Raw genomic sequence first — 115,343 nt, 5'->3', positions numbered from 1 at the left:
GGCATGTATTGTACTTGTGGTTTGCGTTTATCGTTACAAGAACTTAAGCTTGTTGCTACTACAGCTAAAGCGATAATTATTTTTAAACTCTTCATATCTCTTTATTAGTGCGTTTCTACTACGTTAATTTCTACAGCTCCTGTTGTTTCTAACAATGACACTAATTCTTCTTCACTTCCTTCAACAGGAATTTCCATTAAAAAGTGATCATCTGTAGTTCTTGGGTCAGGGTTTTCAGCTTCTTTGAATGGCCAAATCTTACTTCTCATGTAAAAAGTAATTACCATTAAGTGTGCTGCAAAAAACACTGTTAATTCGAATAAAATTGGTACGAAAGCCGGCATGTTTGCTGCCCAAGAAAAGTTTGGTTTACCACCAATGTCTTGTGGCCAATCAGCAATCATGGTATACCATGTTAACCATACTGCTACTGATAAACCTGTAATACCATATAAAAAAGCAGTAATTGCTAAACGTGTTGGTGCTAAGCCCATTGCTTTGTCTAACCCGTGAACTGGAAATGGACAAAATACTTCTTCGATATGATGATTTTCTGCTTTTACTTTCTTAACGGCATCCATTAAGATATCATCATCATTATATAATGCGTGAATTACTTTATTAGTGCTCATTGTTCTCTTCTCTTGATTTTTTAAAATTCTCACCTGATGATTTCAAAATAGTCTTAATCTCTGCTGTAGGGATTACTGGGAAAGTTCTTGCATATAATAAGAATAATACAAAGAAGAATCCGATAGTTCCTATAAAGATACCTACGTCTACAAACGTTGGTTCAAAACGCCACCATGTAGATGGTAACTGTCCTTTACTTAATACAATTGCAATGATATCAAAACGCTCAAACCACATACCGATGTTAATTACTATCGAGATAATAAAAGACCAGATAAAACTTCTTCTAATCTTTTTAATCCATAATAACTGTGGTGTGAAAATGTTACAAATTAATAACGACCAGAATGCCCATCCGTAAGCTCCTGCTTCAGCTCCAAATGATAAATATGTGTAGTTTTCGTAAGGAGAACCTGTATACCATGCAATGAAAAATTCTGTTGCATAAGCTACTGCTACGATACCTCCTGTTAAGATGATAACGATGTTCATATACTCTACGTGTAAACGTGTAATATATGCTTCCATGTTCGTAACCTTACGCATGATACCTAATAACGTTTGTACCATTGCGAACCCTGAGAAAATTGCCCCTGCTACGAAATAAGGAGGGAAAATTGTTGAGTGCCATCCTGGGTTGATAGAAGTTGCGAAGTCCATCGATACAATTGTGTGTACAGAAAGTACTAATGGAGTTGCTAAACCTGCTAATACTAACGACACTTCTTCAAAACGTTGCCAGTCTTTAGCTCTACCAGACCATCCGAAAGATAATAATGCATATATTTTCTTTTGGAAAGGTTTTACAGCTCTATCACGAATCGTTGCAAAATCAGGTAATAAACCAGTCCACCAGAAAACCAATGATACCGATAAATATGTAGAAATTGCGAATACATCCCATAATAATGGCGAGTTAAAGTTAACCCATAATGATCCGAATTGGTTTGGAATTGGTAATACCCAGTATCCGTTCCATGGACGTCCCATGTGAATAATTGGGAATAATCCTGCTTGGAATACCGCAAAGATTGTCATCGCTTCTGCAGAACGGTTAATTGCCATTCTCCATTTTTGACGGAATAATAATAATACGGCAGAAATAAGTGTACCGGCATGACCAATACCTACCCACCATACGAAGTTGGTAATATCCCATGCCCAACCGATGTTTTTACTTAATCCCCAAACACCAATACCTGTTCCTACGGTGTAGAAGATACATCCAAATCCCCATAACATTGCTGCTAAAGAGATATAGAATGCTATATACCAATTTTTGTTTGCTTTCCCTTCAATAGGTCTAGCAATATCTTCAGTAATATCGTGGTAACTCTTGTCACCAAGTATTAAAGGTTCTCTATAAGATGATTCGTAATGAGACGACATAAATCTATATACTTATTAATTTTACTATTAAGCTTCGTTTGTATTTCTTACTTTCACTTGATACACTACGTTTGGTTTTGTACCAATATAATCTAACACGTGGAAAGCTCTTTTATCTTCTTTTAACGCTGTAACTGTATCTTCTGAGTTGTTTATATCTCCAAATACCATAGCTCCAGTAGAACAAGCAGATGAACATGCTGTTTCAAACTCATCTTTGTTAACAGCTCTACCTTCTTTCTTAGCTTTTAAGATAGTAGCCTGCGTCATTTGGATACACATAGAACATTTCTCCATAACTCCACGAGAACGAACTACTACGTCTGGGTTTAACACCATTTTTCCGTACTCGTTGTTCATGTTAAAGTCAAACTCGTTGTTTTCAGCGTAGTTAAACCAGTTGAAACGACGAACTCTATATGGACAGTTGTTAGCACAGTAACGAGTACCTACACAACGGTTATATGCCATTTGGTTTTGACCTTGACGACCGTGTGACGTTGCTGCTACTGGACATACTGTTTCACATGGTGCGTGGTTACAGTGCTGACACATCATAGGTTGGAAAGCAACCTGTGGGTTTTCAGCTGGATTTTCTAAAGCATCAAATAAATCTCCTTTGCTTAACTCTAATACTTTTTCAGTATAACGTCTTTCAATTTCTTGGTTAGCTATGTTTGGATTTTGAGCTTTGAACTCTTCCAATGTCATTTTAGCTTCGTGTTGCTTGTCTTCTACAGTAGAAGAGTAGTAACGGTCAATACGCAACCAAGCCATATCTCTACCAACTCTCATTTCATCTTTACCAACAACTGGAACGTTGTTTTCTGCGTGACATGCAATAACACATGCTCCACAACCTGTACAAGATGTTAAATCGATAGATAAGTTAAAGTGGTGTCCTAAACTTCTGTCATGCTCATCCCATAAGTCGATTTTACTTCCTTCAACTTCTTGATGATCATAAGAAACCATGAATGGTTTATTCCATGTATGCTTAGGATCTAATTTTTTATCGTTTACTTCTTTTAATGAAGCTTCTCTTAAAATATCGTGACGACCTGCTAAGGTGCTTTGTACTTGCATACAAGCAAACTTGTGCCATCCTGAAGCTTTTTCAATAGAAACATTGTATTGAACATTGCTTCCATTTTGGTAGAAAGGATATGCATTAATACCTACTTGCATTTCTGACTTTAATCCTTGAGTTCTACCATACCCTAATGCTAAACCAATCGATCCTTTTGCTTGACCTGGTTGTATAATTACTGGAATCTTGTTAATTGTAACTCCATTAACTGTTACATTAGCATAGTTACCATCAATAGCACCGTTATCTTTTACTGGATTTTCAAAACCTAATTCTTTAGCATCAGCCATAGAAACAGTTAAGTAATTATCCCAAGAAGCACGTGTAATTGGATCTGGTAATTCTTGTAACCATGGGTTATTTGCTTGTTTACCATCTCCTAAAGCTGTTGATGAATATAAGTTTAATTCGAATCCTGAGGCGTTGTTAGCGTTTCTTACTAATTGTACTGCTGCTGCATTTACATCTGCTGTAGATTCAAAAGCTGTTTCTTCTTCTACAGTAACACTTTCAGCTTTAAAGAATCCATCATGTAATGCTTGATTCCATGAAGCTCCTCCTAATACATTTGTACTCCAAAATTCTTTTAAAGTGTCATAATAATTCACTGTACTTCCAGACCACTTTAATAATACATCTTGTACTTGACGTGTATTAAATAATGGTTGAATAGTTGGTTGCATTAAACTATAAACACCTTGCTTCGCCATAACATCTCCCCAACTTTCTAAGTTATGAGGTGATGGCAATGTATATTGTGTAGCATTAGCTGTAGCATCATCTTGAGTAGATAAGGCAACAGATAATTTTAAGTTTTTAATTCCTTCTACTAAATCAGCTGCATTTGCTAAAGTATATAAAGGGTTTACATTGTAAGTAATTAAACCTTTTACTTTTCCTCCTTTAACATCTGCTACTAATTGAGCAACTTGAGTATCGTTACCTTGGCGTTTTAAATTCACCGCCTTTGTATCGATCACCTCACTATTTAACGCTTTGTTGATTGCTAATGCAATTAATTGTGCGTTTTTGTCATTTAAACCTGTAACAACAACTCCTTTTGAACCTGCTCTTTTAAGATCTTTAGCTAATTGCTTTACCTCTGCATCAAAAGCTGTTGCTTTTGAAGGAAGGCTACTTCCTGTTACTTGGTTGTATAAGTTTATTAAAGCGAAAACTTGTTCAGATGGCTTTGCAACAATTCTTTTATCAGCATTTGCTCCTGCTAAAGACATGTTACTTTCTATTTGAACATGGTAAGACATTTTACCAGTTTCAACTCTACGACCTTCAGCATAAGATTTTTCGTACCCTCCTTGCCAATCTCCTAAGAAATCTGCTCCGATAGATGCAATAACTTCCGCCTTGCTAAAATCGTAATCTGGTAATGCTCTTTTACCATACATAGCTTCAAAAGCATCTGCAGTAGCACTTTCAGAAATAGCATCATATACTACATGCTTAACATTTGGGTAAGCTGTAATAAAATCTGCAATTACTTTTTCAGTAGAAGGACTCGCTAAAGTCCCTGTTAATAACACTACTGGTTCATTAGCATCTTTTAATTCGTTTAATTTTGCGATAATTTCTTTATCTGCATCCGCCCAAGAAATTTGAGTTTCTCCTTTTCTAGGTTCTTTTAAACGTAATTTTTCATCGTATAATGATAAAACTGATGCTTGAGTACGTGCGCTAGTTACCCCTCCTGCCTCTTTATTTGGCATGATTTGAATTGGACGCCCTTCGCGTGTTTTTACTAATACGTTTGCGAAATCAAAACCATCTGCAATTGTAGTTGCGTACCAATCAGCAACACCTACTACGATATCATTAGGTTGCACTACATAAGGAATTGATTTTCTTACTGGACCTTCACAAGCTGCTAAAGAAGCTGCTGCTGTGGTAAATCCAACATATTTCAAGAAATCTCTACGTGAAGTTGATGATGTTTCTAAGGTTTCTTTGTCGCCTAAAAATTCATCTGTAGGAATATCTTGTACAAACTCATTATTACGTAGCGTTTCAACAATAGAACTACCTTTTAGTTCTTCAACACTTTGCCAGTATTTTTTGTTTGAAGCCATTTATATATGTGTTTTTCTACTTTCTAAATTGATTAATAGTGGCACTTACCACACTCTTTTCCTCCTAATTGCGCAATAGTTACTTGCTCAACACCGTACTTTTTAGCTAAATCTTCATGAATTTTAGCATAGTACTCATTACCTTTTAAGTCAACCTTAGTTTCCTTATGACAGTCGATACACCACCCCATTGTTAATGGCGAGTATTGATACACTTCTTCCATTTCCTCTACAGGTCCGTGACATTTTTGACAAGCTACACCTCCAACTGTTACGTGTTGTGAGTGGTTAAAATATGCAAAATCTGGTAAGTTATGAACCCTAACCCATTTAACTGGCTTAGTATTTCCTGTATACTCTAATTTATCTGCATCCCAACCTGCTGCTTCATAAATCTTAGCGATTTCTTTATCTAAATCTGCTTTCACTAATGTATGATCATCCATTACCACTTTAGTATCATCAGCAACTTCTGAGATATTCTTATGACAGTTCATACAAACATTTACTGAAGGAATTCCAGATGTTTTACTGTGCTTAGCTGATGAGTGACAGTATTGACAGTCAATCTTATTATCTCCTGCGTGAATTTTATGTGAAAATGCAATTGGTTGAATTGGTTGATAATTTGTATCAACACCTACTTTAAACAACGTACCAAATAAGAAGTAAGCCGCTACTAAAGCACCAAAAATTACCGTTAACACTTTTAAGAATGTATTCTGCTTAATTCCTTGCCACAACTCCGCAGTTTGCCCCATTAAACCAGGAGTTTTAGGGGCTCCTTTTAATTCACTAATCGTTTTTAATAAACCACCAATAATTAAAAACGCCACAACAATTGCCGCAGCCAATATGTAAATCAACCACTTAGGCGCTTGATCTCCCTGAGGCTGACCAGCAACTTCACCTCCTGCAGCAGGGGTTTTCTTCACCTCACCAACAGTTGTATAATAAAGAATATCATCAATGTTTTGATCTGTTAACTGCGGAAAAGCAGTCATATTAGAACCATTATACTCTTCAAAAATGGCAATCGCATCTTTGTCTCCAGATGCTCTAAGTTCAGCATTATTCTTAATCCATGCCTTTAACCATTCGTTAGTTCTTTTTTCTTCTATTCCAGCTAACGCAGGACCCACAAGTTTTTTATCTAACTTGTGACAAGAAGCACAAAGAGATTTAAATAATTTCTTTCCTTCTTTTTGACGCGCTTCGTCAATATCTTGTGAAAACGCGGAAGAACTTACTAAGAAAACTAAAAAGAAAGCTAAACTCCTTACTAGAGTTTTGGTTAATCTACTGTGATGATTCACACTTTTCATACTATAAAATATAAGTTTTGTATCTATTTTGGTACAATTTTTTCTGTTACATCTTTTAAAAATCAGTACACAGAAAGTTGCACAAAAGTACTACTTCTGTCTAAATTGTGAAATGTTAAGAGATTCCTAATTTGTAATTTATAATAATTCTAAATAAACAGCGTTAACAATGTATTAACTGACAAGTCGTTACTTTTGTAAAAAGATTCAACAAAATGAAAAAATACAGCATATTAATCACCTTTTTATTCATTATTGCAGGTAGTGTTTTTAATGTAAAAGCTCAAGATAAACTTACTGAAAACAAAGACATTATTTCATTAATAGAAAAAAAGCGAGCTTACAATAAACATAATGGGAGTGGATATAGAATCCAATTATACAACGGGCTTGAAAGACGCGCAAGAAGCTTGCGTAATAGATTTAAAATTGAATATCCTGATGTTTACACTAAACTAACTTACAAAGCTCCAGAATGGAAAATACAAGTAGGGAATTATAAAACGCGTTTACATGCGGACAGAGCCCTAAATGAGATTCGCGAAAAGTTCTCTGGCGCAATTGTAGTTCCTATGTAATTAAACATATTTTACAGCATAAAAAAAGAGTAATCGTTTGTTCGATTACTCTTTTTTATTTACTGAACTAATTAATTATTAATAAGCTCTTTTATCATTTCCTTCATAAAAATTGATGAATGCTTGGTTTACTACTCTATGACCTCCATCAGTAGGATAATCACCAGTAAAATACCAATCTCCTAAATTGTCTGGACACGCTTTATGCAAGCCACTTACTGGTTGGAATATAACCTCTACTTTTGCCTTAATTTCAGCTGTTTTTAGCATTTGCGCAATCTTTGCAGAAACTTCTTCATCTGTAAAAGGTGCATAAATTTCCTTAACGTAGTTTACCACGTCTTTATCTTCACTGTTTTCTTGTTGCTTACACTTTTGATACACTTCATCAACAATATGATACTGATTTGTTTCTTTCAACAATTCTAAAGCTGCTTTAAACGCAATAAAATCATTAATCTTAGCCATATCAATACCATAACAATCAGGATAACGGATTTGAGGCGCGGAAGAAACTACTACTATTTTCTTAGGATTTAATCTATCCAAAATCTTAATAATACTCTTCTTCAAAGTAGTACCTCTTACAATACTATCATCAATAATAACCAAATTATCTGTTGGCTTTACCACACCATAAGTTACATCATATACGTGTGCTACTAAATCATCACGACTACTATCATCTGTAATAAAGGTACGTAGTTTCGCATCTTTAATCGCTATTTTTTCAAAACGTGGTCTTTTAGAAAGAATTTCAATTACTCTTTCTTTTGAAAGCTTTCCTTCACCCGCCAAAATTGCATCAGTCTTTTGTTGATTTAATACATCTTCAGCCGCTTCCATCATTCCGAAGAATGATGTTTCCGCAGTATTAGGGATGTAAGAAAATACTGAATTTTCTATATCACTATCAATAGATTTTAAAACTTCAGGAAACACATACTTCCCTAAGTTTTTACGTTCTTCATAAATTGACGCATCACTTCCTCTTGAGAAATAAATACGCTCGAAAGAACATGCTTTTTTTGGTCTCTCTTCTAAAACAGGAGCCATTGTTGTTTGACCATTCTTTTTAATAATCAACGCATGACCTCTATCTATTTCTTTAATTGTATCAATCGGCACGTTAAATACCGTTTGAATCACTGGTCGTTCTGAAGCTACCACTACTACTTCGTCATCTTCATAAAAGAATGCTGGACGAATAGCAGATGGATCACGTAATACAAAAGCATCTCCGTGACCTAACAGTCCTGCCATTGCATAACCACCATCCCAGTTCTTAGCAGAACGCTGTAAAATACGTTGGATATCTAAGTTTTCTTCTATGTAAGGTGAAGCATCTTTTTTATTAAATCCTTCTTCTTTGGCCTTTAAGTACAAATCAGACACTTCTGACTCTAAAAAATGACCAATTTTTTCCATCACAGTCACTGTATCAGTAAACTCTTTTGGATGTTGTCCTAAATCAATTAAATCATTTAATAATTGTTTAGAGTTTGTCATATTAAAGTTTCCTGCAACAATCAAACTCTGATGTTTCCAGTTACTCTGACGCAAGAAAGGATGTACACTCTCTATAGAGTTTTTACCAAATGTACCATAACGAACATGTCCTAAAAATAGATTTCCAATGTAAGGTACATTTTCTTCTTGCCATTTTACATCATCAACCTTATCTGGGTTCTCTTCAAAAACTCCATTGATTCTATGGTTTATTTTACCAAAGATATCTTGAATTGGCTGTGATTGGTTGGAACGAACTCTACTTATATATCTAGTTCCAGGCTCTACATTAAATTTAATACTTGCTAATCCAGCACCGTCTTGTCCTCGGTTGTGCTGTTTTTCCATTAGCAGGTACATTTTATTTACACCATAAAACGCGGTACCATATTTGTCTTTATAGTACTGTAATGGTTTTTTTAAACGAACCATTGCAATTCCGCATTCGTGTTTAATAGCGTCACTCATTTAATTTCAAGTATTTAGTTGTGTTGTAGTTTTGTGTGTTGTATAAAAAAATCCGCAGCAAAAAGCGCGGATTTATAGTTTATGATAGTGCTATATCAAATTGTGTTAATTCTTTAAACGCTTTTAAGCGTACTTGTACCTCCTCGCTAGTTAACTCCTCCATACGCTGTGTTCCGAACTTTTCAACACAGAACGATGCTAAGTTAGATCCGTAGATAATTGCACTCTTCATGTTTTCGAATGAAATATCTTCTGTTTTAGCTAAATATCCGCAGAAACCTCCTGCAAATGTATCTCCAGCTCCAGTTGGGTCGAACACCTCTGCTAATGGCAATGCTGGTGCAAAGAACATGTTTCCTTCATTAAATAACAAAGCTCCGTGTTCTCCTTTTTTAATTACTACGTATTTTGGTCCCATTTCGTGAATCTTCTTTGCTGCATTTACCAACGAGTACTCTCCACTTAACTGACGTGCTTCTTCGTCGTTAATTGTAATAACATCTACACGTTTTAAAACCTCATGTAAATCGTTTAATGCTATATCCATCCAAAAGTTCATAGTATCTAACACTACTAACTTAGGTCTTTCATTCATTTGATCTAATACCGATGCTTGTGTTAATGGGTGTAAATTACCTAACATTACAATAGGTGCATCTTTAAACGATTCTGGAACTACTGGTTGAAAATGCTCTAATACATTTAGTTCTGTCACTAAAGTATCGCGAGAATTCATATCGTTATGGTACTTTCCACTCCAAAAGAATGTTTTTCCTTCTTTTACTATTTCCACTCCATCAGTATTAATTCCTTTATCGTTCATCATATCTAAGTATGATTGTGGAAAATCTCCTCCAACTACAGAAACAACTCCTGTTTGCACTCCAAACTGTGAAGCTGCTAATCCTACAAACGTTCCTGATCCTCCTAAGATTTTATCAGTTTTTCCAAATGGTGTTTCTATAGCGTCAAATGCTACTGTTCCTACTGCTAATAATTTACTCATAACTCTACTTAATATTTCTTCAACTGAAGAAATGTATTTGTTTCATTAAGTCTTTATAAATTACTAAGACTTAAATTTTTACTAATTATACTCATTAAGGCTTAAACTCTCATGTCAACTGCCTTTTTTGTCGTAATTTTGCGTCTTTAATTAAAAACGGTCTTTTTGACTTTGCAAAAATAGTTTTAAAAAATGACTATCAAAGAAATACAAGAAGAAATTATTGACGAGTTTTCTATGTTTGAAGACTGGATGGAGCGTTATGAGTACATTATAGAGCTGGGAAAATCGCTACCTTTAATAAACGAAGCATACAAATTAGATGAAAACCTAATTAAGGGATGCCAATCGAAAGTATGGTTACATTCTGAATTAAAAGGTGACACTATTGAGTTTACTGCCGATAGTGATGCTATTTTAACAAAAGGAATTGTGGCGCTATTATTGAGGGTGTTTTCTGACCAAACACCTAAGGCTATTTTGGATGCCGATACTGACTTTATTGATGAGATTGGTTTAAAAGAACATTTAAGCCCTACTCGTGCTAATGGGTTAGTATCAATGGTAAAACAAATAAAGATGTATGCGATTGCTCAACAAAGCAAATTAGCAAATTAAAAGAAGTTTAGAATTATGACTGAAGATAAATTAGAAGAATTAGGAGATAAAATTGTTCGTGTATTGAAAACAATTTTCGACCCTGAAATACCAGTTGACATCTACGAACTGGGGTTGATTTACGATGTTTTTATATCAGAAGAGAATGATGCTAAAATATTAATGACATTAACTTCTCCCAACTGTCCTGTTGCTGAAACATTGCCTGTTGAAGTAGAAGAAAAAGTAAAAACTTTAAAGGAGATCAACAACTGTGAGGTCGAAATCACTTTCGATCCTACTTGGACTCAAGATATGATGAGTGAAGAAGCAAAATTAGAATTAGGAATGCTTTAATTTTTTAGCTCGTATTAAACTTATGGCAGAAGAAATTATAAATAGAGTTGCTAATAGCAAGCTTACCACAATAGACCTTGAAGATTTTTATCCTGAAGGTAAACGTGTAGTGTTTGATATTAAGGATTGGTTATTTGAAGAATTAATTCTTCGTGAAAAAGACTTTAGAGAATCTGTAAAAAATCACGATTGGACTCAATACCAAGACAGTTATGTTTCTTTAACTTGTTCTACTGATGCTATTATTCCTTCATGGGCTTATCTTTTACTAACCACTGAGCTTACTCCTTTTGCTAAAAAGGTTGTTGTTGGTGATTTAATAGTCCTAGAAACTGTAATATATCAAGAGATAATTCAACAGTTAGACACTTCTGAATATAAAGACAAACCTGTAATAATTAAAGGGTGTGCAAATAAACCCATACCACCATCAGCATACACCTTATTAATTGAAAAAATCAAACCTGTAGCTAAAACCATTATGTTTGGTGAAGCTTGTTCAACTGTTCCACTTTATAAGAGAAAAAAATAATTAGACTCATATAATTCCTCAACTTAATTACCAATGAAAAAGCTGTTCCTAATCTTATTTTCTTGTTACTCTTTTTCTATAGTTTCTCAAGAAACTAAAAAAGATAGTATCTCAACTGTAGATTTACAAAACTCACCTTTAGATACTAGTTTTGCTTTCTACATATTTAATAAACGAGTATTTGCAAAGCCGTTAGTTAAGAAAAACCCACCAAAAAAATGGACTGTTGTCGGAAAGTATACCTTTCTTTTCAACCAATCATCTTTTTCTAATTGGACAGCAGGAGGAAATAATACCGTTGCTGGAAATATGACACTTGGTTACGATTTCAACTACAAGAGAAAAAAGTGGAACTGGGATAATAAAGTTATTTCTGCTTATGGTTTAAGTTATGTTGATGGTCAAGGAATGAGAAAAACAGAAGATCAGTTTGAATACAACTCTTTGTTGGGATTAAGGACTTCCAAGCTTTGGTTTTTTTCTTTTTTTAGTAACTTTAAAACACAGTATACCAAAGGTTATGATTACAAACAAGAGCCTAAAGTAGCAGTGTCAGATTTCTTTTCTCCAGCATATTGGAGTTTTGGACCTGGTATGCTATGGAAGCGAAATGATGATGCCCGAATAAACATTGCACCTGCAACAGCTCGTTATACATTTGTATCCGATCAGTTTTCTGGCAAGTACGGTGTAGATAAAGGCAAGAATACAAATTTCAGTTTAGGTTTCAACCTTTCAGCTTACTTCAAAAGTAAAATAATGAAAGATGTAACTATGGAAAGCATTGTAGCGGTATATTCTGATTATTTAAACAAACCACAAAATATAGATATCGATTACCAATTAAACATCTTTGTTAAAATTAATAAAAACCTATCTACTAACCTTGGATTACATGCCATTATTGATGACGATGCTTCAAGTAAAGTTCAATTTAAAGAAGTGTTTGGTCTTGGTTTGAATTATATTTTTCATAAGACGTGACTTTTGGCGTAATGCTATTGTCTAAACCCTAGGTTAAGTGTACATTCGCGCCCTCAAAATTTAATTTAAAACTAAAAAAATGAAAAAATTATTAGCTATTGCTGTTTTGTTTGGAACATTAACAGCTAACGCTCAAGAAGAAAAAAAGGAAGAACCTAAAGAAGGATGGAAAAGAAGTGGTAATATATCTTTTCTATTCAATCAATCTGCTTTTAACAATTGGTTAGCTGGTGGTACAAATAATATTTCTGGTACTATTGGGTTAAACTATGATTTTAATTACACTAAAGGTGATTGGACTTGGGATAATAAACTAATTGCTTCTTACGGTTTAACAAAGTTAAAAGGAGAAGAAATGCAAAAAACTGATGATCGTTTAGAGTTAAATTCTTTATTAGGTAAAAAAGCTAGCGGATATTGGTATTACTCTGCTTTTTTAAACTTTAAGACTCAAATGTCTTCTACCTATGTTTCTGGTGAGCAAACATCTCACTTCTTTTCTCCCGCCTACTTCCAACTTGGACCTGGTATGCTTTGGAAAAAACATGATAATTTAAAAGTAAACATCGCTCCTGCAACTTCTAAGTTAATATATGTGCACAAACACTTGACTGACTTAGGACCTGCTTTTGGAGTAGAACAAAACGAAACTACCCGTTATGAATTAGGTGCTGCAATTAATGCTTATTACAAATTAGATGTAATGAAAAATGTGTCTGTAGAAAATATCTTAAACCTATACAGCAACTATTTAGAAGATTTTCAAAATGTAGATATTGATTACACTGTTAACGTGGTAATGAAAGTTAACAAATACTTATCTGCGAATCTTTCTATGCAAGCTATTTATGACGACAACGCCTTCAGAGGATTTCAAACTAGAGAAGTGTTTGGTCTAGGAGTAAATTACGGTTTCTAGAAAAACAAAACATAATAGTAAAGCCTCAAGAATATATTCTTGAGGTTTTCTTTTTTACGTATTTTAGCTTAAAAATTTTAACGAATGACATTATTAATTGTTTACGCCACCTTATCCATATTTTTTTCTTTTTTATGCTCTATATTAGAGGCTGTTCTACTAAGTGTTACTCCTACTTTTGTAAATGTTAAAAAGAAAGAAGAGAAAGCTTATGCAAACGATCTTGAAGCATTAAAAAAAGATGTAGACAAACCTCTTATTGCCATCTTAACAGTTAACACTATTGCTCATACTGTAGGAGCTATCCTTGTTGGTGCTCAGGCAAAGAAAATATTTAGTGATGAAGGAAACGGCGTTTTTATCGTTTCTGCTATAATGACTATTTTAATTTTAGTAGCTTCTGAAATTATTCCTAAAACCATTGGAGCTACTTACTGGAAGTCTTTAGCTGGATTTACAACCAAAGCTTTAAATGTGCTAATTTTCTTTTGTAAATACACAGGTATTATATGGATACTTCAATTATTTACTAAACTATTTGGTAAAGGAGCTCATGGGGAAAGTGTTCTAAGTAGAGAAGACTTTTCTGCTATGACCGATATTGCTGAGCAGGAAGGCGTTTTTCATGAAAGTGAAGGTAAAGTAATTAGAAACATGCTAAACTTTAAAGAAGTTCAAGCTAAGCATATTATGACACCTCGTACAGTACTTACTACTGCTAATGAAAATCAAAGTATTGAATCTTTTTTTAATAAAAATAGGCCTCTACGCTTTTCTAGAATACCAGTATATGCTGAAAACCCAGATAACATAACTGGCTATGTTTTAAAGGATCAATTATTACTTTCTTTAGTTGATAACAAAGGAAATGAACCTTTAAAAACAATTAAAAGAGAAATTATTATTGCTAGCAGAGAGCTTTCTATTCCTAATTTATTTGAAAAATTAATTGAGCAAAGAGAGCATTTAGCTTTAGTTGTAGATGAGTATGGAGCTGTTAGTGGTTTAGTAACTCAAGAAGACGTTATAGAAACGCTTTTAGGCTATGAAATAATGGATGAGAGTGACAATGTAGCCAACTTACAAAGTTTAGCTAGAAAAAGCTGGGAGCAGCGTGCTAAACGATTAGGGATAATTAATGACTCTGAAAACGAATAGCAAACTACTTTAAAAGTTTATAAAACGAAAGAGGCGTGAATTAATTCACGCCTCTTTTTTATTTTATAGTTTAAACTATTTCTAGTCATTGATTGTCCAAGAAACATAGTACATAGAACCAATTAACCCTGATCCTGGTGCAACCATATACTCATTACCAGTTAAGTTAGTTCCTCCTAATTTAAATCTTGATTTAATAGCAGGTACTCTATAGTTTATTTGTGCATCTAATACAGTTCTTGCATCTACTGTATCATCTAAGAAGCTTGACTGCCAATAGAACTCATCTTGCCATCTTAAATTTACATTAAATCCAAAATTTTTAAACAAGTTTGGATTTCCAAACATTACTTTTACTTGGTGCTCTGGAGTATTAAATCCTGCTTTAAAAGTAGGATCATCACTTTGATCAAAAACTAATTTTGAATATGTATAGTTAGCTCCTATGTTAAATGTCTTAAATACTTTTGTATTTAACCCAACACCTACACCATACGAATCTACATTCGCTGATGTATTTGTATTAAGAACAAACGAAGTATAATCTCCATTATCTATTGCTGCATCAGCTTGCGCATCTGGTGTTCCATCTGCTTCTAAACCTCCATAATTAGCTACAATAACATCTTTGAATGCTACAAAGTCGTTATACTGGTTATAATAACCATTAATGTCTATCTCTAATATATTTCTACTATTTAAGTCGATGATACTTCTATATCCTACTTCATATGAAGTAACCTTTTCTGGTTTAATTGGATTCACATCAAGCTTAACTCTATTGTCAGTTCCAACTAAAGCATTTCCAAAAGCTTGTCTACCAGTAATTACACTAGTAGAGCCATCTTGATTAGCTACTATAGTAGAAAAACGATCTAAGTTTTCTTGAGAAGTACCTAAAATATACTTGCTTGGTCCTGAACGTAATCCAAAGTATTGCTCTAAGGTACTTGGATTTCTAAACCCTGTTTGATAAGAAGCTCTTAAAATATGGTTTTTTGATTCACCTAAAGAATAGTTTAACGCTACCCTTGGTGAGAAGTTTCCTTCAAAGTTTTTAGATTTATCATAACGAACAGACCCTGTAAATTTTAATCTATCATCTAAAAATTTCTTTTGAATTTGAGAGTAAACCCCTACCATATCAAACTCAATACTACTGTTTTCATCTGTAAATAAAGTTCCGTTTGAGTTAATATCGAATTTACGGTAAGAACCTCCTACTTGAATCTCTCCCCAACGAATTATATCTTTAAAGTTATAATTAGCATCAAAATGATAAAAAGAAGTTTCATCTTTAATTCCTGCTCCTCCTTTGTTTATTGGAGTATTAATTACCTCTTCTAAAGCTGTTTTAAACTCAGGTGAACCTGGTACATATCTATTTCTATTAGCAAACCTTCTTGCATCTGCATCGTTAAAAGGTGTAAACCCAGGAACTGTTAATGCTCCGCTATATATTCCAGCATATTCTTGATACCAATTTTGTGTTGGATTATATTTTTCATTTAAAGCAATCGCTGCAAATCGTAAATCGTGACTTTTCCCTGAATCATTACCAGTATAGTAACCTCTTACAAAGAAATTTCTTCCTTTCAATTCTAATTTGTACTGTTCAATAAAATATCCTTTTTGAGAGAATCTATTCGTTCCTTGATATGTGTTATCTCCACGAGAAAAACGAGAATTTAATATAATCTCTAATGCGTCATTTGCCCATGGTCTGATATGTATAGATCCATCAAATTTTAGGTTATACCCATTATAATTTGTTAAGTCTGATTCATTGTATCCTGTTCTACTTACATTCAAAGAAGGTAATGCTGAATTTAAATCATTTAAGTTAAAATTAAAATCATCACCATATACATTTACACCATCATAATCAGTATTAGTATTTCTATCTCCATCAGTTGCAGTTCCTCCAATACCTGTCGTGTTTCTGGTATCATCTGCATGCCATTCTTCAGCTGAGAAATAAGTAAAATTAGCTTTAGCTGCTACATAATCATTAAACTTAAATGCCATACGAACTCCTGCATCATAAAAAGGATTGTTACCTGCCGCTTTTTGCGACATACTACCTGTTTTTATATAAGTACTAATACCTGCATCATCAAAAGGGTTTCTACTTCTCATTAACAAAATACCATTAAAAGCATTTGCGCCATATAAGGCAGAAGAAGCTCCTGGTAAAATTTCAACATTTTTCACATCTAAATCAGACAGTCCCATAATGTTTCCTGCTGAGAAGTTCAATGCTGGTATTGATGTTTCTACCCCATCAACTAATTGTACAAATCGGGTGTTGTCGAAAGTAGAAAAGCCACGAGAGTTTACAGATTTAAACCCGTAATTTGCTTCACGTGATTCAATTCCTTTTAAGTTTACTAATCCATCATAAAATGACACAGAAGTATTTCTTTTTACATCAACAATCCCCATTCTTTCAATAGTTACAGGAGATTCGATAACTCGTTCAGGCGATCTAGATGCTGAAATTACAACTTCATCTAATGCTACACTTTCTTTTAAAATTACATTTACTTCTTGATCTTGTGAAGTAACATCTATTATTTCTGTCTTATATCCAAAAGCAGAAACTTGTATAGTTATAGGGTAAGTTGACTTAACTTGTAACGTAAAATTTCCTTCAAAGTCAGAAACAGCTCTAGCTTCTCCTGAAAGAATTACTGCATTTGGAAAAGGCTCCAAGTATTCGTCGTAAATTTTTCCATTTACTGTAGTTTGTGCATAAATAGACATACTACACACTACCAAAACTAAGGATAGTAGTTTTTTAAACATAATGTTTATTTTAATTGATTTGTATTAAGTTATTTGTGGTTTATTTACTCGTCAAGAGCAAACATAATAGGGAATCCGTATTTTACAGAGGTTTCATCTCCTGACTTTTTAGCAGGAATGAACTGTGGTAATTGAGATACCACACGAATAGCTTCGTTATTTAATAACTCTCCATTTTTTGGCCCTAAAGTTTTAATATTTTTTACCTGACCATTTTTATCAATAATAAAACGCACCCATACTTCTCCTTGAATAGATTCTTTTACTGCTTGATTAGGATATCTGAAGTGTTTTTGAATATGCTTTACCATTTCAACATTAAAACAGTCTAACCTTTCATTTTTCTTAGCTTTTTCACATGCAGAAAACAAAGGTATTCTATCAACAGTAGTAAATTTTTCAGCCTTACGAACCTCTTCTGCTGATAGTTTACTTGTTATATTTTCAAGATTATTTTTAAAAGTTAAAGACTGATTTAACTCTGTTTGTGGAGTGGTACTTTCTATTGCCGCTGTTCCTGCACCTGATAACTCAGTTGCACTTGAAACAGCTTTCTTTTTTGAAATTTCTCTCTTTTTTAAATATCTTCTATTAGCCGATACTTTTACAGAGATTTGTCGTGTACCTTTATTTTTCTTGTCTTTTGGAGCAATAGTACATTTTGTTATACTATTTAAGTCTACTAAAGACTCTTCAGGGGTTTCACATACTTCACGTTGCGACACAACATTAGTAGCATAAAAACAAACTAATGTTATAACTAAAATAATTTTTCTCATACCTAAGGGGTTTAACATTTTTTCAATCAACTAATTATAGTTCATCATTTGTGAAAAACATGGCGTGCAAAGGTATTCTTTTTTTTATAGAAAATAAATTATTTTAACACTCTAATATTCAGAGTTATTTAAGCTAAAGTTCATAGGAAAGCTGTATGCTACACTTGTATTTTTTCCTTGTTGTTTTCCTGGTGTGAAGTTAGGGAGTAATAGTATAATTCTTTTTGCCTCATTTTTCAAAATCTCATGTACATTTACCCCTTCTGTTTTAATACCCGTTACTTTACCTGTTTCATCAATTACAAAACTAACTAACACCTCTCCCTCTATACCTTTATCCAAAGCTTCTTCGGGATAAACCAGTGTATTGATTATATGGTTTTGCATTTGATAATTAAAACAATCTACCTTATCCTTTAAAGGATCGCTGCATGATAAAAACGTAGGGATTTCATCTACTACATCAAAAGAAATAGCTTTCTTAGTTATTTTTCTTGTGATTGGAAATATATTATATAAGCGACATGTTGCTAAATCATTTGTTGTTTTTATAAACTTGATTTTGTTGGCTTCTATGCTATTGGCCAAACTAATAACTTTTTCAAAGTAAATACGCTTTCTTAAATATCTTCTACTAGAAATTGTAGTTACAACAACAGGTGTCTCCTCTTTCTTTTTTTCTACTAAACACTTGTCAACTACGTTTACATCTACTGAATGAAAATTTTCAGATGTACACTTCTCTTGTGCTATAGCCAATTGTAAGCCACAACACAGTAACAAGAGGGATATTATATTTTTCATCATGATCTATTCAGATTAACACATGGTAACTCAAAAGAGCGGACATTTCATCTAGCTTTAAATTTTATACTTAAAACTTTATGAATACTTGGCAAGTTAGCTGGTTAAATAAGGTTAAACTACTGACGTTGGATTTAAGCTTTCTTATTAACTGATTGATCTAATAAAAATCGTCTAGATTTTGTTTGTGAAGTTTTACTATTTTTCATTTTCAGGGGGATAAAATGGTTAAAAATATTAATTTACAATGCTTTATAAAATGTAGTAAAAACTACTTTAGCGATTATAAATATAACAAAAAAGAACTTAAAGTAGCAATTCTTTAAGTTCTTTTTAAGTTATGGTTGTGTTTTTTTACTGTAAAAAACTAATATTCTTGATATAAAAAATCATTATATGGAAAGCGCTGAATGTGTATTTTTTTTACTTCTTCATACACTTTATCTTTAAAGTTTTCTAAGTTATCTTTATTCAATGCTGAAATAAAAATACTTTCTGTTTCCAAATCATTCATCCATGTTCTTTTCCAATCTTCTAACGTGTAATGTTCTTTTGTTTTTTCTGTTATTAAATCATCTTCATCAATAGTTTCGTGAGTATAAGCGTCTATTTTATTAAATACCATAACTGTTGGCTTATCTTTACTATCTATTTCATCTAAAATTTTATTTACAGAAGCTATATGATCTTCAAAGTTTGGATGTGAAATATCTACGACATGTAATAATAAATCTGCTTCACGAACTTCATCTAAAGTAGACTTGAACGACTCTACTAATTGTGTTGGTAATTTTCTAATGAACCCAACGGTGTCTGTCATTAAAAAAGGAATATTTTTTATTACTACCTTTCTAACTGTAGTGTCTAATGTTGCAAACAGTTTATTCTCTGCAAAAACCTCACTTTTACTAACAACATTCATCAAGGTAGATTTACCAACATTGGTATATCCTACCAAAGCAACACGTACCATTTTCCCACGATTTTTTCGTTGTATGGACATTTGCTTGTCAATAGTTACTAATTTCTTTTTTAGCAACGAAATTTTATCTCGAATAATACGACGGTCAGTTTCTATTTCTGTTTCTCCAGGACCACGCATACCAATACCCCCTTTTTGTTTATCAAGGTGTGTCCACATTCTGGTTAATCGAGGTAATAAATATTGGTATTGTGCTAATTCTACTTGAGCTTTTGCTGAGCTTGTTTGTGCTCTACTTGCAAAAATATCAAGTATTAAGTTGGTTCTATCTAAAATTTTACAATCTAAAAAACGTTCAACATTTCTAAGTTGCGCAGGCGATAACTCATCATCAAAAATAGCTGTTCCAATATCATTGGAATCTATATAAGCTTTTACATCTTCTAATTTACCTGTTCCAATAAAAGTTTTTGGATGGGGTTTATCTAATTTTTGAACAAATCTCTTAACAGCAAATCCTCCAGCTGTAAGTGTTAAAAACTCTAGCTCATCAAGATATTCTTCTGATTTCTTTTCGTCTTGATGCTGGGTTATAATACCTATTAAAACCGCTTTTTCTGATATGGCTTCTCTTGTTTCTATCATACATTGCAAAAGTACAAATTTATCAATGCATGTATTTAACTTTCTTTTAGTATTAAAATCACTATATCAGCTTTTTCACCGTGTTTTTTAACATAGGTAAAACTTCTTTTTCAAACCATGGGTTTTTGGTCAACCAAAATCGATTTCTTGGTGATGGATGGGGTAATACAAAATACTGAGGCAAGTACTCTTCAAAAGCATTTACTGTTTCGGTGAGTGTTCGTTTTGCTTTCTTTTTCAAATAATAGTTTTGAGCATACATTCCTATTAAAATAATCAGCTTAACTTCTGATATTTCTTTTAATAAAGGTTGATGCCACTGTGGAGCGCATTCTTTTCTTGGTGGTAAATCTCCTGTTTTTCCTTTTCCTGGATAACAAAAACCCATAGGTATTATTCCAAAGTTATTGGTATCATAAAACTCCTCATCAGTAACATCCAACCATTTCCTAAGCTGTTTTCCACTAGCATCATCCCAAGGAATCCCAGATTGATGTACTTTGGCTCCAGGGGCTTGACCTACAATAATGATTTTGGATTTTTTACTAGCAAGAACTACAGGATTAGGCTCTATATGTTTCTCACAAATCTTACAGTTTTTTATTTCATTTAACAGATTCTCCACACTGTAAATTTACTATTTATGTATAAAAAAACACTCGTTTACATCATAAAACGAGTGTTTTTTAAATTCTAACTATTTAAACCTTAATTATTAATTGCATAACTAGCACCATTACCTAAATCTGATAAAAATGCCATAATAGTTTTCATTAATTTTTTTCCTTTTTTGGTTAGTAGTTGTCTTTTCATTTTTTTAGATATTTTATTAATTTCCCTGAGGTAAAATTAACATACAACTACCTAGTATTCAATAGTGTTTATACCCTTTCCAATCTACAAAACCACTATTTTTCCTTCAGTTAAAAAAGGAGATTAGCACCAAAAATTAGTAAAAAGGTTTTATAAGATTTTTACAAAATCATCAAAAGCAACATAATAGGGCTTGTCTTTAAACACAGGTAAATCTACACTTTCTGCATTTGCTATACCTATGCCAGCATACCAAACCTTTGCATTTTGTTTTTCTGCGTGTTTTTTAAAAGTTTCCATCCACAATACATCATATTCTTGTGGAGACTGTATGTTGTTCGTAGTTTTTACTAATACAAAAATGGTAGACTCTCCTTTTTTAAACAACACAAATTGTGGATGCTTTTTCAACTCGCTATTTACTGCAACAAATTCATACCCCATTTCTTGCAGTTTTTTACCCACAATATTCATTCCTAAATTGTGAAGTTCTTGCTTAGTAAGTTCTTGCATTATTTACGTTTCTTATTGCGTTTGTTATAATTTTTATCTCCTCTTGTTTTTGGCTTTTTGTACTTCTTGGCAAGCTCTCTTCTATAAGAACCTCCTTGGTTTGTTTTTTTATTCTTTTCCTTTTTCTCGTGAAAAGCGGGACCTGGAATGTATTCTTGAGAAGTTCTGTTTTTATTTACTTCTCTTTCTTCTTTCGGACGCTCTTCTTCCGTTAATTGCTTGGTTATTTCAACTTGTTCTGGAATTTCTTCCTTTGGAATTGTGTAATCCATCAATTCCTCAATTCTTTGTTTTGCTTCCTGCTCTTTTTCCGTAGCGAATAAAATTGCTTTTCCCTCTCTTTCTGCACGACCAGTACGTCCTATTCTGTGCATGTAGTTTTCAGGAAAATGTGGTACATTAAAGTTTATTACATGCGTAACTTCCTCTAAATCTAATCCACGTGCAATTACATCGGTAGCTATTAAGATTCGTTTTTCTCCTTTGTTGAATTGTTCTATAGAGCGCAAACGGTAGTTTTGTGTTTTATTTGAATGAATTACACAGGCTTGTGATGGATATTCTTCGGCTACACAATCAAATAGTCTGTCTGCATTTCTTTTATTAGGTGCAAACACCAACACTTTACTAAACTCTGATTTATCAAATAATAAATAGTTTAATAAGTTGACTTTTGTATAAAAATTAGGAACATCATAGCTTATTTGCTGAATGTTATCTAACGGTGTTCCACTTACTGCAATTGCTATTTTATGTGGAGCAATAAAAAAATCATCAATTAATGCTTCAACATCCTCCGTCATCGTTGCTGAAAACATGATGTTTTGACGTCTTTGAGGTAATAAATCAAAGATGTTTAACAACTGAAAACGAAAACCCAAATCAAGCATTACATCTACTTCATCAATGACTAATTTTTGAATGGACTTTAATTTTAATACGTTACTTAACGCTAAATCGTACAAACGTCCTGGTGTGGCAACAATAATGTCAGCTCCTTGCATTACTGCTTCTTTATGGCGATTTAAATTAACTCCACCATATACACCTACAGTTCGTAAAGTGATGTATTTAGCTAGCTTTTCTATCTCTTCTACCACCTGAACCACTAATTCTCGTGTAGGTACTATTATCATCACCCTTGGGTGTTGTTGTTTTGAAAACTTTAAATCACGTAATATAGGCAGTAAGTACCCAAAAGTTTTACCTGTACCTGTTTGTGCAATCCCCACCACATCTTTTCCTGAACGAATTACAGGAAATGCTTGTTCTTGAATAGGTGTTGGATTTACGAAACCTAATTCTTCAATTGAATTTCTTAGTGGATTTGATAAGTCTAAATCTTGAAAAGTCGTCATTAACAATAATTTGATGCAAAGGTACAACCAATATTTTGTATATTTAAGGGAGTAAATCCTTTTTGATTATGGAAATACCTAAACGATTAGAACAAGCACTTATAAAGCTTTATAATGCTTTTCACAACGATGAATTGAATCCTGAATGTTGCTCAGCATGTGCGGTTGGAAATATATTAGACAATCGAGATAGTTGGAAACATCTCACGAATGGTCATGGCTCATTGCAACTAAGCTATGTGGGTAGGGTTCATCAAAATTTAGGTAGAAAATTTAATGGTTACACTCCGCTTGAATTACTACTGATTGAAAGGGTGTTTTTAGAAGCATGCGGTTTTACTGTTCCTTTATGTCATTATAATCCAAAACCTCAAAATCCGACCGATAAAGAAAGATTATTTAATGGTTTATACGCTGTAGTTTCACAACTATGTGAACTCGAAGGAATAGCTAACGTTATGGATTATGCTAGAGTTTTTGAATATGAGAGCGACAACCCAGTTTATAAGTTCGATGTAATTTATGAATAGCATTATTTTGCTAAAAACGTTGTTTTGCATTCATGACATTTAAATCTTCTCTTATTAAAGAATACTATCTTTTGAAATAAACTTCTTCTTTTTCTTCTTATAAATGTAGATTTACAATTTGGACAATTCATTGATTTGTTTGGTTTTTAATTTATTGTAAGTAGTAGTTCTACAAAATAAGCTTATTAAGTTTAACTGAAAGTTAAAAGTTTATAAACAGTTGAAAATTAATTATGAATGGTATTTTTTTAAGCACAAAAAAACCGATACAAATTATTTGTATCGGTTTTATAATATGATGTATTAAACACTATGTGTCTATCCTCCAAAGTCGTCAAAACGAATGTTTTCGTCATCTAGACCAAAATCTTCACCCATTTTTTGTACTGCTTTGTTCATTAATGGTGGTCCACAGAAATATAATTCTAAATCCTCAGGACTTTCATGCTTAGATAAATATTGGTCTATTACAACTTGATGAATAAACCCAACAAAACCATCTCCGCTTTCATCATTAATATCTTTTTTAACCTTCCAGTTATCTTCTTCTAATGGCTCAGATAATGCCAAGTAGAATTTAAAGTTTGGAAAGTCTTTTTCTAACGCTCTAAAGTAGTGAATGTAGAATAATTCTGCTTTAGAACGACCTCCGTACCAGTATGTTACTTTTCTACCAGTCTTTAAAGTTCTAAATAAATGATAAATATGTGAACGCATTGGTGCCATACCAGCTCCACCACCTACATATAACATCTCTGCATCTGAATCATTGATAAAGAATTCACCATAAGGTCCAGAAATAGTTACTTTATCTCCTGGCTTTTGATTAAAAATATACGAAGATGCCACCCCTGGATTTACATCCATCCATCCGCCTTTAGCACGGTCGAAAGGAGGTGTTGCTACACGAACATTTAACATGATTTCTCTTCCTTCTGCTGGATAAGAAGCCATAGAGTATGCTCTCTCTACAGTTTCCTCATTCTTCATTACTAATGGCCTTAGGTTAAATTTATCCCAATCAGCCTCAAATTTATCTGGTTCACCTGGATGATCTTGTGGATGTGCAGAAATATCCATATCAGCATATTTTACTTCACATGGTGGTATTTCAATTTGAATATACCCACCTGCTTTATAATCCATTTCTTCTGGAATCTCAACTACAAACTCCTTAATAAAGGTTGCTACGTTATAATTTCTTACAACAGTTGCTTCCCATTTCTTAATTCCGAAAATTTCTTCTGGAATAGAGATATCCATATCTTGCTTTACTTTTACCTGACATGCTAAACGGATACCGTGTTGTAATTCTTTACGTGTAAAGTGTGGTGTTTCTGTAGGTAAAGCTTCTCCTCCACCTGAATTTACATGACACTCACATTGTACACAAGAACCACCACCACCACAAGCTGATGGTAAAAAGATTTTTTCATTACCTAAGGTAGATAATAAAGTTCCTCCTGATGCTACTTCTATTGTTTTTTCACCATTGATTGTAATTTTTACAGGTCCAGATGGTGCCAATTTTTGCTTAACAAATAATAATAAAGCTACCAAAACTAAGATTACCGCTAAAAACGCTAATACTGTAATAGCAACTGTTCCTCCTGTGCTTACTTCTAAAAATACCATTATTCTGTAATTTCTTTAGTGTTATTAGCTAATTCTTCTGCCTTCTCTTCAGTCTTTTCAGTTTCCTCTACTACCTTTTCTTCAACTTCTTTCTTATCAACCTTAACTTCAGCAGTTTCTTCTTTTTTACCTGCATCATCACCTCCTGTTAACATTCCACCGAAGCTCATAAACCCGATAGCCATTAAACCTGTAATAATGAATGTAATTCCTAATCCTCTTAATGCTGGTGGCACTGATGAGTATCTGATTTTTTCACGAATAGCAGCAATTGCTAAAATTGCTAAAAACCACCCGATTCCTGAACCAATACCATACGTAAATGATAAACCTAATGTTGGAATTTCACGAGATTGCATAAATAAAGACCCTCCTAAAATTGCACAGTTTACTGCAATTAATGGTAAGAAAATACCTAAAGAGTTATATAATGCTGGCGCAAATTTTTCAACTATAATTTCTACTAATTGTACCATGGTTGCAATTGTTGCAATAAACATGATAAACGACAAGAAACTTAAGTCATAATCTACATATTCTTCTCCTAACCACTTTAAAGCTCCAGGTTGTAATAAGTATTGATCTAACAACCAGTTTACTGGTACTGTTACTGCTAATACAAAGATTACAGCAGCTCCTAAACCTACGGCTGTTGATACTTTTTTAGATACAGCAAGGTATGAACACATTCCTAAGAAGGTAGCAAATACCATGTTATCTATAAATATCGATTTGAAAAATAATTCTATATGTTCCATATTTTTATAGTATTTAGTATTGAGTAGTTAGTATTGAGTTTATTGATAGCATCTCAATTCTCATATCTAACGTCTCATTACTATTTTAATCTTCTACTAATGCTTTATTTCTTGTACGTTGTACCCAAATAATAATACCTACAACGATTAATGCCATTGGTGATAATAACATAAATCCGTTGTTTTCGTATCCTAAAGCATACAATCCTGTTTTCTCGATAGGATCACCTAACACTTTAAATCCTAATAAAGTACCTGAACCGAATAACTCTCTAAAGAATCCTACAATAATTAAGATTACTGCATATCCTAAAGCATTTCCTATTCCATCTAAAAATGATCTCCATGGTCCGTTACCTAAAGCAAATGCCTCAAAACGTCCCATAATAATACAGTTGGTAATAATTAACCCAATAAATACCGATAAGGTTTTACTTAAATCGTACGCAAACGCTTTTAGCACTTGGTCTACAATAATTACTAAGGTTGCTACTACGATTAACTGTACAATAATTCTAATTTTTGATGGAATAATATTTCTCATTAACGAGATTACTACATTCCCTACTCCTAATACAAATAATACCGATATAGACATTACAATAGAAGCTTTTAACTCTGCTGTAATTGCTAGTGCAGAACAAATACCTAATACCTGAATTGTAATTGGGTTATTATCTGCTAATGGATCAGTAATTAATGCTGCGTCTTTTTTTGATAAAAGTCCCATAATTATTTTAATGTTTTAAAGTAAGGTACGTATAATGCTAATTCTGATTTAAGCATTGCAGCTACCCCGTCACCAGTAATAGTTGCTCCTGCAATTGCATCTACCTCGTTATCATTTTTATCTTCATTCTTTGGATCGTTATTAGATTTAGATACTGCAATTCCTTTAAAAGAACCGTTGCTCATTAAATCTTCTCCAATAAAATCGTCCATAAAGTAACGTTGCTTAATGTTAGCCCCTAAACCTGGTGTTTCTCCTTTGTGATCGAAGAAAACTCCTTGAACTACCATGTTTTTATCCATTGCAACATATCCCCAAATAGCATCCCAAAGACCCTTACCTCTAATTGGAGCGATATAGAAAGTTTTTCCTTCCTTTTCACCTACAAATAATGGTAATTTTCTTGTTTTTCCTTCTTTAGCTGCTGTTTGTTGCTTTTTTACATCAATTAAATACGCTTTAGCGTCTTCAGAAACGTTATCTCCTTCAATTACTAATTGTTTTTTAATGTATTTAGCAAACTCGTCTGCTACTTTATCTTTTGAAACAAACTCTACACTTGTTTCATCGTTTTCGTTTACACCCATTGCATACAAAATGTTTTGCTGCTTCTCGATACGCTTGTTAGCGTCGATTGTTGGGCGAAGTGATGACGCTGTAAAAGCTAACAACGCACCCACTACTAGTACCATTCCTATTGCGAATACTACCGTATATACATTACTATCTGTCTTCTTACTCATAATTAGGCAGTTTTAGCTTTTAAACGTTTTAATCTTCTCTTAACATTACCTTGAACTACGTAATGATCAATTGTTGGAGCAAATACGTTCATTAATAAAATCGCTAACATTACTCCTTCTGGATATGCTGGGTTGAATACACGAATCATAATCGAGATAAATCCGATTAAGAAACCATAAATCCACTTTCCTTTGTTAGTTTGTGATGCTGTTACTGGATCAGTTGCCATGTATACTGCACCAAATGCGAAACCTCCAATTAATAAATGTTTCCAAAAATCTAAACTCATTAATCCGTAAAACTTACTTGTTTCACCAACCCATCCCATATCAACTACTTGGTTAAAGATGAATCCCATTACTAAAGCTCCGATTACTGAAGATAACATAATTCTCCAGCTTCCAATCTTTGTAAAGATCAAGAATAAAGCTCCTAATAAAATTAATAATGTTGATGTTTCTCCTACTGAACCTGGAATAAACCCAAAGAACATATCAGAAACTGAATAGTTTAATGGTTGTGACTGTGCTAAACTTCCTAAGATTGTTTCTCCTGAAATAGCATCAGCTGTTCCAGCAGCTTCTACAGCTCCTTGAACCCATACTTTATCTCCAGACATCCATGTTGGATATGCGAAGAATAAGAATGCACGAATTGTTAAGGCTGGGTTTAAGATATTCATCCCAGTTCCTCCAAATACTTCTTTACCAATTACTACTCCAAATGCTACCGCTACTGCTAACATCCACAATGGTAAATCTACAGGTACGATTAACGGAACTAACATTCCTGTTACTAAGTATCCTTCTTCTATCTCATGTCCTTTGATTATACAAAAAATAAATTCTATTGCTAAACCAACAACATACGATACAATTACTAATGGTAATATTTTAACTAAACCGATTAGTAAGTTATCCATATTCCAAAATTCTCCAGAAAAGAAACCAGTTGCGTTTGAAACGGCTTCTATTTGAAGATTATGCTGATATCCTGCATTAAACATACCAAATATTAAACATGGAACTAATGCCATGATTACTGTATTCATTGTACGTTTAAGATCATCTGCCGACTTAATATGAGTTCCTCCATGAGTAGTCTCATTCGGCATATATAAAAATGTATGAAAACCATTAAATAGCGGAGCTATTTTAGTTCCTTCATACTTCTTTTTTAAATTATGTAAGTTTTGTTTTAAGCCCATATCTTATCCTAATTCTTCTCTCATTAAATCTAATCCTTCACGAATTATTTTTTGGTGAGGTTGTTTCGACACACAAATAAATTCTGTTAACGCAAAATCTTCTGGTGCAATTTCGTAAGCTCCTAATCCTTCCATTTCGTCAAGATCTTTATACATACAAGCTTTTAATAATTGCATCGGATAGATATCTAACGGAAAAATTTCTTCATAAGAACCTGTTACTACAAATGCTCTATGCTCTCCGTTAGTATTCGTATCTAAGTCATATTTTTTCTTTGGGTTTAACCAAGAAAAAGTTAATGCTCTAGAAGTAGATATTTTATTAAAAACTGGCTTATTCCACCCAAATAATTCATAGTCATCTCCTTCTGGGATAGCTGTAATTAAGTTATCGTAGTATCCTAAGAAACCATCTTCTTTAACTTCTAAACCACTTAAAACATTTCCACTAATTACACGAGCATTATTAGCGTCTAAATTTCCTTTAACAACATCAGCAATTTGCGCTCCTGCTTTTGCAGTTACGTACTGTGGTTTGTTAAACTTAGATCCTGCTAATGCAATTGTACGAGTAACATTAAACTTTCCAGTTAATAACAACTCTCCTATTACCACTAAGTCTTGAGGTGTAACTACCCACACAACTTCTCCTTTGTTAATAGGATCAATTTGTGCTATTTGAGTACTTACATTCCCTACTGGGTGTGGCCCTGAAACTTTATGTAGCTCAACTCCTTTCACATCTTTAAACGGTGATAGTGTTGAGTTTTTAGCTACAGAAACATGTACTTTACCTGCTGTTAATTTTGTTAACGCTGTTAAAGCTGCTTGTAATTCTGCTTCTTTGCCTTTTAACGCATAATCATAATCGGCTGCTAAAGGTGCACTTGCATAGGCTGATACAAAAATTGCTTTTGGTGCTTGATTAGGGTTTGCAACCACGTCGTACGGACGTTGTTTTACAAACGGCCAACAACCTGAAGCAAACAAGTGGTTTTTCACCTCTTCCCCAGACATTGCGTCTACATCTTTCTTACCAAAATCTTTGTATTCCTGCTGTGCATCAGCAGTGATTTTAATTGCTAAAACTTTTCTTCGTGCTCCACGAACGATTTCTGTAACTTTACCACTAACAGGACTAGGGAATAAAATACGCTCATCACTTTTTGAATAAAAAAGTGCTTCACCTGCTTTTACTTCTGTACCTTCTTTTGCTAAAATTTTAGGAATAACGCCGTGAAAATCATCTGGCTTTACTGCAAACACACTACCTAATTGAAGTTCGGTAGTTACCTGTTCTGCCTCGCCAACTAGCTTGATATCCAAGCCTTTCTTAATACGGATGTCTTTTGACATAGGAACTGATTAATTTGATTTTCTTAAAAAACACGCAAATTTAAAAATTTTGAATCCCTTTGCAGAACAAAAACATTTTTATCTTTACGAAACCTTATTATTTATATTTATTCTAAATAAAAACCTTGTCTTTGGCTTATATTTTGATACTTTTGTTACATCATGATAAAAAAAGAACTATCCTTAATTGCCTTTTTATTAGTTGTTTCGACCTTTGCTCAAAACATAAAGACTATACAATTACGACCTAAAAATAACCCCAATTTTTATGCTCCAATTACTCGTTTAGGTGATGTTTTAAAATTGTCTTTTGACGATTTAGACGCTGACAGTAAACAGTACCAATATAAAATTGAGCACATGACTCATGACTGGAAGCCTAGCTCAATGACAAGCAACCAATATATTGAGGGTTTTGAACAAAACGAGATTATCAATTTCAACAATTCTTTTAACACACTTCAACCTTACACACACTACTCTGTAGAAATCCCAAATCAAAATACAATTATCACCAAAAGTGGTAATTATCTAATTTCTGTTATAGACGAAAACTACGAAGTTGTTTTTACCAGACGCTGTGTGTTTTACGAAGATATTACTACTGTTGGTGTTGCTGCTTTTAGAAGTAGAAACGCAGCAACAACCAACCAACAACAAACCGTTCAATTTTCTGTTAATCACCCGGGGTTACAAATCAATACGCCGTCACAAGAAATTAATGTTGCATTATTTCAAAACCATAATTGGAATACTGCTATTACCAATCTCCAACCTATATTTATTAAACCTCAGCAATTATTATACAATCACACTATAAAAACTAATTTTTGGGGTGGAAACGAGTTTTTAAATTTTGACACAAAATTTATACGAAACTCTAGTTTAAATGTTGCTAGAGTAGAACGCAAAGACTTATACCACAGCTATCTTTACACTGACGAGCCTCGTACTGATAAAACATACACTTACAACCCTGACATCAATGGACAATTTGTTGTAAGAACCACAGAACGCGATGTTCTTGACGATAGAGATAATACCGAAGCTGATTATTCTTTAGTTCATTTTTCTTTAGAAGTTTTTGAACCTTACGATAACAAAGATGTTTATGTGTATGGTGCATTTAACAATTACGAACTGTCTGAAGAAAACAAAATGATTTACGATTCCTCTCAGAGAATTTACAAAGCTACACTTCCTTTTAAGCAAGGCTTTTATAACTACAGTTATGTTACTTTAGACAGCAACAAAAGCATTGACCTACATGAAATTGACGGTTCTTTTTACCAAACCGAAAATGAGTACACTGTAATTGTTTACTATAAGCCTTTTGGTGAAATTTATGACAGAGTAATTGGTGTAGGTTATGTTTTTTTTAATCAAAACAGGTAAGGTATACATAGAAACATTGACTAAAAACTGAAAAAGAACTATCTTTATCATATGTTTCAACAAGTAACAAAAGGCATTAAAATCTCTGTAAAAACATCTTTTAGAGGCTCTGTATACAGAGGACATCGACAGTACTATGCTTTTAGTTATTATATTTCTATAGAAAATAAATCGAAAGACACCGTAAAGCTACTAGAGCGTTTTTGGGTTATTTTTGATGCTCTTAACAACACTGAATATGTAGAAGGCGAAGGTGTTGTTGGAGAAACACCAACTTTAAAACCTAACGATATTTATAATTACAGATCTAATTGTTTTTTACTCTCTACCATAGGCGCTATGGGTGGAAACTATAAAATGATTAACATAGAAACACTTGAAGAATTTTTAGTAATTATTCCTACTTTTCAACTAACCACTACTGCTATTTTAAACTAATGATTAAAAAAAATAAAGTTCCAGTTGTAAGAGATGCTAACTGTTTAAACTGTGGACATCCTTTTACTAATAATGAAAAATTTTGCCCTGAATGTGGGCAAAAAAATAGAGGAAAAAAAATTACTCTAAGCGTTTTTCTTCGTGAGCTTTTTGCTGGTTTCTTTTCCTTAGACACTAAATTTTGGCGAACACTTATCCCTTTATTAATAAACCCTGGTAAAGTTTCAAAAGACTACATCGAAGGCAAAAGAGTAAGATATACCAATCCGTTTCGGTTTTATTTAGCTACTTCTATTATCTTTTTTTTAATTATAAGTTTAACTGATAACTATAAGAAATTTGAAGAATTAAGAATTGGTAAATCTTCGAGTATTAATTCTCAAATTAATTTAAACAATGACAATAGCGATGCTATTGAAGTAGATCTTGACTCTATTCAAGATGTAGTTTTCAAACAACTTGAAGAACAAGACTCTATAGAAGCTAAAAAGACACTTACCAAACTTGATTCCACATCAGCTTCATATAATTCTGAACAAAAACTAATCAAAGCTAACTCTAATGATTCTTTCGGGCTCGTAAAATTTATGAAATTTCAAAAGACGCATCCTAAAGTACCAATTGACGCTGCTTTGGACAGCCTGAAATTGGAGAAAAATTTCAGCAATCGCTTTTGGTATTCACGTGCAAAAGTTTTTAACTCAGTCTTTTTAAACAAAGATGAAACAAAAAAGTTTTTCCGTCAAATACTATCGTATGCTTCTATCGCACTATTTATACTTCTACCTATATTCACTTTATTTTTAAAGTTTATTTACCTTAGAAGGAGGTATACATATGTAGAACATCTTGTTTTTGTATTTCATGTACAAACCGTACTCTTTCTGCTGTTTTCTATTTTTTATATTATAGACTTTTTTAAACACTCTAGCAGCTTCCTGCCTGTTTTCTTACTACTCTTCATGATTTATTTATTTATAGCCATGAAAAGATTTTACAATCAGGGGTATTTTAAGACATTTATAAAGTACACACTAGCTAACACTATGTTTTTTATACTAGCAATGCTAGGATCTATTGCTATCTCGTTTGCTGCCTTTGCTTTATATTAATTTAATAGTTGTAAGAAAAAGTTTTTTGAAGTGTCTTTTAACTCTACAGTTCCTTTTAACTGATTGTTATTAGTTACCAACAGTTGTATTGTATTTACTTTATCCAGGTATTCGCTTTTAAAAGAATAAATACCCCTGTCTTTTTGTTGATAGTCAGCAACATTAAACAGGAGATAAAACTTATTACTTCCATCGGTTTCTTTGGCTAACTTTTTCCTCTTTACGGAAGCAAATTTTAAGCCGTTTTCTTCACAAAAGCTATAAGTAGTAAACAAAGGCATTAATGTTAATAAATCTTCATTCTCAACCCTCTTTATCACTTCCTTTTCTTTTAGATAGTTACATAAATCTTCTCCTTGCAACTCTAAAGTTACCTCAGGGGTAATTGTATTCTGAATTTCCTTTTTTTCTATCTTATTAAAATCATCATCATACTCATAAGTTACAATGGTATCTGATTTCTCTATAAAAGAAGTAAGATTCCCCTCAACTACTCCGTTCCATCTATTAATAACCGAATCTAATGACAATGTTGTAAGTTTTTTGAACTTTTTCTTTAGATTTTTATCTAATTCATTAGCCACTATTTCGGTATTTAGCTTTCCTGACACACTTATTATCGAACTACCTACTGATGTTGCTTTAAAAGGCTTAAACAAGTTCTTTTTCTTATTCAATTCGCCTTGAATTCTTAAACTCCCTCCATCAACAACGAACTCAAAAAAATCTCCTTTTAAAGTGCTTACAGTCAAAGGCGCTTCACTCTTCTTTATTTTATCAAAAATTAAATCGCTTTCAGAAAAATAACTTTTATGATTTAATGCCAATAATAACTCGGATGATACTTGTGCCTCTTTATCTTTTTTTAATAACACTTGCAAAAAGTTATCTTTTACTACACAACTTATTATTCCTTTACTATAAACTGTAGTTTTACTAACATTTTTCGCCGTAAACTTTTCTTCTTTTAAAGCTTCTATAAAATTTTGCTTTACAGATATTGGACTACTAATAAAAAAGTCTTTAAACTCTCGTGTATTGGTATATAAAAACAAACTAGCAGGCACTTCTACCTCATCCAACAACGTTGTTTTCTTTTCTTCTTTTGAAGCTGAAGACTTCTTAAAGTCTAACTGAGAAAATGGGTGCTTTAAAAAACTAAGAAGTATGTTATACTCTATTTCTCGAAGATTGAGATAGACTATAGTTTCAGCTGAAGTTGGTACTTTTTTTGCATAAATTACGGTTGGATTATATCTAAAAAACCCAACCGTAACTATAATACAGCATACTATTATAAGTATATATGCTATTCTTTTTATCATTTAGCTTACTTCGCTACTGCATTGATAAATTCTAACAATAATTTTAAGGTATTTTCTTCTGTTCCTTGTGTAGAGATTTTTAATTCAGAAGAAATGGTATTTCCTTTCATTCTAGACACTCTAAAGACTCCGTCGTTTAAATTATCTGTAGAGAATCGCATTGCTTCCTTTTCAGATTTGCTCATCCATTCATTAGGAATCTTATTTAAAACCGCATTTACATCAACATAAAACACTGTTGAGTTATCTCTAACTAATTTACTGTGCTTTTTAGTATTAAAGTTATTATTTCCTCTAGCAATACTTAACGCATTCGTTTCTGAGGTTGTTAAGTACAATACATCATTTTTAACTACAGAATATAGATTAAATGGTATATCAGACTTTTTTGTTTTAAACTTTACTACGTTATTTTTAATCTCAACTGCTTTATGCTTTTCTCCTAACTTGAAAAATTTATTCAATAAGTCTTCCTCTTTAGAACCAATCATTAACGTAAAATCAGGAACGAATTCTTCCTTAGTTTTCGTTACTTCTTTACGCTTATAATCTTCATCGTACTTGTAAGTAGTATATTCTACTTCTTCTTTAGAAAAATCATTCAACACTAAAAGAGCATCACCTGTAATTAATCTTCCAACAGCTTCTTCATCTATAACTAAAGAAAATAAATCTCCTACAATTTCCATTTCTTCTTGAAACTTAGGCAAAATACCTCCGTACATCTTGTTCAATAATTCAGGATATTGCTTTAATGTTTCTTCAGTATCTATAGAAATACTCCAAAATGCTAATGCTTTATCGTGATCAAAACTATTTACTAAATTACGGCTCATTCTTTTATTATAAATCTTTTTAAAAGACTTCTTCATATCTGGGCTAACCGACATATCTAATAAAATTCTTGCATCGCTTTTATCAAAAAATAAATTAGCAGTTACTTCTTCAACTCCATAAATGTTTTGATTTCCTCCTTCAGCATACAAAGGATACAAAGAGCTACCAAAAGATTTAAATAAATCTGTCATTAACATACCATAATTACGAACCCAAAGCGTTGCTGATGCATTTTTCTTTTTACTCTTTTGATACTTTGCATTAGAAGCAATAGAACTGATAACATTCTTATTAAATAGGTCTAACACATACTTTTTTGTCCAACCTTTACCTATTCTTTTTCTAAATGAATAACCGTACTCTTTTTCCTCCTTTAGTTTATCCAAACGTTCTTTGTGAGTTGAGAAATAACCTCTAGAAACATCTCCATGCACTAACAAAAGATAATCGTCATTCCAAATTCTAATATCGCTACGCCCTTCAATAATGTTGTAGCCTTCCATTCTTCTTATCTTCTTCTTATTTCGCTTACTTAACATTGATTCAAACAACTCTCTATCTTTCAACTCCACATAAAAGTTATGATATGAAATACTATCTGTCTTAGTAAAGAAATAATAAGCATTCGATTTAATATCTATACCTGCATTAGCAACTGAAGACACTTTATCTTCTTCTCTTCTTCTATTAACATCCTTTAAAATCTCTTTTCCAATAGCACTTTCATCTATATCTGATACTTTTATTAACTTAAATAAATTTTCTGCGTTTGCAGAAACTAACACATCTACATTGTTAGGTATTTTAGACTCTAATTTCTGAGCCTGAATCGCTGTAAGTGTGCTTAATAAAAATAGTGTAGCAATAATTTTTTTCATTCTAAATTTAATTCTCTAATTGTATTTTATTTTTGATTGTTTGCTTGTTTGCTATAATGTCTTGTGCTTGTAGATGCAGCATAATAGCTTTTTTGCTTTTTGATATTCTTGCTTGATTATTCTCTGTTGATTTTATCGGTGTTTCAAACCTATAAACGCTAGTATAAGTTGCAGTTTCAAACACTTTACGATCTTGATTTTTTGTTTTTCTAAACTCTTTTCCTAAATCAAAATGATGACTGCGTGTAAATGTTTTACTTTTTTCATTAAAGGTAAAATGTTTATTTTTTTTGATAGCTTCTATGTGTTTCTTTGAGCTAAAATTAGCTATTACCTTATTTAAAGCCTCCACATTATCAAAATCACACGAAACCGTAACAATAAACTCATTAAAATCTAACGTGTTTTTTACGTTATGAACTCCTTTTGTTCCTTTAATTTTAGAAACAATTTCTTGTACTTTTTTTCTTATGGTTACTTTTGATGGTACTTTGTAGCCATTTATACTATCGAGCAACATTATAGAGGCTAACTTTGTTTTACTTTTACTTAGATTAATAGTTAAAACAGCACTTCCAGAACCGTCTTTATTAAAAGTTACCTCTTCAACGAACTCGAAACAACTTGTGAATAAGAAAATAGAAATTACAGAAAATAGTAGCAGTAATCTTTTATTCATAAAAACTTTTTTGCAAAGATATTAAATAGCTTTTATTACAAGCGAATGATTTCTGCCTCTATTTTGTTAATATTTGAATGTAAATCGTAGTAACTCATGCTAAGTTGTTTTTCATTTTTTATTACTGAAGTTACACTAACAGTTTCTACATTATGACGCTTCATTTTTAATGATATTTCTTTACTACCTCTTGTTTCATCCTGATGAAAGTTAACAATATCCGATTGATGAAACTCTTTATTTTCCGATAACCAATCTGCAAACCACTCTTTTCTTAGCTGTTTCATTTCATCAGTATATAGTGTAGATGATGACCAGATTTTAGGAGTTTTATCTAGCTCTTGAAAATGTTTCCCTTTTACATCCCAAACCAACTCATACGCTTTTAATTCCGAAGCCCAATCAACTAATACGATGGTAAAAGGCTCAATTCCTTCAAAATCAAAATGATTAATTATTTCAACAGGGTCTTCAACCTTTAATAGTTGTTTTACAATAACTCCTCTACTCATTCGGTATGACTCTGCTCTTTCATGTTTTGTAAAGCCCCCATTTAACAAGCAAATTAATCTGTTTTTTTCACTTAACCCTATCCATGTACCTCCTGCCAATTCATCTTTCGGATAGGTTAATTTTATCCCGTCTTCAACATATGTTTTTGGTGCAATCGTTTTTCGTTTCGGGTCTTCATCTCTATTTGAAGTTAATATAAAATTTTTATTCCCTAAGGGTAAATAAGTTACCGTACACATATTGTTTTCCTTTTATATAATTCCAGCCTTATGTCCATTTAAATATTCCTAAAATAACCGTAACTTTGTCATTTAAGAAAGTTCATTATTGGGCTTTTTCAATAACAAAGAAAGAAATTTAATTCAACAAACAACATACAAATGGGAAAAGGATTTTTTCACGTACCAACTGCCATTAACGAACCAGTAAAAGGATATGCTCCTGGATCTACAGAGCGCGAAGCTGTTTCAAAACAATACAAAGAATATTTTAACGGATCTGTTGATGTACCAATGTACATTGGTAACGAAGAAGTTAGAACAGGAAATACTCGTAATATGACTCCTCCTCACGATCACCAACACGTGGTAGGGCAATATCATATTGGAGATAGATCTCATGCTGAAAAAGCGATTGCTAATGCTTTAGAAGCTCGTACTGAGTGGGCGCAAATGCCATGGGAACAAAGAGCTGCTATCTTTTTACGTGCTGCTGAGTTAATTGCTGGTCCTTACCGTGCAAAGATTAATGCTGCAACAATGATTGCGCAATCTAAAACAGTTCACCAAGCTGAGATTGATGCTGCTTGTGAGTTAATTGACTTTTTACGTTTTAACGTAGAATATATGTCTGAAATTTACAACGAGCAACCAAACTCTGACGACGGAATTTGGAACCGTGTTGAGTACCGTCCGTTAGAAGGATTTGTATACGCAATTACTCCATTTAACTTTACTGCAATTGCTGCAAACTTACCTGCATCAGCTGCAATGATGGGGAACGTTGTGGTATGGAAACCATCAGATAGCCAAATTTTCTCTGCAAAAGTAATTGTAGATGTATTTAAAGAAGCTGGTGTACCAGACGGTGTTATCAACGTAATTTATGGTGATCCTGTTGAAATTACTGATGTAGTTTTATCTTCTCCTGATTTTGCTGGAATCCACTTTACAGGTTCTACTTATGTATTTAAGGAATTATGGAAAAAGATTGGTGAAAACATTCACACTTACAAAACATACCCAAGAATTGTAGGAGAAACTGGTGGTAAAGATTTTATCATTGCACATCCTTCTGCAAACCCAAAACAAGTAGCTACAGGTATTTCTCGTGGTGCTTTTGAATTCCAAGGTCAAAAATGTTCTGCGGCTTCAAGAGTATACTTACCAAAATCGTTAGCTGAAGAAACCTTAAACTATGTAAAAGAAGATATCGCTTCTTTTAAAATGGGTTCTCCAGAAGACATGAGCAACTTTATTACTGCCGTAATTCACGAAGGTTCATTTGATAAGTTAGCAAAGTATATTGACCAAGCAAAAGCTGATGCTGATGCAGAAATTATTGCTGGTGGTAACTACGATAAATCAAAAGGATACTTTATTGAGCCAACTGTTATCTTAACTACAAACCCTAAATACACTACTATGGAAACTGAATTATTCGGCCCTGTAGTAACTATTTATGTTTACGAAGATGCTGATTGGGCTGATACTTTACAATTAGTTGACGGAACTTCTGAGTACGCATTAACTGGTGCTGTATTCTCAACAGATCGTTATGCAGTTGCTGAAGCTACTAAAGCTTTAGAAAACTGTGCTGGTAACTTCTATGTAAACGATAAGCCAACAGGTGCTGTAGTAGGACAACAACCATTTGGTGGAGCAAGAGCTTCAGGAACGAACGATAAAGCAGGATCTGCTCAAAACTTATTACGTTGGGTATCTCCTCGTTTAATTAAAGAAACTTTTGTTTCTCCTGTAGATTATCGTTACCCATTCTTAGGATAAAATATTCCGATTACGGAAATTTACTATAAGTTAAAAGCAACCTCAATGAGGTTGCTTTTTTATTTGTTTTCAAACAGAATTCAATTAATTTCGTTTAACACATATTAGTGTTTAGAAAAAATGAATTACAAAGAAATACTTGAAACTGTATATCAAAAAATAGCTCCTATTGAAAATGTAGGAGAGTTAGCTACCTATATTCCTGAATTAGCTACGATTAATTCTGAAAAATTTGGAGTGCATATTTCAACTGTTGCAAATACTAACTTTGGTTTGGGAAACTTTCAAGAAAAATTCTCTATTCAAAGTATTGCTAAAGTATTATCACTTTGTTTGGCATATAAACATCTTGGTGAATCTATTTGGGACAGATTGGGCGTAGAACCTTCAGGTAACAGTTTCAATTCACTTGTTCAATTGGAAACAGACAATGGTATTCCTAGAAATCCGTTTATCAATGCTGGTGCTATTGTAATTGCCGATATTTTAATTAGCAGTTTAGTAAATCCGAAGGAAGATTTATTGAATTTCATCAAGAGCCTTTCTAAAAATAAAGACATTGACTACTCTGCAAAAATTGCAGCCTCTGAAAAATCGGTAGGATACAGAAATGTTGCCTTGTGTAATTTTATTAAGTCCTACGGAAACATATACAACGACCCTGAAGTGGTGCTTGATTTCTATTTCGACTTATGTTCGCTGGAATTGACTTGCGAACAGCTTTCTGAATTATTTTTCTTCTTAGCCAATAACGGACAAACCAGACAGGGCGAGCAAATATTAACCAAAAGCCAATCCAAAAGAATCAATGCTTTGATGCAAACCTGTGGTTTTTACGACGAATCTGGTGAGTTTGCTTTCAAAGTTGGACTTGCAGGCAAAAGTGGTGTTGGTGGTGGTATTATTGCCATACACCCTAACCAATATGCGATTGCTGTATGGAGCCCTAAATTGAATAAAAAAGGAAATTCGTATAGAGGTATGCGCTTTTTAGAAGAGTTTACCACCCTTTCTGAACAATCTATTTTTTAGGTTGATTCTTGCTCTAATTTAAACTAACTTCGCTAACGTTGAACTTACACCATTATTCAACCAATACAAACAAAAAATTCATGAATGTTAAATTTCTAAGAACCCAAAAACATCTTACTCAGGAAGAACTTGCTGAGAAGTCTGGGGTTTCCATTAGAACAATTCAACGAATAGAAGCAGGTCAAGAACCAAAAGGATATACTGCAAAAGCACTTTCTAAAGCACTTGGCGTAGATTTAGCTACCATAAGTAATATAGAAAAACCAAAAGAAGCCATAAACTACTCGTTAGTTAAGCTAATCAATCTTTCTTCAGCATTTGTATCCTTTATTCCATTATTAAATATTATAGTACCATTGGTTATTATGTATTTTGGTAAGCAAAAAAATACTCTTACCAAACAAATCATCTCTCTCCAAATTTTATGGACCATCACTTCAACAATAATTTTTTTCCTCGCAGGATCACTTAAACTTTCACTATCTCTTTCTCGTCTTTTCTCTCTTTGGGTTATGATTTTTCTAATTCTAATAAATATCATTTTAATTATTATAAACACCGCCTCTATCGATAAAAACAAGAAACTGTACTTTAAGCTCAACTTTAGCTTCATATAAAGAGATTGTACTGTTTTTGGGCTATTGTCGTGAGGTTGACGCATTATTGTCAGGCTAGTTTTTATGAATACAGTAGCATCATTTATGACTTTTGCACAACAAAAAACATAAAAATGAACAAAACATATTTCTGTAGTATTCTATTACTTATTTTCACAAGTTCTATTTTACAAGCTCAAAAAAAAGCTCAATCAACAACTCTTTATTCAAGAATAGATAACTACCTAACCAAAGGAACACAAAATGGCTTTTCAGGAGCTGTTTCTGTAATTAAAAAAGGGAAAGTCATCATCAATAAAGGTTATGGATTAGCCAACAAAAACACTCAAACACTTAATAATCCAAACACAATTTTTGATATCGGCTCTAACACAAAGCAATTTACCGCAACCGCAATTTTGAAACTTGCTGAATTGGACAAACTAAAATTAACAGATTCATTAAGCCAGTTTTTCCCTAACTTACCTATAGATAAAAGAGGTATTACAATTCACCAATTATTATCACATACCGCTGGTTTTACAGAAACTATTGGTAGGGATTTTGACAAAATCGAACCAAAGCAATTTTTTGAAAAACTTTTTGCGAGTGATTTATTGGCTAAACCTGGTGAGAAATATTCTTACTCAAACGTAGGCTATAGTATCTTGGGGAGAATTATAGAGTTGGTTACTGGTCAAACCTATGAAGCTTTTTTAAACCAGTATCTATTTAAACCTGCTGGAATGAAACAAACAGGATATCTCTTACCAAAATGGGATATCACGCAACTATCTCGTAGTTATAATAGAGGTATTATTGATAGCAAATCACCCATTATTCAATATCAGAAAGACGGAGAAATTTCTTGGCATTTAAAAGCAAATGGAGGAATCAATTCTACTCAAAATGACATGTTACTTTGGCACAATGCGCTCAAAAAAAATAAAATCATATCAAAAAAATCATTTAAAAAACTAACCGCTCCACATGCTGATTACCCTAGCGGAAAGTTAAGTTATGCATATGGATGGACGGTAAAAACTTTAAAAAACAACACCAAAAGAATAGCCCATAATGGTTCTAATGGAGCCTATGCTCATTCTATTATTTGGTTTCCTAAAGAAGACATCTATGTTGTCTATGCAACCAATGCAAACAGCTCAGAAGTAGAATTCGTTGCTTATGCAATTGCAAAAATAATTCTAGATAAAAACTATACTCCAAAACCAATTAAGAACAATGTATATTCGTACGCCATAAACTATATCAGACAACATACAATAGAAGATTCAGAAAACCTCATTGTATTGCTTAAAGAAAATTATGCTGATGATTTTACAAACTCTAGACTTTTAAACTCTATCGGGAACATCTTATTGATGTTGAATAAAAATACTGACTGGGCACTGGAAGTTTTTAAAATAAATACTCAGTTACATCCTAAAGATGGTAATATTTGGGATTCCTTGGGTGATGGTTATAAAGCTAACAACATGAAAGAGGATGCTATTAAAAGCTACCAAAAGGCTATTGAATTGGGTTATAAAAATTCACAGCAGAAATTAGAGAAACTAATAAAAAATTAAAATGTTATTATTTACAGATTACTATACTATTTTCTGAGCAGTCTATTTTTTTAGAAGGTCAAAATAATATCTTTTTCTTCTTTGATTTTAGCTTTAATTTTTAATAGATTCGCTCTAACAAAAATGAATATGAATAATTAAAAATTGAACACTATGAAATTAAAAATTTTATTAGGGCTAATTGCATTATTTACTTTTACACAAGTCTCATTAGCTCAAAAAATTAAACTAAAAAAAGGAAAAGTATTATTAGACGGAAAAGAAATTCTAAAATATGAAAGAGAGGATTTTGGTGTTTATCAAATCCATTTTTATTCTTTAGATTCAGATGATGAAATTCTATTTTTTAAAAGAAATGATAATGAAACATCTAGTTATTTTGATGACGATTACACTCAAATTAAGTTTTTAGGTTTTAAAAAGTCATTGGAGATAAAACAAAAAAAGTCTTGGAAAAAATATTTGTTATGGCTAATAAAAAAGAAAGTTCTAGATAAAAACGGAAAATTAAATGAAGATAAAGCTGATGACTTAATTGAAAATTATGATGAGAACATAACCGGTAGAACCATTAGATATTAACAAGAAATTTTACTCTTTTAAAAAAGTCAACATAAGACTTAAACAAAAAAGCATACAACATTTCTTTAAATATTGTATGCTTTTTATTTTTTCAATTAACACAAATCAATTTTCATATTCAAATACAACCATTTGGTAGGAACATCCAACGATTGTCCGTTTACTAGCTTATCATAATCAATACCCCAATCCAGTAAATTTACTTGACCTTGTAATACCAATTCGCTAGACATGCTTTCGTATGAATTTCTAATTCCAGTTGCAAAAAACTTCACTTCTCTTTCCACTCCTTTAATAGACATCACTCCATTAATTTGATACCAATCTACTCCCATCACAAAAACATTCGTAGTTCTAAACCTTATTTTTTCGTTGTTATCGCTAATAAACACTCCTTTAGTTTTAACTCTTTTGGTTAAATCAGCCACATCACCTCTACATGCTCTAAATGAGTTTGGATCAACTTCAAAAGAAATTCGCATGTTTTCTAACGGATTTCCAGCATCCATTCGCACAGGAATATCTACTTTTAAATCGTCTACAACTCCTCCAAACGGTGTACTACAATGTCCGTGTGTTACAAACATATTAATCGTCTTGTTTTTTACAACTTCGGTTACCTCTTTTATTTCTTTTGGTGTAACTGTTGAAGTACTTTTAGCAAATCCGCTTACCAAAACTATAGTTAGCAATGCCCCAACTAACAAAATTCTATTTTTAATGGTTTTCATACTATTCATTTTTAAAGTTTTCATCAAAACTATCGCAAGCTTCCGTTAAAAGTGTAAATCAATTGTCAAAAAAGTGTAAAAAGTGCTTTTAACTACTGGTTCATGCTCATTTAGCCCTCTGAAATACCACAAAATAAATTTTTCATTCTCTGTTTTGACCTACCTTTGCAAAAAAATATTTGAATGCAGTTTACAGACTTACAACTCAATAAATCTATCTTAAAAGCGCTTACGGAAGAAAGGCATCACAAACCAACTTTAGTACAACAAGAAGTAATTCCATTGGTACTCGATAAAAAAGATGTGATTGTAGCTGCACAAACAGGTACTGGTAAAACTGCTGCTTTTGCATTACCTATTATTCAAGAGCTTTCTAAAGAAGCTGATGTTGAAAAAGGAGCCAAAAAGATCAAAGCTTTAATTATAAGCCCTACCCGAGAACTTGCCATTCAAATTGAAGAAAATTTTAAAACCTATAGTAAGTACACTAACTTAAGAAGTACTGTTATATATGGGGGTATGTCTACACAACCTCAAAAAGATGTACTGGTAAAAGGTGTTGATATTTTAATTGCTACTCCAGGTCGTTTTATCGACTTGCACAAACAAGGTAGTATTGATGTTCGTCAACTAAAAACTTTTGTTTTAGATGAAGCTGATTTAATGTTAGACATGGGCTTTATTGACGATGTAAGAAAGATTGAAGAATTGTGTCCGCGTAAAAAACAAACCTTACTATTTTCTGCAACGATGCCAGAGAAGGTGAACGATTTAGCAAAATCAATGTTGTACAAACCTGAGAAAGTAGACATTTCACCTACGGAAACTACTTCTAAAAACATTGGTCAACTACTGTATTACACACCAAAAAAACATAAGGTTGACTTGTGTTTGCACTTATTACGCAATACTATAAAAGGACGTATTATTATATTTCGTCGTACCAAATTTGGAGTTGACAAATTGGAGAAAACTCTTCAAAAAAACGGCTATAAAGCAACCAGTGTTCATGGTGATAAATCTCAAAACTTACGTAACCAAGCCATAGAAGACTTCAAAAACAACAAAGCCAACATTTTAATTGCTACCGATGTTGCTGCTCGTGGAATTGACGTTAGTAAAGTAGATGCGGTAATTAATGTTGACTTACCTAACATTCCTGAAACGTATGTGCATAGAATTGGAAGAACTGGTAGAGCAGGTAAATCTGGAATCGCCTTTTCGTTATGTAGTGCAGATGAAACTTCCTATATCAAAGCTATTCAAGAATTTATGGATAGAACTATAAAAATTGTAGAAGACCATCCATTTCCGTTAGCCAAACCGAAGAAGAAAAAACAACCCAACACTATTAGTAAACACAAAAAAGGAAGAAAATCAGAAGCTTCTAAAAAAAAGAAAAAACGCTGGTATTAAACTTTTTATAAAAAATAACACTAAAAATAGTTGGTGTTTTATTTATTAATCGTAATATTGCAATATAATAATAAATCAATGGGATTAACCAAATCAGAAATATTTACTGAAGAGCAAAATCAATTAGCTACGATTGCGAAAGTGTTAGGGCACCCAGCTCGTATTGCTATTATAAAACACTTATTTAAATTGAATTCTTGTGTGTGTGGTGATTTAGTAAATGAAATCGGTTTGGCTCAACCTACTATTTCGCAACATTTAAAAGAATTAAAAAAAGTTGGTATTATTAAAGGGACTATTGAAGGAACTAGCGTTTGCTATTGCATCAATCCATCAACATGGAAAGAGATTAAAACCTTACTTTCTTCTTTTTTAAACCTTGATATAAATAACCAAAACTGTTGCTAAAAAAATTTGAATACATTAATCGTAATATTACAATAAATACTATAACCATGAAACTCTCAGAAATCAAACAACATTTAAGCGCATTAAAAACAATTGCTTTTCAATTACCTGACGGTAGCTTAGTTCCGAATCATTTTCACGTAACAGAAGTAGGAAAAGTTACTAAAAACTTTATCGATTGCGGTGGAACAGTTAGAAATGAAGAAGTCGTAAACTTTCAATTATGGAATGCCAATGATTATGATCACAGATTACACCCAGAGAAGTTAATTCACATTATTGAGTTATCAGAAAAAGTATTAAATATTCCTGATTTAGAAATTGAAGTAGAGTATCAAGGGAGTACTATTGGTAAATACGGATTAGATTTTGACGGAACCAACTTCTTATTAACTACAAAACAAACAGATTGTTTAGCGAAAGATAACTGCGGAATTCCAACAGAAAAACCAAGAGTAAAGCTATCTGACTTACAAAAACAAACTACTTGTGAACCTAACTCAGGATGCTGCTAATATGAAAACACAAACCTCAACACTATTTACTGAAATACAACAAACTCTTTCAAGTTTACCAACTGTTTCGGAAGAGCGAAAACAAGTTTTACAACCGCTTGTAAATTACATTCAGGAAAAATTAAATAATAAAGAACTTATAAACCTGAATTTTATTTGTACACATAACTCAAGAAGAAGTCACTTGTCGCAAGTATGGGCGCAAACTATGGCGTATCACTACCAAATACCAAATGTAAATACGTATTCTGGTGGTACAGAAGCTACAGCGATGAATGCAACAGTGGTTACTACTTTAGTTGATAACGGATTTCAAATTCAACAATTATCTGATGGAACAAATCCTATATATGCGGTAAAATATGCTGATAACACATCATCTATTATAGGTTTTTCTAAAAAGTATGACAATGATTTTAATCCAACGTCTGCTTTTGGTGCTATCATGACTTGTTCACAAGCTGATGAAGGTTGTCCGTTCATTGCTGGCGCTGAAAAAAGAGTACCCGTTACTTATGAAGATCCAAAACTATATGATGGTACACCATTAGAAAAAGAGAAATACCTAGAGCGTAGCCTGCAAATTGCTGCTGAAATGCACTATGTATTTTCTACTGTAAAAGCTTAGCCTTTATATTTCATTGGTAAATGCACCACTTTTTTAGTTTCGAAGAAATCTTCTTCAAAAAAGTCAGGTAAATCATAAATGGTGGCTTTAGGGAAGTTCGCAAGTTCTTCCGTAAGGTCACCACCTTTTAAATATAAAATTCCGTTTTTAAGTGCGTGATTTTGTTTTTTATGCACTTTATTTTTCACCCAACGGTGAAATGTTTCCATTTGCGCTACCGCTCTACTTACAATAAAATCGTACGTATCATCAACTTCTTCAACACGTCCGTGAGTCGTTTTTACATTCTGTAAACCTAAACCTTCAGCAACTTCATTTACTACTTTAATCTTCTTACCGATAGAATCTACCAAATGAAATTGAGTTTCAGGAAATAAAATAGCTAACGGAATTCCTGGAAAACCTCCTCCAGTACCTACATCCATTACTTTGGCTCCAGCTTTAAACTCCATCACCTTTGCAATTCCTAGTGAATGTAATACGTGACGTAAATACAATTCATCAATATCTTTACGAGAAACTACATTAATTTTTAAGTTCCAGTCTTCATACAATTCTTGCAACTTAGAAAATTGCTCTAATTGTGTTTCCGATAAATTGTCAAAGTATTTTTTTACAAGTTTCAAACCAATGTATATTTAAATTAAGCACTTACTTTTTTTAGGTAACCTATTAAGACATATTAATCAGTACAAAATACTACCTACTATAAAATTTCTTCTCTTTGGGTATTACAACAGACTCTGTCTATTTAATAATTCCTCTATAGAGGATTCCATGAAGTGATTTTTTTCGTTGCAAAAATAAAAAACTAATTGGTATTGTTAATTTTTCTGCAAAAGATATTAATCTAGTTAAAAAGTTAAGCTTTAGCAATAACCGTGAACCAAAAACGTTTATTTTTGCGGTACAAACAAACAACAAATGAAGACAGTAAACTTCTCAAGAATAGACAAAGCCAAGTTTTTTAGAACTCTGAATAAAAGAGTTAATACTTACTTTAAAGAAAACAATATTAAGCGTACAGGTAACTGGAAACTATATTCAAAAGCTATTATTATGTTAGCTACGTTTATCGTTCCGTTCATATTAATTTTAACTGTTGATATGTCGCAATGGATAAAATTAGCTCTTGCTATTGTAATGGGTATTGGAATGGCTGGAGTAGGAATGAATGTGATGCACGATGCTAACCACGAATCTTTTTCTAGTAAGAAATGGGTAAATAAGCTTTTTGGAAGCAGTATTTATATTTTAGCAGGTAATGTGTATAACTGGAAAGTACAACACAATGTATTACACCATACATACACAAACATTCAAGACCATGATGAAGATATGGATGCTGGTAGAATTATCCGTTTTTCAAAACACACACAATGGTTATGGATTCATAAATTCCAAAAATATTATTCAATCTTTTTATACGGATTGTTAACTATTAACTGGGCTATTACTACTGATTTTAAGCAAATGCACAGTTACTTAAAGCGTAAGTTATCCTATGGAGAATTTCCAAATCCAGCTAAAGAATGGACGAAACTAGTAGTTTCTAAAGTTATTTATTATTCACTTTGGATTGTATTACCAATTGCAGTAATGAATGTTGCTTGGTGGAAAGTATTAATCGGTTTTTTTGTGATGCACTATACTGCGGGAATTATTTTAAGTGTGGTTTTCCAATTAGCACACATTGTTCCTAAAACAGAAACTCCTTTACCAGATGAAGATGGTAATATGAAAAACACTTGGGCTATTCACCAATTATATACTACAGCAAATTTTGCTCCTAAAAATTGGTTTATCAACTTTTACACAGGTGGATTAAATCACCAAGTAGAGCACCACATTTTCCCAAATATTTCTCATATTCACTATAATAAGTTAGCTCAAATTGTAAAAGAAACTGCTAAGGAATTTAACCTTCCTTATAATGAGTATAAAACTACACGTAAAGCAGTTATTGAGCATTTTAGACACTTAGCTGAATTAGGGAAAAAACCGCAATTAGCATAAATCAACATACAACATAACAACACAATGTCAAACGCATTATCAAACAGAATTCAAAGTTTACCAGTATCGCAAACTTTAGCAATGGCTGCTAAAGCAAGAGAATTAAAAGCTGAAGGTAAAGACATCATTAGTTTAAGTTTAGGAGAACCAGATTTTAACACTCCTGATTTTATTAAAGATGCTGCTATTGAAGCTATTAATCAAGACTACAACTCATACACTCCAGTTGACGGATATGTAGAGTTAAAAGAAGCTATTTGCGAGAAGTTTAAACGTGATAATAACTTAACATATGCTCCAAACCAAGTAGTTGTTTCTACAGGAGCAAAACAATCTATTGCTAACGTAGCTCAGGTATTATTAAACCCTGGTGATGAAGTATTATTACCAGCTCCATATTGGGTAAGTTATTCTGCAATTGCAACTTTGTGTGAGGCTAAGTTTACCGAAATTCCTTCTTCTATTGAAAATGATTTCAAAATCACTCCAGAACAATTAGAAGCTGCTATTTCGCCAAAAACAAAAATGATTTTCTTTAACTCGCCAAACAACCCAAGTGGAACAATTTATAGCGAGGAAGAATACAGAGCACTGGCTAAAGTATTAGAAAAGCATCTAGATATTTATATTTTATCTGACGAAATATATGAGCACATTAACTACGGAACAAAACCGTTTAGTTTTGCTGCTATTGAAAGTATGTACGATCGTACCATTACTGTGAACGGTTTAGCGAAAGCTTTTGCAATGACAGGATGGAGAATCGGTTATATCGGAGCTCCTGAATGGATTGCTAAAGCATGTACAAAAATGCAAGGTCAAATTACTTCAGGAACCAACTGTATCGCTCAACGTGCTGCAATTACCGCAGTAAAAGCATCACCAGAAAAAGTACAATACATGGTAGATGAGTTTAAAAACCGTAGAGATTTAGTATTAGAATTATTAGGAGAAATTGAAGGATTTAAATTAAACGTACCTGAAGGTGCTTTTTATGTATTCCCTGACATTTCTGATTTCTTCGGAAAAACAATCCAAGGAAAAGAGATAAAGAATGCTAATGATTTTTCTATGTTATTATTAGAGAAAGCAAATGTGGCTACAGTAACTGGTGAAGCTTTTGGTGCACCAAACTGTGTTCGTTTATCGTATGCCGCTTCTGAATTACAATTACGTGAGGCAATTAAGAGAATTAAAGAAGTTTTAAGTTAACTAACTTAAACTATTAAGTATAAAAAAATCTGTAAGACGTGTCTTACGGATTTTTTATGTTCTAAAATGGAACTTTTAATTTTCTAACTTTTTTCTTTTTAAGCTTCTTTAAATACAATGCTCTCTTGTTATAATCAATAAAGGCTTTTCCTTCCTCTAAAATATCTGCTCCTATAATTCCGTCTACCTCATCAGCATCGTGTTGCTTTAAAGCTGTATTTACATGCGTTAAGTCAAACAATACTAAATCACATGAATCATTTTTCCACTTTCCTATTTTAAGAGAATTGTTTCCTGATTTATGTGTTTCCATATCCGTCGCTCCTGCTCCTGCAGCTTTTACTTCACTTTCTTCAGAAATAAGCTTGAAACGCTCTATTAAATCTAATCCAACACACGAATTAGAAGCCCCTGTATCTAAAATAAACCTTCCTTTAACACCATTTATCTCCGCATCTAACTCTAAATGATTTGTTACCATTTTTTTGAGTTTTATTTTAATGTATTTCTTTTTTCGTAATACTTTTTTCAAACTTGCCATTTCTTGTACTTTTGTCTCGTAAAGATACGGCAATAAATGATTACAGATACACACACCCACTTATATTCAAGTCAGTTTGACGAGGAAAGAGACGAAATGATACAACGTGCTAAAGAAGCTGGAGTTTCTCGTTTCTTTATTCCTGCTATTGATAGTTCTTATACAGAACGTATGTTCGATTTAGAAAAAAATTATCCGAACGGTGTATTTTTAATGATGGGGCTGCACCCAACTTCAGTAAAAGAAAACTATCAGGAAGAGTTAGCTCATGTAAAAGAGTGGTTAGACAAGCGTGATTTTTATGCGATTGGTGAAATTGGTATCGACTTATATTGGGATAAATCATTTTTGCCACAACAACAAGAAGCTTTTCGTACACAAATTCAGTGGGCAAAAGAAAGAAAACTACCAATTGTTATCCATTGTCGTGATGCTTTTGATGAAATTTTTGAAGTTTTAGAAACTGAAAAAGGAGATGATTTATATGGAATTTTTCACTGTTTTACAGGAACTTTAGAGCAAGCGGAAAAAGCGATTTCTTACAACATGAAATTAGGAATTGGAGGTGTAGCTACTTTTAAAAACGGAAAAATTGACAAGTTTCTAAACCAAATAGACATTAAACATATTGTCTTAGAAACCGATTCGCCATACCTAGCACCTACTCCATATCGAGGAAAACGCAATGAGAGTAGTTATATTACTCAGGTTGTGGATAAATTAGTAGATATTTATGGATTGACTTTCAATCAAATTTCGGAAATTACAACACAGAACTCTAAAGACGTTTTTGGTGTCTAACTTACAAACCACATATTATAAAACTCCTATCGGAATTGCCAAGATTGAAGGTGATGAAAATGGAATCCAATCGATTTCAGTATTCGACGAAGATACTTCGGCTGCATTCAGCTCCTCAAAGGAAATTCCATCTTGTTTACAAAATTGTGTTACGCAGCTGGATGAATATTTTGCTGGAAAAAGAACAGATTTTGATCTACAATTGAATCCACAGGGAACAACTTTTCAACAATCGGTTTGGAATGAATTATTAAACATTTCTTTTGGAAGGACTAGAACCTACTTAGAACAAACCAAACAATTAGGTGATGTAAAAGCAATTCGTGCTGTAGCTTCTGCTAACGGTAAAAACCCTATTTGGATCGTTATTCCCTGTCACAGAGTTGTAGGTTCTGATGGATCGTTAACAGGATATGCAGGCGGTATTTGGCGTAAAAAATGGCTATTGGAGCACGAAAGCGGAGCAAAACAACAAACATTATTTTAAGTTGTTTAGTTAAACTTAATTTCAGCTTCCCTTAATGAGATTCCGAAACAAGTTCGGAATGACTATCATCAATTTAAATTGCGTTTTTCAATAAAAAACTTCTTCAACAAAAAGCCGCATTCTTCTTCTAAAACTCCTGATATTACTTTTGTTTTAGGATGTATTTTAGTTTGTAAAACAGAAAAACCAAGTTTGGGTTCACTAGCTCCATACACTATTTTACCTATTTGCGTCCAGTAACTCGCTCCCGCACACATTTGGCAAGGCTCCAATGTAACATACAAGGTGCAGTCTTTTAAATATTTTCCACCTAAAAAATCTGCTGCTGCAGTAAACGCTTGCATTTCGGCATGCGCTGTAACATCGTTTAACAACTCAGTTAAATTATGCGCTCTAGCAATAATTTGGTTATTAAAAACGATTACTGCACCTACCGGAACTTCTCCTTTATCAAAAGCAAGCTCAGCCTCTTGTAAGGCTTTTTTCATAAAGTAAGTATCATCAAACGGATTCATATACATGGATTCATATAAGTTCTTAAACAAATGTAGCCAAAATTTGTTTGTGCTAACTCTGAGTAAAATACTTATTTTTACCAAAATTTACGATTTGATTTCAATCAGCACTTCTGAAAATAAAAAAGTCTATTTTGCTTCCGATCAACATTTAGGAGCTCCAACTTCTGAGGCTAGTTTTCCTCGTGAACAAAAATTTGTTGCATGGTTAAACGAAGTTAAAAAAGATGCCGAAGCAATTTTTATTTTAGGTGATTTATTTGATTTTTGGTTTGAGTATAAAACTGTGGTTCCTAAAGGTTTTGTTCGCGTTTTAGGAAAGCTTGCTGAAATAAAAGACAACGGTATCCCAATTTACTTTTTTGTTGGAAATCACGATTTATGGATGCGTGATTATTTTGAAAAGGAATTAAATATTCCCGTGTATCATTCTCCTCAAGAGTTTACAATCAATAATAAATTATTTTTAATTGGTCATGGTGATGGATTAGGACCTGGAGACAAAGGGTATAAGCGTATGAAAAAAGTATTTACATTTCCTTTATTTCAATGGATGTTTCGCTGGTTACACCCAGATTTAGGTATGCGATTAGGACAATATATGTCGGTTAAAAACAAACTGATTTCTGGTGATGAAGACGCTAAATTTTTAGGTGAAGATAATGAGTGGTTAGTACAGTATTGTAAGCGCAAACTAGAAACTAAACACTACAATTATTTTATTTTTGGGCACAGACATCTTCCTTTAGAAATTCAACTTCAAGAAAACAGCACTTATTTGAACACTGGTGACTGGATTAAGTACTTTACATATGCTGTTTTTGAAAATGATAAACTAGTTTTAAAAGAATTTTAAAATAAAAAAGGAGCCTATTTGGGCTCCTTTATCAAATATCACAATTAAAAACAAGTCATGTTGTTAATTAACATTCTCACTAAAAGGTGTTGGAAAAGCAGTTATAATGTTATCTCCTGCTCTATCTAGCGGGACATATGTAGAATTCAATCTATCCAAACGTCTTAAATCTACCCATCTGTGACCTTCTCCCAGCAACGAATATCTTCTTTGATTCAATACTTCTTCAAGTAAATCATTATCTGTTGTTCCCCCTGAATAATTAAGTAATCCGGCAGCATTTCTTACTATATCTATTGCATTGATTGCTTCCGTATTGTTAGTTCCTATGTTCGCTTCTGCATACATTAAAATTAATTCTTCATTTCTAATTAAATAAACAGGATCTGTATTAGTTTTATACACAGAAATTTGGTGAGTCCCTGTAAGTCCGTCAAAAGAAGCTGGTTCATCTAGTAAAAAAGACTTTCTATTAACTCTTGTATCTCCAGTTTCAGCATTTGCTATCCATGAATTATGAATTACAAACTCTTGACCAGATTGTCCAGGCACATAATACAGGTTATTTAATATATCATTACCTGAAGCTCCAAATACATGAGCAACCCCTATAAACAGTCCTCCATTCAAATCAAAAAATGACTCATTTAAAAAGTTTAAAACAGATACCATATCCCCCTGATATAATGCAACTCTAGCAACTAAAGCCCTATTAAACTCTATAAAATCATTAGGAGATAACGGTAATTTTTCTCCCGGTGTATCTGGATCTGGTTTTCTTAAATCATCAAAACCACTACTTAAAGGAAAATCAAATTCATCAGGGGAATTTGATAAATCAATACTTGCTTCATTTAATAATCCTTTAATAAAAGTTAGAGATTCATCGTAGCCTATAAATCCTCCTAAATTATCTGGATCAGACACATCTACTCTTATTCCATTAGTATACTGCCTACTAGCTAACATTAAAAATGCATAAGCTTTTAATGTTTTAGCGTAACCGTAATATGAATTTTTAACTTCATCATCAAATCCTGCTGCAGAATTTTCAACTGCATTAATTAAAACATTCGCTGCTTTAACAACCCTATACCAGGCAGCAAATGAACGAGTAGTTAAGAACCCATTATTATCTAGAGGGCCTTTTAAAATCTCTCCTGTGTAACGAGGATCAGTTCCCGACAGATCATAATATTCTCTTGCCAAATAACTAACAGTTTCATAGTGAAAATCTAAATCGTTTCTCATTATAGCCTCAAGACCTACAGCTAATGATTGTACGTCTGCTTGAGAAGCTCCTTCAGCAAAACTATCTATAGTTGGAGCATTAGAATTAGGCAGCTCTTCAAGTTCACACCCCACAATTAACGGCACAAAAACAAACACTAAAATTTTTATATAAATATTTTTCATGATTTTTTTAGATTAAAAGTTAACATTTAGATGAAAGTTAATAAACTTTGATGCTGGGTAAGGGGTTACTTCCACATTATTAGCCAGAACATTGTTACCAAAGTTTGAAGCCTCTGGATCATAACTATTATAATCAAAAATATTAATCAAATTTCTTCCTGAAACTCCTATTTTAACTTTTTCTACTCCTTTAATTACATCTTTATTAAATGTATAAAACAAACCTACTTCTCTTAATCGAAGGTAACCAGCATCTTCAATTAACGGTTCTGGATTAACAAATGCTTGACTTGCTCTGTATTCTCCATTAGTAAGTGTACCTGTAGGATCTAAACCTGTATCGTCATAATCCCAAGTTGTACCTGCTAAATCATACAATAAAGTTGTTAGGTTTATACCATCACCTCCTTTTTTCCAGTGCCATAAAAATGATAAATCAAAATTCTTGTATTTAAAATTATTTTGCCAAGACATCTGGAAATCTGGTTCTGCATTACCATATACAAAAAAACCATCTCCTTCTGGATCTCTTCTTGCTATCTCTTCTGCCGTGTAAGCATCTGAATCGTAAGTCCCTACAATTTGTGTAGCACTGAACCCCTCTTGAATATAAAAAGTCCCTAAAGATGAGGCAAATCCTCCTTCAGTAAATGCTGGAACATCTAATCGAGTAATTTTAGATTTATTTTTCCACCATTTTAGGTTAGTGTCCCAAGAAAAATCTTCTTTTTCTATAACATTAGCTTTCAACCCAAGCTCTATTCCTGTGTTTTTAAGCTCTCCTCCATTTTTAATTTCTCTTGTAAAACCTGTAGATGTAGGAACCCTTTCTTGTATTAATAAATCGTCTATTTTTTTAGTATAAAAAGTAGATTCTAAAATTATTCTACTTTCAAATAGCCCTAAATCTAACCCATATTCCAATTCCTTTTGTCTTTCTGGCTCAATGAATGGATCCCCCTTAAATGTACCTGGAGCAAACCCTGAATTACCTCCTATAAATTGGGCTTCAGCAAGTGTAAATTGATCATTAAACTGCGGGAACCTTCCGGCTTCACCATATGCAATTCTAGGTTTAAAAGTTGTTATTTTATCAAACTTCCAAAAATCAAATTCATGTAAATTGATTGCCAAGTTAGCTTTAGGATAATAGTACATCTTATCTGATTCTCCATTATTTGTAGACTTATCTCCTCTAATACCTACAGAACCTATTATTTTGTTTTTATAATTTATCTCTTCTTGAATAAAAAAACCTGAGTCTTTTTGCAAACGAATAGTTTGTTCTGATGATAAATTTTTCGCTAAAGATAGGTTAGTAAGGGAACCATCAAACCCTGTTCCAATTGTAATAACAGTGTTACGGTCAAAATCTTGAAAAAAACTACCTAATTGAGTTGTAAATTGCAGTCCATCTTCTAAATTCAAATTGTGAACTAAGAACGCAGATAAATTGTAATTAGTGTTTATTGTAGAACCAGACACAGCCACCCCGCTGAGTGTTGAAGGATCCCTGAAATAACTCAGTTCTCTGGGAAATATACTAGTTGTTCTTAAGGTATACTGGTCAAATCCAGCTTGTAAAACTAATTTTAATTTATTTTTTTCAGCATCTATAATTTTAATATTTGAAGTTGCACTTCCTATAAAACGGTTAACCTTTTCTCTATTAGTTGTTATTGCAACTGTTTCTAGCACATTTGAACCAGCTCCTCCAGAAGGATATAACCCATCAATAGGAGATAGATTTTCCCAAGGGTATGTAAATGCTAAAGCATACCCAACTGTTCTGTTAGCATTTCCATTATTAAAAAATCCTCTATCAGATTGAGAGCTTATATAGTTAGATGTGACATATAAATCTAACCAATCAGTAAATTTTTGACCAATATTTAAACGAACTGATGCTTTCTCATACCCAGTATTTTCAACCAAACCAGGTTCATCTTTATATGTAACTCCAAAAAAATAATCAGTCTTCTCTGAACCTCCTGAAGACGTAAACCTTGTAGTCGTTGAAATTCTTGTATGATCAAACAACTCTGCCTCATAATCTCTTAATCCACCATTAGCAACTGCTTGATTAAATCTAGCTACTATGGCTTGAGCGTTTGCTCTACTCTCAGCATCTTCCACTGGGTCATCTTTAGGCGAGTAAAAATTATTAAACACTCTTTCTTCATTCCAATCTCTTAACCCTAACAATTGTGTTGGACTCCTAAGCCCTAGAGTTTGCGAAAAAGAAATCCTTGGTTTTCCAAACTTCCCTCTTTTAGTAGTTATAATCACTACCCCACCTGCTGCTCTAGAACCATAAATTGCTGCAGCTGAAGCTCCTTTTAATATTTCTACATTCTCAATATCTTCTGGGTCAATATCCGCAATCCTATTTGAAGCATCATCTTGGTTTGTAGATGGATTCCCTCCTCCAGAAGCTTCACTAATAACATTATTACCCATACCTATGGATGAATTATCAACGTATACACCATCTACAATAAATAATGGTTGCTGATCTCCAAAAACCGAAGTAACTCCCCTAAGCCTCATTGAAATTCCTCCTCCAGGTGCTCCTGAATTTGCTTTAATTTCCGCTCCTGTGAACTTCCCAGACAACGCACTATCAAAACCTGATTGTGATGTAACCTGTGTTAATTCCGCAGCTGAAATTGTCGAAACTGTATTCGCTAAATTAGACCTTTTCGTTGTGGTTGCTAATCCTGAAATTACTACTTCTTCTAAAACATCTGAGTCTTCTCGAAGAGTTACCTGCAAAAAAGTATCCGCACTGACTACATTTCTTTCTATAGTAACAAACCCTAAAGAAGATATTGTAACTACCGTCGGAAGTTTTTTCACATTTAAACTAAATTCACCATTCTCATTAGAAGTGGTTCCATTTGTTGTTCCTTTCTCTATAATATTCGCAAAAGGAATACTTTCTCCATTTACACCCACTATTTTTCCTCTTATCGTTTGCCCGTAAATAAAACTAGAAAACAAGAAAAATAGCGCGTTAATTAGCAGCGTTTTGCTAAAAGACATTTTCTTCATAAAATTTAAGTTTAAAGTTAGTAGAATCTAAATTTCATTTTTTTTATCCACAAAAACAAATTATAAGTAGCTTATTTTCAGTAAAATAAACACGCTCACCAAAAACTTAACTTTAAAAAACAGTACCTTGTCACTTGTAAACACAAGGTTTAACCAACTTTTAACAACTAAAAAAACACTATTATTGTAGCTTTGTTTCATAAAAATTCTAATTTATTTCAATTACTATGGATATAGATGTAAGAGCCATCAATGAAAAAATAGAAAGAGAAAGTGCTTTTGTAGACTTATTAACTACAGAAATGAATAAGGTAATTGTGGGTCAAAAACATATGATTGAGCGATTACTAATTGGACTTTTAGGAAATGGACATATCTTATTAGAAGGTGTACCTGGGCTAGCGAAAACCTTAGCCATTAACACACTTTCAAAAGCTGTAGATGGAAGCTTTAGTCGTATTCAATTTACTCCAGATTTATTGCCTGCTGATGTTGTAGGTACTATGATATACAATGTAAAAGAAAATGATTTCTCTATAAAAAAGGGACCAATTTTCGCCAACTTTGTATTAGCTGATGAGATTAACCGTGCTCCTGCTAAAGTACAATCTGCATTATTAGAGGCAATGCAAGAGCGTCAAATTACCATTGGTGACGAAACTTTCAAGCTAGATGAACCTTTCTTGGTAATGGCAACTCAAAACCCAGTTGAACAAGAAGGGACGTATCCTCTTCCTGAAGCACAGATAGACCGTTTTATGTTAAAAACAGTGATTGACTATCCAAAGTTACAAGACGAGCAACTAATTATGCGTCAAAACTTAAATGGAAGTTTTCAAAAAATAAATCCTGTAATTTCAATCGATCAAATTATTAAAGCTCGCAACGTAGTTAACGAGGTTTATATGGATGAAAAAATTGAAAAGTATATTTTAGATATTGTTTTCGCAACTCGTTATCCTGAAAAATACAATTTAGAAAAATTACAACCACTTATTAGTTTTGGATCATCTCCCCGTGGTAGTATTGCCTTGGCAAAAGCAGCAAAATGTTATGCCTTTATTAAACGAAGAGGTTATGTAATTCCTGAAGATGTTAGAGCAATCGTAAACGATGTATTACGTCATAGAATTGGTATTACGTATGAAGCAGAAGCTGAAAACATTACATCTATAGATATTATTAATTCTATTATTAACGAAGTACAAGTACCTTAATCAATTATCAATGAGCAATTATCAGCCCAAAACACTTTACTGATTATTGATAACTGTTAACTGACAATTGAAAACATGGATACAAAAGAGTTACTAAAAAAAGTTCGAAAAATAGAAATAAAGACACGTAGGTTGTCTAATCATATTTTTGGAGGAGAATACCACTCAACCTTTAAAGGTAGAGGTATGACTTTTTCTGAAGTACGTCAATATCAATACGGAGATGATATTAGAGCAATTGATTGGAACGTTACTGCTCGCTATAATGAACCCTATGTAAAAGTTTTTGAAGAAGAACGTGAGCTTACCATGATGTTGGTAGTCGATATTTCTGGCTCTGAATTTTTTGGTACTTCTGAACAATTTAAAAAAGATACCGTAACAGAAATTGCCGCAACACTAGCCTTTTCTGCTATTCAAAATAACGACAAAGTCGGGTTAATTCTGTTTTCGGATCAAGTTGAACTATACATTCCTCCTAAAAAAGGAAAAAGTCACGTATTACGAATTATTCGTGAGCTTATTGAATTTCAACCAAAAAGCAGACAAACCAATATTAGTGAAGCTTTCAAATTTTTATCCAACATAATGAAAAAGAAAGCTATTGTTTTTATGCTTTCTGATTTTATGGATGATGGTTACGAACGTACACTAAAAATTGTTGGTAATAAACACGATGTTACTGGTATTCGTGTATACGATAAACATGATGAGCAAATTCCTAATTTAGGAATGGTTCCTATGTTAGATGCTGAAACTGGCAAAACTCAATTAGTTAATACTAGCTCTAAATCTGTTAGAACTCACTACAAAGTTAACGCCTTGCGTTTAACTGATTACTTTGAAAGCGCTTTTACTAAGAGTGGTGCAGGAACTATTAACACAAGAGTTGACGAGAGTTATGTACGAAAGCTGTTAGGTTATTTTAAACAAAAAGGATAAGAACAAACAATGAAACACAAACTACTTTACATATGCTTGTTTTTAACTTCTTTTACCTTTGCACAACAACCTCAGGTAAAAGCAGAAATTGACACAACAAACATCAGAATTGGTGAACAGTTTCAATATAAAATATCTGTTGATGAAACTGAAAATGTTATCATTCCTAAGCTAGAAAACCTAAAAGGATTAGAAGTTATAGATACTCTCAAAATCGACACTATTGAAAACAAGCTAATCCAAAAATATATTTTAACAGGTTTTGATAGCGGTGCTTTTTACATTCCCCAACAACAAATATTTATTAGAAATCAAGCTTATTTAACCGATAGCTTATTAGTTAATGTAGCTACGGTTCCTATCGACACTACTAAAGTTAAAAAATTTCCTATTAAAGGAATTAAAGGAGAACCGTATCAATTTGACGATTTCAAGCAGTACATTTGGTGGGTCGTAATATCCATTGTTGTTATAGCGCTTTTACTCTATTTCTTTGTTTTCAAGAAGAAAAAAGAACAAGAAGAAACTATCGTTGTCCCTTTACTCGCTCCTTATGAAGAAGCTATGCAAAAATTAGAGGAACTCGACAAAAAACTGTTATGGCAAAATAATCAGGTTAAAAAATATTATAGTGAATTAACAGACATTATAAGAGGTTATATTGAAAGAGAGTTACATGTACCTGCCTTAGAAAGCACAACAGATGAATTAATTGATGTTTTAAAAGACTTCAATGACACAAAGTCAATAGAAACTTCTAGGGAAATTATTGATAAACTAAAGGGGTTGTTACAAGAGTCTGACTTAGTGAAATTTGCAAAGTCTAAGCCTTTATCGCACGAAATAGAGGAAGACCGAAAAGACGCAAAGCTTATTATAGATAATTTAAAACCTAAAAAACAAGAAGAAGATGATGAAGTGGAATAATTTCGAGTTTCATAGTCCCGAGTTTTTATGGTTGCTAGTATTAATTCCTCTATTAGCTTTTTGGAGTTTTTACACTCGAAAAAAAGATAGTGCTCAGCTAAAAATGCCAAATATCAAAAGTTTTAAAGTACAAGGTTCTATTTTACCCAAACTAAAGCCTTTACTACAACTCTTAAGACTACTGGCCTTAACCTGCTTAATAGTTGCTTTAGCACGCCCTAGAAATGTAGCTGTTAGTAAAAAAACAAAAACAAATCGAGGGATTGATATCGTAATGGCTGTTGATGTCTCGGCTAGTATGCTGGCAAAAGACCTTAAACCAAATCGTCTGGAAGCTTTAAAAAGAGTTGCAACCGATTTTATAAACCGACGCCCAAATGATCGTATTGGTATCGTAGTGTATGCAGGAGAAAGTTTTACACAAACTCCTATTACTAGCGATAAATCTATCGTAAAAAGAACCATTTCAGAAATTAAATGGGGACAGTTAGAAGGTGGAACTGCTATTGGAATGGGCTTAGGTTCTGCGGTTAACAGACTTAAGGATAGTAAAGCCAAAAGCAAGGTTATTATTTTATTGACAGACGGTGTAAATAACGCTGGTTTTGTTGATCCTAAAACAGCTACTGAGCTAGCAAAAGGAAACGGAATTAAGGTTTATACTATTGGAATAGGAACTAACGGGATGGCTCCTTTTCCTTGGGCTAAAGACCCAAGAACTGGTAAAATTTCTTTTAAAAACCAACCTGTTGAAATTGATGAAAACTTACTAAAGCATATTGCCAATGAAACTAGTGGAAAATATTTTAGAGCCACTAATAACACTAAGTTAAAAGAAATTTACGACGAAATTGACAAGCTAGAAAAAACTAAAATAGAAGAATTTAAATATTATAATTACTCGGAAAAATATCGCTTTTTAGTTTTCCTAGCAGGAATCTTTTTGCTCTTGGAGTTCACGTTAAAGAATACATTATTTAAAAGTTTTATATAAAATTGTGAAATTGTTAAACTGTTTAAAAGTTAAAAAATGTATATTTTCTCTTTTGAAAAATTAGAAGTTTGGAAAGAGGCTGTTAAGCTTTCTAAAAAAATATATTCTGTTACAGAAAATTTTCCTGATTCAGAAAAGTTTGGTTTAACAAACCAACTAAGAAGAGCTTCTGTTTCTATTTCTTCTAATTTAGCAGAAGGAACAACACGAATAACAAACAAAGACAAAGCTCATTTTACATCTATAGCATATAGTTCAACAATGGAAATTCTAAGTCAATTAATTGTTTCAAGAGATTTAAACTTTTTAAATGAAGAAGACTATTTAAAATTAAGAAATACCATATACAAAATTTCTAACATGTTGAATTCTTTACGAAAATCACAGTTAAACGATTAAACGCATCAACAATTAAACTATCCGAAGGATGTACAAACTAGAAGAACCAATATATTTTTATCTTTTTGCAATTATTCCTGTAATAATTGTGGTTTTCCTATTAGTTTTATGGTGGAAAAAACGAACTCAAAAAAAGTTTGCTAACCCGTTGCTTTTATCTAAAATAGCACCAAACACATCAACCTTTAAATCGGTACTAAAACTTGTTTTCTTTTTGGTAGGATTATCATTTTTAATTCTATCATTAGTTAACCCAAAAATGGGAACAAAACTAAAAACTGTAAAAAGAGAAGGTGTTGATGTGGTGTTTGCCCTAGACGTTTCTAAAAGTATGTTAGCAGAAGATATTGCTCCTAACAGATTAGAAAAAGCAAAACAAATTATATCTAAAACTATTGATAAGTTAGGAAGTGATAGAGTTGGTATTATTATCTATGCAGGTAATGCTTATCCTTTACTACCTATTACCACTGATCATGCTGCAGCAAAAATGTTTTTGCAAAATGCTAATCCAGACATGGTTTCGAGTCAAGGTACTGCTATCAATGAAGCTTTAAATCTAGCAAACACTTACTATGATAATGATGAACAAACTAATCGTTTTTTAATAATTATTTCAGATGGTGAAGATCATCAAGAAGAAACTAAACAAGTTGCTCAAAACATAGCCAATGAAGGTGTTAAAGTATACACCGTAGGTGTAGGAACCGAAAAAGGAGGTCCAATTCCTATCAAATTAAATGGCGCACTTATTGGTTATAAAAAAGACAGAATGGGAGAAACAGTAATTACCCAAAGAAAACCTGATGTTTTACAAGGAATTGCTGATGCTTCTGACGGACAATATTTTGATGGTAATAAAACTGAAAACCCAGTAGAAGCCATTGAGAAGATTATTGGAAACGCACAAAAAAATGAATTTGAAACAAAACAGTTTTCTGATTATAAAGACCAATTTCAATGGTTTGTAGGTATTGGACTATTGTTTTTGATTTTAGATATGTTTTTATTTGATAAGAAAACCAAATGGTTGAAGAAAGTAGATTTATTTAACGAAGAATCTTAACATGTAGTATGAAAAGTTTACAAAATTTAATATTCATTATAGTCCTTACTGTTTCTGCGGCGGCTAATGCACAGCAAGACACACTTAAACTACAACGTGAAGCACGTGCTTTGTTACGAGAAGGAAACAAGTTATACAATAAGCAAAAGTTTAGTGATGCTGCTATTGCTTACCGAAAAGCTTTAGGTAAGAATAGTAAGTATGAAAAAGCAAGTTATAATTTTGGTAATACTTTATATCAAGAAAAGAAATACAAAGAAGCTGTAGAACAGTTTAAAGTAACTACTGAAACCTCAAAAGACAAAATGGCTCAGGCCGAAGCTTATCATAACATTGGTAACGCAATGATGGAGCAAAAACAGTATGAGCAAGCTGTCGAAGCTTTTAAAAATTCTCTACGTAGAAACCCGAATGATGATGAAACACGTTATAATTTAGCTGTTGCTCAAAAAGAAGCTAAAAAACAACAGCAAGATCAGAAAGACAATAAGGATAAAAATAAAGACCAAAAAAACAAAGATCAACAAAAACAAAACGACAAAGACAAACAAAACGATAAAAATAAAGATCAAAAAGGCGACGATAAGGATAAAAAAGATGATAAGCAAGATCAGAAAAATGATGATCAAAAAAATCAACAAAAACCTAATCAAGACCAAAAAGACAAACAAAACCAAAAACCTAAACCTCAACAGGGTAAGATGACTCCTGAACAAATGAAACAATTGTTAGAGAGTTTAAATAATGAGGAAAACAAAACGCAGAAAAAAATGAATGCGAAAAAATCAAAAGGAAGAAAAGTAAAGCAAGAAAAAGACTGGTAATTTTTCAGTTTTTAAAATCTTAGTTATTTTTAGACATTTTTGAAATTTAACATGAAGTTGAAAGTATACATATCGTTATTAGTTAGTTTTATAACACTTTCCATTAATGCACAAGACGCTGCATTAACGGCCACGGTTAGTAAAAATAAGTTAGGTGTAAACCAACGATTACGTATTGAGTTTTCAATAAACAAACAAGGAGCCGATAATTTTAAAGCGCCAAATTTCACTAATTTTAAAATAGTTGGTGGCCCTAGTCAATCTGTAAGTCAATCTTGGATTAACGGTAAGGTTTCTTTCAATCAATCCTATACTTTTATACTACAACCCAAAAGAAAAGGAGAATTTAATATTCCCTCTGCGAGTATTGAAATTGATGGAGAAACAATAAAGTCAAACCCTATAAAAGTTATTGTTTTAGATGCTGTTGACATTCCAAAAAACCCAAATGACCCCAATTACATTGCAGAACAGAACATTCATTTAGTTGCTGAGATTTCCAAATCTAAACCTTATGTTGGTGAGGGAATTTATGTAGAATATCGCTTATACTTTAGTGATAATGTTGGTATCTATGACAATGCAATAACTGAAGCTCCACAATATAACGGTTTCTGGAATCAAGAAATTAAACGCAATGGAATGCCTGTTAAAACAGGAACATACAATGGAGAGCAATATCGTTATGCTGTTTTACATAAAGCTTTATTAATTCCAACAACCTCTGGTAAACTAACAATAGATCCGATGAAAATGGATATAATTGTTGCAGTTCCTACTGGAAGAGCTGACTTTTTTGGAAACGTAATTACGCGTCAAGTTCGTAAAGAGTTTTCTTCTGCTAAGAAAGTTGTTAATGCTCAAGCCTTACCTCTCAAAAACAAACCAGAAGACTTTACTGGTGCGGTTGGTGAATTTTCATTTGATGTTTCTTTAAGCAAAAACACCTTAAAAGCCAATGAATCATCACAAATTAAGGTTTCAGTAAATGGGAAAGGAAATTTAAAACTTTTTGAACTTCCAAAAGTTGAAACTCCTAAAGAACTAGAAGTTTATCAACCTGAAAGAAAAGAAAACGTTCGTATTACTGGAACTGGATTGTCAGGTTCAGTTACTGACAACTACACTGTTGTTCCTGAATTTAAAGGAAAATATAGGATTCCAAAAACTAGCTTTTCTTACTTTAATCCAAAAGAAAAAGTGTACCAAACCATCACTACAGATGATTTATATGTTGATGTTTTGGAAGGAAAAGAAGTTCCGACGAATTCTGATGCTAATACAGTTACTAAACAAGATATAAAAGTTACAGGCAGCGATTTTAGATACATTCAAACAACTACCAATTTACAACCTATAAAAACTGATGATTTCTTTAAATCTAACTTATTTTATATTCTTTTGTTACTTCCTGTTTTAGCTATTCCTGTTGGAATTGTTATTCAGAAAAAGAAAGAAGAACGTGATAGTGATGTATTAGGAAACAAATTGCGAAAAGCAGACAAACTTGCTAAGAAATACTTGTCGGAAGCACAAAAACAATTAGGTAATAAAGAAGCTTTTTATGAAGCTTTAGAAAGAGCGTTACATAATTACTTAAAAGCAAAACTAGGTGTGGAAACATCTGATATAAGTCGTGAAAAAATTACTGATTTACTAGCTGATAAAAATGTTAGTAAAGAAACTATTAGCAACTTTATTGAAGTATTTAACAATTGTGATTTTGCTAGATATACTCCAATTACCAATGTACAAATGAAAGAGGAGTATGAAAAAGCAAAACAAGTAATAACGCAATTAGACAGACAGTTATAATGAAAAAGTTAGTTATATATGTATTCTTATTTGTGTCTACAATTACGTTAGCACAAAACACCAATGATTTATTTTTAAGTGCTAATTCTTTATACAAGGAAGGAAAGTATGAAGAAGCTATTAAGTTATATGAGCAAATAGAAGATGAAAACCTAGCATCATCTGAAGTTTATTACAACTTGGCTAACTGTTACTATAAGCTTAATAAAATAGCTCCTACTATTTATAATTACGAAAAAGCATTACAGTTAGACCCTTTAAATGAGGATGCAAAAAACAACTTAATTATAGCAAAACGTTTAACTCTTGATAGAATTGAAGCATTGCCCAAATCAGTATTTCAAAAATTCAATGAAAACTATTTACAAAAGTTTACTTATAATACGTGGGCTGTAATTACTATTGTATTTTCTTTTATGGCTTCTATTTTATTTTTATTGTTTTATTTTGCCTATACTCCAAGTAAAAAAAGAATCTACTTTACAACTAGTATTATCTCTTTTCTGCTTTTAATAACCTCTTTAGTTATAACATATACACAATACAACCAAACTAAAAACAATGTTGAGGCTATTATTTACACTGAAGAAGTTTCTGTTACTAACGAACCTACCGAAAACTCTAATGAAATTTTCTCATTACACGAAGGAACCAAAGTTAAAGTACTAGATTCTGTAGATAATTGGAAAAAAATAAAACTTGTTGATGGAAAGGTTGGATGGATAAAAACCAAAACTTTAAAAGAATTATAACATTTTAGCTATAAAAAATTAATTACATTTGCCACTAAATGAATAAAAAAATTATCTTGAAATCTAAAATCGCCATCTTTTTTATCGTTTTGTTTGCGGGCATTATTGTTACGCCTTCGGTGATTACGTTGGTTGATAAAGATCAAGATATTACTATTTTCTTAAATCTAAGTGAAGAAGAAGAAAACACTAAACATGTTAAGGTAGCTGAACTAAAAGCTCATCCTAACGAAGATTATACTTCTTTTTTATACAAGAAAATCCAAAAAAAGAAAAACGTTCGTTTTCAATCTAAAGACTACGTTTCACAATACCCTAAAATTCTTACCCCACCTCCAGAGTTTCTTACTGCATAATAACCTAAGTAAGTTACCTCTTATGAGAACTTAGCTGGAAAATCTGAAAAAATATTTCAATGTATAGCAAGAGTACTATTGCTTCATTGAAACATTTTAAGTTTCTCTTAGTAAAAAATCAATCATTTTAAATTAAAAATACGCTCTAAATTTTATTTTGAGTATTAATAAACGCATATATTATGTTTAAAACTATTAAAAGCGACTTACCCGCAAGTATTGTCGTATTCTTTGTTGCCTTACCTTTATGTTTAGGTATTGCTTTAGCTAGTGGAGCTCCTCTTTTTTCAGGTGTAATTGCAGGAATTGTAGGAGGTATTGTTGTTGGAGCCATTAGTGGTTCTAAAATCGGAGTTAGTGGTCCTGCTGCTGGTTTAGCTGCCATTGTATTAACTGCTATTGGTGCTTTAGGTGGTTATGAAAACTTCTTAGTAGCTGTTGTATTAGGGGGTATTATCCAAATACTTTTTGGAGTTCTTAAAGCTGGAGTTATTGGTTACTACTTTCCTTCATCAGTAATTAAAGGAATGCTTACTGGTATTGGTATTATTATAATTTTAAAACAAATTCCTCATTTCTTCGGATATGATGCAGAGCCAGAAGGAGCTGATAGCTTTATTGAGGCTTCTGGAGAAAATACTTTTTCAGCTATTTTAAGTATTACTGATAATATTACTATGGGGTCAATGGTTATCGGTTTTATTGGGCTAGCTATTTTAATTCTTTGGGATAGAGTTTTAAGTAAAAAAGGAAAAATATTCCAATTAATTCAAGGTCCATTAGTAGCTGTAGTAATGGGAATTATCTTTTTTACCCTAACACAAGGAAATGAAACATTCGCAATACAAGCATCTCATTTAGTAAGTGTACCTATTCCTGAAAGTTTTGATTCTTTCTTAGGACAATTTACATTCCCTAATTTTAGCGCTATTACCAACTATGAAGTATGGGTAACTGCATTTACAATTGCATTAGTAGCTAGTTTAGAAACTTTGCTTTGTGTTGAAGCTACAGATAAATTAGATCCAGATAAAAATGTAACTCCAACAAATAGAGAATTATTAGCACAAGGAACAGGAAATATCTTATCTGGTTTAATTGGAGGTTTACCAATTACTCAAGTAATTGTAAGAAGTTCTGCTAATATTCAATCAGGAGGTAAATCTAAAATGTCAACAATTATTCATGGGTTATTCTTACTATTATCTGTTATTTTAATTCCTACCCTATTGAATAAAATACCATTATCTGTATTAGCTGCAATATTATTAGTTGTTGGTTATAAACTAGCTAAACCTAGCTTATTTAAACAAATGTTTGCCTTAGGATGGAAACAATTTGTACCTTTTATTGTAACTGTATTAGGTATTGTTTTTACCGATTTACTTACAGGAATTTCATTAGGATTAGCAGTAGGAGTATTTGTTATCTTAATAAAGAGTTATCAAAACTCTCACTTTTTGCATATTGAAGATAAAAGTAACGGAATACATAAAATAAAAATGACACTTGCTGAAGAAGTAACATTCTTTAACAAAGGAGCTATTTTAAAAGAATTAGATAGCTTACCTCAAGATACTCATTTAGAATTAGATGTTAGAAAAACTAGATATTTAGACAATGATATTGTTGAAATTTTAGAAGATTTTGCGTTTAAAGCAAAAGAAAGAAACATCAATATTAAACTTATTTCAGAACGCGGTATTGTAGAAAACCCTCAAAGTTTTATTAAGTTCTTTAAACTTAGACCAAAAGCAGCGTAACATTTTTAAATTCGTAATTTAAAAATGACTTACTGAGAATACTTTGTATTAAATAGTATTCTTAGCATAAAGAAAAACGATATAAATAATTTTATAAAAATATATAATGAAAGCACATACTAAAGAAACACAAGCTACAATGACTCCTGAAAAGTCGTTACAATACTTAAAAGAAGGAAACTTAAGATTTCAAAATAATTTAAAAGCTAATCGTAACTTATTAGAGCAAGTTAACGATACTAGAGAGGGGCAATTTCCTTTTGCTACTATTTTAAGCTGTATCGATTCAAGAGTTTCAGCTGAATTAGTTTTTGACCAAGGTTTGGGAGATATTTTTAGCGCAAGAATTGCAGGTAACTTTGTAAACGAAGATATTTTAGGTAGTATGGAGTTTGCTTGTAAATTAGCAGGTACTAAATTAATCGTTGTTTTAGGACATACTAGTTGTGGGGCTGTTAAAGGAGCTTGTGACAATGCTCAGTTAGGTAACTTAACCAACATGTTAGGTAAAATTAAACCTGCTGTTGAAGCTGTAACTGAACCTAAAGATGAAAGTTTAAGAAACTCTTCTAATTTAGAGTTTGTAAATAAAGTTGCAGAAAAAAATGTACAATTAACTATTGATAGAATTTTAAACGAAAGTGAAGTACTAGCTGAAATGCATAAAAATGGTGAAATTATGATTGTTGGAGCTATGTACGACATTAAAGATGGTGCTGTTACTTTTTTTGAATAAAGAACACCAACTTTAAACTATATTATAAAGAGAATCTAAACTTAGTTTTAGGTTCTCTTTTTTATTAACTTCGAAAACTGTTATGCTTAGTATATAAGCAACCGCTAAAGATTCTTCTAACAAACAATTTTACACTAATGAATCTATCTAAAATTTTTGAAAATAATAAAGAGTGGGTAAAAAGTAAACTGTCTACCAATAAAGATTACTTTAAAAAATTAAACGAAGGACAAAGTCCGGAGCTTTTGTATATAGGTTGTTCTGATAGTAGAGTTTCAGCAGAAGATTTGATGGGACTAAGCCCTGGTGACGTTTTTGTACACAGAAACATTGCTAATATGGTTCCTGCAATCGATTTAAATTCTGCTTCCGTTATTGAATATGCTGTTGAACATTTAAAAGTAAATCATATTGTAGTTTGTGGTCACTATTCATGTGGCGGAGTTAAAGCCGCAATGCAGTCTGCTGATTTAGGGTTGCTAAATCCATGGCTACGCTATATTAGAGATGTATACCGTCTACACAAAGAGGAGCTGAATGCAATAGAAGATGAAGATGCCCGCTACGATCGTTTAGTTGATTTAAACGTACAAGAGCAATGTGTTAACCTTATTAAAACTGCTGCTGTTCAAAAAGCATACAGAGATAGGGGGCTAAAAGTGCACGGTTGGGTTTTTGATATCAAAACAGGAAATCTCATCGATTTAAATATCGATTTTGAACAAATCTTAGAAGATATTATGGAAATTTATCATTTAGACTAAAATATAAAATTGGGTAAAAAGATTATCCGCTTTTATATTGTTATTTCTAGCTCTTTACTATTATCATCCTCTTGTTCTTCCTCATCTTTTATAATCGAAGGAAAAATCGTTGGAGCAATCTTTTTTACTGGTTTAAATAAAATAGACTCTTCTAGGCTTTCCTCTTTTACAAACGGAATAGTATCATTCATTTTTCCGAAGAAAATAAAAACTACACTTAAAATTAATCCAATTTTTAAAGCTCCAAAAACACCACCTAAAATTTTGTTCAAAATTCCTAAAGCTGCAAAATCAGCTATTTTGGTTAAAATTTTTCCTAATAGTGCTATGGCTACAATTATTACCACAAAAGTTCCAGCAAAAGCCGCCAAAGAAATATACTTTTCATCCCAAGTAACACTATCTTTTAACCAATCTCCAATAAAGTATGAGAAATGGATAGCCCCATAAACTCCTGCAACCAAAGCAACTAATGAAGCAACCTCTACAAACAACCCTTTCATTAAACCTCTTACAAAGCCAAAAAGTAGTAATGCTGCAATAATAATATCAAAAGTATTCATAAATATAAAAGCCTTCTACTATAAAATCTATGCTCAAATATACATAACTCATTTGTATCTTTGCTTTTTCAAAAAACACAAATGGCAAAAGAAATCAATTTAAAAGAAAAATGGGATTTTGTAATAACTCAGTTATCACAACAATTTGCTGACGGTGATGATCTTAATATCGATGGAGTTATCTACCTAATTGGTGTTCAAGAATTGGGACAAGGACATCGTAAGTTTAAAAAAGATGAAAAAGTAAACCTTATGCATATTGCTATTTGTAAATTGTTAGAACCTTACGGATACTATGAATTCGATTTTTTTGACGATGATGGATGGCCTCACTATAAAACTATAACCGAATTACCTAACTTAAAGCCAGGTGAACAATCGGTTTTAATGAAAGAAGCCATCATTAATTATTTTGAACTGATTAATTTTTTTGATTAAGTAACACTTAATTTCCGAATCATTTTTGATAATAACTTAGGAAAAAAACGTTTCGTATATACTCCTAACTTTTCCTTCACACCTGCTATATAAACTTCTTCTTTTTTATTCTTTATAGCTTTTAACATCATTCTAGCAAATCTATCTGGATCTATACCATTTGCTGTCGCTATGTCCATCGTATTTTGCGGGGTACCATTTCCTGTTAATGCATTTTTCGACACATTGGTAGTTACAAATCCTGGACAAACTAAAGTAACAGCAATATTATCTTTATAATGTTCTGCTCTTAAACTATCAAAAAAACCATGTAAAGCATGTTTGGTAGCAGCATATGTAGAACGTAATGGAGTTCCTATTTTCCCAACAATACTCGTAGTTACAACAAAATGCCCTGATTTATTTTCAATAAAATGAGGTAACAAGGCTTTTGTCAGCGCCACAGTTCCTAAATAATTAATATCCATCAAACGTTTATCTACTTTTATTGAAGTATCTTTCACTAGCGATCGTTGACTTATTCCTCCGTTGTTCACTAAAACATCCACTCTTCCAAAAAATGAAATTGCTTTGGTTACTCTCTCAGGAAGGCTTTCATAATCTTCTAAATCTAAAGGTAAAATCATAACTTTTTCAGGAAATTTACAACTCTTTTTCACTTCTCTTAAAATGCTTTCATTTCTTGAAGATATAATTAACTTTGCTCCGTAATTAGATAACTCAACTACTAGAGATTTACCGATTCCTGAAGACGCACCTGTTACCCAAAATATTTGCTCTTTAAAGTTCATGTTTTCAAATAATTAAAAAAACGTTTCTAAAATACATAAGAAAAAATAAAAGTGGTACACTTCTTGGATAGAAGTTCGTAAATGACTAGTTTTAAAACCTTATTAATAACCCTTTAAAATATTATGATGAAAAAATTACTGGCTCTATTAATATTCACTACATCACTTGTAAATGCACAGTATACCGTTAAAGGTACTATGACCCCTCCAGACAAAGGAGACTGGGTTATTTTATATAAAATTGAGGGAGCAAAGCAAAAATTTCTTGCTAATACCACAATTAAGTTTGATACTGTTGCCATAAGTGGTGAAAAACAAGTTTTAGGAAAATTTAGTTTCGAACTACCTAATACAGCTACTCCTGGAGCCTACAGAGCTACCTACAGAAACTCTGGTGCTGGTTTTGTTGATTTTTTCTTCAATAAAGAAAATGTTGAATTCGTTTTCAACCCAAGATACCCTGATCAATCAGTTCTTTTTACGAGTTCTAGAGAGAACAAACTATACAGTGAATACCTACAAGCGTACAATGCTGTACAAAAAAAGATAGATTCATTACAAGCTTCATACATAGAAACAAAGTCTAAAGATGCTAAAAAAGCATACAAGAAAGAGCTTAAAGAACTAGAAGATGTACAAGAAACTTATGAGAATAAGTCTGAAGGAATGTTGGTGAATAGTTTTATAAAAGCATCTCGCCGATATAACTCATCTAACCCACACGATAACATACAAGATTACTTGTCTGCCACTAATGAAAACTTTTTTGAATATGTTGATTTTAAGAGCGATGAATTATACAATTCTTCTTTCTTAATTGATAGAATTAACGACTATGTTTTCTACTTAAATTACTCTGAAGATAAAGACGTTCAACAAAAACTAATTAAAGAGTCTATTACGAACGTGATGAAGAAGATTTCTTCTGATAAATTAGAAAAGGCAGTAATCGATTATTTAATTAGTGCACTTACTGATAAACGTAACGGACCAGTTGTAGACTGGATGTTTACTGAATATTATGACAAGCTTCCTACTGAAAATCAAGACGCTAATTTTAAAAAGGAAAAATTAGACATCTTACTTGCTACAGTAGGTAGAGTAGCGCCAGATTTCTCTTGGAAAGAAGGAGACAAAGAATTCAAGTTATCTACATTAAATGATGGTAATAAGTATTTATTGGTATTCTGGAGTACTGGTTGTCCACACTGTGTAAAAGAAATTCCTGAACTGTATAAATTTATGCAAACTCATAAAGAAGTGTCGGTAGTTTCTTTTGGTATTGAAAATGAAGAAAATGAATGGGATGAGTTTGTTAAAAACTTACCAGGATGGCACAATGCCATAGGAACACATCCTGAATATAAATTTGATAACGAAACAGTAAAAAAATATAACTTACTTGGTACTCCATCTTATTTCGTGTTAGATAAAGACAAGAACATTATTGCCATGCCTGATCATGAGGAAGATGTAGAAAAGTACTTTAATAGTAATAACGAATAGTTAAACACTAATAAAGCAACATAGAAAAAGCTCAACAAATTTGTTGAGCTTTTTCTTTTTTAAAAATATAAAAATGCATCTTCAATATGTTCTATTACAAACTCATTTCGTTGCTTAATAATAGCAATGATATCAAACCGTATTTCAACATCTAAATCATACTTTATAACGTAATCATCTATAGCAGTAACTAATAGTTTTATTTTCTTAGGATTTACGAAATCTTGTGGATTACCAAAATAAGCTGTCGATCGTGTTTTAACTTCAACAACGGCTAATACATCTCTATTTTGAGCAATAATATCAACTTCAGCTTTTTGAAATCGGTAATTTTTTTCAATAATAGTATACCCATTTTTAACAAGATAATCTATTGCTAGTTGCTCTCCTTTCTTGCCAAGTTCATTGTGTTGTGCCATTTAAAAACTTATATTTGAGTAACCTTAAATCTTTTTATCATGAAAAAAAACATGGGAAACACTGATAAAGCTGTTAGAACTTTAATTGCTCTAATAATAGCTGCGCTATCTTACTTTGAATTTATTACAGGAATTTTTGGTAATATCTTACTTGTATTAGCAATTATACTTTTGGTTACTAGTTTAGTAAATTTTTGCCCATTATACAAGTTGTTAGGAATAAACACATGTAAAACAAAAAACAGTTAATTAAATTCTACCAAACACTGCTTATTCTTACTTATCGATAATTTAACTTCTCTACCCATTATCAATGCTCTATTATCTGGCTCGTGACCTGCAGGAAAATTAAATAATATAGGGATATCTTTCGGAACAACATCCAAAATTAATTGTTCTATTGAACTTCCCCAAGGAGTGGTATTTCTCTTAATCTTAGTCATATCACCAACAATAATCGCTTTAACTTTAGTAAAATACCCTGCACGCTTTAAACTTTGTAACATTCTATCTATCGAATACTTATATTCTCCTATTTCTTCAATAAATAATATTTTTCCGTCCGTAGAAATTTGACTATCCGACCCTAACATCGAAGCCAAAATAGCAATATTACCTCCCACTAATTCTCCTGAGACTTCTCCTACTCTATTCTCTTGTGAAGCAGGAACTCTATACTCCAACTTCTCTCCAAATAATGCTCTTTTAAAGGTAGCAATAGTTTCAACTATCTCCTCTGGTTTCTCTTCCATACTTGTACCCATCATCGCATGTAAAGTTTCAATTCCTAGGTTATGAATATGATTATGAAATGCTGTAATATCAGAATATCCAATTACCCATTTTGGGTGTTTTTTAAACTTCGTAAAATCTAGCTTATCTAAAATTCTTACGGAACCATATCCTCCGCGTGCACTCCAAATTGCCTTAATACTAGGATTGTCTAATGCGTCTTGAAAATCTTGACAACGTTCTTCATCAGTACCTGCAAAATGATCATTCTGATTAAACATATGCTTACCATACACTACCTTTAACCCCCAACTTTCTGCTAATTCTTTTGCTCTATCAATGGTTTGTTTACGATTTTTTAATATTCCTGCAGGAGCAACAATTGCAATAGTATCTCCTTTTTGCAAGTAGGGTGGTGTCATTAGTTTCATCGTTTTATTTTGTGCATAACCTGATATAATTATCAGTATAAAAAATAAGGTGAAAATTCTTTTTTCCATAAACAAGTTACTTTTCTTGATTCTAAAAGTTTAAAATCTATCAAATGTACCTAATTTATAACAGTATAAAAAATTGCTTTTTCGTACTTTTGCGCTTTAATTTTAGTAGAAAAACATGAGTACACCAAAAAGATATACAATTACAGCAGCATTACCTTACACCAATGGACCAATCCATATTGGTCATTTGGCAGGAGTGTATGTTCCTGGAGATATTTATGCGCGTTATCTGCGTCAAAAAGGAAAAGACGTAGCCTATATTTGTGGTTCTGATGAGCACGGAGTCGCGATACCAATGCGTGCTAAAAAAGAAGGTGTTACTCCACAAGATATTATTGATAAGTACAACGGAATAATCAAAAAATCGTTTGAAGATTTCGGAATTTCTTTTGATAATTACTCGCGTACCTCAGCAGAAATCCATCATAAAACAGCTTCAGATTTCTTTACTAAATTATACAACGATGGTGAATTTACTGAAGAAGTTACGCAGCAATTGTATGATGAAGAGGCAAATCAGTTTTTAGCAGATCGTTTTGTAATTGGTACCTGTCCAAAATGTGGAAACGAAGAAAGCTATGGTGATCAATGTGAAAAATGTGGGACAAGCCATAACGCTACCGATTTAATCAACCCTAAATCTGCAATTACTGGTAATGTGCCTACTTTAAAAGAAACCAAACACTGGTTTTTACCATTAGATAAGCACGAAGCTTTCTTACGCAAATGGATTTTAGAAGGACATAAAAATGATTGGAAACCTAACGTATTAGGGCAATGTAAATCATGGATTGATGACGGTTTACGTCCTCGTGCTGTAACTCGTGATTTAGATTGGGGAATTCCTGTTCCTGTTGAAGGTGCAGATGGAAAAGTATTGTATGTATGGTTTGATGCGCCTATCGGATATATTTCATCAACTAAAGAATGGGCTGCTCGTGAAGGTAAAAACTGGGAGGACTATTGGAAAAAAGACGATACTAAGTTAGTACACTTTATCGGTAAAGATAATATTGTATTTCACTGTATTATTTTCCCTGCCATGTTAAAAGCTCATGGTGATTTTATTTTACCAGAAAATGTACCCGCTAACGAGTTTTTAAATTTAGAAGGAAATAAGTTATCTACCTCTAAAAATTGGGCAGTTTGGTTACATGAGTACTTAGAGGAATTTCCTGACCAACAAGATGTGTTACGTTATACTTTAACAGCAAACGCTCCTGAAAATAAAGACAATGATTTTACTTGGAAAGATTTTCAAGCAAAAAATAATAATGAGTTAGTAGCCATATTTGGTAACTTTATTAACCGTGTGGTAGTATTAACAAACAAATACTACAACGGGCAGGTACCACCTGCGGGGGAATTCTCAGAAATTGACAAAGATACTTTAGAGCAATTACAGCAATTCCCAGATATTATTGCAAAATCTATCGAACGTTATCGTTTTAGAGAAGCGTCTCAAGAAATGATGAATTTAGCTCGTTTAGGTAACAAGTATTTAGCTGACGAAGAACCATGGAAAGTAATTAAACTTGACGAAGAGCGTACCAAAACTATTATGAACGTTGCCTTGCAAATCGCAGCAGGTTTAGCGATAGTATCAGAACCTTTTTTACCGTTTACCTCAAGTAAATTAAAGTCAATTTTAAATATTGATACTACGCTTGCTTGGAATGATATAGCTGAAAAAGATGTTTTATTACCTGAAGGCCATCAAGTAAACAAAGCTGAATTATTATTTTCTAAGATTGAAGATAAAACCATACAAGCACAGTTAGATAAATTAGAAGCTACAAAAAAAGCAAACGAAGCGGCTAACAAAGTAGTTGAGCCTCAAAAAGAAACTATTCAATTTGACGATTTTACCAAAATGGACATTCGAATAGGAACTATTGTAGCAGCTGAAAAAGTAGCTAAAACCAAAAAATTATTAAAACTTACGGTAGACGTAGGTATTGATACACGTACGATTGTTTCTGGAATTGCAGAAAGCTTTAAACCAGAAGATATCGTTGGGCAACAAGTATCTGTACTGTGTAATTTAGCTCCAAGAAAATTACGTGGTGTAGAAAGCCAAGGAATGATTTTAATGACAGATACTCCTGATGGTAAACTAGCTTTTGTTCAACCTTCAGAAAAGGTGAATAATGGGGAGTTTATAGCTTAATATAAACATTTATTATATTCGCAACCTCGCAAATTTTGCGAGGTTTTTTATACCTCTTAATAACTAAAAATGAAAAAAAATTGTATCTACATCCTATTTTTAATAGGATTTATGTGTAACTCTTTATTTGCTCAAACAGAAATTGCTAGTTTTAAAAACTTTTTAAAAGAAAACTCAACAGATATTAAAGATGTAATTCCTGTTGTAAACACAAAAAATAATGATTTAGCTATTTTAATTGCTGACGCTAAAAATGTATATGCATATAAATTTAATGATGAATTTAAATTAACTGGTCAACTTTCATCTGAAACTAAAAAAAGAAAATATAAAATACTTTTAGGAAGTAGTATTTATGGCAATGATTATAAAATATTCTTAACTAATAAAAGTAATACACAATTTGCAGCTGTAAGTTTTTCTTTTAATGATAAAAAAAATACAGTGAAAGAATTTTTACTTCCTTCTGGACAAACTTTTATCCAAACAATATCATTAAAAAATAAGTTTTATATCATTTCTGGAAACAAAATTAATGGCAATGTATATCTAAACTATATTAATGAAGATGGTAACTTACAATACATTCCACTAGACATTTCTGAGCTAAGACTTCTTAACGAAAAGAATAAAAAAGTAAGAGTTGTAGACCTGTTATTACCTTTTAACTACTCACCTATCAAAAAGTTTGAAGAAAATACACCTAACTCAATTGAATCAGTTTCTGAGACTGCCAAAATGTATTTAAAAGATGACAATCTTATTATTTCTTTTGATAATAATAAAAATATAACTCAATTATTTACTGTAAACTTAACAAACTATAAAGTTTCAACAACAACTTTCAATAAACCTCTTTCTAACATTAAATCAGGAAGAAAAAAAACCAATTCTTTTATTTTTGACAATAAAATAGCAGTAGTAGCAGCCACAAAGGATGTTTTATCAATGTACATCTTAGACTTAGCATCTGGCAATTTCATAAAAGAATATGCTGCTAGTAAAGACGAGGAAATACTCTTTAAAAACTCTCCAATCATTCAAAAAGGAGGCTTTTATAACGGTTATAGAGAGCTAGAAAAAACTAAGAAATTTTTACGTAAAATAACAGCTGGTAAAATTGGTGTTTCAGTTATCAAAAACAAAAACACTTATTTAGTTACTTTAGGAGGTTATGTTGAACAAAGAACTGCTGCTCCAATGATGATGGGTGGCTTTGGAGGAATTGGTGGAGCAATAGCTAGTGTAGGAAGCGTTAATGTCAATCTTTTTTTTAACCCTACCATGTTTGCATATAACTCTTTTACCAATACTAAATCAACTCAAATTGAATCTTTATTTGACACTAATTTTGATCATATCAAAGACACAGAAGTGCCTAAAAATATTTTTGACAAAATAAAAAGCACTCCTAAAAAAAGTGATATTGGTTACACCATTTTTAAATATAAAGATTTTTATATCAGAAGTGATTATACACCTAGTAACAAAACATATCACTTAAGAAAGTTCACAAGATAAATTAACCTTTTACTATATTTGAAACCTCGCATAGATAGCGAGGTTTTTTATTATAAAATAATTTTCAATGCTACTTATCCCCTATATAACCTCTCGTACACAAATCTCACAAAAATCAATTCAAAATACTATTGAGTTATTAAATGAAGATTGTACCATTCCCTTTATTGCTCGCTACCGAAAAGAAAAAACAGGAAATTTAGATGAAGTTGAAATTGGTCAAATTGTTCAATTCAAAGAACAATTTGAAGCCTTAGAAAAACGAAAAGCAGCAATTTTAAAAGCTCTGGAAGAGCAAGAAGTTTTAACCGATGAGTTAAAAAGCAAGGTTGAAAAAGCAGAAGATTTAACTACACTAGAAGATTTATATCTTCCTTATAAAAAGAAACGTAAAACCAAGGCTGAAACGGCTCGTAAAAACGGATTAGAACCGTTAGCGAAGATGATTATGAGTCAGCGAGTAAACGATTTGGAATTTACTGCTTCAAAATATCTTTCGAACGAAATAGAACAAATAGACAATGCTTTAGAAGGTGCCCGTCATATTATTGCGGAATGGATTAGCGAACGAACGGATATTCGAAATAACATTCGTTATCAATTAGAACGTTTTGCAACTATTGTAACTAAAGTTGTCAAAACTAAAAAAGAAGACGAAGCTGCTCAAAAATTTAAAGATTATTTTGATTGGGAAGAAAATCTAAGCCGAATTCCTTCACATAGATTGTTAGCTATTTTGCGCGCCGAAAAAGAAGGTTTTATTCGTGTAAAAATTAGTATTGATGATGAACGAGCGCTTCAAAAAATGGAAGACAGAATTATTCGTTCTCATAACGAATGTGCTGAACAAATTGAGTTAGCTATTGCCGATGCATACAAGCGTTTACTATTCCCTGCCCTGTTAAACGAAGCTTTAACAATTGCTAAAGAAAAAGCAGACGAAAGTGCCATTAAAGTATTTGCTAAAAATTTACAACAATTACTATTAGGTTCTCCTTTGGGTGAAAAACGCATACTAGCTATCGACCCAGGATTTAGAACAGGTTGTAAAGTAGTTTGTTTAAGTGCTCAAGGAGACTTACTACATAACGAAACTATTTTCCCACATGCACCTCAACATCAGTCCAAAGAAGCAATGAACAAACTTAGCTCATTGGCTGATGCCTATAAAATTGAAGCTATCGCTATTGGTAACGGAACTGCTTCTAGAGAAACAGAGCAATTAGTAAAACGTGTATATTTTAAAAATCCTGTTGAAATATTTGTCGTGAGTGAAGCAGGTGCTTCAATTTATTCTGCTTCCAAAATTGCACGTGATGAATTCCCAAATTATGATGTAACCGTTCGTGGTGCTGTTTCTATTGGTCGTCGATTAGCTGATCCTTTAGCTGAATTGGTAAAGATTGAAGCCAAATCAATTGGAGTTGGACAATATCAACACGATGTAGATCAAACACAGTTAAAAAAGTCGCTAGATACTGTAGTAGAACACTGTGTAAACAAAGTAGGCGTTAATATTAACACTGCTAGTGCTTCCTTGTTGAGTTATGTTTCTGGTATTGGACCTAAATTGGCTGAAAATATTGTGAATTACAGAAACGAAAACGGAGCTTTTGCCAGTAGAACAGCGATAAAGAAAGTCCCTCGTTTAGGAGGAAAAGCCTTTGAACAATCTGCAGGATTTTTACGAATTAAAAACGGTGACAACCCGTTAGATGATTCTGCTGTACATCCAGAGCGTTATACTTTAGTAAAACAAATCGCCAAAGATGCTGGTAAAAAGGTAGATGACTTGATTGGTAATTCTTCTATTTTAAAACAAATTAAGCTCCAACAATATGTAACCGATTCATACGGATTACCAACATTACAAGATATTATAAAAGAATTGGAAAAACCAGGGTTAGATCCTCGTGAAAAAGCCAAAGCTTTTAGTTTTAACGAGCATATTAAAACAATAGATGATGTACAAATAGGTATGGTATTACCTGGAATTGTAAATAACATTACCAATTTTGGTTGTTTTGTAGATATTGGAATTAAAGAAAGTGGTTTAGTTCATGTATCCAATCTATCTGATACGTTTGTTAAAGATGTGAATGAGCATGTAAGCTTGCATCAACACGTTCAGGTAAAAGTATTAGAAGTAGACATTGCAAGAAAACGTATTCAACTAAGTATGAATTTTTAAAACAAAAGCCAGCTTTAAACAGCTGGCTTTTGCAATCAAGAATTAGTAAATAGACACTAAAGGATAATTAATTTATTCTTTTAATCAATACGTTTGATAACCAATCTTCTATCATTTGCTTCTAAAACTACTTGCATTTCAGAAATTGAGGCAACTGTCCACTCTTTATTAAATTCATTTACGGGAGCGTCAGAAAAATTTAAAGCTAATATGCTAGCATCGCTCGATACTTCCCAAGATCCTACCATAACAACTCCGTCTTTTTTCGCCTTAACAACATTATCTGGATAAAAATAAATCTTATAATTGGTAAACGTTTCTGTTTTATCAACTCCGTCATTTTTATAGTTTTCAACTGCCCAAACACTCCCTTCTGCTAACAAAATATCACTTAATTCATTTTTTACAACAGAGCATTGACTTTTAAAGCGAAGATGGTTTCCTTCAAGTAATAAATGTACACTTACGACTCCTGAACCTTCTTTAACCTCATGTAAATACCATGTTCCGTTAAAAGCTGGATAATTTGGTATGTTGATTGAAAAACTCATATCATTCCCTTCTCCTGTTACTTTCCATGTTCCTTCTGATATATCTCCGTTATTATCTATTTTTATTGAACCATTTTCTCTAAACGAAAATGTAAACATTTTAAATTCTTCCGTAAGATATTCTTCATTTAAATATAATTTTTCAACAATCCATTCATTGCAATTTGCAAATATCTCTTTAACTCCTTCTGTAGTACATCCATCACAATCATCATCGTTATAATCATTATCATCATCTTCATCACAACTATTTTTAGCCGCTGCTATAGCTTCTTCTAACTCTTGCATATTGTTAATATAAATATAAGTATCTCCATTTAAAATCACCTTAAAAGGAAAATCTATAGTTACTGCTGCATAATCTTCTAAGTCTCCAATTAATTTATACATCTCTTCGTCATTCTCTATGGTAAGAGTAAGTATTAACTCTTTATTTGAATTGAACACAGAAGCTTTAAGTGGATAGTAAAAATCTAAACATTCAATATCATCATCTTCTTCATTTTCTCCTTTACAGTTTTGTGCTAAAGCTTCTAACTCTTCATCAGAGTTAACTGTTTTTACGGTATAATCACTCAATATTACCTCAATAGGATACGAAATAACTATAGAATCTACATCATCATCAAAAAGATCAAAGAGATCTTCTATTTCTTCATAACCATCTTTATCATTTATCGTTATTTCTTTAGAATTTACAGTAACAGTAACTGGCAGCTTAATACTTAGACAACTAGCCTTATCAATAATATTATCATCTGAACCGTCTTTTGCAACAGTATTTCTCATCAAATTAGCTACTGTAGAGTTTGCTACAAGCTCATTTTCAATTGGAGGATTAACAATTTGAATTTCCTCGGTTCTACATGAAGAAAGTATTAGTAGAACACTAAATAATACTAAGGTTGTTTTTAAAAATTTCATAATCTTGGGGTTATTTATTTGTTTTAGTTTGATTTCTTTTGGGCTTTATTATAAAACAACTAACTTCTTTAATATCCCGAAAAAATATTTTTTTTATACCTTACTCTTTCTTAAAATTCTATTTTAGTTTGTCAAAACCCCTACATAATAATGTTTGTAATGAGAAGAATTTTTCATTGTTGTATGAAAAATACGCTCAAGAGTTAGGTAATTTTTTATACTATAAGTATGGAAATACTTTAAATCCTACTGATAAGGTTCAGGATGCTTTTATCAAATTATGGGAAAATTGTGCAAAAGTAGTACCTGAAAAAGTTAAATCTTTTCTTTATACCGTTGCTAACAATTTAATGTTAAATGCAGTAAAACATCAAAAGATAGTTTTTAAATATCAAGAGGTAAAGCCTAAAGACTATACTAATGAATCTCCTGAATTTGTACTTCGTAAAAAAGAGTTTTTAAAACGGTACGAAAAAGCTTTATCAAATTTAAAAGAAGAAGAACGTGTTGCTTTTATGTTGAGTAAAATAGAGGGTAAAACTCACAAAGAAGTTGGAGAAATATTAGGAATTACAAAAAAGGTTGCTGAACACAGAATTTATTCGGCATTTAAAAAATTAAAAGAGCAACTAGACGATTTTAGATAAAATTTTTCGGGATTTTCACTTAGTAAAGTGTTTTATTAATATAGACAATCACTCATGAAGAAGGATGATTTAATACAAAAATGGTTACGCAACGAATTAACCAACGAAGAACAAGCGGCTTTTAATACTTTAGATGATGCTAATTTTCTTGAAGAGATTATTCAAGAAGGTCAGCGATTTAAAGCTGACAAGCATATTTCTACGCCTTCTTTTGAAAGCTTAAACAATCGTTTATCCTCTAAAAAAACGACCTCAACAAATTGGTTATTGGTCGTTTCTAAAATCGCAGCAGTATTTATTATAGGTTTAGGTATATTTTATTTTTTTAATAATGGTCAAGCAACCGTTTTTAATACACAATATGCAGAAAGTAAAACTATTATACTTCCTGATAATTCTATCGTAGAACTAAATGAATTTTCGCATCTTGAATACAATAGTAGTACCTGGAAAAAGCATCGAAGTTTGCAACTACAAGGTGAAGCTTTTTTTGATGTTGAAAAAGGAATGCGTTTCGATGTAAAAACTAAAAACGGAATTGTAAGCGTTTTAGGTACTGAGTTTAACGTACTAGACAGGGACAGTATTTTCAAAGTTTCATGCTATGAAGGATTGGTACAAGTAAGCTATAAAAATAAAATTACAAAACTACCTGTAGGAAAAGAGTTGAGCATTATTAAAGGAGTCGAGCAAAACACTAGTACAATTTTATCACAACCAAAGTGGTTGAAAAACATGAGTACTTTTGAGAATGTATTGCTTTCTGATGTTGTTGCTGAACTTGAGCAGCAATACAACATTAAGGTACAACTTAATATACAAAATAATGATCTAAAATTTACAGGTGCTTTTACAAATAATAATCTTGAAAGAGCCTTAAAATCTATCACTCTTCCATTTAATTTATCGTATGAAATTAATAATAAGCAACGTGTAATTATTTGGGATGAACAACAATAAGCCCTACTTTTTTTTAATACTCATCTGGTCTTTTTGTTTTGACATACAAGCGCAAACAGACCCCAAAAAAGTACCTCTTAAAACGGTATTGGAGCAAATTGCTAATTCGTACAGCATTCAATTTAACTACAATAGCAGTTTAATTAAGAATGTCTATATATCTTCTCCTATTCCTAATAAACTTAGCTTAGATAATAAACTTAAAAAACTTGAAGCGCAAACAGGCTTTATATTTACTCGTTTAGATCCACAAATAGTTGGAATTTCATCTCCTGTAATAATTTGTGGATATTTAAAAGATTCTACAACAAAAGCTCCTTTAGTTGGGGCAACTATTAAGACAAATAATAACTATACCGTTACTGACAACCATGGCTTTTTCGAACTTAAAACTAGAAGTAGTTCTGAAAAAGTAAACATTCGGTTTATTGGCTACCAAACAATTGATAAGTTAGCAAGTGAGTTATCTTCCAAGAACTGCGAAACCATTTATTTAAACGAACATCAAGAGTTAATTTCTAACATTACTATCAATGGGTATTTGGTAAAAGGTATTGATAAAACTATTGATGGTAATACTGTTATCGATTTTTCAAAATTCACCCTACTCCCAGGGTTAATTGAATCTGATGTATTGCAAACGGTACAAGCTTTACCAGGTATTCAAAGTGTAGATGAAACGGTTTCAAACATTACAATTAGGGGTGGTTCGCACGATCAAAACCTTATTTTATGGGACGGTATAAAAATGTATCAAACTGGACACTTTTTTGGGTTAATTTCTAGCTTTAATCCCAAAATTACACAAACTACACATGTAATTAATAACGGTTCTGATGCTTCCTACTCAAATGGAGTTTCGGGTACTATTCACATGAAAACCAATACTGCTTTACAAACAGATTTTACAGGAAGTTTCAGTCTGAACTTCATTAATGCTAATATTTTTGCTGATATTCCTTTAGGAAAAAAGTCTTCACTTCAAGTAGCTGCTCGTAGATCTATTGACGATTGGATTAAAACTCCTACTTATCACAATTACTTTAAGCGTGTTACTCAAAGTACTGAAATAGAAAACAACGACAAAAACGTTACGAATTCCAATCAAGAGTTTAATTTTTACGACACTTCGTTACGATGGTTATACACTCCTACTAACAAAGATATTATTAGAGTAAACTTCATTTTAATTGATAACTATTTGACTTTTGATGAAACTGCTGTTGTAAATAGCTCGACAGAAACGAAACAAAGTAGTTTATCGCAACAAAGCATTGCTGGAGGTATTCATTACCATCGAAAATGGAACCCCAAGTTTAGCACCACCTTACAGATTTACGAAACAGATTATAATTTACAAGCTATTAACGCAAACATTCTAGATAATCAACGCTTTTTACAAGAGAATATCGTTTCTGAAACTGGTGTAAAACTGGAAGGTAGCTACATTAAAAATAGTTGGAAGTATAATGGTGGTTATGATTTTGTTGAAACACAAATAACCAATCGAAACGATGTTGATAATCCTAGGTTTATAAGATTGTATTCTAATGTTATTAGAGAGCATGCCGTTTTTGGACAAACTCAATATCAAAATTCTAACAGTAAGATTACTATAAAACCAGGGTTACGTGTAAATTATATTGAAAAATTTAATCAAGTACTTATTGAACCTCGATTAAGTATTCATAAAAAAATAAGTAATGCTCTTTCTATAGAAGTTTTAGGAGAATTTAAACATCAAAACGTCTCACAAGTTATCAATTTCCAAAATGATTTTTTAGGAATTGAAAAACGTAGATGGCAGTTGTCTGACAACGATAGCATTCCTGTATTAAAAAGCAAACAAGCCTCTGTAGGATTCACTTATAAAAAGAAACAATGGCTTATAGATGCTACAGGATACTACAAAAATGTTGATGGTATTACCACACAAAGCCAAAGTTTTACCACCAAATATGAATTTCATAAAAACAAAGGAAGTTACGATGCTTTTGGTATTGATTTTTTATTGAGAAAGAACTTCAAAAACTTAAATACTTGGTTAAGTTATTCATTTATTCAAAACACATATTCCTTTGATGATTTAATAGAACATCAATTTCCAAGTAATTTTGATATTACACATGCTATTACGATGGGTAGCACCTATTCGAATAAATTATTCAATATTTCACTTGGACTAAATTATACTTCTGGCAAGCCAACTTCTCAGCCTGTTTCTGGTAATGAAATTGTCGATAATAAAATTAATTATGGAATTGCTAACAATAGTAGACTTGATAATTATTTAAGAGCTGATGCTTCCGCCCTGTACAAAAAACAACTAACAGATGATATGAGTGTAAATATTGGTGTTTCAGTATGGAATTTATTCAATACTAAAAACACTATTAATAATTATTATAGGGTAGAAAACAATAATGCCAATAAGTATTCTCGCTATTCGTTGGGTTCAACCCCTAATTTCTTGTTAAAATTAAATTTTTAACATAAAAACAAGCTAGTTATACAACCAGCTTGTTCTCTATTTCTTTTTCAACTCTTTTCTCAGCAAATTTTCCCACTTATTTGTTTCCTAACATTAATAATTCGTTACAAATTACCTCCGTTATATAACGTTTGTTCCCTTCCTTATCCTCAAAAGAGCGAGAAGTCAACTTACCTTCAATCATTACTTCTTTACCTTTTTCTAAATATTTCTCAATAATTTCAGCTGTTTTATTCCAAGCAACCACATTGTGCCATTGCGTATCAGTAATCTTTTCACCTTGAGAATTTTTATACGTTTCATTAGTTGCTATCGCAAACTTTGCTAGTTTTTTACCACTTTCTAGGGTAATGATTTCTGGAGTGTTTCCTAAATTTCCAATTAACTGTACTCTGTTTTTTAGTGCGTTCATAATAGTATTTTTTAATATTAAACAGTTAAGACATTGTCATTCAAACGAATTGACACTGCAAAGATGAAACAGCAAACAAATTAAAATCGGTTAGTAATCATTTGTTTTCGTTTGTAATTGAATGTAATCGTTTATAATTAATTATCTTTGAAATACAAATACTTATACAATGGAATTTTATTTAGAAACTGAACGCTTAATTTTAAGAGAATTTAGAGAAAGTGAAACAGAGGGGATTTTTGAGTTAGATTCTAATCCTGAAGTACATAAATATTTAGGAAAGAACCCTATTACAACCTACAAGCAAGCTGAGGATATCATAACATTTTTTGAAGAACAGTATAAAGAAAGAGGTATTGGTAGGTTTGCCGCTTTTGAAAAAGCATCGGGAGAATTCATAGGATGGTCTGGATTAAAACTCAACACGGGAGAAAAAGAAGCATTAAATGGTTTTACTAATTTTATTGATGTTGGTTACCGATTAATTCCAAAGTTTTGGGGTAAAGGTTATGCTTCAGAATCTGCTTTTGCTTGTTTAGACTTCGGCTTTAAAGAAATGAATTATGATATTATTTATGGTGCAGCTGATGTAGAAAATATTGGTTCTAACAAAATTCTACAAAAAATAGGGCTACAATTTGTAAATGAATTTGGTTATAAGGGTGTAGATGTTAACTGGTACGAACTTAAAAAATCTGATTATGGAAAATAAAAAGTGTTTAGAGTGTGGTGAAAAAGTAATCGGAAGAATTGATAAAAAATTCTGTTCCGATTACTGCCGAAACGCCTTTAATAATAAAGTTAATAAAGAAAGTAAAAACCTAATACGAAACACCAATAACCGCTTACGAAAGAACTACAAAATTCTTTCCGAATTAAATGGTTCTGGCAAAACCAAAGTAACACGCCGCAAGCTATTTGATAGAGGTTTTGACTTTAAATTTATTACATCCCTTTATACTACAAAAACAGGAAACACCTATTTTTATGTATACGACCAAGGATATTTAGAGTTGGATAATGAAATTTATTTATTGGTAAAACAAGATTAATTACTTCCACGTATTCCCTTTTAATTTCATAGCTGCAATAAGCACATCTTTTTGACTGATTTGTCCTGCTAACTTACCATTTTGAACTATAGGAAAACGTCTTCTACGTGATTTTAAAAATTTATTAGCTGCATCTAAAATATTCATGTTACCATCAATTGTTTCAACTTCTTTCACCATGGCTTTTCCAACCGTGTTATTCTTACCAATTGGCGAGTTGTAATATCTGCTCTCTGATATTTGTTTTATACAATCACCTTCTGAAATAATTCCTACCAATTCATTTTTTTCATTAACAACAGGTCCTCCTGATATTTTATGCTTAATAAGTATATCTATCGCATCTTCAATAGGTTGTTCTTCTCTAAATGTAATTAATTTTTTAGTCATATAATCAGATACCAACATTGGTACATTTTCTTCTTGAGGTGTATCCGTCCTCCTTCCTTGAAAACTTTTAATTGCCATAATCTTAAATTTTACTCTTAAATATACTGATTTTTAACCGATTACAATTACCTCCTCTTAAAAAATAAATTACTTACTTTTATAAGTACTAAAATCCAACTATGAAATCATCAAGAAATTACCTTGCAGTTCTCATCATTATTTTAACTGTTTACTGGAGCTTTAACGATATAATTCCAAGTGTAACCTCTTCAAAAAAAGAAATTAGTGCTACTGAATTTTCAATTGATAATGCACTGTATCATTTAAAAAACATCTCTCAAAAACCACATCATACTGGATCTGAAGAACATAAAAAAGTACAAGAGTATCTGGTTCAAGAGTTACAAAAACTGAATTTAGAACCTGAAATTCAATATCAAACTGCTATTAATAAAAAATGGAGGGCAGCAACTACTACAGAAAATATTATTGCTAAAATTAAAGGAACCGAAAACGGCAAAGCTTTATTGCTGTTAACCCACTACGATTCCAACCCTCACTCATCACTAGGAGCAAGTGACGCTGGCTCTGGCGTAGTAACTATTTTAGAAGGTATAAGAGCTTACCTAGCCGCAAATAAGACTCCTAAAAACGATATTATCATACTTTTTTCAGATGCTGAAGAATTAGGACTTTTGGGAGCACAAGCTTTTGTTGAAAATCATCCTTGGGCAAAAGATGTTGGCTTAGTACTGAACTTTGAAGCTCGCGGTAGTGGTGGTTCTAGTTATATGTTGATGGAGACTAACGGAAAAAACAAAACATTATTAACTGAGTTTTTAAATGCCAACCCAAATTATCCAGCTGCTAACTCTTTAATGTATGGTGTATATAAAAAGCTTCCTAACGATACGGATTTAACTGTTTTTAGGGAAAAAGGTAATATTAACGGATTTAATTTTGCCTTTATTGATGATCATTTTGACTATCACACCGAACAAGATTCCTACGAAAGGTTAAATAGAGAAACACTCTTACATCAAGCAGATTATTTTACCACTTCATTAAACTATTTTGCAAATGCTGATTTAACGAACTTAAACAGTGATGTTGATTACATTTATGTTAACTTTCCTTTTACTAAGTTGCTAACATACCCGTTTTCTTGGGTGCTACCAATGCTTATCATTGCCTTTTTATTGTTTATAGCACTGGTTGCAGTAGGTATATATAAGAAGAAGATGACAGCAATAGGTGTATTAAAAGGTTTTATTCCCTACATACTGTCTTTAGTATTATGTATAGGTATTTCATACGGACTGTGGCAATTGTTGTTAATCATCCATCCACAATATACCGATATGTTGCATGGTTTTACCTATAACGGATATCAATATATTATTGCTTTTGTTCTTTTAAATCTTTGGATTCTTTTTAAAGTATATAATAAGCTAAAAGAAGCCAAAGCCATCGATTTACTAATCGCTCCCATAACTTTTGGATTGGTTATAAATGTTATAATTTACATGAATTTACCAGGAGCTGGTTTCTTTATTATTCCTGTTTTTGCTTCTTTATTCATTTTAGCAATCTTACTTTTCATGAATATTAACAAAGCATCTAGAGCTGCATTATTTGCAATTATATCTATTCCTAGTATATATATGATTGCTCCTATGATTCAGTTATTTCCTGTAGCGTTAGGTTTAAAAACATTATTTATTTCTGCCATACTTTTAGTGTTTCTTTTCGGATTGATGCTTCCTGTTTTTTATCAGGAAAAAACTAAAAACGGATGGCAAACATTAACTGGTTTTCTTGCGTTATTATTCTTTGGTTATGCAACATTTAATAGCGGTTTTTCAATAGAAAAGAAAAAGCCTAATAGCTTAGTTTTTATTCAAAAATCTGACTCTAACGCCTCGTATTGGGCAAGTCATAATAAAACATTAGATGGGTATACGAAACAATATTTTAACGATGAATCTAAACAAGGTGGTGCCGATTTAATGGCTGGAAAAAGTAAATACAACACTTCTTTTAATTATTATCAAAAAGCAGAAAATAAAAACATTCGTATTTCTAACATCAAGATTCATCAAGATACCATTGTTAATAACCTACGAAATGTTTCATTAACAATTACACCTACTCGTAATATTGATAAATATGAGTTGTACACAAATACTCAAATAGAGTTAACTAATTTTACTGTTAACGGAACTTTGTATGATAAAGGAGAGGCTTTTATTGCTGATAAAGGAACGCTATTAATTTATCAAATGGCAAATACTGATAAAGATTTGACTATTTCTTTTACAATTGATAAAAACACCGAGCCTGATATTGTAATTAATGAAATATCTAATGATTTATTATCGCATCCTAAGTTTACCATACGACCTAGAAGTGAAATAATGATGCCAATGCCTTTTGTGGTTAACGATGCGATTATTTGTACTCGAAAGCTTAAACTATAAAATATAAAAAAGCTCAACTTTAAAAGTTGAGCTTTTTTATATTTTATTGCCTTTATTTAATCAATATGAGAAACACGTAACGTGTTTACCATACCTTTTGCTTTCACTGGCATTGAAGAAAGGTTAATTATAAAATCTCCTGTCTTAACATAGCCTTTTTCTTTAGCTATTTCATTAATATCTTCAATTGTATCATCAGTACTTAATTCTCTATCGTAAAAATAAGCTCTAACACCCCATAAAAGATTTAACTTCCCTAAGATTCTTTTCTCAGATGAAAATGCTAATACATGTGATTTTGGTCTCCATGCTGAAATTTGAAAAGCTGTATACCCACTATTAGTTAAGGTTGATATTGCTGCTGCATTGATATCATCTGCCATTAATGCTGCATGATGACATACCGATTTTGTAATAAATCTTTTAGTACGAATATGAGGCGGTTCTTGCGGAACTTCAATTAAGTCAGAAAACTCAACACTACCAATAATTTCAGTCATTTTTTGAATAACTCTAACAGGATGTTTTCCTACTGAAGTTTCACCTGAAAGCATTACAGCATCTGCTCCATCCATAATAGAATTTGCTACATCATTTACCTCTGCTCTTGTTGGCACAGAGTTTTCAATCATAGTTTCCATCATTTGTGTAGCAATAATAACCGGTATTCTAGCTAGTTTCGCTCTGCGAACTAAGCTTTTTTGAATTAAAGGTACATCTTGCATAGGTACCTCTACTCCTAAATCTCCACGAGCAACCATTAATCCATCACAATACGGAATTAAAGCATCAATATTTTCAACAGCTTCAGGCTTTTCTATTTTTGCTATTACTGGAACTCTATAACGAGATTTTTGTTTAATTATATCACGTAAAATACGTAAGTCTTCTGGTGTTCTTACAAACGAAAGAGCAATCCAGTCTACTTCTTGTTCTAAAGCAAAAACTACATCTTTTTTATCCTTTTCTGTTAAAGCTGGTAATGAAATTTTCGTATTTGGAAGGTTCACTCCTTTTTTCGATTTCAGCGCTCCTCCAACAACTACTTTGGTTATAACTTCACTTTCTTTATCAGTTGCAGTTACTTCAAACAACAACTTACCATCATCAACTAAAATTTTCTCCCCTACCTTTACATCTTTTGGGAAACGTTGGTAGGTCATGTATGCTTTTTTTTGTGTTCCTTCACACTTTTCCGTAGTAAAAGTAAAGCTATCTCCTGCTTTTAATTCTACTCCCTCCTGCATTACACCAACTCTAAGTTTAGGCCCTTGTAAGTCGGCTAAAACAGCTACATTATAGCCTCTTTCTTCATTTATTTCACGTATTTGACGTATACGTTCTTTTACTACTTCATAGTCGGCATGTGAAAAATTAATTCTAAAAACATTTACACCAGCCGCAGCCATATCAGCTAAAATTTCTTTTGTATTTGTTGCTGGGCCTAATGTTGCTACAATTTTCGTTTTCTTGTTATGTGGCATATAATTAAAAAATTAAAAAATCTTTCGATTTTAATGAGTTTACCTCTATTTGATAAGAGGTTATTATTTGAGGAATTTGTTTAATAACTTCAACAATTTTCACAATTGAGTCGTAATCAAAATCTCCTTCTAGTTTTAAAAAAAAGTCAACTTTTTTCTTTTCTGGTATCAAACGTGTAATTGAATCACTTTGATTAAAAAGACTTATTGATTCTACTTCAAGAGTTGACTTATATACATTTGCTATTAAAAACCAATCTTGGCATAATTTAACATTAGTATATTCGTATACTGTATAAGATGATTGACTACCTTTTTTAATAAAGTCTAAATCGTACCCCGCTCTATTAAACTTTATATGTAAATGTTGGTTTAATAGATATGCTAATTTATACTCGCTTAAAGTAGTATGAATTCCAATTAATACATAATCATCATTGGAAAATTCATTTATATTCACCTCATAAATTGGCATATAAACAATTATTTGTTTTTGCTAAATTAGTGAATGTATAGAAAATACTATGTAAAATTTACGAAAACGTTTTTCGTTTATACGTTAAGATTTTAGCATTTGATTTTGCATAGCAAAATATACTCTTTTTGCAGCAATTTCTTCTGCCTTTTTCTTTGAAGTTGCTCTACCTTTAGCTATGATGTTACCATCAATACTAACACGTACACTAAAATGTTTCTTACTTTGGTTTCCTGAATCTTCGTAGGACTCGAACTTATACTTTTTCTTCTGCTTTTGACACCACTCTATAACAAAACCTTTATAACTTGATATTTTACCCTCTAATCGTTCAATATCTACATAAGGCATTATTACTTGTTCATAAATAAACTGATGACAATAATTGTAACCTCTATCTAAGTATATAGCCCCTATTAAGGCTTCAAAAATATTTCCGTGGATGTTATTGCTAACATGTTCCTTAGAAATATTACTTTTTACAAACCTTATTAGCTCTAGGTCTTTACCTAAATTATTTAAATGCTCTCTACTTACAATCTTAGATCGCATTTGAGTTAAATACCCTTCGTCACCTTCAGGTACTTTTTTAAATAAGTAAGACGCTATTACTGTACCTAAAATGGCATCTCCTAAAAACTCTAAACGTTCGTAGTTTATGGGATGTCCGTTACTATCTACTAATTTTAAAGATCTGTGCGTAAATGCTTTTTTGTAATACGATAACTTAATTGGCTTAAAATTAAGCAGTTCTTTTAATTCGTAGTAGAAGTTTTCATCCGATTTGTTTTGGGGTTTAACAATTCTACGAAGAAAGTTCATAAAAGGTTAATCTAGTTTTTTAAAGGCAACACAAGCATTATGACCACCAAAACCAAATGTATTGCTCATTGCAACTTTAATCTCTCTTTTTTGAGCTTTATTTAACGTTAAGTTTAACTCAGGGTTGATGTTTTCATCAACGTTACTGTGATTAATTGTTGGGGGAACAACACCGTGCTCCATTGCTAATAACGAAGCTATAGCTTCAATAGCGCCTGCAGCACCTAACAAATGTCCTGTCATAGACTTTGTTGAGTTGATATTAATGTTTTTAGCATGATCTCCAAAAACCTCAGAGATTGCTTTTAATTCTGCAACATCTCCTAAAGGGGTTGAGGTACCGTGAGTGTTGATATGGTCTACGTCTTCTGGTTTTATTCCAGCGTTTTCAAGACAGTTTTTCATTACTGCAATTACACCAATTCCTTCTGGATGTGGTGCTGTCATATGGTGAGCATCTGAAGACAATCCTCCACCTATAACTTCTGCATAAATTTTAGCTCCACGAGCTTTTGCATGTTCATATTCTTCTAAGACTATTGCCCCTGCTCCTTCCCCTAAAACGAAACCATCACGTTCAGCATCAAAAGGCCTCGAAGCTGTTTCTGGGCTTTCATTTCTAGTAGATAAGGCATGCATAGCATTAAAACCACCCATACCTGCAATTGTAACAGCAGCTTCACTACCACCCGTTACAACTACGTCACAATGACCTAATCGAATATAATTTAACGCATCAATCATAGCATTTGCTGATGATGCACAAGCAGATACCGTAGTATAGTTTGGCCCCATAAATCCATTTTTAATAGATATATTTCCTGGAGCAATATCTGCTATCATTTTTGGGATAAAGAATGGGTTGAATTTTGGAGTACCATCACCTTTAGCATAGTTTAAAACTTCATCTTGAAATGTTTCTAAACCTCCAATACCAGCTCCCCAAATAACGCCGACTCTTAACTTGTCAACTTCGTCTAAATTTAACTTAGCGTCAGCAATTGCTTCATCTGAAGCAACCATTGCATACTGCGTAAATCTATCCATTTTACGCGCCTCTTTTCTATTTATATAATCGGTCGCGTTGAAACCTTTAAGCTCACATGCGAAACGAGTTTTGAACTTGGCAGCATCAAAATACGTTATAGGTGCTGCTCCGCTAACTCCGTTAACCAAGCTATTCCAATACTCTTCTTTATTGTTTCCTATTGGCGTTAATGCGCCAAGTCCAGTTACTACAACTCGTTTTAATTGCATATAATCTTATTTTTTTGCGTCTTCAATATAGCTAATCGCTTGACCTACAGTACCAATGTTTTCTGCTTGATCATCTGGAATTTGAATATCAAATTCTTTCTCGAATTCCATGATTAACTCAACTGTATCTAAAGAATCTGCTCCTAAATCGTTTGTGAAGCTTGCTTCGTTAGTTACTTCGTTATCGTCTACTCCTAATTTGTCTACGATAATTGCTTTTACTCTTGATGCAATGTCTGACATAATTTGTTTGTTTTAAAATTTAAAATCGAGGCAAAAATACAAATCTTAGTTATTAATTCTAACTTTTGCTCAAAAATGTGATGTCTAAAATAAAAAAAATACCTGAATATTTTGCTACAAACACCACCATTGTTAATAATTATTCTTTTTTTTGTAGTAACAAAACAACTAAATTTTAACATGAAACGCATCGTTATTTTTGCATCTGGTTCTGGTTCTAATGCCGAAAACATCATAAAATACTTCAACTCCACTAAAACTGCGATTGTTACTCATGTGCTTTCTAACAACCAACATGCCAAAGTTTTTGATCGTTGTGAAAGACTAAACGTTGATGCATCATTATTTGATAAAGAAAGTTTTAGTAAAGAGGATACTGTATTAAATTTTTTACAAACTGAAGCTGATCTAATTGTTTTGGCTGGGTTTTTATGGCGTATTCCTTCTAAAATTGTAGATGCTTTTCCTAATAAAATAATAAATATACACCCTGCTTTATTACCAAAATATGGAGGAAAGGGAATGTATGGAATGAATGTACACAATGCTGTAAAAGAAAATAATGAATCTGAAACAGGCATTACCATTCACTACGTAAACGAAAATTACGATGAAGGTGCTATTATTTTCCAAGCTAAAACCTCAATTTCTGTGGATGATACTCCTGAAACTATCGCTCAAAAAGTTCACGAGTTAGAATATAAACATTTCCCAAAGGTTATAGAAGAGGTTATTTTACAGAATGAGTAAGAAGAAAAAATATTATGTAGTTTGGAAAGGAAAAAAAACAGGTGTTTTTTCATCATGGGATGCTTGTAAAAAGCAAATTGATGGTTTCACTGGTGCACAATACAAATCTTTTGCTGATAAAAATGAAGCTGAATTAGCTTTAACGAAAAACTATAATGACTACAAAGGAAAAGACACTAAGAAAATAAGTCTTTCAGCAGAAGAAAAAGCCAAATATGGTTCTCCTATTCTAGAAAGTATTTCTGTTGATGCTGCTTGTGCTGGAAATCCTGGTTTAATGGAATACAGAGGGGTATTGACTCATAACAGGAAAGAAATATTTAAGATGGGACCATTTAAAAATGGGACAAATAATATTGGTGAGTTCTTAGCTCTCGTCCATGGAATTGCATTATTAAAAAGTAAAAAAATGGACTCTTATCCTATTTATTCTGATTCTAAGATTGCTATGAGTTGGGTTAAAAAGAAGCAGTGCAGAACCAATATTACATTTGATAGTTCTAATAAAGAAGTTTTAGACTTAATTAAACGTGCTGAAAAATGGCTACAACAAAACTCTTTTAAAAATCCTTTATTAAAGTGGGAAACCAAAGCATGGGGAGAAATCCCTGCTGATTTTGGGAGAAAATAAAAAACCGAGTATATAAAATACTCGGTCTAATTCTCTTATTCTGCAAAATATTAACTTATTTCACTGCCATTTTGGTTTCTTCTTTCCAAGTTTGTACACTTGCTATGGCATTATCTTTAAAATCGATTTCTTTCAATCCATCTTCTTTCCACATAAACCATTTACCTACTTTTTTTCCTGCTTCATAATGACCTATTGCCACCTTATTCCCTTTTTTATCAAAAGAAGTCCAGGTACCTGTTAACTTTTTATTTTTGAAAAAACCTTGTTCTTTAATAGTACCATCTTCATAAAAATAAGTGGCTTTTACTAAATCACCTTCAACTTCATATTTTGGCTCTATATCTTGAGCTTGCAAAAACGACACCGACAGCATACATACTGCTATTACTAATTTTTTCATAATCTAAATCTTTTAAAGTTAATACCTGTTAATACAAATATACAAAAAATTTACATATTTGAAACATTTACATAACATTAAATTAACATTGGATTTTTTTAATACTGATTATCAATATAAAAGACTATTAAAAAGACTTATATTTACATGTATTAATCTTTAAAAAAAATTATTATGGCAGTAATGAAAGTTATTGAAATTTTAGCGAATTCAGAAAAAAGTTGGGAAGATGCTACAAGAAAAGCAATTAAAGAAGCTTCAAAATCAGTAAAAGGTATTAAATCTGCCTTTGTACAATCTCAAAGTGTAGTTGTTAATGATGATGAAATAACTGAATTTAGGGTAAACCTAAAAATAACCTTCGAAGTAAAATAACCTTAATATAAACTAACTACTCACAGTATGCGGTTTTGATAGTTATCTAAACCGCATATTTTATCTTAAAATTATTTATGAACGCAATACAATACATCCTTTTAGCCTTGGTAGCTTTTATTCACTTTTATATTCTTTTATTAGAAATGCTACTATGGACAAAACCTAAAGGAATAAAAACCTTTGGTTTAAAATCAAAAGATTTTGCTGAGGAAACAAAAGTATTAGCCGCTAATCAAGGTTTATACAACGGCTTTCTTGCAGCTGGTTTAACTTGGTCTATTTTATCACAAAAAATTGATGTAGGGATATTTTTTATGACCTGTGTTTTTATTGCGGGTCTTTATGGTTCTTATTCTACAAAAAAACCTCGTATTTTTGTCATACAGTCTATACCTGCTTTATTAGGAATAATTAGCCTAATGCTATAAAATCAGCCACTACTAACTAAAATCATTTATTAACAAACTAAAATTTACCATAAGAAATGGAAAAGTATTTAGAAAAATTTCAAGATTTAATAATCACCTACGCTCCAAAAGCGATTATGGCTATTATTATTTACATCGTAGGTTCTTATATTATTAGCCTACTACTTAGAGCTACCAAAAAAATAATGATTAAAAGAGAAGTAGATATTACACTACAAAAATTCTTAGTTAATTTACTGCATTGGACGCTAAAAATCCTTTTAATAATTACAGTAATAGCAAAACTAGGGGTAGAAACTACTTCTTTTGCCGCTATTTTAGCCTCAGCTGGTTTAGCAATTGGTTTAGCTTTACAAGGTTCTTTGGGTAATTTTGCTGGCGGTGTTTTAATTATGCTTTTCAAACCATTTAAAGTAGGAGATTTAATTGAAGCTCAAGGAGAAATTGGTGTTGTAAAAGAAATCGAAATTTTTACTACCAAGCTTACGGGGTTATCTAACAAAGAAATAATTATTCCTAACGGTTCTTTATCAAATGGAAATATTGTTAATTATTCTTCAGAAGGAACTCGCAGGGTGGATTTAACTTTTGGTGTTTCATACGATGCAGACATTAAACAAACTAAAGAAATACTAATGAATGTTATTACATCTCACCCTAAAGTATTAAAAGACCCTGCACCTACAGTAAATGTATCTGAATTAGCAGATAGCTCTGTGAACTTTGCTGTGAGACCTTGGTCTAAAACAGAAGATTATTGGGCTGTATACTTTGATATAACTGAAAACACTAAAATCGCCTTAGATAAAGCTGGAATAGAAATTCCTTATCCTCACTCTGTTGAAATACACAAAGAGAGTTAACGTCTCTTTTCAGGCGTAACCACAAAATCTTTTAAATAAAAAGGTTCAAAATAAGCGACATCTTCGATGTCGTTTTTTTTGTACTTATCAAAACTTAACTGAACCATTTCTTTTGCAGAAGGAAACTCTCCATCTATAAAAACTGCATTTTTATGCCCAATTACTTCTTTACACTTTTCTGATCCATCACCTAAAAAGTATACTTTTCCTTTAGACAAATATTCTTCAAAAGAGTTTTCATCTATAATTTCTGCTTTTATATCTCTTACTTGTTCGTGTTTAGAATTATATACAGCTGCATATACTTCCATACGACGAGCATCTAACATCGGAATAATTACTCCTTCTTCTATAGAAACTTTATGAGCCAAAGATTGTAAGGTTTCTATAGATATTAAAGGCTTGTCAAAAGCAAAACATAATCCTTTAGCTGCAGAAACTCCAATACGTAATCCTGTATAAGAACCAGGACCTTTGCTTACTGCAACAGCATCAATATCATTAAAAGAAAGTTTTACTTCTTCCATTACTTGTTGAATAAATGGATGAAGCTTTTCAGCATGTGAATAATTCCCATCATTTAACTCTTGTATAGCTAAAAGTTCACCTTTATTTGCTACACTTACCGAACAGTTTTTAGTTGCAGTTTCTATATGTAAGATTGTTGCCAAATCTGAAATTTATTTTTGACAAAGATACATTATAAAGAAAAACCTCATTAGTAAAATTCTAACAAGGCTCTTCCAACAATAAATATATCTTTCTAAATTATTCCACGATTGACTCTCCGTAGTAAAACTTCAATACTTTCGTTTTAAATACATAATCGTATTTAGCTCTAATCATTGCTCCTTCTGCATTTACTAATCGGTTACGTACTTGATCAAAATCAAATTGAGTCATTGATCCATAGTCATAACTAACTTGGGCATTTTTAAAAGCTTCTTTTTGAGCCTCTAATGACACTTGTGCTGCTTCATACGTTTTAGCTGCTGCTTTCGCATCTAAAAAAGCCCTTTCAATTTCTTGTTGCAACTGCAATTTTTGACTTTCCAATCTAAATTCACTAATTGAATTATTAACAATAGATCTTTCAACATTAGCATCATTTCTAAACCCGTTAAAAATTGGAATGTTAACGCTAAATCCTAGGCTAAAACCTAAATTACCATCTAACTGATCTAAAAGCCTACCTGCTGGAGCTGAAGGATCTAAAAAATACCTATAATTTGTGTTGGCTCCTAAAGAAGCATTGATAGTAGGATAATATCCTGATTTAGCAATTTCAATACCTAATTTAGTACTTTCAACATCTAATTTAGCTCTTTCTATATCTGGCCAAACAGTTAATGCTTTTTCATATACTACATCTGCGTTATCATATAATAATGCTGCTGAAGGAGACCTGACTTCAATATCAGCTATATCAAAATCTTTAGAAGGTATTTGTAATAATTGACTTAATCTTAGTAAAGCTATACTCAAAGTATTTTCTTGTAGTACTACGCTTTGAATATCATTTGCTGCTGTAGATTCGACGTTTAATAAATCTCCTTTGGGTATTACTCCTCCTTCAAATTGAGCTCTAGCTCTTTCAATTTGCTTTTTACTGATTTCTGCTTGTACCTTAGCTACTGATAAATTTTCTTTAGCAAATAATACATTTAAATACTCATTAACTACATTAAGTGAAATATCATTTTCTACTTTGGCTAAATCTAGTTTACTCCCTTCTACTCCTAATACTGCTTGCTTTTTTTGATTTAAGTTTTTAAAACCATTAAAAACCGTATAACTAGCGTTTACACCTAACGCCCCTCCAAATAGAGTTGTATTCTCTGTTCTATTTTGAGATACAGGATCAAATGAAGACCCAGTAGAAAAATTTCCTGATGTTGAAGCATTTATACTTGGTAAAAAATTAGCTTTATTACTTTTAACATCTGCTTCAGCAATCTCAATATTTAAGCGATTTTGCTTAACTGTTATATTATTCTTTAAGGCGTAATCTACACACTCTTTTAGTGTCCATTGTTTTTGTGAAAAAACAGCTACAGAAGTAAAAATAGCTGCAAATAATGCAATTTTAGTTTTCAAAAGATCAATATTTTTTTATTTAAACTCAGTTAGTTAATATTTCTAAAAGTAGAAATATATCGCTTTTCTATTAATTGGAAAAACTAGCAAACAATTTTATACCTTAACGTATAAATACGGTAAGTTATTTTTTCTTGCGACTATATGACGATTAAAACTGAGAAATGTTACAAAAAATATTCTTGATTTTAGAATACTAATTTTTTGCTTTCTTTTTATGACGGTAAATAAAGTAAAACAAAAGCCCTACTAAGATATATGGAAACACCATTAAGTAAGTTATTCCGTTATTTACTCCTTCAGCAATAGTTTCATTACCTCCTTCAATCACTGCCTTACACATTGCACATTGTGCAGAAGCATTAAGGGAAAATACTAGAAGTATAAAAAATATAATCTTTTTAAACATAATAAGGTGATATCATTAAATAAACAACTACTCCTGTAACCGCTACATATAACCATAAGGGAAATGTAATTTTTGCTATTTTTTTATGTTCTGGAAAATTACCCAAACGAGCCCTCATAAAAGTTATCAATACAAATGGAATAATGATTATTGACAATAATATGTGAGTTATTAAAATGAAAAAATACACATATTTAATTATTCCTTCTCCTCCAAATTTAGTAGAATCTGAAGTCATGTGATATGCCACGTACATTACCAAAAACAACGCAGAGCAAACAATAGCTGTAGTATTTAGCTGTTCATGTAATTTTCTTTTTCCGTTTTTAATTGCAACGACTGAAGCAAGAAGCAACACAGCCGTAAAACCATTTATACTAGCATAAATAGGCGGTAAAAAAGACAATGGTTCTACATTGGGTATTTTAATTCCAAATAAAGCAGCTACTGCTATAGGAATTACAATAGAAACTATAGTAATAAATTTTTTATACTTTTTTTCTTCTGCTGTACTCATGTTACTCTTTCAGTAATAACTTAATATCTTCTTTTAACTCACTAATTTGGTTTCCAAAATTATGTTCATCTAAGGCTCTGTAATACATAATTGGATTTCCATGTTCATCATATCGTGAACGGATGTATCCATCCTTATCTACTAATGCAAACAAACCAGAATGCTCAAAACCACCATGACTAGCTTCCCCTTTTCCTGCATACAACTTGAAACCTTCATTTGACAAATCATACACAACATCCTCTGGCTTTCCAGTAAGTAAATGCCAATTTTTATGGTTTATCCCGTTGTTTTTAGCATACTCTTTCAATTGGTGTGGTGTATCAATTTCAGGTGTAATTGAAAATGATGCTATCCCAAAATTCGGGTTACCCATAAATTCATTTTGAATTTCTACCATTTGTGCATTCATCAAAGGACAAATCGTAGGACAAGTAGCAAAAAAGAATTCAACTACATATACCTTTCCTTCATAATCTTTATTGGTAATTGTTTTTTCATCTTGATTAATAAATTCAAAATCTGGAACTTTATTGAACTTATGCAAATTAGCTGTTTGAAAATGTGCTACTATTTTTGGAATTGCATAAATACCAAAAAGCAATACTATCAATGAAATACCTATGTATGAATAATTTTGTTTTTTCATGTGAGTCTTCCTTAAATCTCTCTATCTGCGTTATTCTTTTTTAATGCCAAACGATATTCAGCCAATACTACCTTAACATCATCTTTCATTTTATTATTAAGTTCAGCTACTGACTTCATATTATAACCAAACAACTTACCTCCTGCACTATCTTCATCATCTGTTCTGCCTCTTAAGCTCCCATTTTTATCAATTATAAAAGCCTTTGAAGAATGTAAATTTCTATCTAATGACTGATTTGTTTTAAAACTATCATACAATACTTCAATTTCCGCAGCACTAGCAAAAACAAAACTCCATTTTACCATATTTGTGTAAGCTCCTATTTCCTTCTGGAGTTTTTCTACCTCTTCTTTGGCTTCATTTGAAGCAATAACAATTAACTGAAAGTCTTTAAATCCATAAAATGGTTTGTAGATCTTTTCATTAAGATTAAACAACTCTCCTTTTGCTTCTTGTACATTGCTTCCTATAAAGGTAACTATTGATATTCTTTTATCAAATTGGTGCTTTTTACTAATTGACGAAACATCAATTACGTTCTCTGTAAGTACAGGTAACTTTGCAAAGTTATTGATTCCTAATGATAAAAATATATAAAACAATAATGGCACTATAAACAGTGCAAACAATACTATATTTCTTTTTGTTTTATTCATTTTATATAATTTTTAATATAAAAAAAGGTGGTTAACACCACCTTTAATTTTTGTTTTATATGATTACCATTTTACTAATGGTGCTAATGTATCGTATAAGTAACCACCTTCTATTAACACTAAGGTTACTAAGTAACATATTAGGAAAACTGCTGTCCAAACGATAGCACGTCTAAACCAAGGCTTTTCTCCTTCTAAGTGCATAAATGCCCATGCGATATAATATGCTTTTACAATTGTTAAGATAATGAATATCCAGTTTAACCAACTAGTTCCCCACCCATGCAAGTGTAAACTTGCTGGCTTTACAATACCTAAAGCTACCTCTACTGTTGTTACTATTGTTAAGATTGCTAAAACAATCCAAATTCTTTTTGTATTTGATTCGTGTGCGTGACCCATTTTTTCTCTTGTTTTTTGATTATACTAAGTAGAAGAAAGTAAATACAAATACCCAAACTAAATCTACAAAGTGCCAATATAAACCTACTTTTTCTACCATTTCGTAGTGTCCTCTACGCTCATACGTACCTAACACGACATTAAAGAAAATGATAATATTGATTACTATTCCTGAGAATACGTGGAATCCGTGGAATCCTGTAATAAAGAAAAAGAAGTCTGCAAAAATTGGATTCCCATACTCATTAACGTGTAAATTAGCTCCTTCAACAACCATATTAGCTTTACCTAAATGAACTAAACTCTCTTCTCTAGATAAAATAATTTTTTGTTTAGTTTCAGGATTAATTTTCTCTATTCTAATTAATAAAGATGGATCTGCTTTAAAAGCTTCCTGCACTTGAGCTACTGAATACTGAGAAATTGTTGCTTCTTTTTCAAACCACAATCCATTTTCTCTTTGATGCTGAACTCTTTCATCTTTTCTGTCATTATGGACAAAATCTGCTAAAGCAATTTGATGACCATCTTTTACAAATTGTAAAATATGATTATCAGTAGTTTTAACAGCACCATAAGAACCATTAATAAAGTTTTTCCATTCCCAAGCCTGAGACCCAACGAAAATCAAACCAAAAACTATCGTAGCAAACATATACCAAGCTACCTTTTTTTGCTGCATTTTGTGACCAGCATCTACCGCTAACACCATAGTTACCGATGATACAATTAATATAAACGTCATTAATGCTACGTAGTACATCGGTGCATGTACACCGTGCAATCCTGGAAAGTGTGTAAATACCTCATCAGCAATAGGCCAAGAATCGATAAATTTAAAACGTGTTAAACCATACGCTGCTAAAAAGCCCGAAAAAGTTAATGCATCTGATACGATGAAAAACCACATCATCATTTTACCATAACTAGCGCCAAATGGTTTTACACCACCTCCGCTCCAGGTCTCTTTGTTGTCAGAATTTACAGCAATATTTGCTCCCATAAATCTCTTTTTGTTAATTTTTGTTAAATCAGTGCGCCAAAATTACGCATTTTTCATCATCTAATAAAATAGAAAAAGAAAAATAGATAAATCCACAGTACATCAACGAAATGCCAGAAGATTGCACCGAGTTCAAACCCAAGCATATCGGCTGAAGAATACTTCTTTTTAAAATGATTATAAATAACAACCAAAAGCACTATTACACCTGCTAATAGGTGTAAAATATGCATAAATGTTATCCCTATAATAAACGATGTAGATACTGTACTTTCAGGGCCTGTAAAATAAAGTCCTACAGCCTTTAGCTCATTAAAACCTACATATTGATACCATACAAAACCTAAACCTAATACTAAAGTTATTAGTAATAAGATAAACGAAGCTTGTATATTATCTTTTTTTAATAGTTTTTGAGAGAAGAACAACGTAATACTACTCAGCACTATTAATACTGTACTAATATAAAATGCCTGAGGCAAATCAAACGTAACCCAGTCTTCACGATTCATACTAACCACATAAGCACTTGTTAACCCTGCAAAAAACATCACCATGCTAATCATGGAAATCCATAACATTGGTTTTGCCGATTTACGTTTTGCTACTTTTAACTCTTCTTGTAACGTTTGTTCACTCATTAGTGTAAAAATTTATCTACCACATATATAATGGGTACAATTGTGATATAAAAAACACTCGCTAACATTAATTTACGAGCATCGGTATTTTTTTGTGTTTTGTATAAAACTATCCCATAGTAAAGCATCAACAACCCTAATAATAAAATAATTGCTGCTGTTATAGGGTATATGTAAAAGTCTCCCGTCACCTTTAACACAGGCGCAATCGACATTAAAATCATAATACAGGTATAAAAAATAATTTGCACTACTGCTCCTTTATCTTTTTTATCCATAGGAAGCATATGTAAACCTGCTTTTTTATACTCTTCAAACTGTAACCAACCGATTGCCCAAAAATGGGGGAATTGCCAAAAAAACTGAATCATAAATAAGAATCCTGCTTCTATACCAAATTTTCCTGTTGCTGCTACCCAACCTAACATAAAAGGAATAGCGCCAGGAATAGCGCCTACAAAAACGGCTAAAGGCGTTACTGCTTTTAAAGGTGTGTAAGCACTGGTATATAAAAAGATAGAAATTGCGCCAAATAGGGCACATTTCGGATTAATAGCATATAAAATGGCAATACCAGCAATTGTAAATAATGTAGCAATCACTAAAGCTGTAGTTGCTGACATTCTTCCAGAAGGTAACGGACGATTTTTTGTGCGTTGCATTACGGCGTCAATATCCTTTTCTATTACTTGATTAAAAGCATTTGATGCCCCAACCATTAAATATCCTCCTAAGGCTAATAAAATTATTGTAGTATAATTAATCGATTCTGCTCCTAATAAATATCCAGTGATAGAAGTAAAAACCACACTAATGGACAATCCAACTTTCGTTAACTGTTTAAAGTCTTTAACTATTGATTTTATGGAAGTTTTAGTATGTACAGATGAAACAGAATCCACTTCTAATTTTAAAAAATTTCTGCAAAGATATTCCATTCTTATTGAACCACCATAAATTTTTATTGGAATTAAAATTGAAAAAAATTAAAAACTGCTTTGTAATTAAAAAAATGGTGTTATATTTGCACCCGCATTCGAAGCAATGCACGTTCATTAAAATAAAAAATGACTACGCGAAAGTAGCTCAGGGGTAGAGCATCACCTTGCCAAGGTGAGGGTCGCGGGTTCAAATCCCGTCTTTCGCTCAATCCTTTTTATAAAAGAGTATGCTGAAGTGGTGGAATTGGTAGACACGTTGGACTTAAAATCCAATGAGCCGTAATGCTCGTGCGGGTTCAAGTCCCGCCTTCAGTACCAAGAAACCTCACTTGTATGAGTGAGGTTTCATTTTAAAAGTAGTCATTAACAAAGCACATACGCTGAAGTGGTGGAATTGGTAGACACGTTGGACTTAAAATCCAATGGGCCGTAATGCCCGTGCGGGTTCAAGTCCCGCCTTCAGTACAAAAGCCTTAACATTTAGTTGTTAAGGCTTTTTTTGTATCTAAACTTTTAAAAACATTCTTTGTAATGTTCCCTCAAAACCTACGTCTAAACTTCAAAATCGAAAATCATGCGAAATATCTTTTTACTGTTAAGTTTAGCTTTTTTCTTACACACTTCTGCTCAAACCAACACTTTTGATGCGTTACTAAAAAAACATGTAAACACAAAAGGAAGCGTTAACTATAAAGGGTTTAAACAAGACGAAACACAGCTTAAAGCATATTTAAATAAATTAGCAGTAACAAAACCTCAAAAATCTTGGTCAGCTGCAAAAGCAAAAGCGTTTTGGGCAAACGCATATAATGCGTACACCATTCAACTGATTTTAGACAATTATCCTCTTAAAAGCATTATGAACATTAAAAAGAAAGGTAAAGACGCATGGAGTATTCCTTTTGCTAAAGTTGGCGGTAAAACCTATACCTTAAATCAAATTGAACATGAAATTTTACGTAAAAAATATAGTGACCCTAAAATTCATGTGGCAGTAAACTGTGCATCGGGTTCTTGCCCTCAATTAGCAAATTATACGTTCACAGAAAAAAATTATGAATCAAAAACCACTCTTTTAATGAAGAAGTTTATTAATGATTCTTCAAGAAATAAAATTTCAGAAAATAAAGTTCAGCTATCTAAAATATTCGAATGGTTTCAAGAAGATTTTACAAAAGAAGGAGACTTAATCAATTTTCTGAATCAATATTCAAATGTAAAAATCAATCAAAAAGCTAAAATTAGTTATTTGAAATATGATTGGTCCTTAAATGGTAGGTAGATAATACTACCTTTTTGTAAAATAGCAGTGAAAACAATTTGGTATTTTTACTTTTTTAATAGAAACAAAATAACATGTCAAAAACATATTACGACCCTGCCGACCTACGCAAGTTTGGTAAAATAACAGAGTGGAGTGAAGAACTTGGAAACAAGTTCTTTGATTATTACGGAAAAGTCTTTGAAGAAGGAGCTTTAACCGCACGTGAAAAAAGCTTAATTGCATTAGCAGTTGCACACACCGAACAATGCCCTTATTGTATTGACGCCTATACCAAAGACGGATTACAACGTGGAATTACCAAAGACGAAATGATGGAAGCCATTCATGTAGGAGCTGCCATTAAAAGTGGAGCAACCTTGGTACACGGAGTTCAAATGATGAACAAAGTCAACAAATTAGAAATGTAAGCAGAGAACCTATTTTGAAAATCAAAATTGTGTGAATCGCTTATCCTGAGCATTGGTTGAAATCAAAATACATTTTGATTGAAAGTACACTAGAAACTAGTCGAAGGATATTAAATACTAAAAATGATGAGAAGCTGAACTTATTTCAGCTTTATAGGAAGAATAATGAAAAAATCTTTAAAATCTAGAAACAACGATTTAGCAAACACACAACGCCAGCTTGAAATCTTATCAAACGGAATTTTTGCTGATGGGGAATTGCCTACGTTTGCCAAAAAACTCAAAGAAACCAATCAGTTTCCATTACGTCCTAAAAAATTAGAAATTCTTCAAATTAATTTAGGATACATGTGTAATCAAGTTTGTGCACATTGCCATGTTGATGCTGGTCCTGACCGAAAGGAAATCATGACCACAGAAACCATGGAGCAATGTTTAGAAGTGATTCAAAAAACTGGAGCACATACCCTGGATTTAACGGGTGGAGCTCCTGAAATGAATTCGAATTTTCGATGGTTTGTAGAAGAAGCTTCCAAAGCAGGAATTAAAGATTTTATTGTGCGCTCTAACTTAACTATTATTAGAGCGAATAAAAAATATTACGATTTACCCGAGTTCTTTAAAAAGCACAATGTACATGTAGTTTCTTCTATGCCTCACTGGACGCGTGGAAAAACCGACAAACAACGCGGTGATGGTGTTTTCGACAAATCTATTGAAGCTTTAAAAATGCTAAATGCTGTGGGATATGGAATTGAAGGAACTGGCTTACAACTAGATTTAGTCTATAATCCGTCAGGAGCTTTCTTACCAGGAGATCAAGCAGCTTTAGAAGCTGATTTTAAAAAGGCTTTAAAAGAAGATTTTGATATTATTTTCAATTCGCTTTTTGCTATTACCAATTTACCTATCAGTCGATTTTTAGATTACTTAATTGCTTCTGAAAATTACGAAGATTATATGTATTCGTTAGTAGAAGCCTACAATCCTATGGCAGTAGAAAATGTAATGTGTACCAATACGCTATCGGTAAGTTGGGACGGATATTTATACGATTGCGATTTCAATCAAATGTTAAATCTAAAAGTAGCAAGCAAATCACAGCACATTTCAGAATACAATGAAGAACTGTTAAAAAACAGGAATATCATTATCAATCAACACTGTTATGGTTGCACTGCTGGTGCAGGAAGTAGTTGTCAAGGTACAGTAGCATAGCCCAATGAATTAATGAAACAATGAAGTTATGTAAAAGTAAAATAATGTCACATCGAGTGGTTTTTCTGACATTTTGGAAGAAAAATTGTATCGAGATGTAATCACTTTAATTCTCTATAGGTTTTATCAAACACCGTTGAATGTTTTTAAATATGAAAAACCTCATCTTTCTCATATTTTTAGTATCCGTAAATTCTTTTTCACAAAAGAACCTAGAACAGTTATTAAAAAAATATAATACTGAAAGTGTTCCGTATATTTCTATTAGTGAACTACAAAAAGAAAAGCCTTTCGACTCCGCTCAAGGTAACGGCATTATTATACTAGATGCTCGTGAATCTAAAGAATTCAAAGTCAGTCATCTTAAAAATGCTATTTGTGTCGGTTATGATCTTTTTAATTTAAAAAACACCTTAGCAAAACTCCCTAAGGGCAAAAACACCAAAATTGTAGTGTATTGCTCGTTAGGAATTCGTTCAGAAGACATTGCTGAAAAGCTACAAAAAGAAGGTTTCACCAACATTTTTAACCTATATGGTGGTATTTTCGAATGGAAAAACCAAGGAAACACAATCGTTAACCTACAAAACAACCCTACAGAAAAAGTCCATGCTTTCAATAAAGAATGGAGCAAATGGTTACACAAAGGAGAAAAAATATATGAATAATCAAAATGAAGTGTCATTTCGAGAGCAGTCGAGAAATCTTCTTTTAATATTTACTCGAAACCCTAAATTAGGTAAAGTAAAAACACGTTTAGCTAAAACAATTGGAGACGAAGCTGCGTTAGATATTTATAAATTCTTATTAGAACACACAAAACAAGTCACCCAAAATTTATCTTGTGACAAAGCCGTATATTATTCTGTAAAAATTAGAGATAATGATATTTGGGATGCTCCAGTATATCAAAAGTATCAACAAGAAGGAAGCGATTTAGGTGTACGAATGCTCAATGCTTTTCAACAAGCATTTTCTACTGGATATGAAAAAGCTGTAATTATTGGTAGCGATTTGCCTGATTTAACTTCCGAACACATCAATCAAGCCTATGAAAAATTGAATTCTAATGATGTAGTTATGGGGCCTGCAGAAGATGGTGGTTATTACCTATTAGGCATGAAAAAACTCCATGCTAATATTTTTCAAAATAAAGACTGGGGAACCTCAACTGTTAGAAAAGATACTTTAAACGATTTACAAAACGAATCAGTACATTTGTTAGAAACCTTAAATGATGTAGATGTTTTTGACGACATCAAAAACAACCCAGTATTCAATCAATTTTTAAACTAACCGTCACTCCCCACAATGACAAACACAATATAAAATGCTAAAAAAACAACAACTACAAGAAACACAAGAATTTCTTCAACACAAAGGAATTACCAACCCAGAAATAGGAATTGTTTTAGGAACAGGTTTAGGGAAATTAGTCGATGAAATAACCATTGAACAAGAAGTACCGTATGCTGACATTCCACACTTTCCACAAGCAACTGTAGAATTTCATTCAGGAAAATTAATCTACGGAACCTTATCGGGTAAAAAAGTAGTGGTTATGTCTGGTCGTTTCCATATGTACGAAGGGTACAATCTATGGGAAGTGACCTACGGTATTAGAACTATGCACGCACTAGGTATTAGAACTTTGTTAGTTTCTAATGCTGCAGGCGCTATCAACCTTTCTTATAAAAAAGGAGATTTGATGTTGCTTGAAGATCACTTGAATTTACAAGGAGGTTCTCCCCTAGCCTTTAAAGGAGCAAACGAGTTTGGAAATATTTTTGCCGATATGTTAGAACCGTATTCAAAAAAATTGAATACAAAAATGAAAGCTATTGCTAAAGCGAACGACATAGACCTGAAAGAAGGTATATACGCTAGTGTTGTAGGTCCGCAATTGGAAACCAGAGCTGAATACAGAATGTTACAAATTTTAGAAGTAGATGCGGTTGGAATGAGTACTGTGCCTGAAGTTATCGTAGCAAAACAACTCAACATTCCGTGTGCAGCCGTTTCGGTATTAACCGATGAATGTGACCCTAAAAATTTACAACCTGTAGATATTACCGAAATCATTGAAGTTGCTGGAAAAGCAGAACCTAAAATGATTACGCTTTTTAAAGAATTAATTAATGAATTATAACGTCATTCCGAACATAGTGAAGAAATATTATTAATGGGAATAACATCCAACCTTGAGATTTCTCGCTTAAGCATGTCTTGAGCGACAGTCGAAAGGCTCGCAATGACAACAAACAAATTATAAAGCAAGGCTATTAGACTCAAGAACCTAGACAAACAACACAAGTCTTTATTCTTTTATCTAACAGCGAAGCGGTCTTTAATCTTAAAAATATGAGTTACTTAGAAACCACCAAAGATGTATACAAAGAAGCAGCGTTAACTCCAGATGTTGGTTTATGCTGTACAACAAACCCTATTTGGGAGTTACCAGGATTAAAAATTCCTAAAATTATGCAAGAAATGAACTACGGATGTGGTTCTACTGTGCATGCTCGCGATTTAACCAACAATCCTAAAATATTATACGTAGGTGTTGGTGGCGGAATGGAATTATTACAATTTGCGTATTTCTCACGTCAGAAAAACGGGGTAATAGGAATTGATGTGGTAGATGAAATGTTGGAAGCTTCTCAAAAGAATTTTATTGAAGCTGAAGCACAAAACGATTGGTTTAAAAGTGAGTTTGTCGATTTACGAAAAGGAGACGCTTTACACTTGCCAGTAGAAGATAATTCAATTGATGTAGCTGCTCAAAACTGTTTATTCAACATTTTTAAAGCTGAAGAGTTGAAAAAAGCCATTGCTGAAATGTATCGCGTGTTAAAACCCCACGGACGTTTGGTTATGAGTGATCCTACGTGTGAGCAACCCATGAACGAAACGTTACGTAACGATGAGCGTTTGCGTGCCTTATGTTTAAGTGGTAGTTTACCAATTGCAGAATATGTAAAAATGCTGACGGATGCTGGTTTTGGAACTATTGAAATTAGAGCACGTAAACCATACAGAATTTTAGACCCTAAGAATTATCCTACGGATGAATTGATTTATATCGAATCGATTGAAGTAGCAGCGATTAAAGATCCAATGCCTGCTGATGGTCCATGTGTATTTACAGGTAAAGCTGCCATTTACTTTGGAGATGAAGACTATTTTGATGACGGAGCAGGACACACCTTATTAAAAAACCAACCGTTAGCGATTTGTGATAAAACAGCCGCAGCTTTAAAAGCGTTAGGAAGAGACGATATATTTTTCTCAGAATCTACCTATCATTACGATGGTGGTGGATGTTGTTAGACATAAACTACTTTAGTTCTGAACCTCGCTTTAGCGAGGTTTTTTATTGCAAAAAAGGTTAACTTCGCCTCCAAAAAATAAAGTTTTTTATAAACTTACAACCATAAAAACACTTTTAAAAACAACCATGATAAAACCAAAAAAATTACAAAAAGGAGATAAAGTAGCTACAATTTCTTTATCATGGGGAGGTGCTGGAGAAATACCTAATAGATATCAAATAGGAAAAAAACAGATACAAGATAATTTTGATTTAGAAGTTGTTGAAACTAGAAATGCGTTAAAACCTGCTAAATGGATTTATGAAAACCCAAAAGCAAGAGCTGAAGACTTAATGGAAGCTCTTGAGGACAAGTCTATAAAAGCAATCATTTCTAACATTGGAGGAGACGACAGCATAAGAATGCTACCTTTTATCGATTTAGATATTATTAGAAAAAACCCGAAAATTTTTATTGGTTTCTCAGATTCTACTGTAACACATTTTTGTTTTTATAAAGCGGGAGTAACATCTTTTTATGGAACTTCAACACTTGTTGGATTTGCTGAAAATAATGGAATGCATCAATACCAAATAGATGACATTAACCAAACTTTATTTTCTAATAAAATTATAGGGAAAATTAGCCCTAATACTGAAGGTTGGACATCTGAACGATTAGAATGGGAGAATCCAGAAAACCAAAATATATCAAGACAATTAACAAAACCCAATGGATGGAAGTTTTTACAGGGTACAAAAACAGTATCTGGAGAGCTATTAGGGGGGGGTGTTTTGATGTTTTAGAAACCTTAAAAGACACAAAATTATGGGTAAGCCCTTCAGATTGGAAAGGTAAAATATTGTTTTTTGAAACATCAGAAGCAATGATGCCTCCTCATTATTTTCTTTGGATTTTAAGAAACTATGTTGCTTCTGGCATTATACATAATATCAAAGGATTAATAGTTGGTAGACCATACAATAATCAATATGTAGTAGAATATGAGAAAGCATTAATTCAAGTAATTAGAGACGAAGCTGGTTTAACAGATTTACCAATAATTACAAAAATGGATTTTGGACATACTTGCCCTACTTTCACAATTCCCTACGGAATAAAAGCAGAAATAAATCCCGTAAATAAAACTTTTTCTATAATTGAAAGCGCTCTTACAAATTAAAACCAATCTCTAACCACACCTCTCTTAACCCAAACCATTATATTACACTCTTACAATTTTACCAACTAGAATTCGTTATTTTGTACAATGAAAATATTGAAAGAAATACAACTTCAACTTAAAGGAAATAAGAAATTAACTCTTTTGTTAAAATACGCTACAGGATTAATACTGTTTGGAGTTCTTTTAGTAGTAGTATTATTTTCGTTAGTATATTTTGAAGTCTTTGGGAAGCTCCCTAATAAAGAAGAATTGACATCTATCATCAATGAAGAAGCTTCTTTAATTTATTCATCCGACGAGGTAATTATTGGAAAACTATTTGCTGAAAATAGAACCAATGTTCGACTAGAACAAATTCCAAATCACCTAAAAGAAGCTTTAATAGCTACAGAAGATAAACGGTTTTACTCACATAACGGTTACGATGGTCAAAGCTATGCACGTGTTTTCTTTAGAAGTATTTTACTACAAGACGCCTCAGGTGGTGGCGGAAGCACCATTACACAACAGTTAATTAAAAACCTATACGGAAGGCAATACCATGGTTTTTTGAGCATGCCTATCAACAAAATCAAGGAACTCATCATTGCCAGTCGTATGGAGAAACTGTACAGCAAAGATGAAATCTTGTTGTTGTATTTGAACTCGGTTCCTTTTGGAGAAAACAACTTTGGAGTAGAATCGGCTGCTAATCGATTTTTTAACAAATCAGTTAGCGAATTACACATTGAGGAGTCTGCCGTACTTGTGGGAATGTTAAAAGCCAACACCTATTACAACCCAAGATTAAATCCAGAGAACGCAAAAAAACGTCGCAATACAGTTCTTCAGTTAATGAATAGCGAAGCCTATTTAAGTAATAAAGTTACCGACAGTTTACAAAAACTACCTATTACACTTAACTACAAAAACCTTGATGTAAATGCGACAGCTGGTTATTTTACCTATCAAATGAAGAAAAAAGCAGTAGAAATTGTAAAAAAAATAAATGATAGCACCAATACTTCTTATAATTTAGAAACCGACGGATTAAAAATTCATACAACACTGAATTACGATATCCAAAAAATTGCAGAAAAATCTGCTAAGGAACAACTCATCATCAAGCAACAACAATTAGACAAAGAATTAGCTTCAAACAGACTAAAAAATAGATGGTTAAAAAAGCAGCAGTTTACAGAAGACGACAAACAAAATAGAACTATTCAACTCTTTGATTGGGATAGCACAAAAACCATTACTGGTAATAAAATTGACAGTCTTTGGTATTATGATAAAATGCTAAATGCTTCTGTTTTGATTACGAATCCGAAAAACGGAGCAGTGATTAGTTGGGTGGGTGGAAATAATTTTAACACGCTTCCCTTTGACATGGTGTTATCGCACCGTCAAATAGCCTCTGCCTTTAAACCATTTTTATACGCTACAGCGCTAGAAAATGGAATTTCTCCGTGTGATTATTTTGAAAACGAAGAAAAAACCTATCCAGAATACGATAATTGGAAACCGAAAAATGCCGACCATAGCTCAACTCCTGATAAAAAAGTTGCCATGTGGTATGCGTTGATAAAGTCTATGAACATCCCTAGTGTAAACCTATATTTTAAACTAGAAAAAGAGTGGCTGATTGACACTTGTGAAAAGTTACTATTCCCAGAGATTACTGACGACACTCCTTCTATTGCTTTAGGCACACTAGATTTATCGCTATTTGAAGCCACAAGAGCTTACGGTGCCTTTACCAATAATGGTGAAATGAATGACTTGTATATGATTAGCAAG

118 protein-coding genes and 3 tRNA genes (2 of these 121 only partly in view) are annotated in these 115,343 nt (G+C 32.3%); 68 read left to right on the top strand and 53 right to left on the bottom strand.

Features of this window, described 5'->3' with window-relative positions; genetic code table 11:
• The 5 genes in view from D6T69_RS04270 to D6T69_RS04250 are tightly spaced (at most 32 nt apart) and all read right to left on the bottom strand, a layout consistent with a single transcriptional unit that may run on beyond the window.
• Window positions 1-95 carry the 5' end (the start) of a c-type cytochrome gene (locus tag D6T69_RS04270; RefSeq protein WP_206197836.1) on the bottom strand. Its footprint begins 454 nt before the window's first position, so the window shows 95 of its 549 coding nt (coding positions 1-95); it begins with the start codon at window positions 93-95; its stop codon lies beyond the left edge, outside the window.
• A 9-nt stretch (window positions 96-104) separates the two neighbouring features.
• Window positions 105-632 carry a DUF3341 domain-containing protein gene (locus tag D6T69_RS04265; RefSeq protein WP_125066608.1) on the bottom strand — a complete coding sequence of 176 codons (528 nt, stop codon included), beginning with the start codon at window positions 630-632 and terminating at the stop codon, window positions 105-107.
• Entirely contained in the window at window positions 622-2,022 is a 1,401-nt protein-coding gene (nrfD, locus tag D6T69_RS04260; protein WP_028891351.1) for an NrfD/PsrC family molybdoenzyme membrane anchor subunit, read from the bottom strand. Before nrfD ends, D6T69_RS04265 begins: the two co-directional genes overlap by 11 nt.
• 27 nt (window positions 2,023-2,049) lie before the next feature.
• On the bottom strand, window positions 2,050-5,196 hold the full coding sequence (locus D6T69_RS04255; protein ID WP_125066607.1) for a TAT-variant-translocated molybdopterin oxidoreductase: 3,147 nt from the start codon (window positions 5,194-5,196) through the stop codon (window positions 2,050-2,052).
• A gap of 32 nt (window positions 5,197-5,228) precedes the next feature.
• Entirely contained in the window at window positions 5,229-6,521 is a 1,293-nt protein-coding gene (locus tag D6T69_RS04250) for a c-type cytochrome (protein WP_125066606.1), read from the bottom strand.
• 215 nt (window positions 6,522-6,736) lie between these two features.
• On the opposite strand from D6T69_RS04250, the gene D6T69_RS04245 reads away from it, so the two are divergent.
• Entirely contained in the window at window positions 6,737-7,099 is a 363-nt protein-coding gene (locus D6T69_RS04245) for an SPOR domain-containing protein (RefSeq protein WP_125066605.1), read from the top strand.
• A 78-nt stretch (window positions 7,100-7,177) separates the two neighbouring features.
• Here the strand turns inward: D6T69_RS04245 and D6T69_RS04240 are convergent, their stop codons facing one another.
• Both D6T69_RS04240 and D6T69_RS04235 read right to left on the bottom strand, forming a co-directional pair.
• Entirely contained in the window at window positions 7,178-9,076 is a 1,899-nt protein-coding gene (locus D6T69_RS04240) for an amidophosphoribosyltransferase (RefSeq protein WP_125066604.1), read from the bottom strand.
• Between the two features lie 79 nt (window positions 9,077-9,155).
• Window positions 9,156-10,082, bottom strand: coding sequence for a PfkB family carbohydrate kinase (locus D6T69_RS04235; protein WP_125066603.1), 927 nt, complete (start codon window positions 10,080-10,082; stop codon window positions 9,156-9,158).
• 192 nt (window positions 10,083-10,274) lie between these two features.
• On the opposite strand from D6T69_RS04235, the gene D6T69_RS04230 reads away from it, so the two are divergent.
• From D6T69_RS04230 to D6T69_RS04205, 6 genes are all read left to right on the top strand, one after another.
• Window positions 10,275-10,700 carry a SufE family protein gene (locus D6T69_RS04230; RefSeq protein ID WP_125066602.1) on the top strand — a complete coding sequence of 142 codons (426 nt, stop codon included), beginning with the start codon at window positions 10,275-10,277 and terminating at the stop codon, window positions 10,698-10,700.
• A 15-nt stretch (window positions 10,701-10,715) separates the two neighbouring features.
• Entirely contained in the window at window positions 10,716-11,036 is a 321-nt protein-coding gene (locus D6T69_RS04225) for a DUF59 domain-containing protein (RefSeq protein WP_115899355.1), read from the top strand.
• A 22-nt stretch (window positions 11,037-11,058) separates the two neighbouring features.
• The gene (locus D6T69_RS04220; protein WP_125066601.1) at window positions 11,059-11,568 is read left to right on the top strand and encodes a DUF2480 family protein; all 510 of its coding nucleotides are present in this window, start codon (window positions 11,059-11,061) and stop codon (window positions 11,566-11,568) included.
• Window positions 11,569-11,601: 33 nt separating this feature from the next.
• Window positions 11,602-12,552: a DUF3078 domain-containing protein gene (locus tag D6T69_RS04215; protein WP_125066600.1), complete on the top strand. Its 951-nt coding sequence runs from the start codon at window positions 11,602-11,604 to the stop codon at window positions 12,550-12,552.
• A 79-nt stretch (window positions 12,553-12,631) separates the two neighbouring features.
• Window positions 12,632-13,471, top strand: coding sequence for a DUF3078 domain-containing protein (locus D6T69_RS04210; RefSeq protein ID WP_125066599.1), 840 nt, complete (start codon window positions 12,632-12,634; stop codon window positions 13,469-13,471).
• A gap of 84 nt (window positions 13,472-13,555) precedes the next feature.
• Window positions 13,556-14,629: a CNNM domain-containing protein gene (locus D6T69_RS04205; RefSeq protein ID WP_125066598.1), complete on the top strand. Its 1,074-nt coding sequence runs from the start codon at window positions 13,556-13,558 to the stop codon at window positions 14,627-14,629.
• An 81-nt stretch (window positions 14,630-14,710) separates the two neighbouring features.
• Here the strand turns inward: D6T69_RS04205 and D6T69_RS04200 are convergent, their stop codons facing one another.
• From D6T69_RS04200 to D6T69_RS04170, 7 genes are all read right to left on the bottom strand, one after another.
• A complete protein-coding gene (locus tag D6T69_RS04200) occupies window positions 14,711-17,437 on the bottom strand; it encodes a TonB-dependent receptor (RefSeq protein WP_125066597.1) in 2,727 nt (908 codons plus the stop codon).
• A 44-nt stretch (window positions 17,438-17,481) separates the two neighbouring features.
• The gene (locus D6T69_RS04195; protein WP_164506683.1) at window positions 17,482-18,216 is read right to left on the bottom strand and encodes an energy transducer TonB; all 735 of its coding nucleotides are present in this window, start codon (window positions 18,214-18,216) and stop codon (window positions 17,482-17,484) included.
• Between the two features lie 111 nt (window positions 18,217-18,327).
• Window positions 18,328-19,023, bottom strand: coding sequence for an energy transducer TonB (locus tag D6T69_RS04190; RefSeq protein WP_125066595.1), 696 nt, complete (start codon window positions 19,021-19,023; stop codon window positions 18,328-18,330).
• A 364-nt stretch (window positions 19,024-19,387) separates the two neighbouring features.
• Window positions 19,388-20,587 carry a GTPase HflX gene (hflX, locus tag D6T69_RS04185; RefSeq protein WP_125066594.1) on the bottom strand — a complete coding sequence of 400 codons (1,200 nt, stop codon included), beginning with the start codon at window positions 20,585-20,587 and terminating at the stop codon, window positions 19,388-19,390.
• A gap of 61 nt (window positions 20,588-20,648) precedes the next feature.
• Window positions 20,649-21,212 carry a uracil-DNA glycosylase family protein gene (locus D6T69_RS04180; RefSeq protein ID WP_369919222.1) on the bottom strand — a complete coding sequence of 188 codons (564 nt, stop codon included), beginning with the start codon at window positions 21,210-21,212 and terminating at the stop codon, window positions 20,649-20,651.
• Window positions 21,213-21,550: 338 nt separating this feature from the next.
• A complete protein-coding gene (locus D6T69_RS04175; RefSeq protein WP_125066592.1) occupies window positions 21,551-21,913 on the bottom strand; it encodes a Na(+)-translocating NADH-quinone reductase subunit F in 363 nt (120 codons plus the stop codon).
• On the bottom strand, window positions 21,913-23,271 hold the full coding sequence (locus tag D6T69_RS04170; RefSeq protein WP_125066591.1) for a DEAD/DEAH box helicase: 1,359 nt from the start codon (window positions 23,269-23,271) through the stop codon (window positions 21,913-21,915). The genes D6T69_RS04175 and D6T69_RS04170 overlap by 1 nt, the downstream gene beginning before the upstream one ends.
• Before the next feature lie 68 nt (window positions 23,272-23,339).
• Between D6T69_RS04170 and D6T69_RS04165 the strand changes: the two genes are divergently transcribed.
• On the top strand, window positions 23,340-23,801 hold the full coding sequence (locus tag D6T69_RS04165; protein WP_125066590.1) for a Na(+)-translocating NADH-quinone reductase subunit F: 462 nt from the start codon (window positions 23,340-23,342) through the stop codon (window positions 23,799-23,801).
• A 318-nt stretch (window positions 23,802-24,119) separates the two neighbouring features.
• Here D6T69_RS04165 and nqrF read toward each other — a convergent pair whose 3' ends face one another.
• The 6 genes from nqrF to D6T69_RS04135 all read right to left on the bottom strand — a co-directional run bounded on the left by nqrF (window position 24,120) and on the right by D6T69_RS04135 (window position 30,231).
• Window positions 24,120-25,436: an NADH:ubiquinone reductase (Na(+)-transporting) subunit F gene (gene nqrF, locus D6T69_RS04160; RefSeq protein WP_047788331.1), complete on the bottom strand. Its 1,317-nt coding sequence runs from the start codon at window positions 25,434-25,436 to the stop codon at window positions 24,120-24,122.
• Window positions 25,436-26,194 (bottom strand): NADH:ubiquinone reductase (Na(+)-transporting) subunit E, encoded by a 759-nt coding sequence (gene nqrE / locus D6T69_RS04155; protein ID WP_125066589.1) that lies wholly within the window; start codon window positions 26,192-26,194, stop codon window positions 25,436-25,438. The genes nqrF and nqrE overlap by 1 nt, the downstream gene beginning before the upstream one ends.
• An 85-nt stretch (window positions 26,195-26,279) precedes the next feature.
• Window positions 26,280-26,924 carry an NADH:ubiquinone reductase (Na(+)-transporting) subunit D gene (locus tag D6T69_RS04150; RefSeq protein WP_099215191.1) on the bottom strand — a complete coding sequence of 215 codons (645 nt, stop codon included), beginning with the start codon at window positions 26,922-26,924 and terminating at the stop codon, window positions 26,280-26,282.
• A 2-nt stretch (window positions 26,925-26,926) separates the two neighbouring features.
• Window positions 26,927-27,667 (bottom strand): Na(+)-translocating NADH-quinone reductase subunit C, encoded by a 741-nt coding sequence (locus D6T69_RS04145; RefSeq protein WP_125066588.1) that lies wholly within the window; start codon window positions 27,665-27,667, stop codon window positions 26,927-26,929.
• Between the two features lie 2 nt (window positions 27,668-27,669).
• Complete coding sequence (locus D6T69_RS04140; protein WP_125066587.1) at window positions 27,670-28,875, bottom strand: NADH:ubiquinone reductase (Na(+)-transporting) subunit B; 1,206 nt, start codon at window positions 28,873-28,875, stop codon at window positions 27,670-27,672.
• A gap of 3 nt (window positions 28,876-28,878) precedes the next feature.
• The gene (locus D6T69_RS04135) at window positions 28,879-30,231 is read right to left on the bottom strand and encodes a Na(+)-translocating NADH-quinone reductase subunit A (RefSeq protein WP_125066586.1); all 1,353 of its coding nucleotides are present in this window, start codon (window positions 30,229-30,231) and stop codon (window positions 28,879-28,881) included.
• A gap of 162 nt (window positions 30,232-30,393) precedes the next feature.
• Here D6T69_RS04135 and D6T69_RS04130 point away from each other — a divergent pair, with 162 nt between their 5' ends.
• The 3 genes from D6T69_RS04130 to D6T69_RS04120 are packed head-to-tail and all read left to right on the top strand — an operon-like array spanning window position 30,394 to window position 33,176.
• Window positions 30,394-31,626: a type IX secretion system plug protein gene (locus D6T69_RS04130; RefSeq protein ID WP_125066585.1), complete on the top strand. Its 1,233-nt coding sequence runs from the start codon at window positions 30,394-30,396 to the stop codon at window positions 31,624-31,626.
• Between the two features lie 51 nt (window positions 31,627-31,677).
• The gene (gene apaG / locus D6T69_RS04125) at window positions 31,678-32,064 is read left to right on the top strand and encodes a Co2+/Mg2+ efflux protein ApaG (protein WP_125066584.1); all 387 of its coding nucleotides are present in this window, start codon (window positions 31,678-31,680) and stop codon (window positions 32,062-32,064) included.
• Window positions 32,064-33,176, top strand: a complete 1,113-nt coding sequence (locus D6T69_RS04120; protein WP_125066583.1) for a DUF3667 domain-containing protein — start codon at window positions 32,064-32,066, stop codon at window positions 33,174-33,176. The genes apaG and D6T69_RS04120 overlap by 1 nt, the downstream gene beginning before the upstream one ends.
• Here D6T69_RS04120 and D6T69_RS04115 read toward each other — a convergent pair.
• The 4 genes from D6T69_RS04115 to D6T69_RS04100 are packed head-to-tail and all read right to left on the bottom strand — an operon-like array spanning window position 33,173 to window position 37,647.
• The gene (locus tag D6T69_RS04115; RefSeq protein ID WP_125066582.1) at window positions 33,173-34,501 is read right to left on the bottom strand and encodes a hypothetical protein; all 1,329 of its coding nucleotides are present in this window, start codon (window positions 34,499-34,501) and stop codon (window positions 33,173-33,175) included. The genes D6T69_RS04120 and D6T69_RS04115 overlap by 4 nt on opposite strands.
• A 5-nt stretch (window positions 34,502-34,506) precedes the next feature.
• A complete protein-coding gene (locus D6T69_RS04110) occupies window positions 34,507-36,216 on the bottom strand; it encodes a hypothetical protein (RefSeq protein WP_125066581.1) in 1,710 nt (569 codons plus the stop codon).
• A gap of 7 nt (window positions 36,217-36,223) precedes the next feature.
• On the bottom strand, window positions 36,224-36,895 hold the full coding sequence (locus tag D6T69_RS04105) for a hypothetical protein (protein WP_125066580.1): 672 nt from the start codon (window positions 36,893-36,895) through the stop codon (window positions 36,224-36,226).
• A 35-nt stretch (window positions 36,896-36,930) separates the two neighbouring features.
• The gene (locus tag D6T69_RS04100; protein ID WP_125066579.1) at window positions 36,931-37,647 is read right to left on the bottom strand and encodes an NRDE family protein; all 717 of its coding nucleotides are present in this window, start codon (window positions 37,645-37,647) and stop codon (window positions 36,931-36,933) included.
• 141 nt (window positions 37,648-37,788) lie between these two features.
• On the opposite strand from D6T69_RS04100, the gene pruA reads away from it, so the two are divergent.
• From pruA to D6T69_RS04075, 5 genes are all read left to right on the top strand, one after another.
• Window positions 37,789-39,414: an L-glutamate gamma-semialdehyde dehydrogenase gene (gene pruA / locus D6T69_RS04095; protein WP_125066578.1), complete on the top strand. Its 1,626-nt coding sequence runs from the start codon at window positions 37,789-37,791 to the stop codon at window positions 39,412-39,414.
• Between the two features lie 120 nt (window positions 39,415-39,534).
• A complete protein-coding gene (locus D6T69_RS04090; protein ID WP_125066577.1) occupies window positions 39,535-40,446 on the top strand; it encodes a glutaminase in 912 nt (303 codons plus the stop codon).
• A gap of 80 nt (window positions 40,447-40,526) precedes the next feature.
• Window positions 40,527-41,063 carry a helix-turn-helix domain-containing protein gene (locus D6T69_RS04085; RefSeq protein ID WP_125066576.1) on the top strand — a complete coding sequence of 179 codons (537 nt, stop codon included), beginning with the start codon at window positions 40,527-40,529 and terminating at the stop codon, window positions 41,061-41,063.
• 113 nt (window positions 41,064-41,176) lie between these two features.
• Window positions 41,177-42,631 carry a serine hydrolase domain-containing protein gene (locus D6T69_RS04080; RefSeq protein ID WP_125066575.1) on the top strand — a complete coding sequence of 485 codons (1,455 nt, stop codon included), beginning with the start codon at window positions 41,177-41,179 and terminating at the stop codon, window positions 42,629-42,631.
• Between the two features lie 153 nt (window positions 42,632-42,784).
• Entirely contained in the window at window positions 42,785-43,213 is a 429-nt protein-coding gene (locus D6T69_RS04075; protein ID WP_125066574.1) for a hypothetical protein, read from the top strand.
• A 95-nt stretch (window positions 43,214-43,308) separates the two neighbouring features.
• On the opposite strand, the gene D6T69_RS04070 is transcribed toward D6T69_RS04075, so the two are convergent.
• On the bottom strand, window positions 43,309-43,944 hold the full coding sequence (locus D6T69_RS04070; protein WP_164506682.1) for a YceI family protein: 636 nt from the start codon (window positions 43,942-43,944) through the stop codon (window positions 43,309-43,311).
• Between the two features lie 183 nt (window positions 43,945-44,127).
• On the opposite strand from D6T69_RS04070, the gene D6T69_RS04065 reads away from it, so the two are divergent.
• From D6T69_RS04065 to D6T69_RS04050, 4 genes are all read left to right on the top strand, one after another.
• Window positions 44,128-45,360, top strand: coding sequence for a DEAD/DEAH box helicase (locus D6T69_RS04065; RefSeq protein WP_125066572.1), 1,233 nt, complete (start codon window positions 44,128-44,130; stop codon window positions 45,358-45,360).
• A 78-nt stretch (window positions 45,361-45,438) separates the two neighbouring features.
• Window positions 45,439-45,768, top strand: a complete 330-nt coding sequence (locus tag D6T69_RS04060) for an ArsR/SmtB family transcription factor (RefSeq protein ID WP_125066571.1) — start codon at window positions 45,439-45,441, stop codon at window positions 45,766-45,768.
• Between the two features lie 47 nt (window positions 45,769-45,815).
• Window positions 45,816-46,283 (top strand): DUF6428 family protein, encoded by a 468-nt coding sequence (locus tag D6T69_RS04055; protein WP_125066570.1) that lies wholly within the window; start codon window positions 45,816-45,818, stop codon window positions 46,281-46,283.
• A 1-nt stretch (window position 46,284) separates the two neighbouring features.
• The gene (locus D6T69_RS04050) at window positions 46,285-46,911 is read left to right on the top strand and encodes an arsenate-mycothiol transferase ArsC (RefSeq protein WP_125069172.1); all 627 of its coding nucleotides are present in this window, start codon (window positions 46,285-46,287) and stop codon (window positions 46,909-46,911) included.
• On the opposite strand, the gene rsmG is transcribed toward D6T69_RS04050, so the two are convergent.
• Window positions 46,908-47,537 carry a 16S rRNA (guanine(527)-N(7))-methyltransferase RsmG gene (gene rsmG, locus D6T69_RS04045; protein WP_047788308.1) on the bottom strand — a complete coding sequence of 210 codons (630 nt, stop codon included), beginning with the start codon at window positions 47,535-47,537 and terminating at the stop codon, window positions 46,908-46,910. The genes D6T69_RS04050 and rsmG overlap by 4 nt on opposite strands.
• Window positions 47,538-47,835: 298 nt before the next feature.
• On the opposite strand from rsmG, the gene D6T69_RS04040 reads away from it, so the two are divergent.
• Both D6T69_RS04040 and D6T69_RS04035 read left to right on the top strand, forming a co-directional pair.
• Window positions 47,836-48,927 carry a fatty acid desaturase family protein gene (locus D6T69_RS04040; protein WP_125066569.1) on the top strand — a complete coding sequence of 364 codons (1,092 nt, stop codon included), beginning with the start codon at window positions 47,836-47,838 and terminating at the stop codon, window positions 48,925-48,927.
• Between the two features lie 24 nt (window positions 48,928-48,951).
• On the top strand, window positions 48,952-50,139 hold the full coding sequence (locus D6T69_RS04035) for a pyridoxal phosphate-dependent aminotransferase (RefSeq protein ID WP_206197835.1): 1,188 nt from the start codon (window positions 48,952-48,954) through the stop codon (window positions 50,137-50,139).
• A gap of 61 nt (window positions 50,140-50,200) precedes the next feature.
• Here the strand turns inward: D6T69_RS04035 and D6T69_RS04030 are convergent, their stop codons facing one another.
• Window positions 50,201-50,680 (bottom strand): retropepsin-like aspartic protease, encoded by a 480-nt coding sequence (locus tag D6T69_RS04030; protein ID WP_125066568.1) that lies wholly within the window; start codon window positions 50,678-50,680, stop codon window positions 50,201-50,203.
• Between the two features lie 36 nt (window positions 50,681-50,716).
• Here D6T69_RS04030 and D6T69_RS04025 point away from each other — a divergent pair, with 36 nt between their 5' ends.
• Both D6T69_RS04025 and D6T69_RS04020 read left to right on the top strand, forming a co-directional pair.
• Window positions 50,717-51,481, top strand: coding sequence for a TatD family hydrolase (locus D6T69_RS04025; RefSeq protein WP_125066567.1), 765 nt, complete (start codon window positions 50,717-50,719; stop codon window positions 51,479-51,481).
• Window positions 51,474-51,968 (top strand): methylated-DNA--[protein]-cysteine S-methyltransferase, encoded by a 495-nt coding sequence (locus D6T69_RS04020; protein WP_125066566.1) that lies wholly within the window; start codon window positions 51,474-51,476, stop codon window positions 51,966-51,968. Before D6T69_RS04025 ends, D6T69_RS04020 begins: the two co-directional genes overlap by 8 nt.
• 68 nt (window positions 51,969-52,036) lie before the next feature.
• Here D6T69_RS04020 and D6T69_RS04015 read toward each other — a convergent pair whose 3' ends face one another.
• Window positions 52,037-52,483, bottom strand: coding sequence for a nucleoside deaminase (locus tag D6T69_RS04015; RefSeq protein WP_125066565.1), 447 nt, complete (start codon window positions 52,481-52,483; stop codon window positions 52,037-52,039).
• A gap of 94 nt (window positions 52,484-52,577) precedes the next feature.
• Here D6T69_RS04015 and D6T69_RS04010 point away from each other — a divergent pair, with 94 nt between their 5' ends.
• Window positions 52,578-53,339 (top strand): UDP-2,3-diacylglucosamine diphosphatase, encoded by a 762-nt coding sequence (locus D6T69_RS04010; RefSeq protein ID WP_164506681.1) that lies wholly within the window; start codon window positions 52,578-52,580, stop codon window positions 53,337-53,339.
• 63 nt (window positions 53,340-53,402) lie between these two features.
• Here D6T69_RS04010 and D6T69_RS04005 read toward each other — a convergent pair whose 3' ends face one another.
• Together D6T69_RS04005 and D6T69_RS04000 are read right to left on the bottom strand one after the other, a co-directional pair.
• A complete protein-coding gene (locus tag D6T69_RS04005; RefSeq protein ID WP_164506680.1) occupies window positions 53,403-54,755 on the bottom strand; it encodes a RagB/SusD family nutrient uptake outer membrane protein in 1,353 nt (450 codons plus the stop codon).
• A gap of 12 nt (window positions 54,756-54,767) precedes the next feature.
• A complete protein-coding gene (locus D6T69_RS04000; RefSeq protein WP_125066564.1) occupies window positions 54,768-57,809 on the bottom strand; it encodes a SusC/RagA family TonB-linked outer membrane protein in 3,042 nt (1,013 codons plus the stop codon).
• Window positions 57,810-58,036: 227 nt separating this feature from the next.
• Between D6T69_RS04000 and D6T69_RS03995 the strand changes: the two genes are divergently transcribed.
• From D6T69_RS03995 to D6T69_RS03935, 13 genes are all read left to right on the top strand, one after another.
• A complete protein-coding gene (locus D6T69_RS03995; RefSeq protein ID WP_125066563.1) occupies window positions 58,037-59,026 on the top strand; it encodes an AAA family ATPase in 990 nt (329 codons plus the stop codon).
• A gap of 75 nt (window positions 59,027-59,101) precedes the next feature.
• Entirely contained in the window at window positions 59,102-59,968 is an 867-nt protein-coding gene (locus D6T69_RS03990) for a DUF58 domain-containing protein (RefSeq protein WP_125066562.1), read from the top strand.
• Between the two features lie 9 nt (window positions 59,969-59,977).
• Window positions 59,978-60,895, top strand: a complete 918-nt coding sequence (locus D6T69_RS03985) for a hypothetical protein (RefSeq protein WP_125066561.1) — start codon at window positions 59,978-59,980, stop codon at window positions 60,893-60,895.
• The gene (locus D6T69_RS03980) at window positions 60,882-61,889 is read left to right on the top strand and encodes a vWA domain-containing protein (RefSeq protein ID WP_125069165.1); all 1,008 of its coding nucleotides are present in this window, start codon (window positions 60,882-60,884) and stop codon (window positions 61,887-61,889) included. Before D6T69_RS03985 ends, D6T69_RS03980 begins: the two co-directional genes overlap by 14 nt.
• A gap of 36 nt (window positions 61,890-61,925) precedes the next feature.
• On the top strand, window positions 61,926-62,288 hold the full coding sequence (locus tag D6T69_RS03975) for a four helix bundle protein (protein ID WP_125066560.1): 363 nt from the start codon (window positions 61,926-61,928) through the stop codon (window positions 62,286-62,288).
• Between the two features lie 28 nt (window positions 62,289-62,316).
• Window positions 62,317-63,354, top strand: coding sequence for a VWA domain-containing protein (locus D6T69_RS03970; protein WP_172644826.1), 1,038 nt, complete (start codon window positions 62,317-62,319; stop codon window positions 63,352-63,354).
• A gap of 8 nt (window positions 63,355-63,362) precedes the next feature.
• Window positions 63,363-64,178: a tetratricopeptide repeat protein gene (locus D6T69_RS03965; protein WP_125066559.1), complete on the top strand. Its 816-nt coding sequence runs from the start codon at window positions 63,363-63,365 to the stop codon at window positions 64,176-64,178.
• Between the two features lie 51 nt (window positions 64,179-64,229).
• The gene (locus D6T69_RS03960) at window positions 64,230-65,993 is read left to right on the top strand and encodes a BatD family protein (protein WP_125066558.1); all 1,764 of its coding nucleotides are present in this window, start codon (window positions 64,230-64,232) and stop codon (window positions 65,991-65,993) included.
• Window positions 65,993-66,745, top strand: coding sequence for a CDC27 family protein (locus D6T69_RS03955; protein WP_125066557.1), 753 nt, complete (start codon window positions 65,993-65,995; stop codon window positions 66,743-66,745). The genes D6T69_RS03960 and D6T69_RS03955 overlap by 1 nt, the downstream gene beginning before the upstream one ends.
• A 56-nt stretch (window positions 66,746-66,801) precedes the next feature.
• Window positions 66,802-67,101, top strand: coding sequence for a hypothetical protein (locus D6T69_RS03950; protein ID WP_240628359.1), 300 nt, complete (start codon window positions 66,802-66,804; stop codon window positions 67,099-67,101).
• A gap of 182 nt (window positions 67,102-67,283) precedes the next feature.
• Window positions 67,284-68,864, top strand: coding sequence for a SulP family inorganic anion transporter (locus D6T69_RS03945; protein ID WP_125066556.1), 1,581 nt, complete (start codon window positions 67,284-67,286; stop codon window positions 68,862-68,864).
• 106 nt (window positions 68,865-68,970) lie between these two features.
• On the top strand, window positions 68,971-69,600 hold the full coding sequence (locus D6T69_RS03940) for a carbonic anhydrase family protein (RefSeq protein ID WP_125066555.1): 630 nt from the start codon (window positions 68,971-68,973) through the stop codon (window positions 69,598-69,600).
• A 137-nt stretch (window positions 69,601-69,737) separates the two neighbouring features.
• The gene (locus tag D6T69_RS03935) at window positions 69,738-70,364 is read left to right on the top strand and encodes a carbonic anhydrase (RefSeq protein WP_047788264.1); all 627 of its coding nucleotides are present in this window, start codon (window positions 69,738-69,740) and stop codon (window positions 70,362-70,364) included.
• Between the two features lie 32 nt (window positions 70,365-70,396).
• Here the strand turns inward: D6T69_RS03935 and D6T69_RS03930 are convergent, their stop codons facing one another.
• Window positions 70,397-70,927 (bottom strand): CvpA family protein, encoded by a 531-nt coding sequence (locus D6T69_RS03930; protein WP_125066554.1) that lies wholly within the window; start codon window positions 70,925-70,927, stop codon window positions 70,397-70,399.
• An 81-nt stretch (window positions 70,928-71,008) separates the two neighbouring features.
• Here D6T69_RS03930 and D6T69_RS03925 point away from each other — a divergent pair, with 81 nt between their 5' ends.
• Window positions 71,009-71,365, top strand: a complete 357-nt coding sequence (locus D6T69_RS03925) for a hypothetical protein (protein ID WP_125066553.1) — start codon at window positions 71,009-71,011, stop codon at window positions 71,363-71,365.
• On the opposite strand, the gene D6T69_RS03920 is transcribed toward D6T69_RS03925, so the two are convergent.
• On the bottom strand, window positions 71,362-72,156 hold the full coding sequence (locus D6T69_RS03920; RefSeq protein ID WP_125066552.1) for an SDR family oxidoreductase: 795 nt from the start codon (window positions 72,154-72,156) through the stop codon (window positions 71,362-71,364). The two genes, D6T69_RS03925 and D6T69_RS03920, sit on opposite strands and share 4 nt — an antisense overlap.
• Before the next feature lie 126 nt (window positions 72,157-72,282).
• Between D6T69_RS03920 and D6T69_RS03915 the strand changes: the two genes are divergently transcribed.
• Entirely contained in the window at window positions 72,283-73,662 is a 1,380-nt protein-coding gene (locus D6T69_RS03915; RefSeq protein WP_206197833.1) for a TlpA disulfide reductase family protein, read from the top strand.
• Between the two features lie 59 nt (window positions 73,663-73,721).
• Here D6T69_RS03915 and D6T69_RS03910 read toward each other — a convergent pair whose 3' ends face one another.
• Entirely contained in the window at window positions 73,722-74,081 is a 360-nt protein-coding gene (locus D6T69_RS03910) for a YraN family protein (RefSeq protein ID WP_125066550.1), read from the bottom strand.
• A gap of 39 nt (window positions 74,082-74,120) precedes the next feature.
• Between D6T69_RS03910 and D6T69_RS03905 the strand changes: the two genes are divergently transcribed.
• Window positions 74,121-74,330, top strand: a complete 210-nt coding sequence (locus D6T69_RS03905; RefSeq protein WP_125066549.1) for a YgaP family membrane protein — start codon at window positions 74,121-74,123, stop codon at window positions 74,328-74,330.
• Here the strand turns inward: D6T69_RS03905 and D6T69_RS03900 are convergent.
• The gene (locus tag D6T69_RS03900) at window positions 74,327-75,313 is read right to left on the bottom strand and encodes a S66 peptidase family protein (RefSeq protein WP_125066548.1); all 987 of its coding nucleotides are present in this window, start codon (window positions 75,311-75,313) and stop codon (window positions 74,327-74,329) included. The two genes, D6T69_RS03905 and D6T69_RS03900, sit on opposite strands and share 4 nt — an antisense overlap.
• A gap of 115 nt (window positions 75,314-75,428) precedes the next feature.
• On the opposite strand from D6T69_RS03900, the gene metG reads away from it, so the two are divergent.
• From metG to D6T69_RS03885, 3 genes are all read left to right on the top strand, one after another.
• Window positions 75,429-77,483, top strand: a complete 2,055-nt coding sequence (metG, locus tag D6T69_RS03895) for a methionine--tRNA ligase (RefSeq protein WP_125066547.1) — start codon at window positions 75,429-75,431, stop codon at window positions 77,481-77,483.
• A gap of 69 nt (window positions 77,484-77,552) precedes the next feature.
• Window positions 77,553-79,004 carry a hypothetical protein gene (locus tag D6T69_RS03890; protein ID WP_125066546.1) on the top strand — a complete coding sequence of 484 codons (1,452 nt, stop codon included), beginning with the start codon at window positions 77,553-77,555 and terminating at the stop codon, window positions 79,002-79,004.
• Between the two features lie 67 nt (window positions 79,005-79,071).
• Window positions 79,072-81,195, top strand: a complete 2,124-nt coding sequence (locus D6T69_RS03885) for a Tex family protein (protein WP_125066545.1) — start codon at window positions 79,072-79,074, stop codon at window positions 81,193-81,195.
• A gap of 80 nt (window positions 81,196-81,275) precedes the next feature.
• Here the strand turns inward: D6T69_RS03885 and D6T69_RS03880 are convergent, their stop codons facing one another.
• Window positions 81,276-82,670, bottom strand: coding sequence for a hypothetical protein (locus D6T69_RS03880; protein WP_125066544.1), 1,395 nt, complete (start codon window positions 82,668-82,670; stop codon window positions 81,276-81,278).
• Window positions 82,671-82,798: 128 nt separating this feature from the next.
• Between D6T69_RS03880 and D6T69_RS03875 the strand changes: the two genes are divergently transcribed.
• Genes D6T69_RS03875 through D6T69_RS03865 form a run of 3 tightly spaced genes read left to right on the top strand, consistent with a single transcriptional unit; the run spans window position 82,799 to window position 86,768 of the window.
• Window positions 82,799-83,317, top strand: coding sequence for an RNA polymerase sigma factor (locus D6T69_RS03875; protein WP_125066543.1), 519 nt, complete (start codon window positions 82,799-82,801; stop codon window positions 83,315-83,317).
• A 54-nt stretch (window positions 83,318-83,371) separates the two neighbouring features.
• The gene (locus tag D6T69_RS03870; RefSeq protein ID WP_125066542.1) at window positions 83,372-84,277 is read left to right on the top strand and encodes a FecR family protein; all 906 of its coding nucleotides are present in this window, start codon (window positions 83,372-83,374) and stop codon (window positions 84,275-84,277) included.
• The gene (locus D6T69_RS03865; RefSeq protein WP_125066541.1) at window positions 84,264-86,768 is read left to right on the top strand and encodes a TonB-dependent receptor; all 2,505 of its coding nucleotides are present in this window, start codon (window positions 84,264-84,266) and stop codon (window positions 86,766-86,768) included. The genes D6T69_RS03870 and D6T69_RS03865 overlap by 14 nt, the downstream gene beginning before the upstream one ends.
• 76 nt (window positions 86,769-86,844) lie before the next feature.
• On the opposite strand, the gene D6T69_RS03860 is transcribed toward D6T69_RS03865, so the two are convergent.
• The gene (locus tag D6T69_RS03860) at window positions 86,845-87,180 is read right to left on the bottom strand and encodes a single-stranded DNA-binding protein (RefSeq protein WP_125066540.1); all 336 of its coding nucleotides are present in this window, start codon (window positions 87,178-87,180) and stop codon (window positions 86,845-86,847) included.
• 169 nt (window positions 87,181-87,349) lie between these two features.
• Between D6T69_RS03860 and D6T69_RS03855 the strand changes: the two genes are divergently transcribed.
• Together D6T69_RS03855 and D6T69_RS03850 are read left to right on the top strand one after the other, a co-directional pair.
• Entirely contained in the window at window positions 87,350-87,892 is a 543-nt protein-coding gene (locus D6T69_RS03855) for a GNAT family N-acetyltransferase (RefSeq protein ID WP_125066539.1), read from the top strand.
• A complete protein-coding gene (locus D6T69_RS03850; RefSeq protein ID WP_125066538.1) occupies window positions 87,882-88,232 on the top strand; it encodes a hypothetical protein in 351 nt (116 codons plus the stop codon). The genes D6T69_RS03855 and D6T69_RS03850 overlap by 11 nt, the downstream gene beginning before the upstream one ends.
• Here the strand turns inward: D6T69_RS03850 and D6T69_RS03845 are convergent, their stop codons facing one another.
• Window positions 88,233-88,700 carry a CBS domain-containing protein gene (locus tag D6T69_RS03845; protein ID WP_125066537.1) on the bottom strand — a complete coding sequence of 156 codons (468 nt, stop codon included), beginning with the start codon at window positions 88,698-88,700 and terminating at the stop codon, window positions 88,233-88,235.
• Window positions 88,701-88,801: 101 nt separating this feature from the next.
• On the opposite strand from D6T69_RS03845, the gene D6T69_RS03840 reads away from it, so the two are divergent.
• Entirely contained in the window at window positions 88,802-91,102 is a 2,301-nt protein-coding gene (locus D6T69_RS03840; RefSeq protein WP_125066536.1) for a M20/M25/M40 family metallo-hydrolase, read from the top strand.
• 56 nt (window positions 91,103-91,158) lie between these two features.
• Here D6T69_RS03840 and pyk read toward each other — a convergent pair whose 3' ends face one another.
• The 5 genes from pyk to D6T69_RS03815 all read right to left on the bottom strand — a co-directional run bounded on the left by pyk (window position 91,159) and on the right by D6T69_RS03815 (window position 95,383).
• A complete protein-coding gene (gene pyk / locus D6T69_RS03835) occupies window positions 91,159-92,586 on the bottom strand; it encodes a pyruvate kinase (RefSeq protein ID WP_125066535.1) in 1,428 nt (475 codons plus the stop codon).
• Window positions 92,587-92,590: 4 nt separating this feature from the next.
• The gene (locus tag D6T69_RS03830) at window positions 92,591-93,061 is read right to left on the bottom strand and encodes an IPExxxVDY family protein (RefSeq protein WP_125066534.1); all 471 of its coding nucleotides are present in this window, start codon (window positions 93,059-93,061) and stop codon (window positions 92,591-92,593) included.
• An 84-nt stretch (window positions 93,062-93,145) separates the two neighbouring features.
• Entirely contained in the window at window positions 93,146-93,883 is a 738-nt protein-coding gene (gene rnc, locus D6T69_RS03825) for a ribonuclease III (RefSeq protein WP_125066533.1), read from the bottom strand.
• Window positions 93,884-93,889: 6 nt separating this feature from the next.
• The gene (fabF, locus tag D6T69_RS03820) at window positions 93,890-95,140 is read right to left on the bottom strand and encodes a beta-ketoacyl-ACP synthase II (RefSeq protein WP_125066532.1); all 1,251 of its coding nucleotides are present in this window, start codon (window positions 95,138-95,140) and stop codon (window positions 93,890-93,892) included.
• Between the two features lie 6 nt (window positions 95,141-95,146).
• Window positions 95,147-95,383, bottom strand: a complete 237-nt coding sequence (locus D6T69_RS03815; RefSeq protein WP_028891431.1) for an acyl carrier protein — start codon at window positions 95,381-95,383, stop codon at window positions 95,147-95,149.
• A gap of 180 nt (window positions 95,384-95,563) precedes the next feature.
• Here D6T69_RS03815 and purN point away from each other — a divergent pair, with 180 nt between their 5' ends.
• Complete coding sequence (gene purN, locus D6T69_RS03810; protein ID WP_125066531.1) at window positions 95,564-96,133, top strand: phosphoribosylglycinamide formyltransferase; 570 nt, start codon at window positions 95,564-95,566, stop codon at window positions 96,131-96,133.
• On the top strand, window positions 96,126-96,764 hold the full coding sequence (locus D6T69_RS03805; protein ID WP_125066530.1) for a ribonuclease H1 domain-containing protein: 639 nt from the start codon (window positions 96,126-96,128) through the stop codon (window positions 96,762-96,764). The genes purN and D6T69_RS03805 overlap by 8 nt, the downstream gene beginning before the upstream one ends.
• Window positions 96,765-96,819: 55 nt before the next feature.
• On the opposite strand, the gene D6T69_RS03800 is transcribed toward D6T69_RS03805, so the two are convergent.
• On the bottom strand, window positions 96,820-97,167 hold the full coding sequence (locus D6T69_RS03800) for a toxin-antitoxin system YwqK family antitoxin (protein ID WP_125066529.1): 348 nt from the start codon (window positions 97,165-97,167) through the stop codon (window positions 96,820-96,822).
• A 174-nt stretch (window positions 97,168-97,341) separates the two neighbouring features.
• Here D6T69_RS03800 and D6T69_RS03795 point away from each other — a divergent pair, with 174 nt between their 5' ends.
• The 3 genes from D6T69_RS03795 to D6T69_RS03785 all read left to right on the top strand — a co-directional run bounded on the left by D6T69_RS03795 (window position 97,342) and on the right by D6T69_RS03785 (window position 98,836).
• Entirely contained in the window at window positions 97,342-97,542 is a 201-nt protein-coding gene (locus D6T69_RS03795) for a dodecin family protein (RefSeq protein ID WP_125066528.1), read from the top strand.
• A 77-nt stretch (window positions 97,543-97,619) separates the two neighbouring features.
• On the top strand, window positions 97,620-97,973 hold the full coding sequence (locus D6T69_RS03790; RefSeq protein ID WP_125066527.1) for a DUF1304 domain-containing protein: 354 nt from the start codon (window positions 97,620-97,622) through the stop codon (window positions 97,971-97,973).
• 56 nt (window positions 97,974-98,029) lie between these two features.
• Window positions 98,030-98,836, top strand: a complete 807-nt coding sequence (locus tag D6T69_RS03785) for a mechanosensitive ion channel family protein (RefSeq protein ID WP_125066526.1) — start codon at window positions 98,030-98,032, stop codon at window positions 98,834-98,836.
• Here D6T69_RS03785 and tsaB read toward each other — a convergent pair.
• The 10 genes from tsaB to cyoE form a co-directional block, all read right to left on the bottom strand.
• Window positions 98,833-99,507, bottom strand: coding sequence for a tRNA (adenosine(37)-N6)-threonylcarbamoyltransferase complex dimerization subunit type 1 TsaB (gene tsaB / locus D6T69_RS03780; protein WP_125066525.1), 675 nt, complete (start codon window positions 99,505-99,507; stop codon window positions 98,833-98,835). The two genes, D6T69_RS03785 and tsaB, sit on opposite strands and share 4 nt — an antisense overlap.
• Window positions 99,508-99,604: 97 nt before the next feature.
• Window positions 99,605-100,933 (bottom strand): TolC family protein, encoded by a 1,329-nt coding sequence (locus D6T69_RS03775; RefSeq protein ID WP_125066524.1) that lies wholly within the window; start codon window positions 100,931-100,933, stop codon window positions 99,605-99,607.
• A gap of 196 nt (window positions 100,934-101,129) precedes the next feature.
• A complete protein-coding gene (locus D6T69_RS03770; RefSeq protein WP_125066523.1) occupies window positions 101,130-101,342 on the bottom strand; it encodes a hypothetical protein in 213 nt (70 codons plus the stop codon).
• Complete coding sequence (locus D6T69_RS03765; RefSeq protein ID WP_125066522.1) at window positions 101,335-101,859, bottom strand: DUF420 domain-containing protein; 525 nt, start codon at window positions 101,857-101,859, stop codon at window positions 101,335-101,337. The genes D6T69_RS03770 and D6T69_RS03765 overlap by 8 nt, the downstream gene beginning before the upstream one ends.
• A gap of 1 nt (window position 101,860) precedes the next feature.
• Window positions 101,861-102,508, bottom strand: a complete 648-nt coding sequence (locus D6T69_RS03760) for an SCO family protein (protein ID WP_125066521.1) — start codon at window positions 102,506-102,508, stop codon at window positions 101,861-101,863.
• A gap of 11 nt (window positions 102,509-102,519) precedes the next feature.
• Window positions 102,520-103,167 carry a hypothetical protein gene (locus tag D6T69_RS03755; RefSeq protein ID WP_125066520.1) on the bottom strand — a complete coding sequence of 216 codons (648 nt, stop codon included), beginning with the start codon at window positions 103,165-103,167 and terminating at the stop codon, window positions 102,520-102,522.
• Window positions 103,168-103,230: 63 nt separating this feature from the next.
• Window positions 103,231-103,569: a cytochrome C oxidase subunit IV family protein gene (locus D6T69_RS03750; protein ID WP_125066519.1), complete on the bottom strand. Its 339-nt coding sequence runs from the start codon at window positions 103,567-103,569 to the stop codon at window positions 103,231-103,233.
• A gap of 19 nt (window positions 103,570-103,588) precedes the next feature.
• Window positions 103,589-104,572 (bottom strand): cytochrome c oxidase subunit 3, encoded by a 984-nt coding sequence (locus D6T69_RS03745; RefSeq protein WP_125066518.1) that lies wholly within the window; start codon window positions 104,570-104,572, stop codon window positions 103,589-103,591.
• 56 nt (window positions 104,573-104,628) lie between these two features.
• Window positions 104,629-105,213: a cytochrome c oxidase subunit 3 gene (locus D6T69_RS03740; RefSeq protein ID WP_125066517.1), complete on the bottom strand. Its 585-nt coding sequence runs from the start codon at window positions 105,211-105,213 to the stop codon at window positions 104,629-104,631.
• Window positions 105,213-106,151, bottom strand: coding sequence for a heme o synthase (cyoE, locus tag D6T69_RS03735; protein ID WP_125066516.1), 939 nt, complete (start codon window positions 106,149-106,151; stop codon window positions 105,213-105,215). The genes D6T69_RS03740 and cyoE overlap by 1 nt, the downstream gene beginning before the upstream one ends.
• Window positions 106,152-106,288: 137 nt before the next feature.
• Between cyoE and D6T69_RS03730 the strand changes: the two genes are divergently transcribed.
• From D6T69_RS03730 to D6T69_RS03675, 13 genes are all read left to right on the top strand, one after another.
• Window positions 106,289-106,360 (top strand) — tRNA-Gly (locus D6T69_RS03730).
• 23 nt (window positions 106,361-106,383) lie between these two features.
• Window positions 106,384-106,472 (top strand) — tRNA-Leu (locus D6T69_RS03725).
• 61 nt (window positions 106,473-106,533) lie between these two features.
• A tRNA-Leu gene (locus D6T69_RS03720) sits at window positions 106,534-106,619 on the top strand.
• A 109-nt stretch (window positions 106,620-106,728) separates the two neighbouring features.
• On the top strand, window positions 106,729-107,436 hold the full coding sequence (locus D6T69_RS03715) for a DUF547 domain-containing protein (protein ID WP_125066515.1): 708 nt from the start codon (window positions 106,729-106,731) through the stop codon (window positions 107,434-107,436).
• Window positions 107,437-107,510: 74 nt separating this feature from the next.
• Entirely contained in the window at window positions 107,511-107,846 is a 336-nt protein-coding gene (locus D6T69_RS03710) for an arsenosugar biosynthesis-associated peroxidase-like protein (protein ID WP_099215110.1), read from the top strand.
• 162 nt (window positions 107,847-108,008) lie between these two features.
• Window positions 108,009-109,064, top strand: a complete 1,056-nt coding sequence (gene arsS / locus D6T69_RS03705) for an arsenosugar biosynthesis radical SAM (seleno)protein ArsS (RefSeq protein ID WP_125066514.1) — start codon at window positions 108,009-108,011, stop codon at window positions 109,062-109,064.
• A gap of 152 nt (window positions 109,065-109,216) precedes the next feature.
• Window positions 109,217-109,732, top strand: a complete 516-nt coding sequence (locus D6T69_RS03700) for a rhodanese-like domain-containing protein (RefSeq protein WP_125066513.1) — start codon at window positions 109,217-109,219, stop codon at window positions 109,730-109,732.
• The gene (locus tag D6T69_RS03695) at window positions 109,725-110,360 is read left to right on the top strand and encodes a TIGR04282 family arsenosugar biosynthesis glycosyltransferase (RefSeq protein ID WP_125066512.1); all 636 of its coding nucleotides are present in this window, start codon (window positions 109,725-109,727) and stop codon (window positions 110,358-110,360) included. The genes D6T69_RS03700 and D6T69_RS03695 overlap by 8 nt, the downstream gene beginning before the upstream one ends.
• Window positions 110,361-110,394: 34 nt before the next feature.
• Window positions 110,395-111,213, top strand: a complete 819-nt coding sequence (locus tag D6T69_RS03690; RefSeq protein WP_125066511.1) for a purine-nucleoside phosphorylase — start codon at window positions 110,395-110,397, stop codon at window positions 111,211-111,213.
• A gap of 212 nt (window positions 111,214-111,425) precedes the next feature.
• Window positions 111,426-112,394, top strand: a complete 969-nt coding sequence (gene arsM / locus D6T69_RS03685) for an arsenosugar biosynthesis arsenite methyltransferase ArsM (protein ID WP_125066510.1) — start codon at window positions 111,426-111,428, stop codon at window positions 112,392-112,394.
• A gap of 127 nt (window positions 112,395-112,521) precedes the next feature.
• Window positions 112,522-113,181: an LD-carboxypeptidase gene (locus D6T69_RS16200; RefSeq protein ID WP_317125305.1), complete on the top strand. Its 660-nt coding sequence runs from the start codon at window positions 112,522-112,524 to the stop codon at window positions 113,179-113,181.
• A complete protein-coding gene (locus D6T69_RS16195) occupies window positions 113,112-113,558 on the top strand; it encodes a S66 peptidase family protein (RefSeq protein WP_317125304.1) in 447 nt (148 codons plus the stop codon). The genes D6T69_RS16200 and D6T69_RS16195 overlap by 70 nt, the downstream gene beginning before the upstream one ends.
• A gap of 87 nt (window positions 113,559-113,645) precedes the next feature.
• On the top strand, window positions 113,646-115,343 hold the 5' portion of the coding sequence (locus tag D6T69_RS03675) for a transglycosylase domain-containing protein (protein WP_125066509.1). Its footprint extends 489 nt past the window's final position; only the first 1,698 of its 2,187 coding nucleotides appear in the window; it begins with the start codon at window positions 113,646-113,648; the stop codon falls past the right edge of the window.

The sequence above is a fragment of the Tenacibaculum singaporense genome (genome assembly GCF_003867015.1).
Taxonomy (GTDB): Bacteria; Bacteroidota; Bacteroidia; order Flavobacteriales; family Flavobacteriaceae; genus Polaribacter; species Polaribacter singaporensis.
The sequence above is the reverse complement of the archived record's forward strand: the minus strand, read 5'-3'. Positions and strand labels throughout refer to the sequence as shown.

Coding starts and splice junctions, on each gene's coding strand:
- D6T69_RS04265 (WP_125066608.1), bottom strand. CDS start 632: ATGAGCACTAATAAAGTAATTCACGCATTATATAATGATGATGATATC.
- nrfD (WP_028891351.1), bottom strand. CDS start 2,022: ATGTCGTCTCATTACGAATCATCTTATAGAGAACCTTTAATACTTGGT.
- D6T69_RS04255 (WP_125066607.1), bottom strand. CDS start 5,196: ATGGCTTCAAACAAAAAATACTGGCAAAGTGTTGAAGAACTAAAAGGT.
- D6T69_RS04250 (WP_125066606.1), bottom strand. CDS start 6,521: ATGAAAAGTGTGAATCATCACAGTAGATTAACCAAAACTCTAGTAAGG.
- D6T69_RS04245 (WP_125066605.1), top strand. CDS start 6,737: ATGAAAAAATACAGCATATTAATCACCTTTTTATTCATTATTGCAGGT.
- D6T69_RS04240 (WP_125066604.1), bottom strand. CDS start 9,076: ATGAGTGACGCTATTAAACACGAATGCGGAATTGCAATGGTTCGTTTA.
- D6T69_RS04235 (WP_125066603.1), bottom strand. CDS start 10,082: ATGAGTAAATTATTAGCAGTAGGAACAGTAGCATTTGACGCTATAGAA.
- D6T69_RS04230 (WP_125066602.1), top strand. CDS start 10,275: ATGACTATCAAAGAAATACAAGAAGAAATTATTGACGAGTTTTCTATG.
- D6T69_RS04225 (WP_115899355.1), top strand. CDS start 10,716: ATGACTGAAGATAAATTAGAAGAATTAGGAGATAAAATTGTTCGTGTA.
- D6T69_RS04220 (WP_125066601.1), top strand. CDS start 11,059: ATGGCAGAAGAAATTATAAATAGAGTTGCTAATAGCAAGCTTACCACA.
- D6T69_RS04215 (WP_125066600.1), top strand. CDS start 11,602: ATGAAAAAGCTGTTCCTAATCTTATTTTCTTGTTACTCTTTTTCTATA.
- D6T69_RS04210 (WP_125066599.1), top strand. CDS start 12,632: ATGAAAAAATTATTAGCTATTGCTGTTTTGTTTGGAACATTAACAGCT.
- D6T69_RS04205 (WP_125066598.1), top strand. CDS start 13,556: ATGACATTATTAATTGTTTACGCCACCTTATCCATATTTTTTTCTTTT.
- D6T69_RS04200 (WP_125066597.1), bottom strand. CDS start 17,437: ATGTTTAAAAAACTACTATCCTTAGTTTTGGTAGTGTGTAGTATGTCT.
- D6T69_RS04195 (WP_164506683.1), bottom strand. CDS start 18,216: ATGAGAAAAATTATTTTAGTTATAACATTAGTTTGTTTTTATGCTACT.
- D6T69_RS04190 (WP_125066595.1), bottom strand. CDS start 19,023: ATGATGAAAAATATAATATCCCTCTTGTTACTGTGTTGTGGCTTACAA.
- hflX (WP_125066594.1), bottom strand. CDS start 20,587: ATGATAGAAACAAGAGAAGCCATATCAGAAAAAGCGGTTTTAATAGGT.
- D6T69_RS04175 (WP_125066592.1), bottom strand. CDS start 21,913: ATGCAAGAACTTACTAAGCAAGAACTTCACAATTTAGGAATGAATATT.
- D6T69_RS04170 (WP_125066591.1), bottom strand. CDS start 23,271: ATGACGACTTTTCAAGATTTAGACTTATCAAATCCACTAAGAAATTCA.
- D6T69_RS04165 (WP_125066590.1), top strand. CDS start 23,340: ATGGAAATACCTAAACGATTAGAACAAGCACTTATAAAGCTTTATAAT.
- nqrF (WP_047788331.1), bottom strand. CDS start 25,436: ATGGTATTTTTAGAAGTAAGCACAGGAGGAACAGTTGCTATTACAGTA.
- nqrE (WP_125066589.1), bottom strand. CDS start 26,194: ATGGAACATATAGAATTATTTTTCAAATCGATATTTATAGATAACATG.
- D6T69_RS04150 (WP_099215191.1), bottom strand. CDS start 26,924: ATGGGACTTTTATCAAAAAAAGACGCAGCATTAATTACTGATCCATTA.
- D6T69_RS04145 (WP_125066588.1), bottom strand. CDS start 27,667: ATGAGTAAGAAGACAGATAGTAATGTATATACGGTAGTATTCGCAATA.
- D6T69_RS04140 (WP_125066587.1), bottom strand. CDS start 28,875: ATGGGCTTAAAACAAAACTTACATAATTTAAAAAAGAAGTATGAAGGA.
- D6T69_RS04135 (WP_125066586.1), bottom strand. CDS start 30,231: ATGTCAAAAGACATCCGTATTAAGAAAGGCTTGGATATCAAGCTAGTT.
- D6T69_RS04130 (WP_125066585.1), top strand. CDS start 30,394: ATGATAAAAAAAGAACTATCCTTAATTGCCTTTTTATTAGTTGTTTCG.
- apaG (WP_125066584.1), top strand. CDS start 31,678: ATGTTTCAACAAGTAACAAAAGGCATTAAAATCTCTGTAAAAACATCT.
- D6T69_RS04120 (WP_125066583.1), top strand. CDS start 32,064: ATGATTAAAAAAAATAAAGTTCCAGTTGTAAGAGATGCTAACTGTTTA.
- D6T69_RS04115 (WP_125066582.1), bottom strand. CDS start 34,501: ATGATAAAAAGAATAGCATATATACTTATAATAGTATGCTGTATTATA.
- D6T69_RS04110 (WP_125066581.1), bottom strand. CDS start 36,216: ATGAAAAAAATTATTGCTACACTATTTTTATTAAGCACACTTACAGCG.
- D6T69_RS04105 (WP_125066580.1), bottom strand. CDS start 36,895: ATGAATAAAAGATTACTGCTACTATTTTCTGTAATTTCTATTTTCTTA.
- D6T69_RS04100 (WP_125066579.1), bottom strand. CDS start 37,647: ATGTGTACGGTAACTTATTTACCCTTAGGGAATAAAAATTTTATATTA.
- pruA (WP_125066578.1), top strand. CDS start 37,789: ATGGGAAAAGGATTTTTTCACGTACCAACTGCCATTAACGAACCAGTA.
- D6T69_RS04090 (WP_125066577.1), top strand. CDS start 39,535: ATGAATTACAAAGAAATACTTGAAACTGTATATCAAAAAATAGCTCCT.
- D6T69_RS04085 (WP_125066576.1), top strand. CDS start 40,527: ATGAATGTTAAATTTCTAAGAACCCAAAAACATCTTACTCAGGAAGAA.
- D6T69_RS04080 (WP_125066575.1), top strand. CDS start 41,177: ATGAACAAAACATATTTCTGTAGTATTCTATTACTTATTTTCACAAGT.
- D6T69_RS04075 (WP_125066574.1), top strand. CDS start 42,785: ATGAAATTAAAAATTTTATTAGGGCTAATTGCATTATTTACTTTTACA.
- D6T69_RS04070 (WP_164506682.1), bottom strand. CDS start 43,944: ATGAAAACCATTAAAAATAGAATTTTGTTAGTTGGGGCATTGCTAACT.
- D6T69_RS04065 (WP_125066572.1), top strand. CDS start 44,128: ATGCAGTTTACAGACTTACAACTCAATAAATCTATCTTAAAAGCGCTT.
- D6T69_RS04060 (WP_125066571.1), top strand. CDS start 45,439: ATGGGATTAACCAAATCAGAAATATTTACTGAAGAGCAAAATCAATTA.
- D6T69_RS04055 (WP_125066570.1), top strand. CDS start 45,816: ATGAAACTCTCAGAAATCAAACAACATTTAAGCGCATTAAAAACAATT.
- D6T69_RS04050 (WP_125069172.1), top strand. CDS start 46,285: ATGAAAACACAAACCTCAACACTATTTACTGAAATACAACAAACTCTT.
- D6T69_RS04040 (WP_125066569.1), top strand. CDS start 47,836: ATGAAGACAGTAAACTTCTCAAGAATAGACAAAGCCAAGTTTTTTAGA.
- D6T69_RS04035 (WP_206197835.1), top strand. CDS start 48,952: ATGTCAAACGCATTATCAAACAGAATTCAAAGTTTACCAGTATCGCAA.
- D6T69_RS04030 (WP_125066568.1), bottom strand. CDS start 50,680: ATGGCAAGTTTGAAAAAAGTATTACGAAAAAAGAAATACATTAAAATA.
- D6T69_RS04025 (WP_125066567.1), top strand. CDS start 50,717: ATGATTACAGATACACACACCCACTTATATTCAAGTCAGTTTGACGAG.
- D6T69_RS04015 (WP_125066565.1), bottom strand. CDS start 52,483: ATGAATCCGTTTGATGATACTTACTTTATGAAAAAAGCCTTACAAGAG.
- D6T69_RS04005 (WP_164506680.1), bottom strand. CDS start 54,755: ATGAAAAATATTTATATAAAAATTTTAGTGTTTGTTTTTGTGCCGTTA.
- D6T69_RS04000 (WP_125066564.1), bottom strand. CDS start 57,809: ATGAAGAAAATGTCTTTTAGCAAAACGCTGCTAATTAACGCGCTATTT.
- D6T69_RS03995 (WP_125066563.1), top strand. CDS start 58,037: ATGGATATAGATGTAAGAGCCATCAATGAAAAAATAGAAAGAGAAAGT.
- D6T69_RS03990 (WP_125066562.1), top strand. CDS start 59,102: ATGGATACAAAAGAGTTACTAAAAAAAGTTCGAAAAATAGAAATAAAG.
- D6T69_RS03985 (WP_125066561.1), top strand. CDS start 59,978: ATGAAACACAAACTACTTTACATATGCTTGTTTTTAACTTCTTTTACC.
- D6T69_RS03980 (WP_125069165.1), top strand. CDS start 60,882: ATGAAGTGGAATAATTTCGAGTTTCATAGTCCCGAGTTTTTATGGTTG.
- D6T69_RS03975 (WP_125066560.1), top strand. CDS start 61,926: ATGTATATTTTCTCTTTTGAAAAATTAGAAGTTTGGAAAGAGGCTGTT.
- D6T69_RS03970 (WP_172644826.1), top strand. CDS start 62,317: ATGTACAAACTAGAAGAACCAATATATTTTTATCTTTTTGCAATTATT.
- D6T69_RS03965 (WP_125066559.1), top strand. CDS start 63,363: ATGAAAAGTTTACAAAATTTAATATTCATTATAGTCCTTACTGTTTCT.
- D6T69_RS03960 (WP_125066558.1), top strand. CDS start 64,230: ATGAAGTTGAAAGTATACATATCGTTATTAGTTAGTTTTATAACACTT.
- D6T69_RS03955 (WP_125066557.1), top strand. CDS start 65,993: ATGAAAAAGTTAGTTATATATGTATTCTTATTTGTGTCTACAATTACG.
- D6T69_RS03945 (WP_125066556.1), top strand. CDS start 67,284: ATGTTTAAAACTATTAAAAGCGACTTACCCGCAAGTATTGTCGTATTC.
- D6T69_RS03940 (WP_125066555.1), top strand. CDS start 68,971: ATGAAAGCACATACTAAAGAAACACAAGCTACAATGACTCCTGAAAAG.
- D6T69_RS03935 (WP_047788264.1), top strand. CDS start 69,738: ATGAATCTATCTAAAATTTTTGAAAATAATAAAGAGTGGGTAAAAAGT.
- D6T69_RS03930 (WP_125066554.1), bottom strand. CDS start 70,927: ATGAATACTTTTGATATTATTATTGCAGCATTACTACTTTTTGGCTTT.
- D6T69_RS03925 (WP_125066553.1), top strand. CDS start 71,009: ATGGCAAAAGAAATCAATTTAAAAGAAAAATGGGATTTTGTAATAACT.
- D6T69_RS03920 (WP_125066552.1), bottom strand. CDS start 72,156: ATGAACTTTAAAGAGCAAATATTTTGGGTAACAGGTGCGTCTTCAGGA.
- D6T69_RS03915 (WP_206197833.1), top strand. CDS start 72,283: ATGAAAAAATTACTGGCTCTATTAATATTCACTACATCACTTGTAAAT.
- D6T69_RS03910 (WP_125066550.1), bottom strand. CDS start 74,081: ATGGCACAACACAATGAACTTGGCAAGAAAGGAGAGCAACTAGCAATA.
- D6T69_RS03905 (WP_125066549.1), top strand. CDS start 74,121: ATGAAAAAAAACATGGGAAACACTGATAAAGCTGTTAGAACTTTAATT.
- D6T69_RS03900 (WP_125066548.1), bottom strand. CDS start 75,313: ATGGAAAAAAGAATTTTCACCTTATTTTTTATACTGATAATTATATCA.
- metG (WP_125066547.1), top strand. CDS start 75,429: ATGAGTACACCAAAAAGATATACAATTACAGCAGCATTACCTTACACC.
- D6T69_RS03890 (WP_125066546.1), top strand. CDS start 77,553: ATGAAAAAAAATTGTATCTACATCCTATTTTTAATAGGATTTATGTGT.
- D6T69_RS03885 (WP_125066545.1), top strand. CDS start 79,072: ATGCTACTTATCCCCTATATAACCTCTCGTACACAAATCTCACAAAAA.
- D6T69_RS03880 (WP_125066544.1), bottom strand. CDS start 82,670: ATGAAATTTTTAAAAACAACCTTAGTATTATTTAGTGTTCTACTAATA.
- D6T69_RS03870 (WP_125066542.1), top strand. CDS start 83,372: ATGAAGAAGGATGATTTAATACAAAAATGGTTACGCAACGAATTAACC.
- D6T69_RS03865 (WP_125066541.1), top strand. CDS start 84,264: ATGAACAACAATAAGCCCTACTTTTTTTTAATACTCATCTGGTCTTTT.
- D6T69_RS03860 (WP_125066540.1), bottom strand. CDS start 87,180: ATGAACGCACTAAAAAACAGAGTACAGTTAATTGGAAATTTAGGAAAC.
- D6T69_RS03855 (WP_125066539.1), top strand. CDS start 87,350: ATGGAATTTTATTTAGAAACTGAACGCTTAATTTTAAGAGAATTTAGA.
- D6T69_RS03850 (WP_125066538.1), top strand. CDS start 87,882: ATGGAAAATAAAAAGTGTTTAGAGTGTGGTGAAAAAGTAATCGGAAGA.
- D6T69_RS03845 (WP_125066537.1), bottom strand. CDS start 88,700: ATGGCAATTAAAAGTTTTCAAGGAAGGAGGACGGATACACCTCAAGAA.
- D6T69_RS03840 (WP_125066536.1), top strand. CDS start 88,802: ATGAAATCATCAAGAAATTACCTTGCAGTTCTCATCATTATTTTAACT.
- pyk (WP_125066535.1), bottom strand. CDS start 92,586: ATGCCACATAACAAGAAAACGAAAATTGTAGCAACATTAGGCCCAGCA.
- D6T69_RS03830 (WP_125066534.1), bottom strand. CDS start 93,061: ATGCCAATTTATGAGGTGAATATAAATGAATTTTCCAATGATGATTAT.
- rnc (WP_125066533.1), bottom strand. CDS start 93,883: ATGAACTTTCTTCGTAGAATTGTTAAACCCCAAAACAAATCGGATGAA.
- fabF (WP_125066532.1), bottom strand. CDS start 95,140: ATGCAATTAAAACGAGTTGTAGTAACTGGACTTGGCGCATTAACGCCA.
- D6T69_RS03815 (WP_028891431.1), bottom strand. CDS start 95,383: ATGTCAGACATTGCATCAAGAGTAAAAGCAATTATCGTAGACAAATTA.
- purN (WP_125066531.1), top strand. CDS start 95,564: ATGAAACGCATCGTTATTTTTGCATCTGGTTCTGGTTCTAATGCCGAA.
- D6T69_RS03805 (WP_125066530.1), top strand. CDS start 96,126: ATGAGTAAGAAGAAAAAATATTATGTAGTTTGGAAAGGAAAAAAAACA.
- D6T69_RS03800 (WP_125066529.1), bottom strand. CDS start 97,167: ATGAAAAAATTAGTAATAGCAGTATGTATGCTGTCGGTGTCGTTTTTG.
- D6T69_RS03795 (WP_125066528.1), top strand. CDS start 97,342: ATGGCAGTAATGAAAGTTATTGAAATTTTAGCGAATTCAGAAAAAAGT.
- D6T69_RS03790 (WP_125066527.1), top strand. CDS start 97,620: ATGAACGCAATACAATACATCCTTTTAGCCTTGGTAGCTTTTATTCAC.
- D6T69_RS03785 (WP_125066526.1), top strand. CDS start 98,030: ATGGAAAAGTATTTAGAAAAATTTCAAGATTTAATAATCACCTACGCT.
- D6T69_RS03770 (WP_125066523.1), bottom strand. CDS start 101,342: ATGTTTAAAAAGATTATATTTTTTATACTTCTAGTATTTTCCCTTAAT.
- D6T69_RS03765 (WP_125066522.1), bottom strand. CDS start 101,859: ATGAGTACAGCAGAAGAAAAAAAGTATAAAAAATTTATTACTATAGTT.
- D6T69_RS03760 (WP_125066521.1), bottom strand. CDS start 102,508: ATGAAAAAACAAAATTATTCATACATAGGTATTTCATTGATAGTATTG.
- D6T69_RS03755 (WP_125066520.1), bottom strand. CDS start 103,167: ATGAATAAAACAAAAAGAAATATAGTATTGTTTGCACTGTTTATAGTG.
- D6T69_RS03750 (WP_125066519.1), bottom strand. CDS start 103,569: ATGGGTCACGCACACGAATCAAATACAAAAAGAATTTGGATTGTTTTA.
- D6T69_RS03745 (WP_125066518.1), bottom strand. CDS start 104,572: ATGGGAGCAAATATTGCTGTAAATTCTGACAACAAAGAGACCTGGAGC.
- D6T69_RS03740 (WP_125066517.1), bottom strand. CDS start 105,213: ATGAGTGAACAAACGTTACAAGAAGAGTTAAAAGTAGCAAAACGTAAA.
- cyoE (WP_125066516.1), bottom strand. CDS start 106,151: ATGGAATATCTTTGCAGAAATTTTTTAAAATTAGAAGTGGATTCTGTT.
- D6T69_RS03715 (WP_125066515.1), top strand. CDS start 106,729: ATGCGAAATATCTTTTTACTGTTAAGTTTAGCTTTTTTCTTACACACT.
- D6T69_RS03710 (WP_099215110.1), top strand. CDS start 107,511: ATGTCAAAAACATATTACGACCCTGCCGACCTACGCAAGTTTGGTAAA.
- D6T69_RS03700 (WP_125066513.1), top strand. CDS start 109,217: ATGAAAAACCTCATCTTTCTCATATTTTTAGTATCCGTAAATTCTTTT.
- D6T69_RS03695 (WP_125066512.1), top strand. CDS start 109,725: ATGAATAATCAAAATGAAGTGTCATTTCGAGAGCAGTCGAGAAATCTT.
- D6T69_RS03690 (WP_125066511.1), top strand. CDS start 110,395: ATGCTAAAAAAACAACAACTACAAGAAACACAAGAATTTCTTCAACAC.
- arsM (WP_125066510.1), top strand. CDS start 111,426: ATGAGTTACTTAGAAACCACCAAAGATGTATACAAAGAAGCAGCGTTA.
- D6T69_RS16200 (WP_317125305.1), top strand. CDS start 112,522: ATGATAAAACCAAAAAAATTACAAAAAGGAGATAAAGTAGCTACAATT.
- D6T69_RS16195 (WP_317125304.1), top strand. CDS start 113,112: ATGGAAGTTTTTACAGGGTACAAAAACAGTATCTGGAGAGCTATTAGG.